The sequence below is a fragment of the Chryseobacterium sp. 22532 genome (assembly GCF_052044665.1).
Classification (GTDB): Bacteria; Bacteroidota; Bacteroidia; order Flavobacteriales; family Weeksellaceae; genus Chryseobacterium; species Chryseobacterium lathyri.
This window is the reverse complement of sequence record NZ_JBQENJ010000004.1, coordinates 1-115,343: the sequence shown is the minus strand read 5'-3', so window position 1 is coordinate 115,343 and position 115,343 is coordinate 1. Positions and strand designations below refer to the sequence as shown.

Below are 115,343 nucleotides of genomic sequence, written 5' to 3'. Positions count from 1 at the left end.
TCTTCTTTTCTTACTGGTACAGAACAGATTATTGATGGCGGAATGAGTATCCAATAGAATAAATATTTATAATCATTAAAAAAGGATTAAAATAATTAATCCTTTTTTTTCAATTTAAGACTTCGATATTCCAATGGCGTTTGTCCTGTTCTGGCTTTAAAGTATCTCCCGAAAAAAGAGGCATTGGAAAAATGAAACTCATCAGCAACTTGTGCAAAAGTTAGGTTTGAGCTTTTCAACATTCCTTTAACTGCCATTAACACGATTTCATCAATCCATTCTCCTGCAGTTCTTCACTTGTGTCCTTCAACCCATGAAAAGTCTTCTTCCCATCACAAAATGTCCCAGGAAACAATTAATGAATTGTATACCGACAGTGCAGGATAATTTTTAATCATAATTATTTTAGATTGCGATAAAGAAAGAGATTTTAATATTGATGCTCTTTCTTCAACTAATATTTCTCTAACATTATGAAAAAATATGCTTTAATACTTTTCGCATTAATCATGTCAATTCCCGTTTCGGCGCAATACAAACCTTGGACTTCCTCAGAACAACCTTTACAGGAAATCAAGACATTAAAAAAACAAATTGTAAAGCCCAACTTCAGAAAACAAGACTATATAATTACCGATTTTGGGGCCATTGGCGATGGAAAGACAAAAAATACGGAAGCCTTTAAAAAAGCCATCGAAAAATGCAATGCAGAAGGCGGAGGAAGGGTTGTCGTTCCAAAAGGAATCTTTTTGACAGGGGCTATTTATTTAAAAAGCAATGTGGATTTACATGTTAGTGAACATGCAACGATCTTATTCAGTCATGACAGTAATGATTATCCTATTGTTTTCACAAGATGGGAAGGAATGGAATGCATGAATTATTCATCGTTGATCTATGCTTACGAAGAAGAAAATATTGCTATAACCGGAAAAGGAACACTGGACGGAAACTCTGACAACGACCATTGGTGGTTTTGGTGTGGTGCAAAAAAATATGGCTGGAACGAATCCCGTCCGGGAAGACAAAATCCTGCCCGTGCAAAACTGCATGAATACATGGCTCAAAAGAAAAATCCGAGAGAAAGAATATTTGGTGACGGATATTATCTGAGACCTAATTTCGTTCAGCCTTATAAGAGTAAAAATTTCTATATGGCGGATGTTTTGGTGAAAAATTCTCCAATGTGGAACCTTAATCCCGTATTGTGTGAAAATGTTTTGATTGAAAGAGTAAAAGTAATCAGTCATGGTCCTAATAATGATGGTTTCGATCCTGAAGCGTGTAAAAATGTGTGGATCAAAGATTCATATTTTGATACGGGAGATGATTGTATTGCCATAAAATCCGGAAGAGATGAAGACGGAAGAGGCATCGGGAAACCAGCGGAAAACCACATCATCGAAAACTGTGAAATGAAAGATGGACACGGCGGTGTAGTGATCGGAAGCGAAATTGCAGGCGGAGCAAAAAATATTTATGCCATAGGAAATGTGATGGACAGTAAAAATCTTGACAGGGCACTTCGCATTAAAACCAGTTCAAGCCGCGGCGGAATTATTGAAAATGTATTCTTCTACAATACAAAAGTAGGCGCTTATAAAGAAGCTGCGGTGCGTTTCAATATGCATTATGAAAAACCGGGCAACTTCATCCCTACTATCAGAAACATCTGGGTAGAAAACCTGACCGTAAAAAAAGGCGGAAAATATGCCATTCTTTCTGATGCCTACGAATCTTCTCCGGTAACAGATTTTACCATGATTAATGCTAAAATTAACGGTGTTGAAATTCCTTATAATGTTGATTTTTTAAAGAATGTCACCCTGAAAAATGTCACTGTTAACGGAAAGCCATTAACTGATTTAAAAAAATAAAATGCAAAAAACATCCATTTTAGCAGGCTTTATTATTTTGTCTGCATTCTCACATTCTTTCGCTCAATCCAGACATTGGCAGAAAAATGAGAGGGAGCTGCATTACAAAGAAGACAAAGGGGATTTTTTGTTGGTTAACGGGAAATACCGTTTTAACCGTGCTTTGTATGGCAACAACCTTGCTTCAAGAGTGGAAGCCGGAGATTTGCCGGAATTTGCATTGTATCTTCCCGGAATGGGCGGCAATCTTCAGTTTGTTATTCAGAAAGGAAATTCATTTAAAAAATTAATTCTGGCCGATAGCATTGAAACCCGTTATCGTCCTGGCCTGATGCTTTATACCATTAAAGATCAGATTCTTGGAAATGGAAATTTAAAACTGGTGGTTTTAGCACAATCTAAAGAAGAAGGCTTGATTTTAAAAATGGAAATGGAGAATGTTGATCCTGCATCAAAGATCTACGCTGTTTATGGTGGAGCAAGCGGAAAAACATTCAGCAGAAATGGCGACATCGGTGCAGACCCGGAATCAGGTTTTTATTTGCTTCCGGAATATTGTGAAGGTAATCAGTTTCAAATCAATAAAAATCAATTTGAGCTTACTTATTTAAACAAGAAAAAAGAAAATCAGTATATTAATGGAAGTTTCTCAAGCACCAATTCATTACAATTGGCCGATGCAAAAACATTGGAAAAACTATCCGATTTTACACAATATAAAGCAGAAAAATCTCCAATAATTTACGCAACGTATTCAACACAAAAAAATCCTGTTTATATTCAAATAAAAAAAGGAAAAGCAGAGAAAAATCTTTCAGATGAACAGCTAACAAGTATTTTTGACGAAGCCGAAAAATCCCGATTATCATTAATCAACCGTGTTCAGTTAAAAACGCCGGATCCGGATTTAAATAATTTCGGAGCAACTCTTGCCATCGCCGCAGACGGCGTTTGGGAAAGCCCTACGTTTCTTCATGGCGCCGTTGCCTGGAGAATGAGGCTAAATGCCTGGCGAGGAGCTTATGCAGCTGATGTTCTCAGTTGGCACGACCGTGCAAAAGAACACTTTGAAAGCTATTCCAATTCTCAGGTTTTAAAACCCGATTCTGCCCCCGTTGAGATGGATACGCTTTTGCATCTGGCAAGGCACAAAGAAAAAATGGGAACTTCGGTGTTCTCAAGCGGATATATTTCCAGAAATCCCAATGACAATTCAAAACCGCATCATTATGATATGAATCTGGTTTTCTTTGATCAGATGTTTTCTCATTTCAACTACACAGGAGATGTGGATTTTTTGAAAAAAATGTGGCCAACAATGGTCCGTCATATGGATTGGGAAAAACGGAATTTCAAACGGGACGGCCTTTATGATGCATATGCTGCAATTTGGGCAAGTGATGCTTTGCAGTATTCAGGTGGAAAAGTGACCCACACTTCTGCCTATAATTACAGAGCCAACCGTGAAATGGCAAAACTGGCGAAAATTATTGGCGAAGATTCCACTCCTTACGAAAAAGAAGCTGAAACCATTTTTAAAGCCATGAAAAACCAGCTTTGGATTAAAAGTAAAGGTTATTTTGCTGAATATAAAGATGCGCTGGGTAATCAAATTCTTCACGACAAGCCTGGAATATGGTCAATTTATCATGTTTCGGATGCTTATATTTTAAATGAATTTGAAGATTATCAAAACACGCAATACATCAACAATCACATTCCGAAGATTCCCGTAACAGTAAAAGGTGAAATTAATAAAAATTATTACACACTTTCCACCACCAACTGGCAGCCTTATGATTGGTCGATCAACAATGTGGCGTTGGCCGAGAATTTACAAACTGCTTTAGCGTATTGGCAGGCAGGAAGAAATGATGATGCCTATCGACTTTGGAAAGGCAACCTAGTCGAAAGTATGTATTATGGAATCAGTCCGGGGAATTTTGAGCAATTATCTCACTATGATGCCTTTCGTGGAGAATTGTACCGTGATTTTGCCGATCCGATTGGTGTAGCTGCGAGAACTTTAACAGAAGGACTTTTCGGAATTTATCCAAAATTACTAGAAAATAAGATCAACATAAAACCAGGATTTCCCAAAGGCTGGAATTTTGCAGAACTGAAACTTCCGGATTGGGAATTTAAGTTTAACAGAAACTCTAAAAAAACAAATTATTGGCTTAAGTCAAATTATGTAAACCCGGTTTCGCTTGATGTACTGATTCCTGTGAATCATACCAAAATAAAATCGGTGACAGTAAATGGTAAAAAAGCAGATTGGAGGATACAGCCCAATTCTATTTTACAGCCTTTTGTAAAGTTAGAAACAGAAAAAGGAAAAGAATTCAACATTGAAATTACATATTCAGGAGAAGAATTAAAAACTGAAAAGACAGATTACATCAATTATATCTCTGAAAATCTCCAGCTCCATTTAGATTCAAAAAAGAAGATTCAACAAATCTACGATCCGCAGGAATTAATTAAAAAACGAAACGGCAATCAATTTAATTTGGTGAAAGAAGAAAGAAAAGGAACTTTTTTCGTTCAATTGGAACAAAATGGAAAGCAATGGTGGCAACCTGTGAATGTCGATATTCAATATCCTTTAGAAATAAAATGGGTGAATAAAAAACTGCAAATTCAGTCTAAATCATCCAATACAATCAATGGAAAATTGAATATTGATAATTTAAATACAACTTTTTCAATTCAAAAAAATCAAAATACATCAATTGAAATTCCAACAAATAATCTAAGCAAGGGAACCAACTTCATTCAGCTTCAATACAATGGAATCAAACAAAATGTAGAAATAACAGATTGGGAAATCGAAAATAAAGGAGAGTTCAGTCCTGTTTCATTAGCCTTAAAATATAATGAAAGAGTAACCGAAATTTTTAATCAGAAATATCTTTCACCACGGCCCAATGTCCCTACCCTGCAGCTTCCATGGCAAGGAATCGGAAACTGGTGCTATCCGCTGACCACCACTCAAATTGATGACAGCGGACTGATGAAAAAACGAAAAGACGGAAAGCTTGAGTTCTTAGGAATTCCTTTTTTAATTAATAACGAAGAGAAAAATATTGTCTTTACAAGTCAATGGGATAATTTTCCGGAATCGGTTGAAATCCCTGTTACAGGAAAAGGACGAAAAGTCTATTTTCTGATGGCTGGTTCAACCAACCCGATGCAGTCACAAATTACCAACGGAACGGTTACGGTTCAATATTCAGACGGTTCGAGTACAGAATTAGAACTAAAAAACCCCGTGAACTGGTGGCCTATCGAGCAGGATTTGTTTGACGATAATTTTGCTTTTGAAATTCCGGATGATAAAATTCCGTACCGGGTTCAGCTGAAAACCGGGGAATTGTACAAAGGAGGAAGTTTAACAAAGTATTCGGAAATTAAAGGAATGAGCAGTCGGTCTGTTGAAGGAGGTGCCGCAACCATTCTGGATCTGCCGATTGACCCAAACAGAGAATTAAAATCAATAAAATTAACAGCAGTGAGCAACGATGTCGTTATCGGATTGATGAGTGCCACTATTCTTAAATAAAAAAATATGAGTAAAAAATTAGCAGTATATCTTGGCATTTTTCTGATAGGCTTTTCTTCATTAACTGCTCAGAAAATAGACCGAAAAAAGGTAGTCCAGCGTCACAATGTGGTTAATACAAAAGCGGATACCTTATCTACTTTAACTGTCGGAAACGGAAAATTTGCTTACACGGTCGACATCACCGGAATGCAGTCGTTCCCCGAATATTACAAAAACGGTGTTTCTTTGGGAACGCAGTCTGAGTGGGGCTGGAACAGCTTTCCAAATACTAAAGATTATAAATTTGAAGAAACATTAAAGGCATACGATTTCAACAATGAAGGACGTAAAGCACTGTACAGTGTGCAACTGAAAGAGCCTGAGCGAAATAAAGGAGCCGTTGAGTACTTCAGAGTTAACAAACATCGTCTGCAATTAGGAAATATCGGTATTGAACTGCTTAAAAAAGATGGTCAGAAAGCAAAAATTTCAGATCTGACAAACATTAATCAAAAAATTGATCTTTGGACAGGAATTATAACAAGTGAATTCTCTCTGGACGGAATACCTGTAAAAGTATGGACGGCTTCTTTTCAGAATTCTGATAAAATCGGAATTAAAATTGAGTCTGATTTAATTGCTCAAAACAGGTTGAAAGTTTTCGCACGCTACCCTTCTCCTACCGGACAGTTTTTAGATGATGCCGCTTTTTATGGCAATGAAAATGATCATACGACAAAAATTGTCTCTTCACAATCAACGCAAGGCTTAATTCATCATCAGTTGCAGAGTGCAGATTATTATACTCAGTTTTATTTTACAGAAGGGAAATTACGTGAAGCAGGAAAACATTATTTTGTATTCGAACCGTCTTCAAAAAACAAAAAAATAGAATTAAGCGTTGAGTTTTCAGCTAAAAATCCGAAAAGCAGTAAAACATTATTTGCTGATGCAGAAAAAGAAAGCACTTCAGGATGGGAATCTTTCTGGAAAAGCGGTGCAGCAGTTGATTTCGAAGGAAGTACAGACCCAAGAGCAAACGAATTGGAACGCCGGGTTGTTCTATCTGAGTATTTAACCAAAGTACAATGCGGAGGAAGCAATCCGCCACAGGAAACAGGGTTAACTTTCAACAGCTGGTACGGAAAACCGCACACAGAAATGCATTGGTGGCATGGTGTTCACTACGCTTTATGGGGAAGACCTGAGATCTTGGAAAAGCAATTGGATTATTATTTCAGGACTTTTGAAAAAGCAAAAAAATTAGCAGAAAGGCAAGGCTACAAAGGCGTAAGATGGATTAAAATGTCTGATAATGAAGGAAATGAAAGTCCGTCTTCTGTAGCAGCATTCCTGATCTGGGAACAGCCGCATATCATCTATATGACCGAACTTCTGTACCGCGACAAACAGGACAAGAAAGTTTTGGAAAAATATAAGGACCTGATTTTTGCAACCGCTGAATTTATGGCAGATTATGCTCATTATGATAAAGAGAAGAACCGCTATAATCTTGGAAAAGGCGTCATTCCGGCACAGGAAGTTTTCCCTGCAAAAGATACATATAACCCGACTTATGAAGTAGCTTATTGGGATTGGGCGCTGAAGATTGCTCAGCAATGGAAAGAAAGATTGGGACAGCCGAGAGATAAAAAATGGGATGAGGTTATTACAAAATTGGCCCCGCTACCTGTTCAGGATGGTGTCTATTTGTCGACCGAATCCGCAAAAGATTCTTTCACTTTTCCCAAATGGATGACTGATCACCCTGCTGTTTTGGGAGCATTAGGAATGGTTCCCGAGTCTCCGAAATTGGATAAAAAAATCATGAAAAACACACTGGACATCGTTTGGGGAAGATGGAACTGGGAACATACGTGGGGTTGGGATTTCCCAATGACAGCCATGAATGCCGCAAGACTGGGACTTCCAAATAAAGCTCTGGATGCGCTTTTCATGAACATTCAGACTAATACCTATCTTAAAAACGGTCATAATTTCCAGGATAAGCGTCTCCGTATTTATCTTCCCGGAAACGGAGGGGTATTAACGACTGTTGCCATGATGCTTGAAGGTTGGGACAGCTCCAAAGATGAATTTCCGGGTTTTCCAAAAGACGGTTCATGGAAAATAAAAGCGGAAGGTTTTAAAAAGATGCCTTAAATTTCAGATTCATATAGTAGTAGTTAGAGTCTGCCTTTAGGCAGGCTTTTTTATGCCCTGATTTTAATTTTTCAAAACTAAAACCAAATAACCAAAGACAGATAAGTTCATATTAAACAGTTCACCGAAAGTACAGGACAGTCTACTTATATGTTTATACTAAATTAGCAGTAAATCAGATGAGATGGACAAGCCCGGACACTTTACACGCAGAGATTTTTTACAGACTTCAGCCCTTGGGATCACAGCTGTGGTTCTGGGGCTGTCATTTACAGATTCATCGTCCACAGACACACCTTATTTCAATTTAAAGCCAATCGGGCGGACCTTTTCATTGGAGAACTATTACATTTGGTGTAATTCTCCGATTTGGGGCGAGGACGGTAAGGTTCATCTTTTTTATTCCAGATGGAAAAAAGAAAAAGGAATGGGCGGCTGGCTCAACGGTTCTGAAATTTGCCGTGCAGAAGCCGAGTCTCCCTATGGAGAATTCAAGCATAAACAAGTTATTCTTTCCCCCAGAGGTGGCGAATTCTGGGATGCCACAACTTGTCATAATCCTTTAATTACCAAAGTGAAAGATGAGTATTATCTTTTCTATATGGGCAACCACAACGGAAAAACAAATACCAAAAGAATAGGGCTTGCCACCTCAAAAAGTCTTGACGGAAATTGGATAAGGCCAGAAACACCTCTGCTGCTTCCCGGAGAAAAAGGCTCATGGGACGACCATTGCACTACAAACCCAGCTTTTGTAAAAGGAAATGATGGCAAATTCTGGCTTTTTTATAAATCCTGGAACACTGAAGAATATGAAAATCAGAAAGGCCAGGTAAGAGGAAACAGAAAATATGGACTGGCAAAGGCGAACCACCCTTCAGGTCCTTATGAGAAAGTAAAGGAAAATCCTGTCATTGATTTTTCATTGTTGCCTGGAAATGCCCAGCTGGAAGATGCTTTTATCTGGAAACAAAACAGAAAATTCCATATAGTAGCCCGGGATATGGGATTTTTTAACCATGAATACGGCCTACATTTAACTTCCAGAGACGGACTTAGCTGGTCCAAACCGAAAATCGCTTATCTTAATATGAAGAGTTATATTAAGGAGCCTGCAGCACCCAATCATTTAAAACGGTTCGGGAGATTAGAACGTCCCATGATTTTAATGGACAAAGACGGTAAGACCCTTCAATTCCTGTTCGGGGCAACACAGGGAGGAAAGTTCGAAACTTCTACATCTTTTGTGTTTGAAATTATAAACACCAAAATTTAATTCTCAAATCCATTTTCTGTTTTTTTGCTTTACCAGATATCAACTTCAGGTTACACAAAATCAAACAGCTTTATTAAGTTTTTATACATTGTGCTTAACTTTGTATACTAAAATCGTATTTTTCCGTTATAGTTTATACCGGAACAATCACATTTATAATTAATATTTAAACATTTACTATCATTAAAAGCATATCAAAAAAGTTATCATAAATTTTTGTAACTTGCTTTGCACCGTTCGTTAACCTCGAGTTATTTTATAAACTGAAATAAATATCTCCTATCTCAACATCATGGCCGAAACATTTGAAATAATAATCAATGAGCATTCCAGAGTTCCTAAATACAAACAGATTGTAGATTCTATTCTTAACGGAATTGATAGTGGAGAAATTAAGATTGGAGAAAAAATTCCTTCCATAAACGAACTCAGCGAGTCCTGCTTTCTTTCAAGAGATACTGTAGAAAAAGCTTATAAAGAGCTCCGGAAAAGGCAAATCATCGAATCTGTAAAGGGAAAAGGCTATTACATCTCACGTGTTAATAAAAACGATGTGATCAACATTTTCTTCCTGATCAACAAACCGAGTACTTATAAAATGATGATCTACAATTATTTTGTTAATGCAATCGGTACCAAAGGCAATGTCGAGATGTATATTTATCACTGTGACGAAACGCTTTTCATTAATTCGTTAAAAAAGAACCTGGGCGGATTTGATTATTATGTGATCATGCCTCATTTTCGGGATGAACAGTCTAAACATACCAGTTCAACACAGCAGGTTTTAGATATGATTGAACAAATTCCGAAAAACAAATTGTTGCTGTTAGACAATACCAAGCCTAATATTTCCGGAGAATACGGTTCTATTTTTCAGGATTTCGAACATGATATTTACAATGCTTTAAAAGAAGGTTTAGACAAAATAAAAAAATACGAAAAGATCATTTTAGTATATCCCGATAAATCCATTCACCCCTATCCTTTCCGCATTGTCCGCGGTTTTGAAAAGTTCTGTAAGGATTTTAAACTCGATTATGAAATTCTTGACGAGATTTATCCCGACATGGAATTGCAGGATAAAGATATTTTCATCACGATTCGGGAACGGGATCTGGTGAATCTGGTTAAGCAAATCCGACAGAAAAATCTTGAGCTGGGCAAAGACATCGGAATTATTTCCTATAACGAAACGCCTCTTAAAGAACTACTTGGAATTACCGTAATTACTACAGATTTTAAAGCTATGGGAGAATCTGCAGCTTATATGATTCTGAAAAATAAAAAAGAATCTGTGAATAACGTCTTTAAATTTATTCAGAGGGATTCATTATAGATTTTTTTAATACTCAAAGCGCAATCGATTACACATTCCAATTAAAAATATATTTATGATTAAGAAATTGATTTTACCCATTAGTCTTCTAATAGCAATCACTGTATCCGGGCAGAAGAAAAATGATAAAGATGCTATTATTGATGTTGCTGAAAGGCTAAGATTAGCCATGATAAGCGGTGACAAAACAAGTCTAGAAGCTTTGATTTTACCTGAACTAACTTATGGACATTCGGGTGGGCATATAGACGACGCTGCAGAATTTGTAGACAAATTAGTCACTAAAAAATCAGATTTTGTAACGATTGATATTACGAACCAAAACATCAATATCATTGGAAACACAGCGATTGTCCGCCACCATTTTTATGCAACGACTGCTGATCTTGGAAAAACTCCGGGTGATGTAACTTTGGATATATTATTGGTTTGGGCAAAAGTGAAAAACGACTGGAAATTACTAGCCAGACAAGCCGTAAAATCTGAAAAGAAAAAATAAATTATCAAGATTATTGATAAACAAAAATTCGCAAAGCTAGCTTTGCGAATTTTTTTATTTTAGTGTAGGTTTTTGACTAAAGCCAAATGTAGAATTTCCTATTGAAAACGGACTAAAGCCTATTTCTATTGAATAGTAACAAAACCTGAAAAATTTTATTTCACTCTAAAGTTTTGTAAATCTTCCGGTTTTTCACAGCAAACCTGCTCCAGAACCTGTCTGAACTGCATTTTAAGCATTTCAATGATATGATCACCGCCTTTTTCACCTAAAGCTCCCACTGCATACATAAAAGTCCTTCCCATAAAGGTAAATTCTGCACCACAACTTAAAGCACGGGCAACATCAGGACCGGTTCTTACGCCGCTATCCATCATTATTTTGATCTGACCTTTATATTTTTCGCTGATTTCTTTCACTACGGCAATCGTAGATTCTCCGGCATCGAGCTGTCTTCCGCCGTGATTGGAGATGATCATTCCATCAAATCCTAATCGTACAGCTTCTGCAGCATCTTCGTCTGAAGCGACCCCTTTGATGACCAGCTTTCCTTTCCATTTATCACGGATAGCCTTGATTCTGTCTGGATTCAATCTTCCGGAAAAGGTAGAATTCATGAACTGTCCCAGCTGTTTCACATTCATGTTTTTATCTATATACTTTTCCATTGTTTTAAAGCTCGGAACGCCATGTTTCAACATCTCTAAACACCATTGTGGCTTTACCAAAGCCTGGGAAACGTTTCGGAAATTCAATTGAGGAGGCATGGCCAACCCATTCCGGATTTCTTTTGCCCTGTATCCGAAAGTGGGAACATCTGCCAAAACGACAAGTACATCATAACCTGAATCTTCACAGCGGTCAAGAATATCGTCGCGCAACCACTCTTCTCTTGGATGATATAATTGATACCAGGCTTTTCCTTCTGTTAATTCGGAAATTCTTTCAAGGCTGCTTGTCGTTACAGTACTTAATATGAAAGGAATATTATGTTTAAAAGCTGCTTTGGCTAAAATTTCCGGTGCATTTGGCCACATTAATCCTTGTAAACCTACAGGAGAAATCCCGAATGGCGCAGAATATTTTACTCCAAATAAATCAGTTTCCATGCTGGTTTCGCTGTAATTATTCAGATAACGTGGACGAAGCAAAACTTCTCTTAATTCACTCGTATTTCTGTCTCGGTTGATGTTTTCATTACAACCTCCGTCCAGATATTCGAAAGCGAAGCGAGGCATTCTTTTTTTTGCCTTTTCAATTAAAAGTTCAAGTGAAGCGTAACGGGTATCAAATGGAAATGACATGATTATAAATTAAGAATTAACGGTTGAAGCACTTTCATCTGATAATGCTGCTGTAAAAAAGTTTCGTCTATTTTCTTGTTGGAAATCACCATGGAAGCTCCCAAAGCAGAACCCAACGGAGAATGTGTAGACATCACATTATAATGCTGGAAATGATGAGACATTAGTTTCATAAATACATCATTACCGGTGAATCCGCCATCGATGTAAATGTTTTCAATATCTGAATTTCCGATTGCATTTGTAATCGTATGAATCTGTAAATCCATCAGTTCGATCATCAATTGGTGATACGCTTCTTCGAAAGTTGCAAATGATTTTAAATCTGTTTCACTGATCATTTTCCGTTTTAAAATAATTCCTTCAAAGCGAAAATAAATATTTTTATTTTTCATTAAACGCAAATACAAATCCTGGTCAAACTGTACTTCTCTGTGGAAACCATATTCTTTTCCGTAATAAGCACATAATTTTTCAACCTGAATTTTGTATTCATTTCCCATGAAAAAACGGGATGCTTTTACACGTTTCCCATCTATCCGCATATAATTCAGGCAATTATTTTCTATATCTTCATTAGTAAGGCTTTCATCATTAAACGGATTCAGAGAAATACTCCAGGTTCCTGTAGAAAGTAATAAAAAAGGATCTTTTTTGCTTAAAATATAAGGCAGCAACGCGGAAGAACTGTCGTGGATTCCAACACCAATTTTAATTTTTTTATTTCTGTAAGATGTATTGATGCTTGCCGAAGTCGGTACAATGGGTGGCAATAAAGCATCTATTTCTTCTTCATACACCCATTCGTGGTAATCAGCTTTGTCATAATCCCATAGGTTGGTGTGACAGCCTATTGACGTAAATTCTGATACACCAATTCCGGTAAACAAATATGATAGGTACTGGGGTAAATGTAGACTGTAACGGATTTTTTTGAATATTTCAGGATGCTTATATTTCAACCAAAACAATTGCAGACCTGAATTCAACATTCCTGCCTGAGGCGATGCTGTTTCGCGGGCAATTTTCAGTTTGCTTCCATGTTTTTCATAAAATAAATCAAGAATTTCCTGATCCATCGGTTTGGTGTAATTGTACAGTGGAGTCAGAACATTTCCTTTCTGATCCAGGTGCACGAAACTTGCTCCATATGTGGAAAAATTGATTGCTTTTACTTCATATTTTTCATTATCAAGAATGGCATTAAAATTATCTTTTATCCAGTTTTGCAGGGCTGCAAGATCTTCCGTGGGATAACCATCTTCATCAGTGGTGAGCGGTAATTCTGTATATTCCCGAACAGCTTCTTTATAATTTTTATCGAATAAAAAGAACTTTTTATTGGTTTTTCCAATATCAAATACTATGGTTACCTTTTTTTTAGACATTCTTGGGATGAATTTTTATTTTTGTCATTGCGAGGAGCAAAGCGACAAAGCAATCTATTTTTTAAACGCAGAGTCCACAAAGTTTCATTTGACTACTGTACGTTTTTAAGTTCGCAAGGGCGTTTCACTCAGCAAAGCATACTAATTTTGTTTTAAACACCATTAAGGAGTGTTCAGATGGTAAGATGTATTAAGAAAAAATCCACTTATTTCTTAAGCAGCAAAGCTAAATCCTACATCCAAACACTTTCAACCTTAATGATAAAAAAATAAGGATACATATAATAAAAACTTTCGATTGCACTCAAAAGTTGAAATTATCAATTTTAAAACAGGATTTTATAATCCCGTTGCTTTGGTTTCTAAGCCTCTTTCGGTAATTAAATTTTCTCTTACCTTTAAATTTCTGTAAGCTGCGATCGGATCTAAAGCCGCCCCTGTCTGCAACCTTGCAGCTCTTAATAACGGACGAACATCTGTTCTGTAGACGTTCTGCAGAATATCCTGAGCACCAACAACATCATTGTTTAATTGGGCTGTTTTTAATGCTTTCTGATCAACCAAAAGTGCCTGTGCATAAGCAATTAAAATAGCTTCCAAAGACTGTAACAAATCTTCCAAGGGGTCTTTAATGTTGTGACTTGCATCGATCATCCAAGCCGGATAAGGATTTTGAGGATTATTTTCTATTCCATATACCAATTCGTTAAAAATCAAGAATAAAGCGTAAGGTTTAATGGAACCTACCGTCAAATCATCATCTCCATACTTGCTGTCGTTGAAGTGGAAACCTCCTAATTTCCCTTTGTACATTAAGGTTGCAACGATCTGCTCAATATTCGTATTCGGTAAATGATGTCCTAAATCTACCAATGTGTAAGCTCTTTCTCCACAAGCATTGGCCAGCATAAATGAAGTTCCCCAATCCTGAATGGTTGTTGAATAAAAATTCGGCTCGTAAGGTTTATATTCTATGAAAAGCTTCCAATCTTCAGGCATTCCTGCATAGATTTCTTTTAAGCTTTTTTCAGTATTCGACAAAGCCGTCTGGAAATTCAATTGTCCAGGAAAACTTGCTCCGTCCGCCAACCAAACGGTTAAGCTTTTGGAACCTAATTCTTTTCCGATTCTGATCACTTCTTTGTTGTGCTCTACGGCATAAGCCCGAGAATCTTCATTCACAGAGTTCAGAGAACCAAATTTATAAGATTGTTTAGCTCCTGCCTGATCTTGAAAAGTGTTGGAATTCATGGCATCAAAAACAAGTCCGTGAGATGCAGCTTTTTCTTTAATGGCTTTCACATCACCCGGGATATCCCAAGGAATATGCAACGAAACAGCTCCTGCAGAATGCGTTAAAGCATGAATCAATCCTACATCATCTAATTTCTGTTCTAAAGAAGAAGGTTCACCACCGTAAGAAAACCTTCCGAACCTTGTTCCTCCGGCTCCTAAGGCCCAACTCGGAATGGCTACTTGAAAATCAGCTATTTTATTGACAATTTCAGCAACATCTGCTCCTGATTTTGTTAATTTATTTTGTAGAAAATCGAAATCTGCAGTAAAGTTTTCAATTTCTGTTGTATTGTATTGTTCAATGATATCTTTTCCTATAATCATAATTTGATTTTTTGAATTGATTTATAGACACAAAAGCTTCTTATTTTTAAACACTTTGGAACACTTAAGCTTTAAAAAAGTTTAAATCAATGAAAATAAAAAGTCCACATAAGAAGAAAATCAAAGATTTTCAAAAAAAACTTAGGTGCTCTTTTTTACATTTTACAGTTAACTTAATCAACTTAAGTGTCAAAAAAGGCTTTTGTATTAATTTTTTTAATCTATTATCTTGGAAATGCATTTGCCATTCCTCCATCTACATTGATGATATTTCCTGTCGTTTTATCTAATATTGCGATACAGGCGAAAACTCCGTTGGCAATGTCTTCAGGAAGAATAATTTCATTTAATAAATTTCTTTTTGCGTAAAATGCAGGCAGTTCTTCAATAGTAACTCCGTTTGCTTTTGCGCGGCCTTCTGCCCAGGCTCCTTCCCAGATTTTGCTGCCTACAATTACACCGTCAGGATTTACCACATTGACGCGAATTTTATCTGTTGCCAATTCTGCTGCCAATAATCTTGTCATGTGTTGTTGGGCTGCTTTTGCAGTTCCGTAAGCTACGTTATTCGGTCCGGCAACCAATCCGTTTTTACTTGCAATATTAACGATATCTCCTCCTAAACCTTGCTTTTTCATAATTTCCACACCATTTTTCACTATCAAAAACTGACCTTTTACCAAAACATTTTCTAATAAATCCCAGTCTTTTGTTGTAGTATCTTCCAAAGATTTAGAAATCGCTAAACCAGCAGAATGAACGATGATATCTACTCCACCAAATGCTAAAATTGTATCTTTAAAAGCATTGACAATCGCTTCTTCATTGGTCACGTCACAAGTTACGGCTACAGCCTGATCTTTGCTGTATTTTTCTGTAACAGAATCTAAAGCTTCCTGATTCAGGTCTGTGAAAACAACTACTGCACCCTCCTGAACCATTTTGTCTGCAATAGCCTGTCCGATTCCACCTCCGGCTCCGGTTACGATCGCAATTTTTCTTGACAATGGCTTTTCTTTGGGCATTCTCTGAAGTTTCGCTTCTTCAAGCAACCAGTATTCAATGTCAAATGCTTCCTGTCTCGGTAAAGAAGTGTATTCAGAAATGGCTTCTGCACCACGCATTACATTGATTGCATTTACGTAAAATTCGTTTGCAACACGCGTTGTCTGCTTATCTTTTGAAAAACTGAACATCCCCACTCCCGGGTAAATGATGATCACAGGGTTCGGATCACGCATTGCAGGGCTGTTTGGGTGCTTGCAGGTTTCGTAATATTCTTTGTATTCTTGTCTGTATTGTTCAAAAAGAGGATTTAATTTTTCTAAAACAGCTTTAGAATCAGTTAAATCTTCATTTTTGTCTAAAGTTAAAACTAAAGGCTGAATTTTCGTACGTAAAAAATGATCCGGACAAGAAGTTCCCAATGGTGCTAAACGCTCCAAATCATTACTGTTGATGTACTCTAATACAACATCGCTGTCTGTAAAATGGCCAACCATTCTGCTTTCAGATGAAGCTAAACCGCGTAACAACGGCATCAATTGAGCTGCTTTATTCTTACGCTCGTTAGCTGGAAGAGATTCCACTTTTTGTCCGCCAAAAACCTGCCCTTTTTCTTCGATTTTTTTAGCAATATATTCAGAAGCCATTTCGATAACTTCCAAACTGTTGATGTAACATTCGTAAGAAGTATCCCCCCAGGTAAATAATCCGTGGCTGCCCAAAACAATTCCTCGGATTCCAGGATTATCGTTTAAACATTTTTCCAATTGCAATCCTAAGTCGAAACCCGGACGCTGCCATGGAACCCAGCCCATTGTGTCGCCCCAGATTTCTTTTGTAATTCTTTCGCTGTCTTTTGCAGCAGCTACCGCAATTAAAGCATCCGGATGAAGGTGATCGATATGTCTGAATGGAAGTAAACCATGTAAAGGCGTATCAATAGAAGGCGCTTTGCTGTCCAGATCAAAAATACAGTGATTGAATAAGCCTACCATTCTGTCTTCATCTGCCAAGCCCTGGTACACATTTTTCAGGTTTCTCAGTCTTTCTGTGTATAATCCGGCAATTCCTTTTCTAGTCAAAGTTCCGATGTCACCACCTGAACCTTTTACCCACATTACCTCAACTTCTTCGTTGGTTAACGGGTCTTTTTCAATGGTTTTGCAACTTGTGTTCCCTCCTCCATAATTGGTAATTCTTAAATCTGCCCCTAATATGTTTGAGCGGTATAAAAATAAAGCCACCTGATCATTTCCTAAAGATGCCGCTTTGTTTTCATCCCATAAATAGTCTACGTATTTAAATGCTTTTACTTTTTCCATTTGTTATCTTATATTTCTAAATTTTAACCAAAATTAGATCGTAATATTTTTTATAGCATCCCGTACTATACTGCTAAATGCTTTATTTAAAGATAAATTAACGTTTAAATAAATGAATTCTATATCAATCTGATTCCGGTTATTTTGATTAATAATTTTGTGGTTATGGTTGTTTTTATTGTAACCATTAAGAAATGTAGAAGGTTAAGATCTATTAAGGAACATCCAAAATGTTTTTGAAGCATAACATTTTAGCTTAACCCTTAAATCATACATTCTAAATTTCTTAATGTTAAATTTTATTTGAATTAATATCCGGGCAATTGACTCAGATTTGGATTATCAACCAACGGATGGCCTGCCGACTGTGCAGCAAAAGGAAGCAATTCTGTTTTATTCGGTACAAATCCGTAGAAAAGACCGTCTCCCCCGCCTTCTATCCAATTGGGGTATGTTCCTCCGTTTTCTGCTGAGCCTGTTGGCTTGGTATAGATGATACTCCCGATCTGAAGCTGGCCTGCAGCAGCTCCTATAAATCCGGCTGTCCTTTTTGCATTGCTGTTAAATGTACTGTTATAAGCCTGGAACATATTTGCAGGATACCATTTGTCATCCGTTGTTGTGGCTTGTCCGTGTGCTACTGCAATAGCTCTTAATGCGGTCTGATAATTCGCGAAGCCTGTAGAACTCGTGGGAACATTAGTAATTACTGCAATTTCTGCAGGACTCGTAATATCAATATATTTTAATGCCAAAAACGGATCGCCATAAACCTGTGCATTCTTTTCAAGTTTATAAAGTCGGTAAACAGGTGTATTTGCATAGGCTCCCGTTTTGTTTGATAAGTTTTTCATCGCCTGCCTTGTCGCATCAATTTCGCTTGCCAAACGATTCATTCTGATCAAATCTGTACGAAGATTAAACTCTCCTGCAAATTCCCATTTACGCTCCTGAACAATAGCGGCTTCAAATGCCTGCTGACCAGACGGAACCGGTATAGCCCCGATTCCTGCACGGTTTCTTACCTGCATTAAAGCAGAAGTTCCCGCAGCAGTAGGCCCTCCGTTTAAATAGTTCTGGGTTTCTGCATACATTAATAAAACATCTGCATATCTTAAAATAGGAATATTTAAATTACGTGCATCTGCCGCCTGAGGCGCAACACACCATCCCATCCTGAATTTACCTGACAGGATGCAGGAAAATGTAGTTCCGGCATTCACCCAGGTATCTCCTGCTGAACCGTTATTTAAAAAGTATACACTGTAAGAAGTACAAGAAACATCTCTACGTGTATCTCCCTGGTTAAAAGACAGATAATAACTAGGAAGAATGAATTGTAGTGCCTTTCTTGATCCATACGTTCCTCCACGGGAACCTTCGTTGGCGTACACTCCAAAAGCTGAGTTTGTATTTGCCCCATATTCAGCAACTTGCCAAAGAATTTCTGAGTTTGTCACTGAAAATTTTCTCTGGCAGAAATTGAACCACAGCGCTTCAAAACCACTTTTCCCACCCTGGGCCTGAACCAAAGTATTTGTCCCTCCGTTGATAATAGCAGCACAGGCATTGTCTGCAATCTGGTATAATTGCTGAACTCTGCTGTTATCACTACGACGCGACATCATGGCCCCGCTTCCGGTATTCAGGTCCCAACGAAGGGAATACCCTGCTGCATAAAGGGCAATTCTCGCCAATAAGGCATTAGCTCCCTGTTTCGTTAAACGTTCTGTTGTTGCATATCCACTTTGTCCAAAATTTGGAATGTTTACTACAGATTCCTGAAGATCAGCAATGATGCGATCGTAAATCTCATCCCTTGAAGTACGTTTTGGATATAATGTATTCGGGTCATTCGGATCCATCTCGTCCAGAGGTTTAAAAACCGAAGGAACGTCTCCGTAAACGCGAATTAAATTATAATAACAAAATGCACGAATAGCCTTCACTTCAGCCAATAAAGCATCACGTTTTGTGCTTGCTTCCATTTTGCTTAATCCGCTCACTGCAATATTTGTTCTTTCAATAACCGCATACATCGCAGAGTAAATCCCTGTAACTGTATTCGGGGTATAGGCATCATATTGATAGTTGGCAATATTATATTTGGAATTATTTGTAGAACCATCTTCTGAAGAGTGCGTTACGGTGTCTCCTGCCCCCAGCTGATAATACATTTCAGTTGGAACTATACCTCTGTAACACCCCAGGACAAACATCTCTGCAGTATCTATATTTTTAAATACAGATTCTGTATCCAATGAATTGTAAGCAGGCTGATCCAGAAAATCTTCGCTGCATGAATTCATTGCTAAAACGGCGACGAAAATTGAGGGAAGAATGACTAGTTTTCTTAAAAATATGGGAGTATTATATATATTTTTCATGATTTAAATATTACATATTAGAAAGTTAAATTAAGACCAAGAACATAGCTTCTTGAACGAGGATACGTAGAACTGTCATATCCAGGTGTAACAGTCACCCCGCTTGCCGCTGTAACTTCAGGATCATACCCTGAATACCCTGTAATTGTAGCCAAATTATTAACTGTAAAATAAATACGGGCATTAGAGAGCATCACTTTATTTAAAAACTCTTTGGGAAAAGAATATCCTAATGTTACCTGGGAAATTCTCAGATAAGAACCGTCTTCTACATAATATGATGATGGATAAGCAATATTTACAGTATTTGCATTGCTCAGGCTCCAAAGTCTTGAATTTTCATCCGGGTTTAGTTCTTTAAGCCTGATGAGATTAGTTGTTGCCTGTCCCGTATTAGGATCAATCAAATGATAATAATTGTTTCCGAATTCTGAAGGAACATTCTGGAACATTGCGTATGGACTTAAACTTTGTTTAGTAGCATTGTAAATATCATTACCAACGCTGAATTTCATAAATACGGCCAGGTCAAAGCCTTTGTAAGAGAAATTATTACTGATTCCCCCGATAAAGTCCGGAGTACCGTTTCCGATCTTCTGCATTTTTCTTGTAAACTGATCTCCTGCTTCATTATCAGCAGCAAATTTCATATCTCCCGGTTTAGGAGCTCCAGTTGAAGGTTTTACAACTCCCGGTTTTAAGGTTAATGATCCGTCCGGATTTTGAGTAAAATCATCCGTAGTATATACTCCCTGATAAATATATCCGTACATATCTCCTAATTCCTCTCCTACAGTTGCGTAGTAAGTCACCATTCCCGTTCTGCTGCCTCCTACGCTGAATGTTTTATTTAGTTGTCCGTTTTCAAGAGAAAGAACTTTAGATTTATTGAAAGAGATATTAAGATCTGTTGTCCATCTGAAATTTTCTGATCTTAAATTCACCGTATTTAGTGTGAATTCCATCCCCCTGTTTCTCATAGAACCGATATTCTGGTATTGTCTTGAATATCCTGAAGAAACGGGAAGTACACTTTCGAAAAGCATTTTGCTTACGTTATTATTATACCATTCGGAGGTTAATTTAATTCTGTTTTTAAAAAAAGCTAAATCTACACCAATATTGGTTGTTCTCAGCTCTTCCCACTGAAGATCACGATTTCCCCAGTTTGTACTTGTAACATAAGCCGGATATCCTTGAGTATTGTTCATTGGATAATCTGTAAGTAAAACATTGGTTCTCCATAAGTTATTAGCAACTCCATTGTTACCCGTAACCCCATATTCAATTCTTAATTTAAAATCATTAACGATTTTATCGATCTTATGTCCCTGCCAGAAATTTTCCTGAGAAACACGCCATGCACCTGCTACAGACGGAAAATATCCCCAGCGAGAACCTTCTGCAAATTTTGAAGAACCATCTGCACGTATTGTTCCTGTAATTAAATAACGATTATCATAGTTGTAATTCACACGGGCAAAATAGGAAAGTAAGCTGTTGCTTGATCTATCTGTATTTTTATCGGCAACCGTTGCGTTGGCAATATCATCCAATCCGAAATTAGGATATGGGAATTTTGTAAGCCTCATGCTGCTTCCTTCGGATTCTTCATACCAGATTTCGTTCCCAATTAAAGCATTTACTTTATGTTTTTCACCAAAAGTTTTATTATAATTCAAAGTATTGGTGATCTGATAACGGAATGTTTCCGCATTGGCAATATTTCCGTTAATCCCTGTGTTGATAGGATCTGTAAGAAAGGCACGGGAATTCTGATCTGAAAATGATGTTGATTTACTGTTTGTCCAGCTATATTGTCCGGCGGTTCTCCATGTGAAGTTTTTCAGAAAGTCAAATTCGATACCTGCATTGGCTACGAATGTTCTTGTACGTTTGTTCGAAGTAGATGCCTGGGTTTCTATGAATGGGTTTTCTGTATCGAACCCAGAATCTAAAGCTGAAAAATCCGGGAAAGTCTGAGTGTTGAACAACTGATCCTGAGTAAATAATGTTCCCCCGGTGATAGGCTGAAGAAGAATTTTTTTCATTCCTGAGTAAGCACCTCCCCCGTTTACAGAATTGTTCGTAAACATGGTGTTGAAATCTACTCTTACCCCTTTATACAACTCTGAAGTGATATTGGCACGTAATGAATTTCTTGTTTCGCTATAATTTTGAAGCAAACCCTCCTGCTTATTGTAATTATAACTAATGAATGCCTGTGTTTTATCGTTTCCGGCAGAAACGTTTACGTTGTGGTTCTGAGTTAAACCTGTTCCTCCCAACATTTTTTCCTGCCAGTCTAATGCAGAAGCAGATCCGTAGCGATTGGCAATTCTCTGATAGGCTCCTGAATAAAATCCTGGTGAATCTGTACCCAAATTATTGTCAAAAACATTACTCCACGCTGATGGTTTGGACTGAAGCACTCCCAATTCGTATTGATATTTTACATATTGTTCTGGATTTGAAAGCATATCCAGTTTTTTTGAAAGCATATCAAATGACATGAAAGTATTGTAGTTCACAACCGTTCTTCCTTTTTTCCCGCTTTTAGTTTTAATAACAATAATACCGTTGGAACCTCGGGCACCATAAATGGCAATGGCAGAAGCTCCTTTTAGTACATCTATACTTTCAATATCATTAGGATTAATCACATTCAAAGCGTTGTCCAATTGGAAACCGTCTACAATATAAAGCGGATCAGAACTCTGAGTAATGGAAGAACCTCCCCTGATCGTAACATTTGCGCTGGCTCCCGGAGCACCACCCGCTGTCACAATATTTAGACCTGCAGCTCTTCCCTGAAGCGCCTGTAAAGCATTCATTGCCGGTGTAGCTGCTAAGTCTTTTGCAGAAACTGAAGAAACAGATCCTGTTAAGTCCGACTTCTTAACTTTACCATAACCAATAACGACCACTTCCTCAATATCTTTTATACCATTCTTCACAGTATCATTTACTGCCTTTTGCCCCCAGACAAAACTTGTTGAAAGCATAAATGCCGGAAACACTATTCGCTTTATATTTTTGTGTTTAACTATCAAAGACATATGTTAATTTTTATGTTACCAAAATACACCGTTACAAAAATTCGGGCATCCTGCAATATCCTGTATTAAAACATTCATAATTTATCATGATTAACCAGAAATATTTAAATTATATTTCAAATAAATAATAAAAAAACCGTAAATCATCAATTATTCAGTACAATACTTAACTAAACCGTGAATTAAAAGTTCCTTTTTTAAATAGACACTCCTTTTTTAGAGTTAAATTACTTTTAATAAAAAGACACTGAAAAAATCAGTGCCTCTAAAGGAGTTAGAATTCTAACTCTGAAACTATACAAATGATAATGTAAAACCGTAAATGAAGCTTATCTCAAAGAGTTTCCGTATCCTACCATCAAAATAGAAATAAACATGACGATCATTCCAACAGCAATGGTAGTAATGGTTCTTTTAGAAACTCCTTTCCACTCTTTGATAATAATTCCCCATAAATTAGCTATAAAAATGATAAATGCCATGTGTAAAATCCACGAACTGGCGCCATTGCCCATTTTACTTTCGCCCATACCGTAAAAGAAAAACTGTAAAAACCACATAGTTCCGGCAAGCGCGCAGAAAATCAGGTTTCGTAAAACCGGTACGTTTCTTTTGGTATAATCGGTATATGATTTATTTTTAATGGCTAAATACAAACAGCCTACAAGGTTGACTGCCATTCCACCCCAAAGCACAACAACATACGTTACATTATTTTGAAAAAGGAATTCTCCCTGTCCCGGGTTAGAATTTTTCCATAATTCATTGGCTACGATTGCCATTGGCTTTCCGGCCTCCAGTCCGAAGTTGAAGCACGCACTTAAAACTCCGGAAATGATGGAAACGATTAATCCCAATCCGAATTTATACTCCGTTTTTACTTCTACACCATGAGGATCTGTTGAATCGGTTTGCAGTTCTCTTTCCTTCATCATCCCTGCTTTTCCGCTGATAATGATTCCAACTACACAAACCAGAAGCCCTAATAGAACAAACTGGCCCCATTTGCTGGAAAACAATAAACCGATATTATCTTTTCCTGTTTGCGGAGAAAATTCATAATAAATAGAAGGAACCAGCGAGCCAAACACCATGCAAAGCCCCAAAATAATGCTGCTTCCGAGTGCTACTCCCAAATACCGAACCCCCAAACCATAAGTAAAACCTCCAATTCCCCACAAAGCACCAAACAAAAACGTAAGCCCCAATATGGAAGAACTTTCATTCAGGATAATTTCCCAAAAATTAGGGATGGTAAGAAATGCCGCAAGCGGCGGAACGATGATCCAGGAAAAAACTCCTCCTATCAACCAATAGGTTTCCCAGGACCAGCCTTTTACTTTCTTATAGGGCAAGTAAAAACTCCCCGAAGAAAAACCTCCTAAGAAGTGAAAAAAAACTCCTAATAATGCATTCATAATTTTATCTTATGGATTGAATTTGAAAATTAATACTATGAAATCGATTGCGCATCTTGTAGTGTCATGCTGTAATAATAATTGTTTGTCTTGAAATCAAAGATTCTATGTAATCAAACAAATGTTGGTTTACTTTAACTTATAAACTTCGCTTCCTGCAAGCAACAGACAGCCTAATCCATAATCTTCAAAATCAGGCTGTTTGTCAATGGCAAGTGGCTGACCGTCTTTAGGCTCTTTTCCTGTTCCCTGTACCCAACCCAAAAATCCATTAGGCTGAACGGAATCTTTTACAATAGCGTTCCAGGCTTTTATAACAACGGGTAAATACGTTTTTTTATCAATCAGGCCTTTATTAATACCATATGCCATTCCGTATACAAACAGAGCGGTTCCCGTCATTTCTTTGCCTCCGAAATTGTTAGGGTCATGTAAACTTGCATTCCAAAAACCATCTTCTCTTTGGATTGGAAGCAAAGCTGATAACAGATCTTTATAATCTTGTAAATATTCCTGATAATGCGGGTCGGATTTTGGTGTATCTTCCAGTGTACGAGCCAAAGCAGCAACTACCCATCCATTTCCACGGCTCCAGTAGCAATCTTCGCCGTTGGGTTCTGTGTAAGGCGGAACAAAGCTTTTGTCTCTCCACCAAAGTTTATCTTTTGGATTATATAAACCATTTCCACCGTGCTTATATTTCGTAAAGACATACATTTCGTAATTTTTATCGAAATATTTTTGTTCACCTGTAATCCTGCCCAGTTTCGTAAAAATTGGCATTCCCATTTGGAGCGCGTCGATCCACCACCAGTCATCTGATTTTTTGGAAGCAATCATACTGTCCATCGAAGCTTTCACGAATTTTATTCTCTCCGGATTTTTTCTTCCGTCTATTTCATAAAGATCCAGATATGTTTGTCCGCAAGCCTGATTGTCGGCATTACGGGTATATGTATCACGCATCATGTCCCAGTTGTGTTTTTGAGACCAGTCGATGGCGTAATCATAATATTCTTTTTTAGGATCTATTTTATACAAAGCCATTAATCCTTCGTAGTAAACAGCTCTCGTCCACAGATTGCTTGGCCATACTTTTTTGCCGACAACTTCCTTTCCCGGATCTGGCCATTTATTCATGAAATATTGATTTGCCCTCCGTGAAACTTCCAAAACTTCTTTTTTATCCGGAAGACTAACGTTCTTTGCATTCGCTTGTTTTTGAACTGAGCAAGAGGATAAAATTCCGAAAATCAACGCAAAAAAAGCGTCTCTCATTAGTACTTTCTTCATAATTATATCTATTTTTTTACAATGTATTAGTTTAAATATTTGTTTAATTATAAACCATCAAGACCTATTTAAGGCTTAATGGTATAAATATCCGGTGCAGGAACCTTTGAAACGGATTCATCCAGATAATAATCAGTATGAGGAGGCTGGTTGTAGCCTACATTCTGCCAAACAATGCTCAATCTGTATTGCGGATTATGCATCAGTGTGTACAAACGGTGATTCGTCGGAATTGTCGAACTGAAAATCCGAAGTTCCTGATTATCTGAGGTTCTGTAAATCACTTCTTCCCGCCAGTCTCCAAATAAATCGGCAACCAAAGAAGGGTTTTTCTTGGTCCCGTTGTTTGATTCACACTGAAAATCTTTAGCGTCAAAAATTATATTTGTTTTTTCTTTATTCCAATCCCATTTTGACACGGAAGTTCCGTCCAAAATTTCGCTTAAAAAATCTCCGTCCCAATAAATCCCCATATTACAGGCAGGATTTTTATCACTGATCTTATTTCCTTTAGTATCATAAACGCCTTTCAGCCCGACTCCGGCAGCCCAGGATTCTGAACCTTGAAAACGGGGATCTATGTTTAAAGACAATCCTCTTCCGGGACCTTGGAATTTGCCTTGCTTGCTGTACACTAAAGATGGTAGTTTCCATAAAACCTTTCCCGTTGCACCCGCTCTGAAGTGTGCACCCGCATCATCAAATCTCTCCTGAATATCAAAAATTTCCAGTCCGGGATGAGAAGGATCCAGATCACCAACATGCAAAGCATCACCGTGACCAAAGCCTGTGCTGTTCAGTATTTTCCCGTTATCATCAACCGTCATTGCTCCAAAGACAATTTCATCTTTCCCATCGTTATCAACATCGGCAATGCTCAAATTATGGTTTCCCTGACCACGGAATTTTTTATTTTCTTCTGAGCTTTCCGTATCAAACAGCCATCTCAAACTGAGCTTTTTATCTTTATAATCCCAGGCTGCGATTGCTGTTCGTGTATAATACCCTCTAGACATAATAATGCTCGGCGTTTTGCCATCCAGATAAGCAACTGCGCCCAAAAACCGGTCTACACGGTTCCCTTTTGCATCGCCCCAGGTTTCTGTAAGCTGTTCGGGAGTAGGATTTAAGCTGCCTTGAAATCTGGGAACAATATAATTAACGGTATTAATTTCCTCACCTGTTTCTCCATTAAAAACAGTCAGAAATTCCGGGCCTGAAAGGATAAATCCGTTTTCATTTCTATAATCTTTTGTGGAGTCTCCGATCCATTTCCCCTTACCGTCTTTGCTTCCGTCTGCAGTTTTCATGACCACTTCTGCTTTACCGTCCTGGTCTAAATCGTACACTAAAAACTGTGTGTAATGTGCGCCTTCCCTAATATTTTTCCCTAAATTAATTTCCCATAAAAATTTCCCATTCAATTTATAAGCCTGAATAATCGGTTCATCTGTAAAACCTTTCTGGCTGTTGTCTTTGGATTGCCCGGTTTGATGAAGGATGATTTCATATTCACCGTCACCGTCCAGATCCGCAACAGAAACATCGTTTGGCGTATATCCAACCGGAGTTTTCAACGGAATTGAAAAATAGGGTTTCTGACTAGCTGCATAGTTCGCAGAATCCTGATCAATCTCCTGATTCTTGGTGCTGGATTTCACAAAATAAGTGTAATTCTTTGTTTTATCTGCCGTTTTATCTAAAAAACTGGTTTCGTTAACCAATGGTTTTTCATTCAGTTTTTTGCTTTTGTTATTTTCGATACGGTATAAATCAAACGGGATATTTTGAGGTTCTGTGCCCAGCAAACGCCAGCTCACAAAAACCCCTGATCCGGAAGGTATTGCAACAATTCCTCTTTTTAAAAACTCCATTTGCCTTTGTGCTGAAAGGAGCTGTGAAAAAAGAATTATCAGTAAAATAAAGTTATATTTTATATTCATAATTCTCAATGATTTAAATTAACACAATTCAATCGATTGCGCAAATTATTTTGATATACTCTGTTTCGTTTTTTATTCTATTTCGAATAGTATAATGGAAATAACTGAACTTGTCCATCCAAGCCGGAAGGCTGAACTTTCCAGTTGGAAGCATCAAAAGCTTTATAATCAATATTTACAAAATTGATTTCATGATAATTACGCCACTGAATTTTATTCTGATCCATATATCGGATTCTATTGGCCATTAAATTGCAAACTTCAATACTAATGGTATTTTTTCCTTTTTTCAGATATTTCCCAATGTTAATTTCAAAAGGAATACTCCAGACAATTCCTGCTTCCTGACCGTTTACGATTACTTTGGCACTTTCATACAATTTATCAAATTTCAAAAGATAATCGTCTGCCTTTTTATTTTTTAAATTTAATTCCGTTGTATAAACACCAGTTCCCGAAAAACTCTGTGTTGAAAGATCTTGTGAAAAATTCGTCCAGGGTTCCAGTTTTTTTAAGTTTCTTGATTTTGGAAGTTCGGGGCCGCCTTCTTTGAAAGTCAGTTGCCAATTTTGATTTAAATTGATGGGAAAATCTGTCTTTTCAATATATTCCCATTTTGGAATTGAGCGATCTGTGGTTTCATTAATTTTTAGAATTAAAGACTGCCCGGATTTCAGCTGAATTCTCACGGAATTATTTTGTGTTTCCGCCACTCCGAAATCTCCGTTTTCCGGATTCATGATTACCGTTTGATTCCCTGTATCATTTAGAGGAATAAATTGATTAATTTCCTTTGCAGTATGGTTAACAATGAAATAGTATTTTCCGCCATCAAACTGTCTTCTCACAAATTTCAATCCGGTTTCCGTTAATTTTTCTCCCTTTATTTTTAAATATTCCAACCCTTTCTCAACATCGGAGTTTAATACAATTTTACCTTTTCCAAATGTGGCAATTTTCATATTTCCTCCCTGATTCTGAAACGGAATCTGGGCCCACAAAGATTTTAATGTTGCTCTCCTTTTTTCGATTTCAAAATATCCGGGAATATCTTTTGGTTCGTTTTGAAAAATAACTGAAGCACCGTTTTGGGCTAATTTAAGAATATTAATTAGCGTAGTTTCCGGCAAATAAGTTAATTCAGGAATGATTAAAACCTGATAGGAAGATCCTCCCTCTGCAATCTGGATTTTCCGGTTTTCCGATTCCGATTCTCCTATCATTTTATCAGAAATCATATCAAGAGAATAGCCCATTTTGTTCAGCTTCGTCAAATTCTCATACATCGGAGCTGGCTGCAGCCATTTTTCCACGTTATGAACTTTAAAGGTTACATCCTTCCCTTTCGGACTGGCCCATTGGTCATAAATTGGCCAGTACATCAGCAGCTCATTATCAGATTTCCCACTCTGTAAAACACTTTGTGTACGTGTAACATAAGAATTTAATCCCGTCAAATGGGGCCATAAACTATTTTCCGGGACAAAATTAACTGAAGCATAAAACAGCCATCCCGGAAAAGGAACATCCGCCGGCGTATAGGTTGTACCGTGGTAAAAAACGTGATTAATCCCGGATAAAAAAACCTGCTCAACTTCCGGTTTAGCCTGCGACCAGGATGTTTTAAAATGTTCAGTAAGCCAGGTAAAAGTTTCGTTTGAAATTAATTGCTTTCCGGTAATATTTGCAGCCGATGAAGCAAACTTCAGCATATTGAAATCAGGAATATCTGACTTTTGAATATCTGCACTGTCTCTTCTCAATCCAGGAATTTCAAAAATAGAGCTTCCGAAAGTTTCAGATTCAGGAATATCAACTGCTGCGTATAAATCCAGTAAATTTCCGGGCGAACCATGTGCCTGATTGGTATTTTTTGAGTTTTTGGAATGAGCCCAGCTTGTAAAATTTTTGGTAAAATTGTTCAAAATCAATTCACTCAGGGTTTCTCTGTAATCTGATTTGATTCTACTCGTTATCTCATTTTCTTCGTTACTGACAAGATATTTGATGTATGGACTTAAGTCGTATCCTCTCCTTTTTTTAAATTCATCTTTAAAATCCGGAGTCCAGTCGGCATTATAAACTTCGTAACTGTCATTGAAAAAAGAACGGATTCCGTAGTTTGAATTTCCAAAAGCCTGATCGAAAGTTTTAAGATAATCTTTCGTTGCATCAGGTGAAAAATGATCTAGGATAAAGCCCTCACCGCCTGGAGCTGCGCGTTTCACTTTTTGAAGTGTCTTCCCCGTAAAAACTGCATAGATGGTCCACTTTCCGGAATCCGGTTTCCAATTGAGAGAGCCGTCGTTTGAAATTTTATCGGTTAAGACAACCGCTTTATTTTTTTCGCTGTAAGCAGTTACAATATCTAATTTTATTGTTTTTAAATTCTTCTGTTTCTCATCTTTCAGGGCAATTTTTCCTGAAAATTTTTCGCCTGATGAAATCATGTACGTCTGAACCATCATTTTTGTGGCTGCATCTTCTTCATCAACCTGAGGGCCACCGATCGGCCAGCCTGTTCCGACGGCCATATCAACTCCCATATTCAAGCTTTTTGCTTTGTTTGTAGTGAATTGAAGCATTTTCATCCACTCCGGAGAAAGATAATTGATGTATTGATTTTCAAAGCCTTTTGCACCATAGATGGGAACAATTTCTACGCCTCCAAAACCTGCTTTATTTAAAGTGGTCAGCTGTTTATTCAATCCTTCTTCATCGACTGCATTTCCCATCCACCACCATCGTGTCCACGGTTTTGCCGTTTCGGTGGTGGTTGGCCAGGGATTTTGTGCGGAAAGATTTCCAAACGCAAAACAAAATACACTTATTTTTATGATAGACTGAATATTCATTTTCTTACTTTTTAATTTCCATCAGGTTTTAAAGCTTCCATAAAGACACTTTCCGGCCAATGAAATGTTTCGACAGCATCAGGTTTTTGGGGATCAAATTTTATATAATTTTTTGAAACAAATTTACTCAAAGGCAATTTTTGCTCGACAATACTTTTAACAACACATTTCGCCAATTCATAAGCTCCATATGTATTAAAATGCGTGTCATCCGCCAAAGCATCCGGTTGATTGGGATAAGAATTTGCAGGATAATAGACAAAAGCTTTTTTAGAGTTTTCCGCTCCCATCGCTTCAAACAACGTTTGGCTCATCAGATTCAAATCAATCAAGAATACATTTTCTTCCTTTGCTATTTCACGCATTGCCGTTGGATAATCGTCCAAAGTATTCACTATTTTATTGTTTTCATCAAAAACCCGACGGTTCATAGAAGTAACCAAAACTGGAATTGCACCCAATTGCTTAGCTTTCTGAATCCATTCTTTTAATCTTTTTCTATATCCGGATGTCGTACTGTTTCCGGATTTCTGGTCGTTATGTCCAAACTGGATAAACAAATAATCTCCTGGTTTTATTTTATTCCAGATTTTATCGATTCTGTGGCGGTCTACAAATGCTTTTAGGGTTTCTCCGCTTTCAGCATAATTGGCAATCACCACCTCTTTCGGAACAAAAAAATACGGCAGCATTTGTCCCCACGATGCCCACGGTTCGTAAAGCGCATCTACGACAGTAGAATCACCGGTGAGATAAATTGTTTTCACTGTTTTGTTGGGTTGGATGGTCATTGCACAAACTTTTGGAGCTTTATCATTAAATTCAATCGTCAGTAAATTATCCCAATGTAAATATTTTCTTTCTCTCGATTTTAATTTTACAGTCCCAATTTCAATTCCATTTTGGTTACGAATAATACTGTCTTTAATGTGAACGGTTATCAATTTTTCGACAACTTCACCTTCTTTTGTCTTCACATCGTCCAGCATCAGCCGGCGGTTTTCCACACGAACTGTTGTTTCAGAAGTTCTTTTAGAATCGCCTAAACTTAAATTAATATCGTAATTTCCTTCCGGAATTACCACCGAAAAATAGAAAGGTTTGTCGCTGGTGATATAATCTCCCGTCAATGCATTTCCTCCATTGTCAACGGACTTCAAGCCGGAAATATCCATAAATCCATAACCCATTTTTCTGTCGAATTTAGAATGTTCCGTAATGGGAATATAACCATCCTGAGCTCTGCCTCCTCCAAAATCAAATTTAAAATTGGTTTGTTGTGCAAACATCGATGAACAAATAAAAACGGTTATAATTCCTATCCAGTTTTTCATAATCAATCGGTTAAAATATTGACTTCCGGCATTGTAAACTGCTTCTTTTCATCTCCTAAATCAGGTAAACCGAAATAGAAATACAGTGTTCTTTTAAACTTTCCGGTCAGGTGATTTAGTTCACTTTCCGGTCCTAAAGATTCAGTTTTATCATTAATATTAAAAGCCAGAACAGTTCCCAACGGCGGAATTGCATCTAAAAATGAAATATTTCCGGTTGGCAATTTCGGATAACCTTCTGCCCCATAAATTCCGTAAAAATCAAAGAGTCTTACAAACATCTTTTCTTCTTTTGTCCCAATGGTGATTTTCCCTTCTGCGGTATCTAATTGCAGCCACGAAATATCATCGTAATATCCTTTAAATTCAGGATAAATCCAAGGTGAAAAACCGGTTCTTGTTGAGTTTTTCAAATTCTGCCAAACATTATAGGTCTGTCCCTGAGCTCTGTTTTTCCAAACATGATAAGGCCCTTTTCCGAGCCATTTTGCACTCATTACATAATTTTCAGGATAATCAAAACTTACGCCTGCAAATGGATAATCTCCTGAAAGGGAATATTCATAATTTAGTTCTAAAATTCCGTTGGAATTCAATTTCCAGTAAATTTTCTTTCCGTCTTTGCCGGAAGCTTCAACAACTTGATTTTTCCCTTCTGCAAATGATTTTATTGAAGATAATTCCATTTTTCCATCCACAAAAATGGGCCCGTTCCTGAAGGTTGTTTTCTTTCCTTTTTTATCGATGATAACTGATTTCAGTAATCCGTCTTTTTTATCAATTGAGAATTCTTTTTCTTCTAATTTTAAAATAAATAAAGAATCATTTTCTACCACAGAAACCGGAAATTCTTTGATTAAAGATTTTGAAAACTGTTTTGAAATTTCATCATTAGAAGCAATTTTCCATGTCCAGGTATAAATTTCTTTTCCAAAAGGATCGGTTGCCATTAATAATAAACCTTCATTTTCTTTCCAGTTTGAAGGAAGATTGAGATTGATATTTCCTTTTTCACCTGGTTTTATATTTGGTGATGCTGCTTTTCCTTTTTGAATTACTTCAAATCCTGATTCGGAAGAAAAAGGTGTCTTAAATTTCACCAATTTCCACTCAAAATTACATTCACTTAAATTCGTAAAATGATATCGGTTTTCAATTGAAATGCTTCCATTAAGATCATCCGGAAGCGCTTTCAAATCAATTTTTACAGGACTGTAAATTTCCCGAATGGCATAAAAACTTCCTTCTTTTTCCCGATGCGGACCAACAACTCCATCCGGAGCATTGATGGCATTTACATCAATTTGATTATTGAAATCCGTCCGCACCAAACCTTCATCCGCAAAAGCCCAGAGAAAACCTCCCGCTCCTCTTTTGGAATTCCAGTGAAGTTCCCAATAATCGGCTAAGGAAGTTCCGCCACCGCCATCATCCTGTGCATGCAAAAACTCAGTCGGCATATAAATATTTTCTCCTTCAAGGATTTTTTTTGTGCTGTAATAATCTTCATAATGATTGCAATCTATCCCGTTAAAAGCATTTCCGGGTTTATGATGGGCGTGAATTACCGGACGATTTGACAAATCATATTTTGCAAATTCTGCATCCAAATCGAAATTATGTCCACCTTCATTTCCATTGCTCCAAAAAATAATTGAGGGGTGATTAACATCTCTTATAGTCATTTCTCTGACAAGCTTTTTTCCAACTTCCGTACTGTATTTTTTTTGCCAGCCAGCCAATTCATCCAAAACATACAAACCTAACGAATCGCAAATCTGAAGGAATGATTTATTCGGTGGATAATGGGAGCAGCGAACGGCGTTCATATTCATTTCTTTAATGAGCTGAACATCCATCAAATCAATATTTTTATTTACAGAACGACCGGTTTCAGGCCACCAAACGTGTCGATTGATGCCTTTCATTTTAATTTTTGTTCCGTTGATGTAAATTCCGTCGCCTTTTTTGATTTCAATGGTTCTGAACCCGAATTTTTCTTCGGTTTGATAGATGCTTTTTTTATTTTTCTTTAAACTGAATTTCGCTTTATATAAGTTGGGCGTTTCTGCTGTCCAGAGTTTTGGATTTTTAACGGAGAATTGAATCTGTTCTAAAGTATCTCCTTTTTCGATTTTAACCTGAGATTCGCCAACGAGAATGTTTTTAGCATCAAATATTTCAACTTTTAATTGATTGACTGACTCAATTCCTTTTAAGTAAATATTTGAGCGAAAAGTTCCGTCTGCTTTGGCTTCTATAGCTGTCCAGGAAATATTTTCCTTAGAACTTGCTTCCAGATAAACAGGCCTGAAAATCCCTCCCAAAATCCAATAATCTGCAAGACGTTCTGCGTTGTTAACGGATTTATCAGCAGACATCTTGGAAACTTTGACTTCAAGAATATTTTCTTTTCCGAATTTTAATTTGTCTGAAATATCATATTTAAATTCATAAAAAGCGCCCTGATGAATTTCACCGGCGAGCTGCCCGTTAATCTTCACTTCGGTATCGGTCATTGAACCTTCGAAAACGATATTAACCGATTTTCCTTTCCAAGAATCTGGAACCAGAAATTTATGTTTGTATAAGCCTATTTCGTCGTTAAATTTAAAATGTTTACCATACGTCACATAATCTCTTCCGTAATTGCAGGAGCCAAATCCCTGCTGTTCCCATTGTGAAGGAACTTGAATTTTGTTCCAGTTTCCGGATTTCCTCCCACCATTGATCCAAAAATCCCATTCTTTTGTATGCTCAGAATCGGTCCCGCTCAGAAACTGAATTTCCTTAGATTGAGAATGCAATAATTGAGAGCATAAACATATCAGAACAAATATTTTGGAAAAACAACTCATTTTGCGGCAATGTCGGAATCGTCTTTTTTGTCGTATGACTTGTCTAAAGAAGCTACTTGGGTAACGTTTACTTTAATTTTTTTCAAATTTTTAATCGTATCCAAATTTTCCTCTTTGGGTTTTAACGCTTTTATATTTAGGTTTTCCAACGTGAAGTCTGTCAAATCATACAAATCAGATTTTTCAACATCGAATGCCGTTTCACAATTGATGTCAATATTTTTTATCAGAATGTTGTTTGCTAAAGATTTTTTAGGTTTTTCTTCTCCTTTCAAATCGAAAAACTGATTCCAGCCTTTTACATACAGGAAAGTTTTTACGTTTCCGGTTATATTCTCAACCGTAATGTATTCGTAATGTTGAGGCGTATCCGGTCTCATTTTAAGATGTAGCAGTCTTGAAGCATCTTTCACTTTTGAGTTACGCAGAATTACGTTGTAATTATGGATAGATTCGCTGCCACAAGTCAGAACACTATGGCAAAATCCAAAGCTGTTGTCTTCGATGATGATGTTTCTATTTTCGCCATTTTCAGGAGCTTTATCGGCTTTCGGACCTTTTCCGCCTTTCAATGCAATCGCATCGTCGTTGACCGACATATAGCAATTTTTAATCAGGAAATTTGTGCAGCCATCGATGTCAACGGCATCTGTACTTGGTGCTTTCACCGGTTCTTTCGGTGCTAAAATTGTCAGATTTAATAATTTTACAAATTCACTCTTATAATAGTGAGTGCTCCAGAAAGGGGAATTTTTCACGGTAATTCCTTCAACCTGAATGTTTTTAGAATTGGATATATAAATGATTCTTGGCCTCATTTCGTCCATATTCGTGCATTTAGGATTCCACTCGCGTCTTTTCCAGAATGCTTTCCAAAAGCGCAATCCATTTCCATCCAGCGTTCCTTTTCCTGAGATGGTAAAGCCATCCAATCCGTCTGCGTTGATTAATGCCGGAAAATATTTTACAGTCTGCCCCTCCATTCTTGTTTCTACAACCGGAAAATCACTAATATCATCGCTACCTTTTAATTTCGCGCCGTTCTCCAGATATAAATGCGTTCCCTGTTTAAAAAAAACGGAACTAATCAGAAATGTTCCTTTGGGCACAATGATTACCCCGCCACCATTTTTAGCCGCCAGATCAATAACTGCCTGAACCTGTTTGGTCTGAAGAACCGTACTGTCATTTTTTACTCCATTATCGGTAAGAATATATTTTTTCCCTAACTTATTGATGTCTGTAGGTGTATTTTCTTTAAACCATTTGGGAATTTTGGTGCCGTCGGGGAATTTATCCTGGCTTTTTACCCCTGATGAAAACAATAAGAGCACAAACAGAGTTAATAAGAAGTTTGAGGTATTTTGAGATTTCATAATTAATTTTTTATTGTAGAACCTGATTTTTTATTAATAAAATTTAGTACTCAAAAGAATGACAAAATAAAGGAATATCATTTTAAATAAAATTATTCCGTTTCTTTTCATAAAAAATCAGTCAATAATTTTCGACGGTCTAACGAAAATTATCCTTTTATTTCATTTTCATAAAAATATACATTTTGGAAGCGTACACTATCCTGCTCTTTCATGTTGATGGATTTTTATTACACTTAGAGATTTAAATAATCAATGAAATTTATAAACTCAAGGCTTCCGGAGTAAAATTACATTGGGTAACATCAACCTGTTTTCCAAAAAAGTTAATCAATTCAAATATATTTTAGATTTAATCTGATTTTAATCACTCATAATCTTGTATAAAATCATAATATTTCCTTTTTGATAGACATAATTTGATTAAATTTACGATTATAATGTATGTCATTTTGAACATACTGAAAACTTCAGAAAAAGCATGTATGAATAAGAAAAATGCCACAATATATGACATCTCGAAAAAGCTTAACGTAAGTGTGGCAACTGTTTCCAGAGCATTGAACGACCATCCGAGAATAAGCCAGGCAACCAAAGATTTGGTGAAGAAAACCGCCAAAGAAATGAACTACAAGCAAAATAACCTTGCCAAAGCTTTAAAAAGCGGGGAAACAAAAAACGTAGGAATTATCGTGCCTTACATTAATACCAATTTCTTTTCATCTGTAATCCGGGGAATTGAGGAAGAGCTGTCTCCGCATGGTTATCATGTGATTATCTGCCAGAGCCATGAGGATGTAAATATTGAGAAAAGGCACTTAAACACCTTGCTTAATGCCCAGGTTGACGGAATTTTCATGTCGGTTTCTAAGACAACTGTTGATACAACACATATTCAGAATATTTTGGATACAACCAACACTCCTATTATATTTTTTGACCGTAAAAAAGACATTTCAGGCATCAGTACGGTAACTATAGACGACTATCGCGGCGGCTACATGGCAACGGAACACCTGATTAATGAAGGCTACAGAAATATTTGCCATTTTTCCGGAGATCTTAATCTCGAAATTTATGAAAAACGTCTGAATGGGTACAAACAGGCTTTAATTGATCATAATTTAAGTGTAAAAGAGGAAAACATCATCACAACCGGAAGTTCGATCGATGAAGGAATTGATGCGGTAAAAAAACTTTGGGATAAAAAATCCGTTCCGGATGCCATCTTTTCATCAAGTGATTTTGCAGCGTTGGGTGCTTGTCAGGAATTGAAAAAGCGTAAGATCAAAATACCTCAGGAAGTTGCCATTATTGGCTTTTCTAACGAACCTTTCACTCAGTTTATGGAGCTTCCGATGAGTTCCGTTGACCAAACTCCTGTAACGATGGGGAAAATGGCGGGACAGGTTTTCATTGAAAATGTAAAGGAAAATGGTTCCGGGGTTTCTATTGAGAAAAAGGTTGTGCTGGCTCCGCAGCTTTATATTAGGAAGTCTTCGAAAAGGAGATAATTTTTCTTTTGTCTTGATTTCTGAAAAGAATCTAAACTCATCTTTTTGCATTTAAATTTTGGCTAAAGCCATTGATTCTAATTATTTTTGAAAACGGGCTAAAGCCCGTTCTTATTGATATAGGCTTTGCGTTTATTTGTGAAGATTTTGTACTATTTATGTTTAAATTTACTCCTAAAGAAAATGCTTCCCACAAACGTAGAAAGCATTTTCAACCCTAATATTTATATAATTAAAACAATTATAAACTTACTCCCCGTCTCCAGGGAATAAAATCGTTTTGATTCAAAATTGCAGCTTTTGTTTTTACCTCTCCGCTTGCGATTTCGATGATAAATTCTAAAAGTTCTTCTGCTTTTTCGTCGATTGTTTTTTCACCTGTAATTACGTCTCCTGTGTTGAAATCAATGATGTCGGGCATTCTTTGTGACAAAGAAGTATTTGATGAAATTTTCACAACGGGAACAACCGGATTTCCTGTCGGAGTTCCTAAGCCTGTTGTGAATAAAACTACGTTTGAGCCCGAACCGACTAAGGCAGTTGTACATTCCACGTCATTTCCAGGGGTACATAATAAATTTAAACCCGGTTCTTTAATGTATTCCGTGAAATCTAACACATCATTTATCGGTGATGAGCCACCTTTTTTAGCCGCTCCTGCAGATTTCATGGCGTCGGTTATGAGTCCATCTTTAATATTCCCCGGCGATGGATTCATATCAAAACCTGAGCCTGCTGCAACGACAGATTTTTCAAAATCTTTCATTAACTGTAAAAATCTTTCGGCATCTTCTTCGTTGACGCAACGGTTCACCAATTCCTGCTCTACTCCACATAATTCCGGGAATTCTGAAAGGATGGTTGAACCTCCGATTCCAGCCATTAAATCTGATAATTGTCCTAAAACCGGATTCGCAGAAATTCCTGAAAAACCGTCTGAACCGCCACATTCCAATCCTAAAACTAACTTTGAAATCGGGGCCGGTTTTCTTTCAATTTCATTGGCTTTTTTGATGGCCTCATAAGAATCTTTGATAATTCCGTTGAGCATTTCGTCAACCGTTCCGGATTTTTGCTGTTCGTAAACGATGATCGGTTTTTTATTGTTCGGACTGATTTTTTGCAATGCATCTGTAAAAATCTGAACCTGTAAATTCTGACATCCCAAGCTCAAAACCGTTGCTCCGGCAACATTCGGATTGTTCACATAACCTGCCAATAACCTTCCCAACGCTTCCGCATCCTGACGAATACCGCCACAACCACCTTGGTGAGTGATGAATTTCACTTCAATATTTTTAAAAACTCTTGAATCCTGATCTTCTTCAACAGCGGTTTCCGTTTCAGAATTATTGATTAATGATCTTAATAATAACTGATGTTTTGTTACTTTTTCAAATAACAATTCTTTTTCAAAAATATCTTTTAAAATCTCAACATTTCTGTTTTCACAAAAGACTAAAGGAAAAAATAACCAAACGTTTTCTGTTCCGACCTGTCCGTCTTCTCTGTGATACCCCATGAAAGTTTTATCTTTCCATTTGTCAACATTTGGAGCAGTCCAAGCCGTTGTTTCTGTTTTGCCTTCTACTTTTGCGCTTTGGTGCTTAACGTTTTCAGTCGTGATAACCTCTCCTTTCCGGATCGGCTGACTCGCTTTCCCCACCAAAACACCGTACATAATAATCTCATCTCCAACCGCAAGATCTTCGGTCACGAATTTGTGTTTCGCCTTCGTGTCTTTTATAATATCATACGTAAGATCACCCAAAGTAACAGTTTCTCCCTGCGTCAGGTCAACCAATGCCACTGCTACATTATCTTTGGGATTTACTTTCAGTACTTTCTTTTGCATAATTTTTTAAGAATAAAATTGTATAAAGTTGTGGTATGCAGTTTCGATATCATTATGGTCTATTTCCCACAATGCTTTTGCTACTGCAGATTTCAAACCATTAACCTTTGTAAGGTCTGTGTCCCAGAAAATGGTTTCGCTTAACGCCAATTTTGCAACTTTTTCATAATCTTCGTTGCCCCATATTTCTTTAAATCTGTTTACTATTACTTCCTCATCATTTAAAGGCAGAACATTTTCACCCAAATTCCCTTGATAGAACCGGATTAAACTTGCCAATGAAAAGGTTAAGTTAAGCGGTAATTTATGGTTAATTTCAACATATTTCAATAAACTCGGAAGAATTCTCACTTTAAATTTAGAAACAAAATACAAGGCGATACTTGCCTGATAATGCTTGATAAAAGGGTTTCTGAATCTGTCGAAAACTTCTTCAGCAAAATATTTCAATTCACTTTCATCCAAACCTAATGTAGGATTAATCTCATTGAAAATCGTTTCACTTAAGAATTTACCTAAAAATTGATCATCAATAGATTCTTTTACCGTTTCTTTTCCTGATAAAATTGCCGGAGCTAACATTAATGTGTGACCACCGTTCAAAATTCTCACTTTTCTCAAACGGTATGGCTGAATATCATCAACAACCAAAATTTGCTCGTCAATTGTATCGAAAGGAATTCTTTCTTTTAAATTTGCCGCGTCCTGAATCACAAAAAGCAAAAACACTTCTGAAACCACCATCATTTGATCTTCGTAATTCAATTGGTCCTCGTAGGATCCTGCATCATCTTTCGGATAACCCGGAACAATCCTGTCTACCAATGTATTGTGGAAATAATTGCTTTGTTCAATCCATTGCACAAAGTTATCATCTAAATTCCAAAGTTGGGCATATTTTAGGATAATTTCTTTTAAAGCCAAAGCATTGTCTTCGATCAATTCGCAAGGAATAATTCTCAACCCTTTGTCTTCTGCTCCATTGAAGTGTCTGAATCTTTCATGCAATAAAACCGTTAGTTTCGCAGGAAAATTCTTGTGCGGACCGATGTAATTATTTTCTGATTCATCATAAGCAATTCCCGTTTCTGTCGTATTGGAAAAGATAAATTCTAATTCTTCCTCTTCCGCTAAAGCTAAGAATTCATCATAATTGGTATATGGATTAATTGATTTTTGAATCGCAGAAATCACCTGTTTTGTATCAATGATCTCACCTTTTTTAATTCCTCTTGAGAAAAGTGTGTATAAATTATCCTGCTCTTCCAGTTTATGAACCGAACCGCCTGCCGTAGGTTGAACGTTTACGATTCCTGCCTTAAATCCTGCTTCTTTATTTAATTTATCAATCACATAATCTGTGAATCCTCTCATAAAATTCCCACCGCCAAACTGTACAATTTTGATTGGAAGCTTTTCCTGAGAACCGTGTAATTCACGATTTAATTTCTGTTTTATCTGATTTTCCATCATTATTTACTTATAACTTTATATTTTGGAACCAATGATTTCATCACCGTCCATGCAATTAGATATGCCACTGCACAGATTGAAAAAATGACCATGTATCCTTTGTCAATTCCGTCTGAAATAACCGCTCCTGACTTTTCTAATTGTTCAAAAAAGCCTTCCGGCAAACGATCGTTGACGTATTGAGGATATTTTTCCAATAGAGGAATTCCGTCAACGGTTGTCCAAGCTTTATGAGCGTAATCAAACAATAATCCTGAAGATTTATTGATTAAAAATGAACCGATTCCACCTGCCATTCCTCCAATTCCCGTAATAGTTGCAATGGCTTTTTTAGGAAACATATCGCCAACTGTCGAGAAAATATTTGCAGACCAAGCCTGGTGCGCTGCTCCAGCAATTCCGATAATCAATACCGGAATCCAATAGGTAATCGTACCTAAAGGTTGTGCGAAAAGTGCTAGCAGAGGGAAAAATGCAAAAATTAACATTGCTTTCATTCTTCCTGTGTAAGCGTTCATTCCTCTTTTTTCAACAAAATATTTTGGAAGCCAACCTCCGATGATTGACAATAAAGTGATCATATAAAGGACGAATAATGGTAATGCACTTTGCGTGGAATCCATTTTGTAGACTGAACTTAAATAAGCCGGTGTCCAGAATAAAAAGAACCACCAAATCCCGTCTGTCATAAATTTTCCGAACGCAAAAGCCCAAGTCTGTCTATAGCTGAAACATTCTCTGAAAGTAAATTTCTTTTCCGGGATGCTTGTATCTTCATTGGGCATATCGTCCTGATCCTGCTGAATATACATTAATTCATGTTCGTTAACTTTATGATGTTCGTGAGGTTTTTTATAGTAGAAAACCCAAAGTCCCATCCACACAAATCCCAACGCCCCAATGATAATAAATGCCCATTCCCAACCCATAGCTTTCGCGATAAAAGGAATGGTAACCGGCGCTGCCAAAGCCCCAACTGTCGCTCCTGCATTAAAAATACTGGTAGCCAAAGCCCTGTCTTTTTTAGGGAAATATTCCGCCGTAGTTTTGATCGCTGCCGGAAAATTTCCAGCTTCACCAACCGCCAATACAAAACGTGCAAAAATGAACAAAGTAACACTCGTACTGATGATTGAGCCGACGTTGTCTACCCGGCTGATAATTTCTTTAGATTCTACAAAACCTACCAGCCAATTTCCCGTTAAAACTCCTGAAGTTGCAATTCCGCAGAAAGCATGTAAAACCGCACCAACAGACCAAATAGCAATCGCCCAAAGGAAACCTTTTTTGGTATCCATCCAGTCCACAAATTTTCCTGCGAAAAGCATACTTACCGCATAGAAAATTGAAAATAATGCCGTGATATTTCCATAATCATTATTGTTCCAGTGAAATTCGGGTGCAATAAAGTCTTTCCATGTCAATGATAAAACCTGACGATCCAAATAATTAATGGTCGTGGCAATGAACAGCAAAAAGCATATCGTCCATCTGAATGTACTCGGTTTAAGAGACTTAACTGAGCTCATATTAATAGTAAGAATTTAGTTATTATTTAAAGCCTGAATAATTTCCAGCACTTTTTTTGTTTCATTTTCTATAATTGCATAGTCTTTAGCAAGCATTAATTCTTTGCTTACCAATTTGCTTCCCATTCCCACTGCAGAAACACCGGCTTTGAACCAGCTTTCAATGCTTTCCTTTGTCGTATCAACACCACCTGTCGGCATAAATTTCAGATTCGGGAAAACATCTTTAATAGCGCTCATAAATCCAGGCCCTAAAACGTTTCCGGGAAATAATTTAATGAAAGTCACTCCCGAATTTTCAGCTTCTATAATTTCTGTCGGAGTCATACAACCCGGACTGTACAACAGGTCTTTTGGAATTAAAAATTCGGCAACTTCAGGCACAAAACCCGGGCTGATAAAGAAATCTGCACCCATTTTATAATATTCTTCGGCTTGTTGTACATTCTTGATTGTTCCGATTCCCAAAAGCATTTCCGGCATTTCCGCATTACGGATTTCTAGCATCTTCGTGAAATTACTCAAGGCAGATTCACCACGGCTTGTATATTCCACCGCATGGATTCCTGCTTTGTAAAGCGATCTTAATATTTCCAGAGTTACCATTTCATCAGCATTATAGTATAGAGGCAAAACTCCCTGGTTGATGATGGTATTTGTAACTAATTGAATTTTTGTCATGTTTTTTGACTTTTGTATTAAGACTTCGACAAGCTCAGCCTGACAATGTTTTATAGTTTAGTTAATGGCCAAAAGCCATTTACCTTTTTATTCTTCCTCCTGAATCTCCGTTCATTACCTCCAAAATATCTTCTGCACTGCAGTAATTGATGTCTCCAGGAATCGTATGCTTGATTGCACAGGCTGCGTTGGCAAATTTCAATGCTTTTTCGTTATCAAAATTGATTAAACCATAAATCAAACCTGCTGCAAAAGCATCTCCTGTCCCAATTCTGTCAACCACAGGATTCACTTCCAGAAGTTCTGTTTCAAAATAATTATCTTCAACCAAAGCTCTTCCCTGTGTCTGCTGAGAACTTGCTGTAACGCCGATTCTTATTTTGTCGAAAATCTTATGAATAGAAGGAATTTGCTGTTTTAATTCTTTACAGGCTTTGATGAAACCTTGTTTATCTGATGAAAACTGGGTTCCGAGAATTTCATTAATTTCATTCACTCCACCGATGAAAATCGTTGAATATGAAACCAATTCTTTCAAAACTTCGTTCCCGTTTTTCCCATATTTCCAAAGATTTGAGCGGTAAGCCGGATCAGATGTAACTTCAATTCCCAGTTCACGGGCTATTTGTAAACCTTGTTTCAAACTTTCATAAGCTGATTCGGAAATTCCGGGGCTGATGCCTGTCCAGTGGAAATATTTGCAGCCTTCAAGGGCTTTTTTCCAGTCAATTTGTTCAGATTTTATGTTTGCAAAAGAACCGTTTAATCTGTTGTAAGCAATTCTGCTTGCACGAACTGAAGAGCCTACTTCCAAAAAATACAAACCTAAAGGATATTCATTTTTGTTGATGAAAGTCGTGTCGATTCCAAAACTTTTGATGAAAGAAACCGCCGATTCACCCACAAAATCATCGGAAACACTACTGATATGTCTCACATCACAACCCATTGTTGCCAATGAAGACGCTACATTAAGCTCTGTTCCGCCGAAAAAGAATTCCATTTCATGGCTTTGCTTCATGGTTCTGTTTCCGGGTGGTGACAGTCGCATGATGACTTCCCCGAATGTGACTATTTTGTTACTCATAGTTTTAATTAACCGTTTAAGGTAAATTTTCTTTTATTTTTTAACCATTAAAATTTATTTAAGGAGTTTAGAAAAGTTAAGCTTGGCCTTGCCTTAAGACTATTTAAAATCAATTTGATTTTTCTTAATTCAATTTAACATCTTAAACTTCCTTAATGGTTTAAAATTTTATTTTTATCTCTCGCAGATTTTGCAAATTTTACAGATGATTATGTTAAAAAAGTTCTGCGTAATCAACTCAATCTGCGGAAGATTTTTATTTAATTTGAAATTTAAAAATCAAAATAATTTTTAGCATTATGATAACAAATATCTGAAATTGTTTTACCGATGAGTTCGATATCATCAGGTAATTCCCCGTTTTTCATTTCTTCTCCGAAAAGGTTACACAATACTCTTCTGAAATATTCGTGTCTAGGATACGAAAGGAAGCTTCTGGAATCCGTCAGCATTCCGACAAAACAGCTAATCAATCCCATATTGGAAAGAGCGTTCATTTGCTTGATCATTCCGTCTTTCTGATCTAGGAACCACCACCCTGAACCGAACTGTACTTTTCCTTTGATGCTGCCGTCGTTGAAATTCCCGATCATAGTCGCAAAAATTTCGTTGTCAGCAGGGTTTAAATTATATAAAATTGTTTTTGTCAATTTATCTTTTCCGTCTAAAGTGTTTAATAATTTAGACAAGGTTTCAGCCTGAACGAAGTCACCGATAGAATCCCAACCTGTATCCGGGCCTAGAATTCTGTGCATTCTTTCATTATTATTTCTCAAAGCTCCCAAATGGAACTGCTGAACCCATCCAAATTTGTGATAAGCTTCACCTAAGAATAATAAAATGGCTGTTTTGAACTGATTGACCTGCTTTTCTGCGATTACTTTCCCTGATAATTTATCATTGAAAATCGTACTTATTTCTGCTTCTGTAAATTCTTCGAAAGAAATATTATTCAATCCATGGTCGCACAGTCTGCATCCGTTTTCATGGAAATATTCAATTCTTTTTAGTAATGCATCGCACAATGTCTGGTAAGAATTAATTTCAATTCCGGCCGATTCGCCTAATTTTGAAACATAATCCGCGAAGTTGTGGTTTTCAATTAAAATCGCTTTATCCGGGCGGAAGGCTGTACTTACTTTAATACTAAAATCGCTTTTCGCCAAATCCTGGTGATAATTCAATAAATCTGTAGGATCTTCTGTTGTGCACAGAGATTCCACATTCATCATTTTTAATAAGCCTCGTGTCGATTTTTCAGGAGTCTGAAGCTGAGCGGTGATGTTTTCATAAATTTCAGATGCATTGTCTGCATCTAATAATTCATCAATTCCGAAATATCTTTTTAATTCTAAATGCGTCCAGTGATACAAAGGATTTCTCAATGTATAAGGAACCGTTTTTGCCCAAGCTTCAAATTTTTCCTTGTCTGAAGCATCTCCCGTGATGAATTTTTCGTTCACGCCCATGGTACGCATCGCTCTCCATTTGTAATGGTCGCCTGCAATCCAAACCTTTGAGATATTTTCAAAGACAGTGTCTTCTGCAATATCTTTAGGAATCAAATGATTATGATAATCAATAATGGGTTGCTTTTCTGCATACTTGAAATATAATTCTTCAGCGTATTTATTTTGTAGTAAAAATTGATCTGTAATAAAAGGTTTCATTCTAATCTAATTCTGTTGTTATTCATTAGCAGGTTTTCCAATGGTCGCTAAAATTCCACCATCAACGTAAATAATTTGTCCGTTGATGAATCGGCTTGCGTCCGAAGCAAGGAAAATAGCTGTTCCGGCAAGGTCTTCAGGATTCCCCCATCTTCCTTCCGGAGTTCTGCTGATGATAAAATCATTGAAAGGATGCCCATCCACTCGGATCGGTTCAGTTTGAGAAGTCGCAAAATATCCGGGTCCGATTCCGTTCACCTGAATATTGTGTTTTGCCCATTCTGTCGCCAGATTTTTGGTAAGCATTTTCAGGCCGCCTTTTGCAGAAGCATAAGCAACTACATTGTCACGACCAAGCTCACTCATCATTGAGCAGATGTTGATGATCTTCCCGGATTTTCTTTTGATCATATGTTTGCCAACTAATTTCGACATAATGAAAGGTCCCGTAAGATCCACATCTATCACTTTTCTAAAGTCTTCAACCTCCATTTCAATCGCCGGAATACGTTTGATGATTCCTGCGTTGTTGACGAGGATATCTATTTTTCCATGAGTAGCCTCCATTAAAGCTACTTTCTGAGCAGCTTCCAATTCGTCTGTCACGTCAAAAAGATAACCTGTCGCTTTATAGCCTTTATCGTGATAATAGTTTAAAGCTTCCTCTAATTTTGATGGTGTCGTACTGGTGATCGCCAGTTCAGCACCTGCAGCGGCAAGACCTTCTGCCATTGCCATTCCTAATCCGTGAGTACCGCCCGTAACGACCGCTACTTTGCCGGATAAATCAAATAAATTCATTGGAAAAATTACTTTAGTTCGTTAGTTTTGATCCCGTCCATATCACCGTAGTCCATATTTTCCCCGGCCATACCCCAGATAAAAGTATAATTGGAAGTTCCTACTCCTGAGTGGATAGACCATTCCGGAGATAATACAGCTTCACGGTTTTTCATAAAAATATGACGCGTTTCCTGAGGCTGCCCTAAGAAATGACTGATTGCCTGTCCTTCTTCCAAATCAAAATAGAAATAGGCTTCCATTCTTCTGGTGTGGGTATGTGAAGGCATTGTATTCCAGACACTTCCGGGATGAAGCTCTGTCATTCCCATTTGAAGCTGGCAAGTTTCAAGTACAGAATTGACAATCAGTTTGTTGATTGTACGCTTGTTGGCATATTTTTCTTCGCCCAATTCTACAATTTCGGCTTCGTTTTTCGTGATCTTTTTTGTCGGATAAGTATGATGTGCCGGAGCTGAATTGATATAAAAATAAGGTTGTGCATTACCCGATTTTTCAAAAATTACTTCTTTTGCCCCTTTACCAATATATAAAGCTTCTTTATTGGCAAGCTCATATACTTCTCCGTCTACCGTTACTTTTCCGACACTGCCTACGTTGATGATTCCCAATTCTCTCCTGTCAAGGAAGTTTTCGGCTTTCAAATCGTCTGTCGGTTCCAGTTTTAGGGCTTTTGCTGAAGGCATAATACCTCCTACAATCAGCCTGTCATACATTGTATAGACTAATTTTATCTTATCTTCATTAAATAAATCATTGATTAGAAACTCCCTTCTAAGATCTTCCGTAGTATACTTTTTGGCATCTTCAGGATGGTGGGCGTAACGAAATTCTGATTGTGTCATACTGCTTGATTTTTATTCTTTTCTTTTTGCGGTTTTATCAAACCTGTTAAATATTGCGTAATCGATTGCATAAAATTACACTAAAATTTTGTAGAAATACTTGTTGCTAAATATATAATTATTCTTTAATTAGTTAATAAAAAATTAATTTAAATTTATAAATAACTGATTTACAGACTAATATTTTTAAAATAATGTGGGAAAGCAAGAAGATTTTAAAGAAATTATATAGATAATATTAACCCAAATTAATATTCAAATCCTGTTTAAATATTAAATCATACCAAAATAAAATAATAAAACAGAGATACTGATTTGATAACAATATATTAAAACTAATATACATATTTCACACAATAAGAGCAATTAGTATCAAGTATAAAAACTAATTAAAATATTAATCTGAAAAGATGACAAAAGTCAGGAAAAACATAAAAAAATTAATATTGACTGTCATTTTTGGGAAATTTTCAAGGATAAAAACAGCCAGATTTTAAGCAAATTTTAAGTTTTAAATTAATAAAGAATAAAGAAAATTTGATTTTTTTCCCTTCATATTTAAGCTAATTTCAAGTTAATAAATTATTAATTTTCAACATTTTACATAATTACAAATATCAATTACTCTGTAAATTTGATCCTCATTCAACAATCGAATTAATGAAAAAATAATATTTTTTTCTTTGCGTATTGAAAAATAATATTAGTTTAGAAGCCAAGATATTTATTATGAAAATTTACGCAATCGATTGCACTTTAAAATGTGTAAATCTTTCAGAAAAATATTTGCCACTAAAATCAGTAGAATACTTACAAATCCACACAAAACAAAAACGATTGAAAAAACTTTCAACCAAAAATTAAAACTATAAGGATACAAAATGGATAAAAAAGTACAATCAATAAAATGGTTATATCTAACTTTCTTTTTATTTCCTGTCCTGACAATGGCTCAAGAAAAGGAGACGAAAAAGGATAAAGAAACCAATATCGATGAAGTGGTTTTGGTAGGCTATTCCAAGGTTTCCAAAAAAGATGTCACCAATGCCGTTGGCTCAGTAAAGGCTGACGAAGTAAAAGATATGCCCGTAAACAGCGCTGCAGAGGCCATCCAAGGCAGAGTTGCCGGGGTACAGATTATGGCAAGCGAAGGGTCTCCCGGCGCTGACGTGGAAATTAAGGTAAGAGGAGGTACATCGATTACACAGAGCAATGCCCCACTCTATATCGTAGACGGAATCCAGATGGATAATGCACTTACTGTTATTTCTCCCAAAGAAATTGAATCAATTGAAGTTCTGAAAGACGCCGCTTCTACTTCCATCTACGGATCGAGAGGTGCCAACGGAGTTGTTTTGATCACAACAAAAGGAGGTCGTAAAAAAGCTGCAATGACCATCAATTACAACGGTTATACAGGTGTTCGTAAAATTATGAATACTATTCCGGTGCTTGATCCTTACCAATTTGTAATGTATCAATATGAGCTTTACAATAAAGGAGGAGATTTGGCTGACCAGACAACATTCAGCACGAGATATGGTACGTTTGATGAATTGGCTACAAAATATGGAAATATTAAGAAAAGAGATTGGCAGGATGAGCTTTTTGGAAAAGAAGCATTCAACTTTACACATAACTTAAGCTTAATGGGAGGTTCAGACAAGTCTGCATTCTCATTGACTTTAAACCATGTGGAAGAAGATGGAATTATGCTCAATTCAGGTTTCAGAAGAAGTATGGCCAACTTTAAATATGATTTTGACATTTCTAAAAAATTAAAAGCCGGATTCAATGCAAGATACAGCCGCCAATTGATTTCCGGAGCGGGAACTTCCGCGTCAGGTTCTCAGGGGACAAACCGACTGAGAAATGCGGTAAGATATCAACCCTTTGAAGGGGGAAGCAATGTACCGATTGATGACTTTGACCCTAATTATTCAACGTTAACCAATCTTGTTAACCCACTTATTTTAAATGATAACGAGGTAAAAGAAAACAGAACCAACGATTTATTATTAAACGGATATTTGAATTATAATATTACAAAAGACTTAACTTTCAGAAGTGTAGTCGGTTATGTTCAAAGGGATAATGCTGTAAATCAGTTTTGGGGAACCGTAACGAGTGACGCGAGGGCCAACAACAATCAGCCGATTGTACAGCTTACAAGGTCTCAGACCAGAAGAATTACCAATACCAATACTTTAAACTATACAAAGAAATTCGGGAACCATAAACTTGATTTATTGATTGGTGAAGAAACTGTACAGACAGACGGAGAAACTTCAAATATCTACACAAAATGGCTGCCCGTTTCTATCAGTCCAAATGAAGCTTTTGCCAATATTCAGTCTGCAATTCCGCCATCAGGGATGATTCAGGATGCGCCCAGAACGGCGGCATTACCACCAGAAAGGCTGTTTTCATTATTTGGCAGAGCCAATTATATTTATGCCAACAAATACATTTTAACAGCTTCCATAAGAGCGGATGCTTCAAGTATTTTCAGACCTGGTAGTAACCAATGGGGAACTTTCCCGGCAGTTTCGGTAGCATGGAAAATAAAAGAAGAGAATTTCCTTAAAAATAAAGAATGGCTGGATGAATTGAAATTACGTTTCGGATACGGCCTTGCAGGAAACAACAGAATTCCGGCTTTTCTCTATGATACGTTTTTTACGACTTCTACAGACTACGGATATACCTTCGGAAGCGGTGTAACGCCGGGAGCCACTACAGGAAACACTTTGGCCAACAAAAATGTAACCTGGGAAGCTACAGTTTCTAAAAACCTAGGATTGGATTTCGGATTCTTCAACGGAAGATTATACGGAAGTTTGGATACGTACATCACTGACACAAAAGATCTTTTGATACTGGCAAAAATTCCTCAGACATCAGGATATGAATATCAGTATCAAAATTCAGGGAAAACACAGAACAAAGGAATCGAAGTTTCGCTGGGAGGTATTATCGTCAACAAAGAAAACTTCACATGGAAAACAGATTTCAACATATCAGCTAACAAAAATATCATCAAAAGCTTAGGAGCAGGTGTTTCCGGAGGCAACGATTATTACCTTGTAGCTTCGGGGTGGGTAAATAATCTATATGATTTCATCGCCAAAGTCGGCAATCCGGTAGGAACTTACTACGGATACGAAACGGAGGGAAGATATGAAATCGGCGATTTTGATTTTAACCCCACAACTCAGGCTTATACTTTAAAGGCTGGTGTTCCCAACGCAAGTGCTGTCGCGAATGGTTCAAAGCCAATCCAGCCGGGGGATCTTAAATTAAGAGATTTAAATGGCGACGGTCAGATCACCACAGCCGATCAAACCGAACTAGGGAGTGCTCAGCCGAAGTTCTACGGAGGATTTAACCAGACTTTCAGATACAGAAACTGGGATATGAGCTTATTTTTCAATTTCTCTATAGGCAATAAGGTTTATAATGCCAATAAAATCGAGTTTACCACTCAATATTTATACAGAGACAACAACATGGCTGCAGAAGTTGCAGACAGATGGAGATGGTTTAATGACCAAGGCGTAAAAGTAACAGATCCTGCCGCCCTTGCTGCATTGAACGCCAATACAACCATGTGGACGCCTCCGCAAGGAAACTACATTCTGCATTCATATGCAATCGAAGATGGTTCTTTCTTAAGATTAAATAATGTGACAATAGGTTACAGCCTTCCAAAAGATTCATTAGAAGTGCTTGGTATTAAGAATTTCAGGTTATATGCAACCGTAAATAACTTATTTACCATCACCGGTTACGACGGTTACGATCCGGAAGCAAGTACGAGAAGAAACCCTTTGACTCCGGGTGTTGATTATGCTGCATACCCTAGAAGCAGATTTATTTTAACAGGTATTGATATAACCTTTTAATTAAACTTAAACGTGAAAAAGACAATAATTATATTAAGCTGTATCCTTTCGCTTACCACCATAAATTCATGCAGCGATTATCTGGATCCTGAAAATTTTTCAAGTGTTGCGGAAGCACAGCAATTCGATAGTACTTCAGACACTTTCACCGCTTTGGTGGGTGTTTATAACCAGTTGGCAGGTGATGATGGGTATGGACAGAGATTAGCCTTAATTTATCCTCATTCCAGTGACGATTTCAGGACTTCAGGGGATTACAACTGTAATGACAGAAGAGGAATCTCAACTTTCGGGGCCTGCCCTACCAATACAGAATTAAACAAACCTTTCTTGAAACTATACTCAGGAATCGAAAGAGCGAATCTTTGCATTAAAAACATTCCGGTCTCCCCTGTTTACCAGACGGGTTCCGATGCTGACAAAAAAATGATGGATCGCTACCTTGGTGAAGCTTTAACATTAAGAGCTCAGTTTTACTATGAATTAATAAGAAACTGGGGTGATGTTCCTTTTCAGGACAAGCCATCCGTGGATTATGACAATCTTTATCTTCCAAAAACAGATAGAGATGTTATTTATGAAAAAATCATTGCAGATCTGGCCCAGGCTTCTGCTTTAGTTCCTTGGAGATCAGAAGGAAGCACTACAAATGCCAGAATTTCCAAAGGTTTTATTAAAGGTTTAAGAGCAAGAATAGCATTGGCAAGAGCGGGATATTCATTGAGAAGAAGTCCACAACAGATGGCACAGGGTTCAAATCCTCAAGCCTATTATCAGATTGCTTATGATGAATGTAAAGACATCATGAACCATGCGGGAGAACACAGCTTAAATCCAAGCTACGAAGCAGTTTTCAGAGCTTTGCATACCAATACACAGGATGCTACCAACGAAATTATTTTCTGTGTGGGAGCTTTCGGTGGTAATGCAAGAACAGACAGTAAGATCGGTTATTACAACGGCTTGAAGCACGACGATAATTCCAACTGGAAAGGAGGCGGCGGTATCAACGCACTTCCCGTTTATTTCTACGAGTTTACTAAATATGATTTAAGAAGAGATATGAACGTAGGAATTTTTAAAGTTAATAATTCCAATCAGGCGGAAATAGTGACTGCTATTTCTTTCACAGATTCAAAATACAGAAAATCATGGACGAACATTACGGGACCTTCTCAAAACCTTGCGGTTGACTGGCCTTTATTACGTTTTTCAGATGTTTTGCTAATGTTCGCAGAAGCAGATAACGAACTTCATAGTGCTCCTTCCCAGGAAGCCATTAATGCGGTAAAACTTGTGAGAAACAGGGCTTACGCCGGAAATCTGGGCCAGGTTGGAACAATTCCTACAGACAAAGTGGGATTCTTCAATTATATTGTTCAAGAAAGATTATTGGAGCTGGGTTCAGAAGGAATCAGGAAATATGATCTTATCCGTTGGAATCTACTAGATGCTAAAATTACGGAAACAAGACAGAAGCTGACAGCTTTTGCAAACGGAACCGGACCATACGCAAACGTACCGCTAAATCTTTATTATAAAAAATCGGTTTACGATCCTACAAAATCTGCACAGCAAAATGTTAACGATATCGACATTTTCTTCACCGGCGGCGACAAATCTCAGGTATTTTACATGCCTTCTCAGGATGCAACGCCGGCAGGTTATACCAAAATTGCGTGGAGGGCCGCTGTTTTGCCAACATACATCATTGATCCGGTAAAAGGTTTTGCACAATATTTCCAACCCAATAAAAAAGAATTGTTACCTATTTATAGTGACATTATTCAATCGAATTACAATCTTACACAAGATTACGGTTATTAGATAAAAAAGTTTCATATTCATATCAAAGAATACAGGCTTCTTCCCATAAAGAGAAGTCTGTATTTAACTCAAAATTTATTTAATGAAAACTTCTTTTTTAATTAAAAATTTTAAAACATTTTCAATATTTTCGATCATATTGGCATGTCTTTTTTCTTTTAAAACCAATGATAAAATTATCGTAGTTTCAAAAGACGGAAAAGGCAATTTTATTACGGTACAACAAGCCATCGATGCCGTTGAAAATGGTTCTGAGACAAGAACAAAAATTTTAATTAAAGCCGGAGTTTACAAAGAAAAAATTACCGTCCCCGAATCGAAAGGGACGATATTACTGGAAGGTGAAAATCCCGAAAATACCATCATCACTTACGATGATTTTGCTTCAAAAAAGAATCCGGAAGGAAAAGATATCGGAACAACAGGTTCTTCAACGATTTTTATTTATTCAAATAACTTTACAGCAAAAAACATTTCGTTTGAAAACAGCTCAGGAAGAGTTGGGCAAGCCGTTGCTGTTTTAACTTCAGGGGACAGAATTGCCTTTGAAAACTGCAGGTTTTTAGGAAATCAGGATACTTTATATTTAAAAGGAGTTCAGGATTTAACAGATAAGACAAAACCTTCAAGAAATTACTTTAAAAACTGCTACATCGAAGGGACAACCGACTATATTTTCGGAGCAGGAACCGCCGTTTTTGAAAACTGCACGATCTATTCTAAAGAAACAGCAAGCTACGTCACAGCCGCCTCCACTCCACAGGAAAGTGAGTTCGGATTTGTTTTTATTCAATCTAAAATCATCGGAAACGCGAAAGAACATTCAGTCTATCTAGGAAGACCTTGGAGACCTTTTGCCAAAACAGTTTACATCGATTGTGAAATGAATTCCACCATAAAACAGGAAGGATGGCATAATTGGAACAAACCCAATGCGGAAAAGACAACGTTCTATGCAGAATTTAATTCAAAAGGAACCGGCGCCAATGCTGGAAAAAGAGTTTCGTGGTCGCATCAATTAACAAAACAAGAAAGAAAAAAATATACAACTGACAATATTCTCAAAGGAAAAGACCTTTGGAACGTTAAAACAAGTTTAAAATAATTTCAACCCGAACATCAAAAACACCAAAGAATTTTCAATCATGAAAAAACACTTCACCAAAATAATGACGATAGGAATTGTATGCGGAAGTTTGACTTTTGTTGAAGCTCAAAACGTCCTAAGCTTCCCCGGTGCAGAAGGTTTCGGAAGATATACAACCGGCGGACGCAGCGGAAAAATTTATTTCGTGACCAAATTAAACGATGATGGTTCGGAAGGTACTTTAAGGCACGCTTTAGACCAAAAAGGTCCGAGGTATATTATTTTTAAAACAGGCGGAACGATTTACTTGGAATCACCGTTGAAGATAAAAGAAGGTGATGTCACCATTGCCGGACAGACAGCTCCCGGAGACGGAATTACCATTGCCAATTACGAAATTTTTGTTGCAGCAAATAACGTAATTATCCGCTACATGAGATTCAGGATGGGCGATCAGAAAAAATATCAGGGTGACGCTTTTGGCGCAAGATTCATCAAAAATCTGATGGTCGATCATTGCTCGATGAGCTGGTCTACGGACGAGACGGTTTCCATTTATGTCAACGAAAATACTACACTTCAATGGTGCGTGATTTCTGAAAGTTTGAGAAATTCTGTCCACGAAAAAGGTGCTCACGGATATGGCGGAATCGCAGGCGGAAAATTTGCTACTTTTCATCATAATCTATATGCCCATCACGATAGCAGAAATCCCAGATTAGGGGAATATGCGGGAAGTAAGTTTGCATTAACCGATCTTACCGATTTCAGGAATAATGTGATCTACAATTGGGGACACAATAATGTGTACGGAGGTGAAGGAATGAACGTGAATCTCGTTAATAATTATTACAAACCCGGCCCTGCAACCACGACAAAACAACGGATTGCAGCCATTGATAAAAACGGAAAACCAGAAGCTGAAGTGTATAACATCTGGGGAAAATATTACATCACCGGAAATGTTGTGGAGGGAAGTTCGGAAATCACAACGGATAACTGGACGATAGGCGTTTTTGATCAGATGAAAGCATATAATTTGACGGATAAAGATAAAAATTCCATTAAAATCAATCAGCCGCATGAGATTCAGGACAATGTGAAAACTCATTCTGCGAAAGAAGCGTATGAGAAAATTTTACAGATCGGAGGGGCAAGCCTGGTGAGAGATGCAATTGATCTGCACGTTTTAAAAGATGTGAAAAATGGAAGCTTCACCTACAAAGGTTCAAAAGGAAGTGCCAACGGAATCATTGATTCTCAAAATGATGTAGGTGGATTCCCCAATTTAAATCCAGGAAAACCTCTCCCCGATTCAGACAGCGACGGAATGCCTGATGAGTGGGAAATTAAAAATAAATTAAATCCTAAAGTTGCCAATTCCAACGGACGGGATTTAGATAAAAATTACGATAATATCGAAGTATATTTTAACGATCTGGTTAGAAAAATAACCGAAAGACAACACTAATAACCATGAAGACTTTTAGTTAAAAACCAGTTATCTAATAAAAAAATATTATGAAATTCAGTTTGTTTAGAATAATCATTGCAGGAGCATTTTTGAGTTCAACATTTTCTGTGGCTCAAACTTCTGTGATTGAAAAAATTAAGGAAAATCCAAAAGCTCCCTTTTCATATGCAGAGCTTTCCGTAAAAGAAGGCGGGAAATGGGAAGGCAATCAGTACATTGGAGGAACTTTTAAAAACATCAACCAGCTTGTGCTTCCTGCCGAACATACCGACCATTCTTATTATATCAGATATGAAGGTATCGGTCTGGAAAACAACCAGATCGGCTACAGACTATATTTAGACTGGAGGAATGCAACTGATATTTTCGGTAAAAAAGTAAACACCTTGGCCTTGCCTGCAGTCGGACAAGACGGTTTTGAATCCTATCATCACGATGCACCCTGGGGACAGGATATTTTGAAATCCGGCCGTACCATTGGCATCGGTTCTTACGGAAGATATGACGAGCAGAATGACTTTATTGAAACCTTTAAAGTTGTAAAAAATACAGCCGTAAAAGTAGTTAATGAAAAAGATCAATCTTATGCAGCCATCGATTATAAGGGCTGGAAAACCTGGGGTGATGCCATAGATTTACAGTCAAAACTGACAATTTTTAATAAAGATCGTTTTGTAAAAGTAGATTTAAACTTAAGCAACACTATTTCAGGGTTATGTACCGGAATTGTTGCCATTAAAAATATTCCGTTAAAACAAGGAATCAGTAAAAATAAAAAATGGGCTTATATTGCCACTTACGGCAATCAAACAGAGACAAAAAAAGACGATAATCTGGGAATGGCTGTCTTCTACCCTCTCGAGAGTTTTGATAAATATGTTAAGACAAAATCCACTCATACCGTTATTTTCAAGAAAGTGAAGAATGTTTCTTATTACTTTTTGGGAGCCTGGTCTCTGGAACCAAACGGCTTAGCAACAGAAGAAGCATTTTATCAGGATTTAGATAAGAAACTGGATATTTTAGATAAAACCAATCAACTTTAAAGTTTAAAATAATGAATTTCATTAACCATAATATAAGATTATTGGCATTTGTTGCTTTAGGTTCAGGAATATTTTTGGCTTGCGCCCAAACAAAATCTGTAACCGCTTCAAAATCTTCAACAGAAGCTTCAAAAGCAGGGAAAATAGTTCCTACAAACCTGAAATGGTCTGAAAGAATGTTGCTTTCCGAAATGCAGCGTTTTCCGGAATCCTGGATGCTTGATTTCAGTAAAAGCCCGAAATGGACCTATCCATCAGCGATTGTTCTGGATGCCGCTGAACAGCTCTACGCGAAAACCGGTAAAAAAGAATATTACAATTACATCAGCGAATTCGGAGAAAAACTGATCAAAGAAGACGGTACAATTCTTACCTACGATCTTGAAAAGTACAATATCGACATGTTGAACAGCGGAAATGTGCTTCTATATCTTTACGAGAAAGAGAAAAAAGAAAAATACCTGAAAGCCCTTCAAACCCTTCGTTCCCAAATTGACGGGCAGCCAAGAACCAAAGAAGGATCTTTCTGGCATAAAAAAATATATCCGTACCAGGTGTGGCTGGATGGTCTGTACATGGGAATGCCCTTCTACACGCACTACACGAAAGATTTTGTAAAGGGTGCAGAAGCAACCAAAGCATATGATGATATTGTTTTTCAGTTTGATTCGGTTCAAAAGAATCTTTTAGACAAAAAAACAGGATTGCTTTATCACGCATGGGATGAAAGCAAAGAACAAGCCTGGGCAAACAAAGAAACAGGACTTTCACCCAATTTCTGGGGAAGAGCGATGGGCTGGTACGGAATGGCAATGGTAGATGTCCTGGATTATTTACCTGAAGATCATCCCGGAAGAACAAGATTAATTTCTTATATAAAATCTTACACCGATGCCATTATCAAAGTTCAGGATAAAGACAGCGGACTTTGGTATCAGGTTTTGGATAAAGCAGGAGAAAAAGGAAATTATACGGAGGCTACGGCTTCAGCAATGTTTGTTTACACAATTATTAAATCGGTCAATAACGGTTATCTTCCAAAATCCTATAAAACTTATGCTAAAAAGGGGTACGATGGAATCATCAAAAATTTAATTACAGTTGATGAAAATGGAGTGGTAAATTTAAATAAATGTTGCGCAGTAGCCGGTTTAGGTGGAAAACCTTACAGAGACGGGTCGTATGAATACTATATCAATGAAGAAGTTCGTTCAAACGATGCAAAAGGGACAGGACCGTTCATCCTGGCTAGTTTAGAATTTGAAAAATAAAACTAAAACCTGCAACCCAATTCCTATTGCCTAAACAATGAATCTGATTTTATGAAGACAAAAAGCATTTTAAATATAGCAACAATCACAATACTTTCAGTTGCGTCAACCTATCTCAACGCACAGGAAAAAAACTATGTTTCCGAGGTCTGGACAGCTGATCAGGGCAAAAATTACAAAAACCCAATTTTGTATGCAGATTATTCCGATCCCGATGCGATTCGTGTTGGTGAAGATTATTACATGACGGCTTCAAGCTTTAATGAAGCTCCGGGATTGCCTATTCTTCATTCAAAAGATATGGTCAACTGGAAATTAGTGAATTATGCCATTCAGGATATTTTACCAGCCGGACATTTTTCCACGCCAAAAAGAGGGGACGGAGTTTGGGCGCCAAGCATCAGATTTCACAAAGGAGAATTTTACATTTATTGGGGTGATCCTGATTTCGGAATTTATATGGTGAAAACCAAAGATCCGTTGGGAGCCTGGGAAAACCCCGTTTTGGTGATGGAAGGGAAAGGCTTGATTGATTCCTGTCCGTTTTGGGATGAAGACGGAAATGCATATTTAGTTCACGGTTGGGCAGGAAGCCGCGCAGGTGTGAAAAGTTTACTTTCAATTAATAAAATGAATCCTGAAGGAACAAAAGTTTTGGATAAAGGTGTTCATGTTTTTGATGGTCACGATGCACATCCGACAGTTGAAGGCCCGAAAATGTATAAAAGAAATGGCTATTACTACATTTTTGCTCCCGCAGGCGGAGTGGCTACAGGCTGGCAATTGGTCTTGAGATCAAAAAATATTTACGGTCCTTACGAAGAAAAAGTTGTTCTGGAGCAAGGTTCCACAAAAATCAACGGGCCTCACCAGGGAGCCTGGGTTGATACGTCCTCGGGTGAAGATTGGTTTTACCACTTTCAGGACGTTGATGCAGGTGGAAGAATCGTTCATCTTCAACCCATGAAATGGGAAAAAGACTGGCCGGTTATTGGAACTGACCATAATAAAAACGGAATCGGGGAACCGGTTTTAACCTATAAAAAACCAAACGTCGGTCAATCCTACCCTGTCGTTACGCCTCCTGAAACAGATGAGTTTGATGGAGATAAATTAGGATTACAATGGCAATGGAGCGCAAATGAAAATATTGTTTGGTCATCCAAACTTCCCGGACAGAAATTTTTAAGATTATTTTCAATGAAGCTTCCTGAGGGCGAAAAAAACCTGTGGAACATCCCGAATTTGTTAACTCAAAAATTCCCGGCACCTAATTTTGCTGCTTCCACGAAAGTTAAATTAACTCCGGAAGATGCTAAAGAAGGAAAAGCTGCAGGACTCTTAGTGATGGGATTAGATCATGAATCAATCGTAATTACCAATAAACAGGACGGATTTTATTTACAGTTAAGAAGAGCCGAAAAGGCAGATAAAGGCAGTGAAGAAAAGGTTTTATTTGAAACAAAATTAAAAGGAAACGAGGCCTATTTAAAAGTAAATGTCAACGAACCTAACGGTTTGTGCCAGTTCAGTTACAGCGAAAATGGAAAAAATTTCACCAAAGTAGGTGACGTTTTTCAGGCAAAACCCGGAAAATGGATTGGTGCTAAAGTCGGTTTGTATAGCATAAGTACAGCAAAAGCTCCTCGCGGGGGATATGCGGATTTTGATTGGTTTAGAATTACTAAAAATTAATAGTTTTCTCCACAAATTTTCATAGATGTTGATGTAATATTTTTATTTATAGGTTTAAAAAATTTGCGCAATGATCCGTAAAAACCTGTATCATCTGTGGGAGAAAAAATAAACATAGATTTTGAAAAAAACAATAACAAAAAATAAAACTCAAAAAAATAAAATGAAGCAGTCTCTCAAAGTTATCGGTTTAGCAGCAGCAATGATGTTTTCAGGACAAATCTATGCTCAGAATCTGGATATTTACAAGAATCTTGAGTTTAAGATGCCTCAGGTTGTGGAAACCTCTTTTCCTGCAAACACAGTTTCCATTACACAATTTGGCGGAGTTGCAGGCGGAAATATAAAAAATACAGAAGCTTTCAAAAAAGCAATCGATGATCTTTCTAAAAAAGGCGGCGGAAAATTGGTTGTTCCCCGCGGAATGTGGTTAACAGGACCAATTGAATTGAAAAGCAACATCAATCTTCACGTAGAAGAAGGAGCATTCATCATATTTAGCAAAGACAAAAACGATTATCCTTTAGTTGATGTAAGTTTTGAAGGATTAAATACAATCCGCTGCCAGTCCCCCATTTCAGCAAGAAATGCAGCCAACATTGCTATCACAGGAAAAGGCGTAATTGACGGAAGCGGTGATGCCTGGAGAGCCATTAAAAAAGGAAAAGTATCAGAATCTGAATGGAAAGAAATTGTAAAATCCGGAGGAATTCTATCTTCAGACGGTAAAACCTGGTATCCATCGGAAAGTTATAAAAAAGGATTTGAAAGCAGTTCGAGCTTCAACGTTCCTGATAAAATTTCTAAGGAAGAGCTAAAATCGGTTAAAGATTTTCTTCGTCCCGTAATGGTAAGTTTGGTGGGTTGTGATAAGGTTTTGCTGGACGGACCGACCTTCCAGAATTCGCCCGCATGGAACCTTCATCCGTTGATGTGTTCGAATGTCATTTTAAGAAATCTTACCGTTAGAAATCCTTGGTTTTCACAAAACGGCGATGGTGTAGATTTGGAATCCTGTAAAAATGTTTTAATCTATGATAATACCTTTGACGTTGGTGACGACGCAATTTGCATCAAATCAGGGAAAAATGAAGACGGAAGAAAAAGAGCAATGCCAACTGAAAATGTTATCATTAAAAACAATGTCGTTTATCACGGTCACGGAGGTTTCGTCGTTGGAAGTGAGATGTCCGGAGGAGCTAGAAATATTCACGTTTCCGACTGTACTTTCATCGGAACAGATATTGGTCTTCGTTTCAAAACAACACGGGGAAGAGGTGGAATCGTTGAAAATATTTACATCAAAAATATCGATATGATTAATATTCCAACTCAGGTAATTGGCTTCAATATGTTCTATGAAGGAGCTTCACCGGTTTTGGAAGACGGGCAAAAAAAAGAAGAAAACAAAGCACCGGAAAAAGTTTATCCCGTAACAGAGGAAACTCCGATTTTTAGAAATATTTTCTTTAAAAACATCAATGCAGTTAATTCTTACGAAGCGATTACATTATTCGGTTTAGCTGAAATGAATCTTAAAAATATTGTGATCGAAGATTCTCAGTTTGACACGAAAAAGGCTCTTACCATCGTAGATGCAGACGGAATTCAATTAAAAAATGTGAAGCTGAAATATTCTGAAGGAACAGGAGCAACAGTCTACAACAGCAAAAACATCAACCTTTCGACGGTAAAATTTGAGTCTCAAAATAAACCGTTGGTTAAGGTTTTAGGAAATAAATCAGGGGCAATCTTCTTACCCAAAGAAGTTGCAAATGATAAAGCTGCAATTTCTATTGCAACGGGAGTAGCTAAAAATGCGGTTAAATAATGTATCAATAGTAATTTAAACCATTAAGTTCAATGAAGTTTTTAAGATATCAGTTGAGCAATGCCTTGAGAATACATCTAAAAAATCAGAATGCTTCTCTTATTAAATGCAACTTCTCTAATAATCTTAGTGGTTCAAAAATTTAAAATTTGACAACATGATTTTTAACAAAAAACATACTTATATTTCTATTTTTTTAATGGGAGGAACATTAGCATTCGGCCAGATTCAACGGCCGAATGCAACTCCTTACACCAATGAAACTACCTATGAAAAACTAAAGAAAAAATACACTTTTATCACTCCTATAGATCGGCCGGTTCCGAAAAATATAGGGATTGATAAAGATGTAGAATATGCCAATATTAATGGACTTTCATTAAAAGCAGACATTTATTATCCTGTCGATAAATCTAAAAAACACCCCGGAATCGCAATGGTTCATGGTGGTGGCTGGATTTCGGGAAGTAAGGAAAATGAAAAATTCATGGCAATGGAACTGGCTGCAAAAGGTTATGTTGCAATTTCGGTCGGTTATCGGTTGGCCGATGTTGCAAAATATCCCGGCGGAGTTGAAGACATTGAGGAGGCCATTCATTGGTTAAAGAAAAACAGAAAAAAATATTCTTTAGATCAAAATAAAATAGCAGTGTTGGGAGAATCAGCCGGGGCACAAATTGCAACTTTGGTTGGTGTACGATCAAAGAATAAAATTAAGGCAATCATCAATATTGATGGAATTGTTTCATTTATTCATCCCGAAGCTGAAGAAAGTACATATGCTTCGTATTGGTTGGGCGGTGACAGGAGTGCCAATTTAAAAAACTGGACCGAAGCTTCACCCTTAGAATATATTAACAAAAATACACCTCCTACTCTTTTCATTAATAGTTCTCAACCTCGTTTTCATGCCGGAAGAGACGATATGATGAAGAAATTGAAAAGCTATAATATTCCGACTGGGTTTCACGAAATTAAAAATTCTCCGCATTCATTTTGGAGTGCAGAACCCTGGTTTACGGAAACATTGAATTATACTGTTGCCTTTTTAAATAAAGTTTTGAAATAGGATAAAGGTTAAGTTTGAGATTAAGGCTAAGACCAACTTAAGTAAAGTTTTATGAAAAAATTATTTTTAATTCTGTTCATTTCGATAACTCAATTTCTTTTAGCAGAAAATGATCCGTACATTAAAATCACTGTAGCTAAAGACGGTAGCGGTGATTTTACATCGATTCAGAAAGCAATAAATTCAGTAAGAGATTTAGGACCTGCGGAAGCATTGATTTTCATTAAATCCGGAACTTATAATGAAAAAATTACTATCCCTTCTTCAAAACATAAAATCACTTTAGAAGGCGAAGATAAAGACAATACTATAATCACCAACAATGATTTTTCAGGAAAATTGGATTCATTTAATGAAAAAAAGACAACCTTCAATTCCTACACTTTATTGGTCATGGGTGATGATATTAAAATCAGTAATTTAACGATTCAAAACAGTTCTTGCAACGAAGGACAGGCAGTTTCGCTTCATGTGGAAGGTGACCGTTTTGTGATTAAAAACTCTAAAATTCTGGGTTGTCAGGACACGGTTTATTCTGCTACCAATCATAGCAGACAATATTTTGAAAACTGTTATATCGAAGGAACAACTGACTTTATCTTCGGACAGGCAACGGTTGTTTTTAAGAACTGTACCATTAAAAGTTTAGCCGATTCTTACATCACCGCAGCCGCAACGGAAGCCGACAGACAGTACGGTTTTGTCTTTTTAGACTGTAAATTAATTGCCAAAGAAGGCATCACAAAAGTATATCTGGGAAGACCTTGGAGACCTTATGCAAAAACAGTTTTTATCAATACGGAAATGGGAAAACACATCCTTCCGGAAGGCTGGAATCCCTGGAAAGGCGATAAAATGTTCCCTGATAAAGAAAAAACAGCTTATTATGCAGAGTTTGGGAGTAAAGGTGAAGGAGGAAATATTTCAAAACGGGTAAGTTGGTCGCAGCAATTGACAAAAAAAGATTTGAAAAATTATACACTAGAAAAGATTCTGGGTGACTGGAATCCAAATAAATAATGAAATAAATCACTAAGATGCTTCGACAGGCTCAGCATGACAACTCTAATACTAATTGCTTCATTTAACAGCACATTTGTAGTGATGCCGAGCTGAGCCGAAGCATCTTTCAGGTTTAATTAAAAATAAATTGTAAGATGAATAAAAAACTTAGCATACTATTATTATTCCTATCAATAATAACATTTGCTCAACAAAAACCAACCCTATTTTTAATTGGCGATTCCACGATGGCGAATAAGGAAAATCCTGATAAAAATCCTGAACACGGTTGGGGACAAGTTTTGCCACAATTTTTAACGACAGGAATTGAAGTCCAGAATCATGCAATGAACGGAAGAAGCTCAAAAAGTTTCAGAACAGAAGGAAGATGGGATAAAGTGATGAAACAGCTTAAAAAAGGAGATTTTGTGATCATCCAGTTTGGCCATAATGATCAGAAATTGAAGGATTCAACTAAATTTACCAATCCATACACTCAATACAGGGCCAATTTAGAAAGATACGTCAATGAAACCAGAGCCAAGGGCGCAACCCCCATTCTGATGACTTCCATTGTCAGGAGAAATTTCACAGAAAATGGTGTTTTGATTGATACACACAAAGAATATCCGTTAGTCGTAAGAATGGTTGCCAATGATATGAAGGTTCCGTTCGTTGATATGCAGTTATTAACCGAGCAAATGGAAATTGCGTACGGTCCGGAAAATTCAAAAAAACTGCATCTTCATTTTGTAGAGGGTGAAAATCCATATTATCCAAAAGGAAAAGCTGATGACACCCATTTGTCAAAATTAGGCGCAGAAACTGTTGCAAAACTGGCTTTGAAGGATTTGAAAAGCTTGAATATCGGGTTGGAGAAATATATTAAATAATTCAAAACATAAAAAATGAATTTCAAAAAAGAACCATTTTTCAACGGTAATTCCGGATGGGAAGATTTAGGAGGCGGAGTTTCCCGTCAATTTGTCGGGTACAATTCTCAAATAATGATGGTGATTGTAAAATTTGAAAAAGATGCGGTTGGAGCCTTGCACCAGCATTTTCATTCGCAGATCACTTATGTTGCATCGGGAAAATTTGAAGTAACTGTTAACGATGAAGTGAAAATTTTACAGCAAGGTGACGGTTTTTTCGCTCAGCCCAATATTTTTCATGGGGTAAAATGTCTGGAAGAAGGACAGTTGATTGATGCTTTTACACCGTTCAGAGAGGATTTTCTTAATTCTTAAATATGAAAATGTTAGTTAATCGCAAATGATTTTCTTGCGCCTTAAAAAAGAATCATTTAATGAAACTTTACACCATTGCAATTAACCAGAAGAATACAGACTTTTTTTAATCAAAAACCAATGAAAAAAGCAATTTTTATTACAGCATTTTTCCTTATAAATCAATTATCTGCACAGGAAAAAATCATTTTGTGGCCAAAAGGTCAAATGCCGAATTCCAAAGGATTGCAATTAAAAACTGAAGAAAAAGAAGGAAGAATTGTACAAATAAAGGAAACTGAGCTTTTTGCTTTTTTACCTCCGAAAGAAGAAAGAAAACAGATGGCTGTCATTGTCATTCCCGGTGGTGGATATTATAAACTTACCTATGATCTGGGTGGCTATCAAATTGCCAAATGGTTCAACACGCAGGGAATATCTGCATTTGTTTTAAATTACAGGTTACCAACCTCTCCCGATTTAAAGCAAAAAGAAATTGCTCCATTACAGGATGTTCAGGCGGCTATAAAATACCTCAGAAAAAATGCGGTGCAATATGGCATTTCATCAGATCAGATTGGAGTAATCGGAACTTCTGCAGGCGGACACCTGGCTGCAACGGTAAGTAATATCTCTACAGATTATACAGAATTAAAAGGCGACTGGGAGAATATTCCTACCATTCCTAATTTTGCGATTCTTGTTTCTCCCGTTATTGATTTGGGAGAATTTGCCCATATTGGAAGTCGCAATAGTTTGCTTGGTGAAAATGCTTCTCCGGAAAAGATCAAAGAATACTCTATGCAGAACCGGGTAACGGAAAAAACTCCGCCTACTGTTTTATTTCATGCTCAAAACGATAAAACAGTTCCTGTGATGAACAGTATTCTTTATTATCAAGAAATGACAAAAAATAAAGTAAAAGGAGCATTGTTTATCTTTCCTGAAGGTGAACACAAAATTGGAATTACAAACAGATCAGAGCTAACTGATAACTGGAAAAAATTATGCTCGGACTGGCTGAAAACGATAGGTAATAAGTAATTAATACCTTATTTCGTGGTAATCACAAAAAATTTAACAATTCAAAGTATGCTGAAAACCATTCAATATAAAATATTTTCACTGGCTTTTGGAACGGTAATTTCCATTTCTATTCATGCACAGCAGAATTTAAAACTAACCTACAGCAAACCTGCAGAAAACTGGAACGAAGCGCTTCCCATCGGAAACGGAAAGCTCGGTGCAATGGTTTTTGGCGGTGTTTCACAGGAACATCTTCAACTTAATGAAGAAACAATCTGGGCGGGTGAACCGGGAAATAATGTTCCGAAAAATACATTCGACAGTATTCAAAAAATCAGGAAATTATTGAATGAAGGTCAGTTTGAACAGGCTCAAAAACTTTCTAATACAACTTATCCCCGAGCAGCGCCAAAAGACCTGAACTACGGGATGCCTTATCAGACGATGGGTGATTTATTTTTAGATTTCAAAGGTCATGAAAATTTTAAAAACTACGAAAGAGCTTTAGATATTGAAAAAGCAGTAAGCACTGTTTCTTACAAAGTAAATGCTGTGACTTTTAAGCGTGAAATTTTCACTTCGTTTGCTGATAATGTGGTTGTGATTAAATTATCTTCCAGTAAGAAAGGGAATTTAAATTTTTCAATTAACGCTACTACTCCACACTTAAAAAAATCAATTTTTACGGAGAAAAATCAACTGGTGATCACCGGGACAAGCGGCTCGGCTGATAATAAAACCGGAAAAGTTAATTTCAAAACGATAGCTGTTCCTGTTCTAAAAGGTGGAAAATTGACCTCAACTCAAAATAAATTAACCATTTCAGGAGCAGATGAAGTGATTATCTATGTTTCAATCGCTACCAATTTCAAAAAATACAATGATATTTCCGGAAATCCGGATGCGAGAGTTTCTGAATATTTAAACAAAGCTTTAAGCAAAAAATATAATGATGAATTAAAAGCTCATACCGAAAAATATCAGAAATATTTTAACCGTGTACATTTAAATTTAGGAACAACAGATCAGGCGAAAAAAACAACGGATATCAGAATTAAAGAATTCGCCCATTCGAAAGATCCTGATCTGATCGCTTTGTATTTTCAGTTTGGTCGTTATCTTTTGATTTCATCTTCACAACCGGGAACTCAGCCCGCCAACTTACAGGGGATCTGGAATTACCAGTTGAATCCGGCCTGGGACAGCAAATATACCGTCAACATCAATACAGAAATGAATTACTGGCCTGCCGAAAACACAAATTTGAGCGAAATGCACGAACCTTTGTTTGATATGATTCAGGATTTATCGGTGACAGGACAGGAATCTGCCAAAGAAATGTACCATGCAAGAGGTTGGAATATGCATCACAACACAGATTTGTGGAGAATTACCGGAATTGTGGACGGTGGTTTTTATGGGATGTGGCCGATGGGCGGTGCGTGGCTCACACAGCATCTCTGGAATCATTATTTATACACGGGGGACAAAGAATTTTTAAAGAAATATTATCCTGTATTGAGAGGTTGTGCCCTATTTTATCTGGATGCTCTTCAACAGGATTCTTCTAAAAAATACCTGGTGGTTTCCCCTTCGATGTCACCCGAAAATAAATATTTAAACGATGTCGGAATTACGGCGGGAACGACTATGGATAATCAGTTGGTTTTTGATGTTTTTAATAATTTTATTAATGCTTCAAAAGTTTTAAATGAAGATAAAAGTCTTTCGGATGAAGTAAAATCAGCGTTAAATAAACTTCCGCCTATGCAGATCGGGCAATACGCCCAGTTGCAGGAATGGCTGAAAGATATGGACCGAACCGATGATAAACACAGACATATTTCGCATTTGTACGGATTGTTTCCTTCGGGGCAGATTTCACCTTTCAGAAATCCTGATTTAACGGAAGCAGCAAAGAATTCTATGATTTACAGAGGCGATAAATCAACAGGTTGGTCAATGGGCTGGAAAGTAAACTGGTGGGCAAGGTTATTGGATGGAAATCGTGCTTTTAAACTCATTTCAGACCAATTAACACCTGCTCCGTTGGAAACAAAAGGTCAGTCAGGGGGAACTTATCCCAATCTTCTGGACGCCCATCCACCGTTTCAGATTGATGGGAATTTTGGCTGTACATCGGGAATTGCAGAAATGTTACTACAAAGTTATGACGGCTATCTATACATGTTACCGGCACTTCCTGATGCTCTTCCAAATGGTTCAGTGAAAGGCCTGAAAGCACGTGGCGGATTTGAGGTTGATATAGAATGGAAAAATTCAAAGCTGACGAAATTAATTATTAAATCAGCTTTAGGAGGAAATTGCAGAATCAGAACAGCTAAAGATGTGGTGTTGGTAGCTTCTGAAGCCTCGGCTACCCAAACTCAACTGAAACCTTCAAAAGGAAATAATCCGAATGAATATTATCAGATCAACTCAGTTAAAGCTCCTTTGATTTCTGATAAAGCAGAATTGAAAGGTTTTACAGTTCCAGAAACGCAGGTTTTTGATTTAAATACTGAAAAAGGTAAAATCTATAATTTTGATGTAAAATAAATTAAACAATTAATAAAATGCAATCGATTTAACAAACTAAATAAATAATATTATAATTATATAAATATTAATATTTTAAAATATAAAACACATTAACATTAAATATATAATTTTATACTTCAATCAAATAACAACAAATTACTATGAAAACAACATTTAAGGTTATCTTCCTGACAGCAGCCCTAAGTTCGGCTTTTATCCTGACAGGCTGCGGACAGGAAGACATCAAAACAGATTTAACGGAAAATCCAAACGACCTTGCTATGAAAAGCATTCTTGTAGCAAACGCGATCGTCCCTTTGGCTGATTGTCTCGCTCCGGGATGGGCTTCCCAAAACGGCGGAACAACCGGTGGCGGAACCGCAGCCGAAACTACGGTTACAACCTACGCTCAATTAAAAGCAGCTATCGAAAACACTGCCGTAAAAGTTATCAAAGTAACCGGAACAATCACGGTTACTGCCCGTTTATCATTTCAGGATCAAACCGGAAAAACAATCTACGGAACGAGCGGCGCTAAATTGGTTTCAACAGATCAGACAAAAGACGGTTCGGGAATTATCAATATTAAAAGATGTAACAATATCGTCATCCGAAATCTGATTTTCGAAGGTCCGGGAGCTTATGATACAGACGGTTGGGATAATGCTATTTTAGACGATTGCCGGAATGTATGGATCGATCATTGTGAGTTTAGAGATGGCGTTGACGGAAATTTTGACATTAAAAACAAGTCCGATTTTATCACGGTTTCCTACACAAAATTTCACTATTTAAAGCCGCCAAAAGCCGGCGGTTCAGGTGGAACTGATGATCACAGATTTTCAAATCTTATTGGTTCAAGTGACACTTCAACAGCAGACGCCGGAAAACTGAATGTAACCTTCGTTCGCTGCTGGTGGGCTCCTGGCTGCAGAGAGCGCATGCCGAGAGTGAGATTTGGAAAAATCCATATCGTTAACAGCTATTTCAACAGCTCTGTGAGCAATAAATGTATTGCTGCAGGCGTTCAGGCGAATATCCGTGTAGACGGAAACATGTTTGAAAATGTAAAAGAGCCTATCAATTTAATGAGCGGATATACGGCCGTTACCGTTACTTCCAACAACACATTTACGAATGTTACCGGAAATACGGCAGGAAGCGGAACAGCTTTTACTCCTCCTTATACAATTCCAACTTTATCTCTATCTTCAGTAAAATCTGATGTGACAGCAAATGCCGGAGCAACTTTAAGCGGAAATATCTGCAACTCTTTATAGGATTAAATACTAATTGCGAAAACAAAAAAGACTGAGAAATTCTCAGTCTTTTTTGCTATTGTGAGGAACGTAATGACGCAACAATCTCTCATTCTCAATTTTGTAAATATCAAGCATCTATCTTCTAATTTACTTTCTTTTATCGAAAGTTTTTTCCTACTCTCTGAACTCGCTAGTTTTCAGGTTTCCGGAGTGCTGCCTACAGCGCCAGCTTATTCTTCTCAGCCCACTTCGGAAACTCTTTATTGATCAGTTTATCTGCAGAATCTCCAAACCAGCTGTAGCCGTTTCTTCTTTCTTCAGAAACTTCGTTGTAGTTGTATTTTACGCTTCCGTCCCGGTCGCCAAAAAGAGGCTTGTTATTATTGATGTCATAAAATCTTGCCCAGATCACCGAATTTTTATCTTCAGCCAACGTTCTGATTGCTTTTCCGTTTACCTTTGAAACGTTGTAGCTGTATCCTTCAATTTTATTTTGTTTAAACCAGTTTACAGCAGATTTTATTGACTTTTCAATTTCGGGGGTGACAGGCTGCAGCATCAAAAATCTCACAATTCCTACAGATTCACCGGTTGCCAGAGAAATAGGCTCAAAAGCCCGCGCTTTATCTGGTTGAAGAGTAATTTCGTTGTATTGATCTGCCCAGATTGTGGGAATTCCTTTTTGCAAAACCTGAGTTTTTAAGATGCATTCGATTCCTTTTTGGACGGCTATTTTTGATTTTTCTTTTAGTTTAGAATCCACAACCTCAAAATCATTTTTCCCTTCCGCTACATTATATAAGACCGTTAAAGCATTGATCATCGCATCGTCATTGTAAGTGACTTGCTTTCTGTAGATCGCCGAATTCGGGTAATATTGAGGAAAACCACCGTTTTTGTACTGCATTAAAATAAGATATTGAATTCCTTTTTCGGCAGATTTCAAATATTCAGGATTTTTTGTGGTTTTGTAGGCTTTTATTAAGGTGTTAATTTCCTTTGAAGTGGCATTATTATCAATGGTAGCGTGATCATCCCCGGTTGATTTTATTTTTTTTAATAAATTTTTGTCAATGGGTGCGTTATAGTTCACTACAGATTTATCGCTGAGCTGTTTACCCCAACCGCCAATTGGAAGTTGGTATACTAACATTTTTTCAGCTAAAGTATCTTTGACCTGAGCAGAAAAAATGGCTGTTGTTAAGGAAAAGACAGCTATTGAGAGTTTTAATTCCATCATTATTTAACTTTAACAATTAATGGGTTGGCAATAATCTGAGACTGTTTTTGCAATAAAATTTCCCAGTCTTTTTGTGTCTGAATCTGTCCGCTTTTCTGCCACGCAAATCCGGCGTAATAAGTCAGATTATTTTGAGGTTTTGTCACAACTAACAGGTTACTCTGATCCGCAGTTTCGGATTTAAAAGCAACAGATCTTTCAACAATTTTAGGATCTATAACCACTCCTTCCCCTACAAAAGCATCGTCAATTTTTTCCCAGTGGAGATAATATCCGTTTTCGTCGTTCAGTTTTGTTTCGCCTTCGTTTTTATGCAGGGTAATTCCGATTGTGTAATTTGGAACCTGCTTTTCAGCCTGAAAATTGGATTCAAACTTTGAAAAATTTGAGCCCAGATCAAGAGAAATCCGTTTTGTTTCTTTTACTCCGAAGTCACTCCACGAATTGTAAGTTAATTCAAAAACCGTTCTTAAAGGGCCATCCGCAATGGTTTTGGAACTCACGAAATTTTGTGATACCTGAAGCTTTTCATTCAGCCAAATTCCGATTCCACCCGTTCCGCGGCTATCTCCAACATGGTAAGGATCATAGCCCTCGCCTCTTGTGTCTTTGTGATAATACAAAGGATCAGTCAGGTAGCCTTTATACCATTTGTTGATCACGGGTTTATCGGTTCTTTTTAACCAGATATCAACACCGCTGGAAAGTGTACTTCCTTTTATCCCTGCCAGGGCTTCTTTCTGACCTTTCGGGCCATAGACACGGAATGCTATTTTATCATTTTCCCAGGCATAATCGTCTACTCTTTCGGGAACCAATCTTGAATACGCTGAAATTTTGCTTTCAGGAATTGGAATTTTAGCATCTGCAATAAGGGTATAAATATTTGTTTTTTTTGCTTCAATATTTGCCTGAAAAAGGAGTTCGTCACTTTTTCCGTCCCCGTTATAATCTATCCATTGAATGGGTAAAATCTTTTTACTGCTATCCTTTATTCTGAGATCAGATTCGCTGTTCGTGCTTAAAAAAGAAGTTAATTGAGAAATGGGTACCGAAACCACTTCATTTCTTGAAAAATTCAATGTATTTTTTACATGAATAGAATTTTGTGCCTTCAGAAAAGGATTAATGCAAACGATTGCACAAATACATCCGAAAATTAAAAATTTTGTTCTAAGCATAATTATTCAATTGAATTGTAAAAATCAAAAATAATGATAACTTTCTTATGAATGTAAAAAAATCTAATTTTTAAATATAAAAGGTTGATTTAGAAAATATTCGAAATAATTTCTTAATGATATTGTATGGTCAAAAAAATATTTACAATATAAAAGTCCTTTCAAATGGTTTGAAAGGACTTCTTTTTAAAATGTATGAAATTAAACTTTGGTAATTTTTATTTAATAATAATTTTAAAATTACTATTCAGATTTTCGCCTGAAACATTGAGTATATAATTTCCTGAGGCTGTTTTGTTTACAATATTTAATTTAAATATTCCGTTTCCATCAGCATTAATTTTTTCTTTGACAACAATCTTTCCTGTCAGATCAATAACTGTCATTGTTAAACTGTTTTTTTTATATTCGGGAAGCTTAATGGAAATCTGGTCTTTTGCAGGATTTGGATATACTGTTCCAACATTTTTGCTGATACTGAATTCATCATTCCCCAATACTGCCTGATTGTACAAAGCATATACCTCCGCTGAAGATAATGCATAGTTGAACATCTTAAGCTCATCAAATGCGCCTTTATAAGGAGCCGGAGCGTTGGCGGTTGATAAAAACTCAAGCTCACCAATATTCCCGATGATCAAATCACTTGCTTCACCGATACCTGTCACCGTACTTTCATCTCCTTCAGTGCTTAAAGTACCATTAGTATAAATTCTCATTTTATGTGCAGCAATATCTCTCTGAATCACAACATGCACCCAGTTATCAGTAAAATAATTGGCAATAGGTGATGTGATTTCCTTTTTTGTAACGTCATCATCAATAGCATATCGCAGCAGACCTCCTTTGATTTCTACATTAAAACGTTTCCCTGTAGCTCCTGTTGCTGTATTTTTAGTGAAAGAACCTTTGCACAATACATAAAGGCTTGTAGACGAAGACGTTGGGACCATGCTTGTTGGAGCTTTCATCCAAAAAGAAACAGTAAAAGAATGATTATCAAATAAAATATGATTCTGATGAGGAATACTGGCTATGTAGATATTACCAGATGAAGTTGCCAGATCAAGGGCGTTGTTTTCTTTTCCTGGTACTCTTACATTGGCATTATCATAGGCTGTATCTAATATTCCATGATTGGCAAAAGATGTTACATCTGCAATTTGAGCACCTGCGAAAGGAGCCTCAGCGAATGGCCAGTTCCCGACAAGACCGGGTGCCAATGCCCGGAAAGTCCATACATCTCCTGCAGTAATACCAAGGGCATTAGCAGCATCAATTCTCCAATAGTAATTTGTTGCCGGATTTAAATTAGTAAGCTGATATGATGGTGTAGCAGAATAAGGTACAGTAGCAACATTACTTAAATTTAAAGGATCTGTTCCAAAATAAACTGAATATGTTGTTGTATTTGAACTACCATTCCATTTTAAAAGCAGATTTCCACTGTTCAACTCAACATTATTATTACCAGTTACGGGAATCGGGTTAATTGCTTTTGTGGGAGCCGATGGGACTGGCGGCGTGGTTACTGACGTATTTGATGTGTAAACTGAAGATTCTGACGCATTCGTTGCTTTAACTCTATAATAGTACTGAGTATCAGGCGTTAAACCGACTTCATTATAACTTGTTGCATTCGCTCCCAATGTTGCAATGACTGTAAAATTAGTACCATTGGTAGAACGTTCTACAACATAATTAGTTTCATTCGTAGCATTATCATTCCAATTAACTGTTAAAGAACTTGAAGGTGAAGCTCCTGTAGTTGTGACTGAATTGGTGAAATTCACATTTGTTGGCGGAATAATGAAATCCGGAGGAGTTGTATTGGGTAAACTGTTAATATAAACCTCAATATTCAGATACGGAGCATGTGTTGTGCTTACAGCCAAAGCATCGAATACATTTGGATTCAGCCCATTAGCCGTTTCCCATGCATCCGGCATACCGTCATTATCCGTATCTAAAGGCGCCGGAGCACCATAAACGTGTCCTGCGCCGCCATTAGTGAAACCAAATTGAGTCGTTAAATCAGTTTGTACATAAACATAAGTAGCTGTTGTACCTTTCGACATTAAATCTGAAATCATTAAGCCATCTACCTGATCGCGTCTTGGATAGGATGCTCCTACACCTGTAACAATTTTATTGTATGCCTCCTGAGCGGTTAATGCAGGGGTTTTCATCGGATAATCATATGGGTTAGCCATTATTGCTGCCGGATCACCGACAGGATATCCCGTTAAGTTTTGAGGAACTGCAGTCCCATCCAATACTCCGTTTTTATTGTTGTCGAAATAATTTCCGGAACCATATAAATTGAAATTTGCATTCCCTACGCTGAAAGGTGTAGTAACCGTATTGCTTGTATTTGGGCCTCCGATAAAATAATTGTTGATGATATTGGCAAAAGAACTTCCCGCCGAATCACCTCCCATGATGTATGCTTCCCCAGATTGGGTGTGCCCATAAATATTTCCATAATTACCCCAGTTGTAAACCACATTATTGACAAACTCGTTGATTCCTTTTATTTTATTATTACGGGTTTTATTACAGATATATAAATTTCCGATTAAACTGATCTTCCCTCCCGGCGGGGGTTGCATTAATCCTCCCGCAGAATGATTATGGCGGTGCATTCCTTGTCCTATAATAGAATTCTGAATCGTTATATTATCGGGGCTTGTGCCGTTATTATCCCAGTTAACTGAAAATACTTCGTCTGTACCCCAGGTAAAAGTCATATGATCTAAGATGATATTTGCTCCGTTGGCTATTCCTGATGCGTCCTGATTTTGAGATGTTCCGCCATAGCGAATACGAAGATATCGGGCAATCGTGTTATTGGCTCCCGTGAATGACACCCTGGGTCCCAAAAATAAGATCCCTTCTCCAGGAGCAGTTTGCCCGGCAATCGTGGTATTAGCTGCCACAGCAACAACCGATTGCAAATTAACAATACCTCCCACTTTAAATATAACAAACCGGCCCGGCTGACTCACCGCATCACGGAATGAGCCCGGGCCGCTGTCATTTAAATTGGTAACCAGATAAATCTGAGGATTTGCGGCACCTCTTGCTCCCACAGTATATCTGCCAAAACCAGTAGCTTCCGGAAATGCCAATGTTTGGGCACTCAAATCTATAGCAGATAATGCTAATCCACAGAACAATAAAGATTTAAGAGTTCGTTTAAATAGTAAAGGTTTATTTTTCATAAATATCAATTTTGTGTTAACTAATCTATTCACAAAACTAATATCAAGTATCCTGCTCCGTCCTGTCGATCTCTATATCAAATAATTACAAAAAAAATCCGGTTAAAAAAATAACAGATCTATACTATTGCAATAAGACAGACCTGCTAAAATTATTTGAAGGTGAAACCTTATAGCACAATAAAATGTTTTTTTCTGGAAACTGCAATAAAGGAACGTTGTTTTACTGCTAGGATTCCCGGGAGAGCTTCAATACAACCATAAGTTCTGATATCATGAAGTGGAGCCTGAGAAACAATATATATTTCGAATTATGTGTAAAAATTACTCACTTTCGATTGGTGTTTCTTTGATATATTTTAATCACTCAAAACAACAAAAAAACCTTTAAATACTAAGATTTAAAGGTTTTTGATTTTATTTGGTTCCCCAACTTGCGGAGAGAGAGGGATTCGAACCCCCGGACCTGTTACAGTCAATAGTTTTCAAGACTATCGCAATCGACCACTCTGCCATCTCTCCTAATAACAGTAGTACTACCGTTTTCAGTGGTGCAAATATATAAAGTTTTTTGAAACTGACAAAATATTTTTTGGCTCTTAATAAAATATTGCACTCTATGAAGCAATTTTTTAATCATTAAGGTGCTAATATCCATCCCATTTTTATTCTCCATTCCGTATAACCAACTTGTTTTGCATCTATCTCAGCAATCTTTTCTATACCCGGAATCCTATTGATTTCTTCCTGGGAAAAAGGTTCCAAATTGACTTTCAGGCGTTCTTCATTCAGTTTATTTTTATTTTCTACCGGATATGGTAGTCTTTCTTCGGTAAGCTGTGTCCCGTATTTTTGAGGCTTGCTCTGAAAAACCTGAATTCTGTCATGCAGATAAGCAATGTTTAAAGGATTCACATCACTTCTGTTTTCAATCATCATTTTATAACATTCTTTCATAAATGCAGGCTCACCAATAGAATGCTGAATAACAAGCCATGCAGCCTCACTAGCCTTATCCCCCACTTTTGAGATCGTAGGAAAGCCTATCTTCCTAATGATTTCCCGAAGCTTTTCCGCATTTTGCCTGTGAATCTGTTCCATTTCAGGATGATAGCCGCCGGAAAGCTTTCCCTCAGAAGCCAGTTTCTCCCTAACCGACAGATCTTTTTCAGCCAGCTCGATTAATTCTTTAGAACATACTTCATTCATATCTTTAATTTTAATGAATCTATTTCAGGTCTGTTTTCATTCAGGATTGCAAATTGCCAAAAAAATTCCAAATATGTTAACCGTAAGAGTTCATTTCATTAAAAAATCTAACATTTCTGAAAAGAACTGTCACGTTTTATTCATTAAGTTTGTCTTCAAAAGAAATATCATGCAGGAAAATTACAGCAAACTGCTTACCTATGCTTACAACATCACAGGTTCTTATGAAGATTCGCAGGATCTTGTACAGGATGTGATAGAAAAATATATTTCTTTAGATAAATCCGGGGTAAGAAATGAGATTAACTACCTGATTAAAAGTACAGTTAACCACGCTATCAATTTTAAAAACAGGCACAGTAAAAAAATGATTTACGGTGAATGGCTTCCGGAACCACTGTCGTTTGACAATGCAGAGAATAAACTGATCAAGGAGCAAACGGCACGTTACACACTCCTTGTCCTTCTAGAAAAGCTGAATCCCAAGGAAAGGGCTGTATATATTTTAAAAGAAGCTTTCGATTATTCTCACCAGGAAATTGCTGAAACTCTGGATATTTCCATTGATAATTCACGCCAGCTGCTGAGCCGTGCAGGAAAACAGCTGCAGAACATAAAATATGCTCCCGATACTGCAGATTCCAATGCTCCCGATATACTCCACAGATATCAGAAGGCACTGAGCGAAGGAAATATTCCCATGATCGAAGAACTTCTCAGAGATGACATCAGGCTTTCTGCAGACGGCGGAAAACGTATCCGCGTCATCAAAGCTGTGGAAACCGGCAAACCGGCAACAGCATCTCTTCTTGCTTACGTACAACAGCAGTTTCTTTCAGGGAAATCTTTCACTTTTAATGTTTTCAATCATCAGCCCGCTTTGTGCTTCTGGCAGGGAGAACGTATGTATAACTGCCATATTCTGGATATCGATGAACATGGGCTGATCAGGGAAATTTATTCTATTGTAGATCCTGAAAAATTGAAAAGAATTAATTAGTTTAAGGTTAAATTTTTCAGCTTTCTAACCATCTTTGTCACGTTTTGAAAATCAGGTGTGTCTTTAAAGAAAAAAAGTATGAACACACTTCTCCGAATCGACAGCAGCCTTCGGCTTAAAGATTCCTATTCACGTCGTATGGGTGATTATTTTGTAAAACAGTGGATCCTGAAACATCCGGATGGATTGGTTATCGAAAGAGATACGGCCAAAAAAATGACACCTCACCTCACCCAACAGACTTTTGATGCATTTCTGAATGAAAATCTTTACACCGAAGATCTTCTTCTATCCGACAGATTGATTGATGAACTTTACAAAAGCAGTGAGATCCTGATCACCTGTCCTATGTATAATTACGGGATTCCTTCTTCTTTGAAAGCTTATTTTGACCTTGTAATCAGGACTAAGAAAACGTTTACCTATGACAATGGTATCAAAGGACTGCTTTCAGGTAAAAAAGCACATCTCATTTCGGTCATGGGTGGCATTCACTCATTACCCGGAGGTATGAATTCTCTTGAAACTCATTTAACCAGCATCTTAAATCATCTTGGCATTACTGATATCATTTATTTTCCTTTGGAAAGCACAGCAGCTCCGGATCGGATTTCAGAGAAGGCAGAATTATTGGAAACCGCAATTTTTAATTATTTAAATTAATTATGGAAGAGATCAGACAAGCTATAGAAAAGTTTATCAAAGGTGGTGATACTCATGATCCTGACCTTTTAGAACAGGTTCTTCATCAAAACTACCAAAACATACAGGATGGTTTTTTTGACCAACCTGGAATTTTCGTCTTTTCTAAAGAAGAATATATCCAGCTGGTCCGTGATAAGGTTTTTGGAGGAAAGCCGAGAACGGTTATTTACCGTTCCCTGGAACAGAAAAACAATATTGCATACGCCCAGGTTTCCCTGGAAAGTCCAATTCTCCGGTTTTCATCACTTATTACGTGCGTTCTTGAGCAGAAAGAATGGCAGGTAATAGGCAACATTCCAACAATAGAGCAGAAATAAATAAAAAGCTGCATCAAAAGTTCATTGCAATGTTTTTGATGCAGTTTTTTGATTAAAAAAATTAATTGTATTTGTTTTTATCGTTTCACCGTAAAGCATTTCCAACCTTATGCATCAACTGTTCATAAATCCTTAAAACAATCGTAATCTATAGTTCAGGGTATTTCCCAAACAGACGTTTAATTTTGTTCAGACCTAATATACAGTTAAAAGTGAAGAAAATTTTTACCTCCGTTTTATTTTGTGCATCCATTTTTTTCTATGCACAAACCGGTACTGTTTCCGGAAATATCAATGATGATTCCAAATTATCTCTTCCGGGTGCCAAAATCTCCCTGGCTCCGGGAAATATCTATACAACTTCGGACGATCATGGTAACTTTGTTTTCCTGAATGTTCCTGCAGGAAACTATACCATGACAGTAGATTATCTGGGCTATGGAACCAGCGAATACACAGTAACAGTTGAGTCTGACAAAAATACAAAGCAGAATATCATTTTTGCAAGAAAAGAAACAGCGATTGCAGAAGTGGTTGTGAGCGGATCCACCCTAAAAAACCAGGCGAGAGCATTAAATAAGCAGAAAAATAATGCCAATATCACCAATGTAATCTCATCCGACCAGATCGGACGTTTTCCTGATGCCAATATTGGTGATGCTTTGAAACGTGTTCCCGGAATCACAATACAGAACGATCAGGGAGAAGCCCGAAATCTTATCATCAGAGGTCTGGCACCTAACCTTAATTCCGTTACCTTAAACGGTGACAGAATTCCGTCTGCCGAGGGTGACAACAGAAATGTTCAGATGGACCTGATTCCTTCGGATATGATCTCTACTATCGAAGTTAATAAAACCCTTACTCCCGATATGGATGCTGATGCTATCGGTGGTTCGGTCAACCTTATCACAAGGGCTTCACCTAATGGACAGAGAATTACTGCAACGCTGGCCGGAGGTTACAATCCTATTCGTGAAAAAGGCAATTATACAGCCGGATTTGTATACGGAAACCGTTTTATAAATAAAAAGCTGGGTGCCGTTTTCAGTTTTTCCTATAACAATAATAATTTTGGCTCAGATAATATCGAACCGACATGGAGCCTGGCAGATGATGCCGCACAAACTGCCTATATCAGCAAAATGGGGGTCCGTTATTATAATGAACACCGTATAAGACATAGTTTTGATCTGAATATGGATTATGAATTCAATTCCAAAAACAAGATCTATGCTTCTGCTATGTATAATTTCAGAACGGACAAAGAGAACAGATTTGCTTTAGGCTATAAAGTAAAACCGGTCTATAATGATGATGAAACCGAAATTACAGGCTGGAAAGGCAGCATCACAAGGCAGAATAAAGGTGGAGATGCGGATAATGACAATACGCGTCTGGAAAGACAGAAAGTGCAGAACTATGCTTTAAGAGGGGAACATCTTCTGGGTTCAAAAATCGATCTTGACTGGTCCATGAACTATGCAACAGCAAGTGAAAAGAAACCTCATGAGCGCCATATAGAGTTTGAAAACGGAAAAATGAATTTCTCTTCAGATCTCAGCGATCCTGAAAGGCCGATAATTACTCCCCTTTCTGCCGACAATCTAGGTGTTTATAAGTTAAGTGATCTTTCAGATTCCAACAGTTTTACACAGGAAAAGGAATTTGGGGCAAAGGTCAATGTCCGTTTTCCGTTTTCTGTGATGGAAAACCAGAAAGGCAGACTTCGTGCAGGTTTACGTCTCCGTTTAAAGGAAAAGGAACGGAATAATGACTATTATGCTTTTGAACCTTTGAATGATATGGGAAGCCTATTATCTGTTCCTACTGTTCATTTTGACGGTCAAAACTTTCACCCGGGAAATTATGTCCCGGGAACTTTCGTGGATCCGTCATACATGGGTAATCTGGATCTGTTCAATCCCAATTTATTTAAAGGTGAGCTGAAGCCTGAAGAATTTCTTTCAAGTAATTATACGGCCAAAGAAAATATCTATGCCGGATACATCAGATGGGACCAGGATTTCAGTGATACATTCTCAATGATCGCAGGAGCCCGTATTGAAACTACAAAAATTGACTATACTGGAAATTACGTGCTGGATGAGGAAAGTCTGGCAGGAAAGATCAACCGTACGAACACTTATACCAATCTGCTTCCCAATTTGTCTTTTAAATATGTTCCTGTTCAGGATCTTATATTGCGTGCGGCATTTACAACAGCCTTGGCCCGTCCGAATTATTATTCACTGGTTCCTTACCTTAACGTTATTTCCGGGGATGAAACCATTTCGGCAGGAAATCCGGATTTGAAGGCAACGTATGCTTATAATTTCGATTTTATGGCAGAGAAATACTTTAAATCGGTCGGAATACTTTCGGGAGGTGTTTTTTATAAGAACCTTAAGGATTTTATTTATACTTATTCGAGAAGAAACTATACATCTGGTGATTTTTCGAATGATTTTGCAGGACAATCCAATCCTATTCCTGCCGGAGAAAATAACTGGAGCTTTACACAGCAGCGTAATGGTGACAATGTAGACATTTATGGTTTTGAAGTGGCCCTTCAACGTCAGCTTGACTTTATTCCGGGAGCATTCTGGAAAGGTCTGGGAGTGTATGTTAATTATACGTATACCAAATCAAAAGCGAAAGGAATCACAAATGAAGATGGTGTGGAAAGAACAGATGTAGGACTTCCGGGAGCTGCCCCGCATATGTTCAACGGATCTCTTTCGTGGGAAAATAAACGTTTCTCAGCAAGAGTTTCTATGAATTACGCATCTGATTATATTGATGAACTGGGTGGGAAATCATTTGAAGACCGTTATTATGACAGGCAGATTTTTCTTGATGCCAATGCATCTTATAAAATTACAAGCCAGCTCAGAGTTTTTGCCGAAGCCAATAATCTGACGAACCAGCCGTTACGGTATTATCAGGGAATCCAGAGCAGAACAGCACAGGTGGAATATTACAAACCGAGATTCACTTTAGGATTGAAATTTGATTTTTAACGTATGAAAAAGTTACCATTTAGTATAGCGATATCAGTTTTACCTTTTGTGGTGAGCTGCAGCACGCAAAATTTAGAAAAAAATATAAAACCTTCTGTTATTACAGAAACAGTAGTTCATGATACCGACGATCCTGCCATCTGGATCAATCCTGCGGATGCTTCAAAAAGCATTATTATCGGAACAGATAAGGATACTGATGGCGGACTGTATGCCTTTGACCTGAACGGGAAAATCATCAATAAAGTTTCAGGATTGAAACGCCCGAACAATGTAGATATTGAATACGGCTTTATGCTGAACGGAAAGAAAACCGATATTGCCGCTGTTACAGAAAGGGAAACCAATACGGTAAGGCTTTACAGTCTTCCTGACCTGAAGGCAGTGGGTGAATTTACAGTATTTGATGGTGAAACGGAACGCGATCCGATGGGAATTTCTATGTACCAAAACCCTGTATCAGGAGAAATACATGCTGTTGTGGGAAGAAAATCCGGCCCGGCTGACGGTTATCTTTGGCAGTATAAGCTTTCTGAAAAAGAGGGAAAAATAACGGGTGAAGTTATCCGCAAGTTTGGAAAATATAGTGGCCTAAAGGAGATTGAAAGTATCGCCGTAGATGATGAAATGGGCTATATTTATTATTCTGACGAGCAGTTCGGGGTGCATCAGTATTATGCAGATCCGGCCAAAGGAAATGAGGAGCTTCTTGTTTTCGGAAAAGGTGATTTTGCATCTGATGTGGAAGGAATTTCCATCTATCCTACTTCAGAAAAAACAGGATATATTCTGGTTTCCAACCAGCAGAAAGATACTTTTAACGTGTATCTGAGAGAAGATCCCGCCAAGGGAAGAATTACTGAAATTCCTGTTTCCACCAGTGAAAGTGACGGTTCAGAGGTAACGAATGTTAATCTGGGGCCCAATTTCCCAAAGGGAGTCTTTGTCGCCATGAGCAATGGCCGGGTTTTTCACTTTTACGACTGGAGGGCGATTGAAGAAAGAATTACGGCAGCCGGCAAATGAAAATTCTGAATTGAAATAGGATATTTCACATCGCTAAATGATAAAGCACTGCATTTGTAGTGCTTTGTTAATAGTAGCAGTAAAGAAATTCCATCTTCTGTATATTCCTGACAATTACTACCTTAAAGAATTCACTCCTTTATAAAACAGATGCATTGATGATGAAGTATTTTCATATCAATTTAGTTTCCGTATTAAAAAAATCACTAATTTGGGATAACTAAAAGCGGAATCTGAAAAGCTTATAAAAGAGTAAGAAAAACTAAAAATTTTAATTCATGAAAAATCTTAAAAAAATTTCAAGAGAAGGTTTAAAATCAGTAAAGGGAGGTACTAAAGAAGGATGTCCGGGACCTGGATCACCATTATACCATCCTTATGCTACACAAGAACAATGTGAAACCGCTACAGGAAAAACGTGCTTTTATTCAGAAGAAAGCTATTGCTTCCCGGCGGGATGGAATGCAGATTTACTTTAATTTCTCCTTAGACCAGTCCTGAAATAATGATCATATAATTATAAGGACATAAATAATAATGGAACCAGAGTAAAAATGTTTTTGCTCTGGTTTTATTTATTTGAAGTTTTAAGCTCAACCATACATACAGCTTTCAATGATTCACATAATCACCTTTGTTTTACTTTTCTTTTCAATTCTTTGACCCTCAAAGTCAGCTGTTTTCTCAGATCATTGTGATACTGTCTGTAATTTTTTATGCTTCTTTCCAGCTGCCTCTTTTGAGCCAGATAATCTTCATATAACTCACTTAGTTCAGAGACCTTAGAAATCATGTCAGAAGGCTGGATATCCGGGTCCCCGGCTGCTTTTTTCAGCAAGCCACGATAATATTCCATACGGTCTGTAAGGCTGCTGTGAAATTTTGGTTCTATTCCCTGCATGGCTGTTGGTTTTATGTATTAAAAAATTAAAAAAATGTTCACTTTCCGATGGCTGCAGAAGGCGTATCACTCTGAAATAAAATCTTAACACTTTTGTCCAAAGTATTCTTGCCTGCTGATTTTGAATAAATATTGTTCAGCGCGGATGAAATCAAGGTTTCTTCCGGGTCTCCTAGCGGAAGCAGTGGCAGCGAAGCATATTCACCGGCTGCAATCTGCGGAGGAATTCCGTTGCTGTAAGCTCCTTCCCCAATCGCATTGAAAACCTTATAAATAACCGGATGAAGCTGCCACGATATTTTTTTGGGTTTCCTCTTGTCTTCCACCATAAATCCGGCCATATCTTTACCCAATGTCACACCTCCCACCTGAATAACCTGCATATAAGGTTTAAGGTTATTGATGACAATCTCCGAAGCAGATGCCGTACTGGTCGAGGTAAGAATATAAACTTTGCCCAATCCGAGGGCATTCGCACGCAGGGTATTGAAATCAAGCGCATTGGAATCATAACTTATCTGCTGGGCAAATGTCCGTTTGACTTCACCTCCGTTTTTGTTTCCTTTGTAAATAATAAATGGGGAGGACGAGGAAATTCCGGAAGGGATCAATGAGCACAGTGCCGCTGCTGAAGCGACTGATCCTCCATAATTATAGCGGATATCTATGATGAGCTCCTGTATTCCGGCTGCTTTGAATGCGGCAAACTTCTGATTCAAAGCAGAAGTCATTCCGTCCGGGAAATCATAGATATAAAGATAGCCTGTCTTTTTACTGTTTTTTTCAAATATTTTAGATTCCAGAGGCTGTTCAAAAGAATACCCGTAATAGACCGTGATGTTTTTTTCATTTGCAACAGTGCCATTTTCCCACTTCCCAACCGTTAATTCTATGACCGTCTGCTCTTTAATTGATGACGTCAATTCTTCGGCATTGGCTGCAGTAATCGTTTTACCGTTGATCTTCGTGATCATCATCCCTCTTTCCAAGCCGGAATTGAATGCCGGGGAGTTCTTCATAACAAGTTTTACGGTGGTTACAACGCTTCCATTAGCCAACTGTATGACGGCATAATCGAAGCCATACATATTCCGGACAGAACGCGGATAAGAAGAAGGGTCCTGAGTATCTACAGCAAATGAAAAACGGTCTTGTGAAGATAAAAGGCTCTTAAAAAAGTCCTTCACCGGTAGGTGGTAATCCGGTTTGGCAGGCATCTGATCTGCCCAGTAATAATACCTTCTCATGCTGTCCTGCACCCATTGGTTTACAGATTCCCTGCTCCCTTCCGGGAAACGCGGAACGCCCTCATCATCATTACGATTGCATGATAAAATAAAGATAGACATTGCCGCGAGCAGCAGAAAACTAAAATATTTCTTCATAGAATTGCCCATCATTAAAGATAATCTGCCACGTCAATCTCTCCTTTAACAGTGAGAGCACCATTTTCCATTTTTTCCTGAAGAACGATAAGATTGGCTCCCATATCCTGTTTTATTTTTACTTTAATGATTTCAGTGCCCGTATACGGCACAGAGCTATCCGGTTTATACAGTTCAAGGTAGACAGGTGCTGTATTACTGAAAAAATTATAGATCTTTACCTCAGTAAAATTTTTCTTTCCAATATTGTCAAATTCGGCAAGCACTGCCCCATTTTCTCTTTTCAGAACCCCTTTCACATTGGAAAGTGAAGTCCCAGAGTATTCACCAAGATTGGGAAAAATGAATTCAAAGCCTACTTTCCCCAGATTGATCTGCGGTTTAACAGCGGATGCCTGAAGAAAAATCCCCGGAAGATTGAAAAAATTCAGGGTTTTATAATCACTGATATTGTCGTAAGTAATATTGTAATGGGCAATTTCGGTACCCGTTTCATTGTTGTAGATCCCAAGCCTGTCCGTTTCTCCTTCATCCAGAACGAAATCGAGTCTGGTCTCTATTTTATTGGTATAAGAGGTATTTCCATCAATAGATATAGGTGTTCCGTTCAGTCTCAGCTGAATAACATCCGGCTTGGAATATCCTTTGATATTCACCTCAGCGGGCTTCTGTGATTTATCAAACGGCTGCATCACGCTGCTGTCTGAACAGGAAATAAGTAATGTAAAAAGTATGAATGCAATGAACTTATTCATTTATATTATTTTAAATTAAAAATCTAACTGAGAAAAATTGTCCCGCCCGGTGAAAGCACGGGACAACATGATAATTATAAAAAAACTAAGTTGGATATGTTTATGATCAAACGGTTTTGCGGGGAAGCATTAAACCTGTTTGATCTATTAAGTTTTCATGGTTAATTCCTGCAGAATATTCTGAAGGCTGGGTGGATAAACGTTATGGTTATTTTTTGATAAACTTCAGTTTTTCCGTTGTTTTTCCGTCAGAAACTTCAGCAATGTACATTCCGGCCTGCAATGATGATACATTGAGAGATCTGCTGTATGACGCTGAAAGTACTTTCTGCCCGGCTACATTATAAATAGAAACCGCCGTCATATTTTCTTTAAAACCTGGATTTAATTGGAGCTGAAGGAATTCCTTTACCGGATTTTCTTCAATTTTCGTTACATTTTCTTTCTTCTTTATATCTTTTGTGCCTAAAAATGTGGAAGCATAAATCGCCATTTCATCGATATTGATATTCTGGAGATTATTACCGCTTGGCTTTCTGTTAGACCATATTCCTATATAAATCTTTTTGCCTGCAAAGGCTGAAAGATCAACAATACTTTCGTTAAACTGAGTCAGATCATTAGGAAAAGGATTCGCCACAGTTCCTGCAATGACGCTGTAAGGACTTGGAATATCATTTCCTCCTGCATCTACTGTCATAGCCTGGAAATCGGCCAATTCCGGAACCGGTTTCTGAGGGGTACTTACATAGATAAAAAGATCACGCCCTACATTGAAATGGGTTGTTCTCTGTCTTCCGATATAAGCGGCCAGGCTGATTGTTCCTGATGCGCCCTGCAGATCAATCGGCGGCGAAATAATCCAGTCGTTTTCAGTAGCAAAACCTGCAACATTTCCAGTTGGAACCAGGCTTACTGAATATCGGAGAACTCCTGCGTTTCCATAAGTAAGGGCATTGGTCCCATTAAAATAAATATTCTGTCCCTGAACCCATCCGTTTCCATTATTGTTCAGATCATGAGCAGTCCATCCCTGAAGATCAGCGGGGGTATCAAAAGAATTGCTCCATACCAGAGACTGCGCAGCCGCCGCCTGTGAAAGCAATACAACAGATAATAAAAATAATTTTTTCATAATACAGATTATTAGAGATTTAAAAAAATAAAAGCAGGGAAAGACTTGGGATGCTTCCCCTGCATTTAAAATTATTCTACAATAGAGAAGTTATATTTCGTCCAAGTTCCCTGGAAGTCTCCACAGTTTCTAGGTGCCACGTTCCATGGTCCTACGTTGAAGAATGGCTGAGTCATTCCCCAAGCTGAAGCTGTACTTCCTACCAGTAGGTTGGCAGCAGGGATTCCCGCAGTTCCTGTACCTGTAACAGAAGTTGTAAATCCGTGTACTTTGATTGTGTTTAAAGTAGAAGCTGAAGACAGTTCAGAACCTGTTCCTTCTACTTTGATTCCTGTAGGATATCCTGTTACTACAGCATTATTCAACGTTAATTTTCCTGCTCTTCTGATGTGGATACCATTTTCATATAGTGGTCCGGAAGGAGTAGATGAAGAATATAACACATTAGTACGAGATCCTACGATAGTAAGATTGTTGATCACAGGATTTGTAATAAGCGGTGTAGCTGTACCCGTTGAGTTGTTATCCAGCTCAATACCGTTGGTATCGGAAACACCACCACTAAGACTGTGTGTAGAATTGTTGTCTGCCAAAGCAAGTGCACAAGTGATAGTTCCTGTGTATCCGTTGTCAAAATCAAAGTTATCATCATCCGGAGCAAAAGAAACAAGATTAGATGCATTCACAGTACCTCCGAAGAATTCGAAAGAGTCATCTTTCCCGTAAGATACCTGGATGTGATCTAAAGTAGTCCCGTTTCCTACAGCTCCCAAAGTAAGACCGTTGATTTCATTTCCTGAGTTTGGAGCTAAAAGATCGAATCCTGCAAATTCAATACGAACATACTTCAAGATTCCTGCGTTGTGAGCAGCATTGGTACCTCCGTAATAATAATCAGAGCCGGTTAATCCTTCGATAGTTTTCGTATCAGGTGTATTTGCAGGTGCATCTCCTAAAACAATCACACCACCAAAGTCACCAGGAGCAGCCGTTGTATTTTCGTCTCCATCTAACAGTTTATAACTTGTAAAAATAATCGGCTGTGTTGCTGTACCGGTAGCATCTATTTTACCAGTTTTAGAAATCACAAGAACTCCTGTAGGGGTATTCGTAGTGTTTGGTTTTGCTTTAATGAAAGTTCCCGGCTGGATAGTTAATTTAGCACCATTTTTTACGGTAACGATACCGTTGATTTCTACTACTCCGCTCCAGGTAGTGTTTGTAGTGATGTCACCACTTACAGAGGTTACCGGAAGTGAAGAAGCTGTAATATATTCAGCAGAAGCAGACTGCATTTCGAATGGTGTAGAAGAATCCGCTAAGTGATCATTTTGACAAGCAGTAAGAGATAATGCTGCAGCAGCAATTAAAGTTAGTTTTTTCATTGTTATAATTTTTAGTAGATCCAGTAATGTTATTTTTATAACCGGAAATTTTAATATTTAGGAATATCCGCCTCTATATTCCTGCGATTTGGTTTTATTTTCACCCTGCATTCCAGGAGGAGCTGTCCTGCCGGGGTTTCCCTGCTTATCCGCTGCTGTCCGGAAAAAAACAACGGCGTCCGGTTTTTATCTGACCCGGTACTGCTGTGCGCATCATCAGTATTGATCCGGCTCGTGTTCAGGATTCCGAAACCTGTACATTGCATCAATGAGCTCTTTTATTCTGTTTTTTATAATGTCTTTTAAAATGTATAATTCACGCTTAAGCCGAATATCCTTCCGCTATAAGCCCGGAATGTAATCTTGTCGATATCTTTGTCATATTTGTCAGTGGCTCCCGGCAGAAGCTTCCACGCCTCCCTGTCTGTGGATATGTTACTTCCTCCGGATCCATTCGGCACTGAATAAGAATTGAAATTGTTATAAAACTCTTTTACCCTGTTGAAAAGGTTTCTGACATTAAACTTTACTTCCAGATTTTTGTCTCTCAGAAATTTATAGGAAAGCTGGGCGTCTGCTACGGCATAAGGGCGCTGTATTTCTTCCCCGTTATAATCATATCCTACCGTGATGTACTGATCTCCTTTGGCATTGTATAAAAAGCTGGCACCTAAACGGCCTCCATCATAGGTCATGCCTAAATTGTAGGCATAAGGAGTCTGTCCGTACAGTGGTCTTTCTACTTCATAGGTTTCTCCATTGTCTCCTGTCTTATACTGGTCTTTAAAAGCAATTACTTTTGTCGTGTTATAAGTAAAGTTTCCGCTTATAAAAAGTTTTTCCAGCAGGGATTCTTCAGCAATAAACCCCAGATTTTTCCGTACTTCCACTTCTACTCCTTTCAGCTTTGCATTTTTAGAGTTTCCGTTGTAGAGGAAGAGGTTTCCTTCGTTCGAAAGACGTCCTTCACGCTCAATAGGCCTGTCGATATCTTTGTAATATAGTCCGGCAGAGAATATTTCTCCAAGACCGGGAAACCATTCAAATTTAAAATCATAGTTTTTCACTACCGATGAGGTCATTTCCGTATTATAAATCAAGCCGTTGGCTACCGGATCAAAGTAAGGAAGCCCCGTTCTCTCATTGAATTGTGGACGGATTACCGTTTTATTGTAGGCAAGCCTTACATTGATTTTATTGGTAGGACTGTATGTAAAATTTACGGAAGGCATCCACTGCCACGGTTTATCATCTATCGGCTCTTTTTTAACCGTTTGATTATCTGAAAGATCTAATTGCTGAGAAATAAGGTCATACTTAAAATATTCTGCACGGACTCCCCAAACCAATCTGAACATATTTTTCCAACGGTTATCAAGCATGACATAAAATGCATTCTGGGTTACTTTTCCTTCATACCTGTCATTTTTGTACAGGGGTCTGGTTTGCCAGCCTATTCCTCCCGGAACATATTTAGAACCGTCAAACCACTGGGCCAAAGAACCATGCATGGTGATAAAGTTTTTTTCACTGTTTGGAACATCCCTGTTTTCATCCACTCTTAAAAAGAATTTCTCCTGCTGATTGGTATTATTTTTTATAACCCCTGCATATCCTAACTTAATATCATTTTTAAAATTTCCTTTGTCTATATTCCATTTAAGCGAAGCTCCATAGTTATAATCCGTTTCTTTGTTGGCGATATATCCTCTGTAGAAATTAGATCCCGAATTATAAATCCTGTGATAGTTAAGAATCTCGCTGCCAATGAAATCGTAAAGACTCAGATACTGGGTGTAGTCTTTGGTGTCAGATTTCACTCCTGTTCTTGCAGCAAACCAGTTGATTTCGGCATTTCCAACTTTGTGGTTTCCCTCAAGCTTGTTCTGTAAAAGCGTCTGGTAGATGGGATAATTGGTATTATCGGTATAAGGCTTGTCCAGATCCTTGATTTGTGCGGGGTCATTATTGGGAATAATCCCGTTATAGAAATAATTATAGGACGCCTCAGCATTGGCAGCCATTCCGCTCCCTCCTGTATATTCATTCCAGCCGGTTATTCTGGTCAGCGTATTATCATAAATATGGGTGTAGGAATTACGGAAGGAGATTCTGTTTTTTCCCAGCTGTAACCCAAAATTCAGCATTCCTGCTAACGTCGAGTTGTAATTGTATGATGCTCCTTTATTTTTGAAATTGTAAAAAACAATAGGATCTGTTCCATTCGCCTGCCAGTTGGGATCGTAGGGTGCTGTGGTGTCCAGCCAGTTTCCCCTTCCTGTATGATCGATGTCTAACTTATTTTGTTCATTTCTTACCGTAAATGCTCCGGCAAAACCCCATTTATTATTATTTTTAAGGGCAAATGATCTTCCCAATGCTACCTGTACATTGGATCCCATATCTCCTGTGGTACTGAAGGTGGAAAAATTATCGTTTGTGAATCTTTTAGACTGCTCAAAAAACAAAGGATTATTCCAGTCTGTAGCTTCAAGTCCTTTGGGAAAATCTCTTGTACCATCATCATACCCGAAATAATCGTATTTTCCACGTTTACGGGTCAGGAATTCTTTAAACGCCGACTGGTCATTATAGGAAGTCCCTACACTTACTGTGGTAAAGTTTTCGTTGGGAATATCTTTGGTTCTTACCTCAACATAACCTCCTGCAAAGCTGGCATTCATATCCGGTGTTGCCGTTTTACTTACTACAATGCTTTCCACCATGGCGGTAGGAATAATATCAAATGAAAAATTCTGGTTGTAGGCTTCTGTACTCGGAAGGTTGATTCCGTCCATAGCTGCTGTATTCCAGCGTTCTCCCATAGACCGAACCACTACATATTTGTTGTCTATGGTCGTTATTCCTGTTACTCTTTTAAGGGTTCCACCTACGTCATTATCCGGTGTTTTGGCGATCTGCTCGGCGGAGATCCCGTCACTCATCTGGGCAGCTTTTTTCTGTTGGGCGAGAAGTCCGGCCTGCGTATCTGCTTTTCGGGTGCCGGTAATCACCACTTCCCGGATGTCCGTTATTTTGTCCGGAGCCTGCTTCATCGCAAATGAGACTGTATTGGTTTCATTAGTATTGACTGAAAGTTTTTCTACCCGAAGCGGACTGTATTTTGAAGCTTTTACGGTTAAAGTATATATTCCTGAAGGCAGATCTACCACGAAATCTCCGTTATTATCTGTAAGTACAGTCTTTTTAGCAACTGTTACTTCAGCTCCGGCCACAGGATTTCCTACTTCATCCACAATCTTTCCGGTAATCCTTCCGTCTCCCGTTACCGAAATACCAGTTCCTTCATATTTTATTGAAATAAGATCTCCACGAAGGCGGAATGCTACCGGAAGCCCGTTTGTAATATCTTTAAGACAGTTATTGACAGAAGTATTTTCACATTTTACGCCTTTTACCTTCAGCTCTTTAATATCTATTTTAGAATAGGCCAGTCTCATTCCTGTTTTTCCGGCAAAATCTTCCAGAACCTCAATAAGAGGCCTGCTTGCAGGTACTGAAAATGATACTTTCTGAACCAGTTCCTGAGCTTCAGTTGCTACCGTAAAGAATACTGCCGCAACGGTAAGACCGCATTTCAATCTTTTCATATGTTCAATTTCTCTTTTAATAATTTATTTTCTTTTAGTGTTAATCTATGGTAGGTTATTTCTTCAGGGTGTATATATGATCTTCTTTGTGTACTTCAAGGCCCAATATAAAGGCCAGCGCTTCCATATTTTCATCGGCTGTACCTCCTGTGAAATCTGCTGTTATCTTCTTTTCTGCAGTTTCTTTAGGATATACGATCCTGATCTTGTAATTATTCTGCATCACATCTGCCACCTCTTTAAAGGAAACATCGTTGAAGCTTAATGACAACAGTTCTGCTTTCTGTTTTCCTAATTTTTTTTCTGTTATAAGTGAAATCACGGCTGCGGTATGGGCTATCCCGAAATTGGTCCATTTCTGGTTAGGCTTCAGGTAAGAAACCGGGACTCCGGCATAGGAAACAGCAACTTTACCTTCATAAAGCTGTACAGATTTGTCATTCCCGGATTGTGAAATTTTAAAAACAGTTCCCAGAACTTTGGTACTGAAACCATCTGCATGTACAATGAAGGGGTGAGTCTTTGATTTTGCTACAGAAAATATGGCATCCCCTTTCAGATACACTATTCTAGTGGAAGCAGGAAACGATTTATCTACTGTGAGTTCTGCACCGTTCAACAATGTAACCACAGAACCGTCTGCCAGGTAAACTTTACGGTTTTCCGAGCCCGAAGTATAGGTATCAGGTCTAAAGAATGCAGTATATAGGATTCCTCCTAAAGACAACAGAAGTATAATTGCAGCCGCAGCTGTGTATACATATTTTTTTAATGAATAGAGAGGAGATGTCTGGACTGGCTTAATAAAATACAGTTCGAGTGCAGATAAAACCCTTTCTTTGGATTCCTTCATATGGATTCTGTCCAGGTCTTTTTCTGTCCGGATTTCCCACTGACTCAAAATTTCTTTTTCTTTTTCAGAGATCTCCCCTTCGGAAACTTCCCTTTGCCAGAGCTTAAAAACAAAAGCTGCAGTATTCTTATTTTTTTGGCTTTTCATAAAATATTTCATGTATTCACAGATACTTCTATCTATAAGACTGTGAAAATGAAAAACTTCCCCAGGCGGTTCTTAATATTGTATTCACATTAAAACCAACTTGTTAACATTTTTAACCCATTCTACTGCTTTCTCAACATTTGATTCACATTTAGGGGATATCTTTCAGAAATAATTAATCTTAGAATCCCCAAAGTTCATAAAAAGTTAATTTTCCTTTAGGTAATTTTGTACCAACGATATGATGCTTACAGACTATACGATATTAAAGAAGATAAAATCAGGTGACCGTCCTGCATTCATGCTGTTCTATGAGCGGTATTGGGACAGTCTTTACCGTTTTGTTTTCACGAGGACGAGAGATAAAGAGATGTCTGAAGAACTGCTGCAGAACCTCTGGATAAAAATACTTGAAGACACCACTTCCATACAGACCGACGATACTGAAAGTGCAAAAGGCTACCTCCTGCGTTATCTTCATTACAGAATTATTGATCATTATAACAGTTCTAAAAAGGTCCCGTCTACCATTAGTATTGATGAATTTGACCCTACAGGCGAGATGAATATATCTGATACGGAATATTTTGAAATTCTTGAAGAAAACGAGATCTCTGCTTTATTATCTATGATTGATGAGGTGGTTTCACAGCTTCCCACGACGGAACAGAGCGTGTATGATATGAGAATCAGAAGAAATATGTCTGTTGATGAAACAGCAGAAGCTCTCGGCATCAGCAATAAGACGGTAAGTAATAAATTAAGCAAAGCTTTGGGGGAAATAAGAGAGCAGCTGAACCCGGAATACCAGTCTTCTAAAAAACTGGTATCCATTCTGATGCTGATGGAAATATTAACGAAGTATTGAATTGGGGAATGGACGCCGGATGCCTGAAGAAGGAAGTTAAGCCATAGTAATCAATGGTATTAGCACTTCTTTTTCTTATTTTTCCCTCTTTCAGACTAAATTCCCTCCTGATCGGGTTTAACCAAAAGATTTTTTCTGTATTCTTTAGGCGTCATATTCCTGTGCTTCTTGAAGAGCCTTGACAGATGGCTTTCATCACTGAACTGGAGTTCATACGCGATTTCGCTCAATCGGACACTGCTGTATTTCAAATAGGTTTCTACCAGTTTCAGGCGGTAATCCAGCAGATAATCCTGATAGGAAATTCCTGTATGCTGCTTGAAGTATTCCCCGAAATAATTCTTTGAAATCCCGAAATGATCTGCTATGGAATGTATTCTGGTTTTCTCTTTATCTTTTACATGCTCCTGAATATAGGTAATAATTTTCATGATGGAGAAAGCTTTTACGTTCTGCTGCAGATCTGAGGTTTCGCTGTCAATGATATTCCGTGCTATAATATTCAACAGGATAGAAATGCAGTTACGGATAATCAGATAGTCATCAGTTTTACGCTTATGCTCTCTGGTAATTTGTATAATGAGGGTTTCAGCAAAACGTTCATCATCCTTATTCCGGAATACACATCCTGCCCTTGCATGATAATTATTGCTTATATATTGGAGTTTATAAAGGTTTTCGCAGCTTTCTATACGGTCAGCTTCCAGTCTTATTTTATCTATAAACTCAATCGGACATTCTATAACGATCAATTGGGCATCATTACTTTCAAAATGGTACAGCTGATGCTGGGGAATAATAAAAAGCTTCGATTCCCCGAATGTAATAGTTCGTTCGTCATACGTGAGTGTTCCGCAACCCTTCAGAACATACACCAGTGAAAGAAAAGCTTTTGTTTTGAGAGCTATTCCTTCGCTGCAAAACCTGATTTCCTTTACATTAATGTGTTCAACCTGTAACATTTTCATGCTTGAATACTTATTTTTCCTCCAAAAGTACAATTTTACAGGTACAATAAGCGGCTAATTTTGCAGAAAAAATATGAACATCTATCCCAAACGATGGCAGGCGCTTGGCTACCTCACAGCAGGAGCCTTTCTTTCTCCACTCGATTATTTTATAGTCAATATGGCACTTCCCTCCATTAAAAAAACTTTTAGTGCCAGTGATCATCAGCTACAAATGATAGTTGCCATTTACGGGCTTACTTACGCTGCGCTTGTAGTTTGTGGGGGATGTCTGGGCGACTTATATGGCCGCAAAAAAATATTTACTTTGGGATTATATCTCTTTTTACTTTCTTCTCTTGCCTGTGCTTTCTCTCCAAATATTACACTTCTTATTATTTCACGGATGTTTCAGGGAGTTGGCGCTTCTTTTCTGGCCCCTCAGGTTCTGGCATCTATAAGGGTTTTATTCAACAGCAGCGAGCAGCCTAAGGCAGTCAGTATATTCAGTTCCGTATTCGGTTTGGCTTCTGTTGCAGGACAATTGCTAGGTGGATTCCTGCTTAATCTCCACTGGATAACATTTTCATGGGAAACGGTATTTTTAGTCAATGTTCCCGTTACGCTGCTTTGTATCGTAGGTATCCATTATACCATGGACAATAACCGGGAAGAAAAGAGACAGAAAATTGATTATGCCGGCACGCTATTGCTAATCACCTCATTATTAATGTTTATATGTCCTATTATTTTCGGGCGGAAATACCAGTGGGCATGGTGGATTTTTGCGATTCTATTATCAGGACTTTTACTGTTGATGGCGTTTTACAGATATGAAGTTAAATCATTGCGTAAAAACAGGCCTGTATTGATAGACCCTACTCTTTTGCACTACCGCCCGTTTGTTCTTTGTCTCCTGATTATTTTCTTTTACAATTTCACATCAGGACTGTTTATCTGCTATCCGTATTATTTGCAGCAGTTCCTGAATTGGAACCCGGTAGATACAGGTCTTGCTATTATTCCCTACGGAATGGCTTTTTTTATCGGACCATTGCTTATTTCCAAAATAAAATATTCTTCATATATCATGGTTTACATTGGTTTGGGATTATTGATTTCAGGGTTCTCTTTAGCCTCAATATTCATTTATCTTCAGGAAAAACCTTCGATAGGAATGGATATCAGCTTATTTTTGGCCGGGCTGGGTCATGGTATTATCATGCCTGTGATGATGCGGGAAGCTATTGCATTAATAGATAGAAAAAAGGCAGGTCAGGCTTCAGGACTGATCAGTATCAGCATACAGATCGGGAGTGTAACCGGTGGTACCATTATCGGAACTGTGTTTTTCAGCACAATTGAAGTTCTAGGATTCCCGAAAGCCTTTGCCCTGGCTATTTTAATGATTGCAATCTTTCAGGTCGCAGGAATTTTCATCAATAAGAAGCTTTTGAAGCATAAAACATTATATTGAGTAGATTATATGTCATTTTTTTAATAACAATAATTATATATTTAAACTTATGAATAACACAGAAAAAATCATCACAGAAATCAATGGATTTCACAGAGATATTGAAGCTTGGTTTCGTGGAGAACAAGATCAAAACAGGCTTTACAAAAAGCTTCTGTCGGGATTTGATGCAGATTTCAGAATGGTTACAGGAAACGGCGATACTGTGACTTTGGCTACATTTTCAGAATGGCTTCCGGGAGCATACGGTAAATTTCCGGAACGCAGCATTGTCATTGAAAATATTGATGTTCAAATTACAGAAAGCCATGGACTGTCTTCGTACATTGAGATCCAGACAACCGGATCTGTAGTGACACGGCGGAAGTCATCAGCTGTCTTTGTGATACGGGAGGAAAAAGTATTCTGGCTTCATCTTATTGAGAATTGGATCTGACTTTTTAGGACAGGATTCTTGATTTTAGATTTTGGCTAAAGCCAGGTGATCAAGGCATTTTTTTGTAAGCGGGCTAAAGCCCGCTCCTATTGAATTTTAATAACAAGATCTTTTATCTTTTATCTTTTATCTTTTATCTTTTATCTTTTATCTTTTATCTTTTATCTTTTATCTTTTATCTTTTATCTAAAAATCACTCACTAATTTTATACACACACCGCTGTCCACCGGAAAGAATATGGCTTACTCTTTCCACCTGATACTCTTTGCCGATCAGGTTCCGGAAGTTGGAAAGCTCTGCCCGGCAGAATCCCTGACATTCGGTGGCAGCGGCACATATCGGGCAGTGGTTTTCTATGAGGAAATACTCATTGCCTTCTTTCGTCCATTCTGCCATATAGCCTTCTTCACTTCGGGCCTGTACCAGCACTTCTAACCGTTGTTCCAAGGATTCTGCTTTTACCAAAGCTTTTTCATAGCGTTCGTACGTATTTTTTTCTCTGTCATTGATCAGCAAATCCAATGCGTTTTCTCCCAACAAATTTTTCACAGACCTCAGGATCTGTACAGTTACGTCGGCATGGGAATCCGGAAACTGCGACAATCCTTTTTCCGTAAGGGTATAGTAGGTTGAAGGTCGTCCGACCCCTTCACTTTTTGCGACAGGCCGGATGAGTCCTTCCACAGCAAGATTCAGTAAATGCTTTCTTGCACCTTCTTTTGTTATGGAAAGCTCTTTAGAGATCAGAAGCGATGTCGCCTCCCCTCTCATTTTTAAGAACATCAGGATTCGGTCTGCTGCCGGCTTCTTCATTTTACAATAATTTAGTTGTTTTATTTTGTACAACAAATATAGTCATTTTCTATAATCTTTAGTTTTATATATTAAATTACAGCTATTCAAGTGTTTAAAGTAAAATACGTCCATCCAATAAAACAACAATAAAGTTGTTTTATTAAAATATATGATTACCTTTGGAATACATTAATTAAAAAAATAAAAGCAATGAGCACATTTACACTACCTCAGCTTCCTTATGCTTACGATGCACTGGAACCATTTATAGATAAAGAAACAATGACCATTCATCATCAGCGTCACCATCAGGCTTATGTGGATAATCTGAATGCAGCTTTGAAGGCGTCGGATGAAACTTCAGACGATCTGGACTCCATCCTTCAAAGAATCAGTGAATACAGCCCTGCCGTAAGAAATAACGGTGGCGGACATTTCAACCACTCATTATTTTGGGAAATTCTCTCTCCACAACCTCAGTTAAACCCTGAAGGAAAGCTGGCAGAGGTTATCATCTCCACTTTTGGAAGCCTTGAAAACCTTAAGGCTGAAATGAAAAAAGCAGGTCTTGGACAGTTTGGATCCGGATGGGTATGGCTGTTTGTAAAATTTAACGGTTCGCTGGCTGTGGCCTCTACTCCCAACCAGGATAACCCGATGATGGATATCCAACAGGTCAACAGAGGTTTTCCGATTCTTGGAATTGACGTATGGGAACATGCTTATTATTTAGCTTACCAGAATAAAAGAGCGGATTATCTGGATTCATTCTGGTCTGTTTTAAATTGGTCAGCCGTAGAGAAAAAATACGAAGAAGCTCTTTCAAAAATTAAATAACTAACTTTAATATTGATTACAAAATCAATTATGGATCAGAAAATATTCATCAATAAAGCGGAAGCCTCCGGAATCATTGCCCTTGATCTCTCAGACTACAGACCAACTACAGAAATTATGGAACTGGATATCAAAGATCATCTTTTCATGGGAATAATTGTAAAGGAAAAGGAATTTAAGGAATCCATTGCTGCCGTAGACTTTTCTGTATACAACGAAAAAGCTGTAGCAATTATTTGTTCTACGGATGCTATTATTCCGCCCTGGGCATTGATGATGTTAATGGAAAAATTATCTCCTTATGCCATTTATGCAGATTTAAATAATACAGAAACGGTTCTGCTGGATCTTTGGAAACGCCGCCTTATGTATGCAGATCTGAGATCATATAAAAATCAGAAAGTTGTTGTCCGGGCAAAAGCTGATCATGATCCTTCTCTGTACTTATTGGCAGCCGGACTTTTGAAACCTTTGGTCAAAACTTTGATGTATGGTGAAATAGGTCTTCCGAAAGTAATCTTTAAAAGTTAAAAGCAATGAAAGCACTTATATTAAACGGTTCTTTAGAAAAAAGACCTGAATCTACTTCCGGACGAATTTCCCGATACTTTGCAGAAAGGCTGGAGCAATCAGGCTTCCAGACAGAGATCTTTACATTGGCAGATTCGGGAATTCCACTTTTTGACACTGCCCTTACTAAAACTCCTTTGACTGTAGAACGCATGTGCCAGCTATTTCTGGAGGCAGATATTCACTTCTGGTTAGCTCCGCTTTATCACGGCAGTATTCCGGGAGTAATGAAAAACTGTCTGGACTGGCTTGAAGTTACAGCCAATCATTATCAGCCTTATCTCACGGATAAAACGGTTGGCCTGGTTTGCTGGGCAGATGGCCTGCAGGCTATGCAGGGCATCAATACTATGGATGCGGTTGCAAAATCTCTGCGGGCATGGCCTCTTCCTTTCAGCATACCTATTATCAGATCAGCATTATTTGATCCGGAAGATCCGGCAAAAATATCTTCTTTATATTCTGCTAAATTTGATCAGATGATCGGCATTGCAACTACGAAGAGAATAGGAAAGATATAGTAAAATTACAACCCATTGTTTTTTCATTTAAGTTATGTTTAAACGGAGATTTCTCGGGCTATAACAAGTCAGGAGAAATCTCTTTTAAATCTTTTTAAAAAAATATAATATGGCTATTACAATAACCGATGACTGCATTAACTGCGGAGCCTGTGAACCCGAATGTCCTAATTCAGCAATCTATGAAGGCGCTGTTGACTGGAGGTGGCAGGATAAAACAAAGCTTTCCGGAAAAGTGATCTTTCCGGATGGAGCGGAAACAGATGCAGAAGCTTACCAACAGGCTTATTCGGACGACGTTTACTATATTGTTCCGGGAAAATGTACAGAATGTAAAGGATTTCATGAGGAGCCGCAATGTAAAACGGTATGCCCGGTAGATTGCTGTGTGGATGATCCTGAGCACCGTGAAACCGATGACATTTTATTCAGCCGCCAAAAATTCCTTCACTCTTAAGATAAGTGAACACATTAATTAGAAACCAATATAAAAGCGGGAATAAACCCGCTTTCATTTTATGACTTGTTTTTAGAAACAAAATATCTCAGCTTATAAGGCTTTTATTTCATTATAAATTTTCTGTGTGACAGGCGTTTCAATACTCAATTCTTTTCCGAAATTCAAAACGGCACCCCCTAATAATTCAAGTTCATTATTTTCTTTTCCGGAGTTGACGTCAAGTTGTAGAGATGTCGGAGTTTCAAAAGGAAATGTAGCTGCTTTTTCAAATGTTTTCTGAATAATATCTTCATCCAGAGCAATTCTTTTTTTGTCAGCAATCCTTTTAATTTCTTTCATGATTTCAGAAGCTTCAGTTCTCTGATTTTCATCTGTGCATACTGTTCCGATAGAAGAATTGTGTTTAGCTGTCACCAGTCCGAAACTGGCAATGAAAATATATTTCGTCCAAATATCTGCCAGTGAATTATCTTTAAAATCAAAATCAATTTTACTTTCTTTCAATATATCAACAATCCAGTCCACATCCGCAGAAAAATGTTCAGGATCTCTTCCTACAATCATTTTCCCTGCTTTTCCTTTATGCTCTACAATTCCTTTTTCTTTGATATGGGAAGCTACATAGAGACAGGTCGGCAAAATAACGTTATCAGGAATTATTTTTCTAATTCTTTCGTAAATATCCGCACCATTCATCATGGGAAGCAGTACTGTTTCGCTGCTTATCACCTCTTTAAGCTGCTGGCAAATATTTTCCAGGTCATATTCTTTTACACAGATCAATATTAAGTCTGCATTTTTCACATCACTGATATTCTGCTCTATGGCATCAGGATGAGTATGATCTACAGGGTGCTCAGACGAGAGAAGAACCAGTCCGTTTTCTTTTACCTTCTGATAGGTTTCTCCTCTTGCTACAAAACTGACTTTATATTTTTTGGAAGACTCATTTTCCTGGTTGATTTTAAAACCGAAATATCCGCCTACTCCACCCAATCCAAGCACTGCAATATGTTTCTTGCTCATAAATTTATTTTTAACAAAGATGAGATCCAAATTCTAATATATCACTTGACAAATGAAAAGAAATTAGATTTCAGATTTCAGACATGAGACCTGAGACTTTTATTAATATTAGAAAATGTCAATCGTTAATTTTGCTTTGCAAGTGAATAGTAAATGATAAAGTCAAGATGCAAGACATCAGATACCAACCGACAATTCATTAACTCAATCACTAGGAACCAGCAACGTTATTTTAACCAGCAACTCAATACACTCCTATACTCTCAAACCCAAAAACCCTCCAACTCTAAAACCTGTACGGTTACATTTTATGAATGTCTCTTCTGATGCGACTTAATGAGCTGTCTTTAATTCCCAGGTAGGAAGCGATGATCTTTAGAGGAACAAACTGGAAAATATCGGGATGCTTTTTCATCAGATTAAAATATCTGGTGGAAGCTTTCTGGCTGGCCATTTCGATCAAGCGGTCATGGATGCTGTAATAATTAAGAACAAAAAGAAGCCTGCTGAATTCTCTGAATTCCGGGATGTTATGAAAGTTGTGCTGTACATTTTCCAAACCTGTTTCCCAAAAAGAACATGCAGTAATGGTTTGGTATGTTTCTTTCGCAGGCTGCTGTCTGAAAAACGACAGAAAGTCGTTGACAAAACAGGGCGCTGCATAAATATTAGTGGTAATTTCTTCGTTGTCCTCATTAAGGATAAAGGAACGGACATAGCCTTTTTCCAGGAAATAGGTTTTGGTACTGATCTCATCTTTATTCAACAAAACTTCATTCGCTTTGAGTTCAAAGTGACTGAATGTCTCTGTGATTTTTCCAACCACTTCTTCTTTAATGTCAAATAAGGAATGGAAATAATTATTAATCGGGGACTTATTCATTATAATAAAGTACTGCAGTAAGGATCAAAATTAAGCAAAATCCGGAACAGTTCCTTTATGAATCAGTTTTATCAATAAACCGTATCGATACAATGTGTGTGACAACTGAAAAAAAATAAAGAGATTTGTATCTTCGAATATTCAACATTCAAAAATTATTAATATTGAAAACTCAGCCCGTTATTGCAGTTCTGTTTCCAGGAGATATGGGAACCCAAATAGCAAAAGCACTTATAAACCACAACTTTAAAGTTATCACTGCAGGAGAAGGAAGGTCGGAAAGAACATTACAGAATATAAAAGAATTAGGAATTATTGATACTCATTTTCTTCAGGATACTGTTGAGCAGGCTGATGTTATCCTTTCGCTTACCAGCCCGGAAGGAAGCCTGAAAGTAGCGGAAAGCATTATTTCCTGTCTGGAAAAAGCTTCAAACTGCCCTCTCTATGTCGATTTAAACTCTAATACTCCAGCTCTTGCCGCCACTATTGAGCAACTATTTTTGTCAATAGATATTCCATTCGTGAATGGAGCAGTAATGGGAGCTTCCAAAGATATTCCTGACCATGCTGTATTGGTGGTGAGCGGTATGTACAGAAATTTGTTTATCAATCTGTTTGCTCCTGTTTTTAAAATAAAAGATGCCGGTGAAAAAACAGAGGCAGCATCAGCATACAAACTCCTATTTTCTATGGTGAATAAAGGAATGAACGCCTTGTTTTTTGAAACCATGACTGCAGCAGCCCATTTCGGAATCCTGGATGAACTGAACGAAAGTCTTCAGGAATTCCTTCCGGGAACCTATCAGGACCTCATGAAAACAACGCCTACCTATCCTCAGCACATTGTGAGAAGAATTGATGAAATGAAAGGTCTGGCCGAAATGCTGGAAAGTGAAAATCTCCCTAACATCATTGCTTCCGGAACTGCGCAAACCTTTGAAAGGGTTTTAGAATCTGGTATTTTTGAAAATGAAAAACCTGAAGGAGTCATAGAAACGCTGCAGAATTTTAAAAAACTATAATTGAGATTTAGAATTCTTCCCAGCCTTCATTCTGCGGGTCATATTTTGCAAATTCACCCGTATCTGTAAACTCAGATGCAGTCATTCCTACTTCAAAAATGGAACTTTCACTCAAATTTGCATTGAAATAAAGGCCTTTATCGGTAAGTAAGGCATTTCCAAAATCTTCATCAGGATGGCTGAAATGAATTCCCGTTTCATCTTCTCTTACCAATGCATATTTATACTTTAAAAGGCGTTCTTTCAATCCCGCTATCTGTTCTCCCGTGAATGGAACAAGATTTTCTTCACGGTCAAAAAAGCTGTCGTCATCGGCGGCCTTCTCTTTTTCTTTTGTTTCAATGCTGAATAACTGGATATTATAGCTCATGAGGGATATGTGATTATACGTTTGCCAATATAATACTTTTATAGGTATCTATACGGTCTGTTTCTTTAAACATATTACAGAGAATGATTAATTCATCTGTACCATACTCGTCCGCTTTTTCCCGGAGCCTCGCTGAAATATTTCCCGGTGTATCTGTAATGATATGATCCAGGATTTTAAAAAATTCTTCTTCATCTTCACTTCCCAATATTCTCTGTTCAACTGTTTCTGAGGGAAGAAGTGCTTCCGGCGCCTGTATATGCCTTGCCTGCAGAAACTGATAAGCCATTCCGTAGGCATTGTATTGAGCTGATTTCAGATCTTCTGCTACAGATACCGCAACAGCCACCTGGAGCGAAGGAACCGGACTGTACTGGTTTCTATCGAATTCGCTTAAATAAGTTTCGGTACTTTTCGTCCCCTGATCATTTCTCATAAAATCAGCATATGAATACCCCACGCCATGTTGAGCTGCTTCCCTGGCAGATTGAATTCCGGAGCCAAGCCATAGGATTTCAGGCAGGTGAGTAAGGCCTTTTGGCTGGGCAATAAGCCCTTCATAGACTCCCTTTTCTTCTTTAATGTATTGTATGATCTCTTCAAGTTTAGTTTCCTGACTGGATAAAACAACGGGGCGGTGGTTATTCAATGCGGATACGGCATCTTTTAATCCTCCCGGAGCTTTCCCCAAACCCAGGACAAACCGTTCTGGATAAAGACTTTCCAGCATTTTGGCCCATTCTGCGATCTTGTAGGCCGAATAATTTTTCATCATGATCCCTCCGGTTCCTACTTTGATTCGTTCAGTTTTGCTTAATATGATGGCAGACAGAATTTCAGGACTTGAACTTCCATACGCTTCCACTCCATGATGTTCGGAATAGATGACACTATGAAATCCTGCTTTATCAGCAAACAGCGCCAGATCAATGCTGTTCTTCAATGCCTGTAGTGAACTGCCCCCTTCAATGGTCGGAGATTGGTCCAGGATCCCTAATTTCAATTTCATACCTGCTGGTTGCTTTTAATTTAAAACTAAATATTTACCGATTGAACACTTATACTTTTGAAGATGAACATGAGTTCCTGAAAACTTTTTATAAAAATACCAAAAATTTAATGATCTGTTAAAAGCATCCTTCCTGTTTATTGATAATTTTGGGCAGATTTAAACTGGCTATGTTGTACATTTTAATGGTTGTTATCCTGCAGGCTGTAATTACGCTGGCTGTCTTACTCTGTCTTGCCAAGAACAGAAAGTCTTTTCACAATATGCTATTGCTCTACATTGTGACCGTAGTAGTGGATATGGGCTATGAATATTTCATCATCCAAAGATTCGGCTATGAATCTATTCTTTATGAAATACCGGGCAGCCTCAGAGTTTTTAAGGGTTTGATATTTCTGTACATTACTTTTTATCTGATTAATTTCAAACACCGGGACAAACTGAAATACCTGCTCTACCCTTTCTCGCTGATCGTTCTCATCCATACCTTGGGATTGTCAGCAAAGCTATTCGGTTACAAAGAAGGAGATCTGATTATTAACTTGTACTCAAAGTATTTTGCTAATTATTATATTCATTATTGGACAGGAAGTCTTTTCATCTGTATTGTTCTATTGTCCCTGTATCAAAAAAAGATCGAAAACCCTTTTATAAAAAAATTCCGGCTATTTTTATCTTTTGTGTTAGGGAGTGTTTTGGTTTTCTGGTCAAGCTACAAATTAGGGCTGGATATTCTTCTGTTTCAAAAAATGTATAACCTTTCATTTTTAATCCAGTTTGCCTGGATATTGTACGTTTATATTTTAACGTACCACGAACAACAGAAAAAAGACACCCTTATAGTCCCTGAAGAGCCTCTTTTTAAGGAAAAATACCAATACAAGGATCTTTCTAAAATAGATTTTGAGAAGGTAAAATCTTCTATAGAGGAATTTTATGACAAAAGCATTATCTATCTGGATGAAGACTTTACCCTAGAGCAGCTTTCACAGTATTTATCTATTTCCAGAACCGATCTTACCATTACGTTCAGCCAATATCTTTCTTCCAACTTTCATGAATATACCAACCGTAACCGTGTTTTACAGTTCAAACGTATGCAGGAAGAAGAGCCTGATTCCAATGTTACGGACCTAGCCTACCAATGCGGATTTAAGTCCAAGTCTACCTTTTACAAATATTTCAAAAAAGAGTTCAACTGCCTGCCAACAGATCATGTTTTATAACGTCCAAATGCTATATTACAATTATTTAACAAATACAAACAACTAAAAATCAACACATTAAACAATGTTTGAATCTAAACAAGTCTGTTAAAATTTAAATGAACTGAATTCTTTCTCAGGGAAAACATCTTTGTGCAAAATTTATAAAATGTTACGAAGAAGATTTTTTTTAACCACTGCAGCTGGCTTTTTTCTCGGGGGCCTTGCGATGGCCCAAACCACAGTCCATGGCATTGTGACTGATCAGCAGGGAAACCTGCCTAATGCTTTAATCTATATAGAAAATAAAGCAGAAAAAATAACGTCGAATACGGACGGGTCTTTTGTATTAAGCAATATTCCTGACGGAAATTACAGACTGATTATTGAATATACAGGCTACGAAAGTATATATTTACCTTTTATAGTCGCTGATAAGAAGGCGGTTGATCTTGGCTTGATCAGCCTAGGCGAAAAAAAAGCGAAAGAGAATGCCATTCAGGAAGTAGTGGTCACCAGCGCTTATAAAGCGTCACAGGCCCGGGCTATTACCATGAAGAAAAACTCTAACACCATTACGGAAGTTCTGAGCGCAGATGCTATCGGGAAATTACCGGACCGTAATGCTGCAGATGCGGTACAGCGTATGCAGGGAGTCTCCATTGAAAGGGATATGGGGGAAGGACGTTTTGTTGCCGTGAGAGGTACTCCGGTTCAATGGACTTCTTCCACATTGAATGGCAGCAGAATGCCGAGCGCAAGTGGTGATAATGCCAACAGAGGAGTCCAGATGGATATCTTCCCTTCTGAGCTTATACAAAGTGTACGTTTATCCAAAGCACTGACTCCTGATCTTGATGGCGACGCTATCGGCGGAAATGTGGATTTCATTACAAAAACATCCCCCAACAAAGAAACACTGGCCATAAGTACTGCTACTGGATATGTAAATATGTCCAAATCTCCAACGTTTAACTCTTCCATCGTTTATGGAAATAAAATTACGGAAAAGCTGAAATTCATTTCCTCTGCGGTGATATGGCAACGGTCTAGTGCCATAGACCAAATGCGGAATATTTTCAATTATGGTTTAGCAGATCAGACAGCATCTTATTCCATCAATCAGTTACAGCTTCGTGATTATCTGGCAGACAGAAGAACTTTAGGGTTCAATTACGCAATGGACTATGACATCAACAGTAAAAATAAATTGTACTTCAAAGGACTCTACAGTCAATACAAAGATGGACAGTCTGTTCGGGAAACCTATTTTAATTTTGACTCTAAGAATGTAACTCTTCAGGCAAGACATGCCGATTATCTTACCGATTTATATTCCATGCAGGTGGGTGGAAATCATCAGGTTGGCCAGCGTTTAGAAATAGACTGGTCTTTGTCTAAAGCCAGATCAAGTTTTAAATTTAATTCTCCGGAAAATTTAGACGACCATGACAGAGGCTACCCGATCATCAATTTTGTGCAGCCTATGACCTATGGAAACCTGGCCTCTGATGGCAGAAAATACTTTGCCATGGATGCTCCAGGCGGAACGGGTGATCCGGCAGACTTTACCTTACCTCATAATCAGAGCCCGGTTTCTGCCAACCAGCTAAAACTGAATCAGGTGATCCTCAGTCAGAATCGTAACAGCGAAACCGATCTTCGGGGTCAGGTGGATCTGAAATATACCGTTTCGGAGCATTTTAAACTTCAATTCGGAACAAAATTCAATAATAAAGAAAAAGTAGTTGATGCTGCGGTATTGGTTTGGATGCCGAAATCAGCACTGGGTATTCCGGGATCTCCGTTAAGCTATATGAGCCAGTTTGAACAGACACCCTTTCCTTTTAAAGGAGGTTTTATGAATCCTATCGGCAATCCTTATCAGTCAGTCATGATCAACCAGATCACTAACGGACAGATCGACCAATTTTATAATGCTGACACCCAAAATATTCTGGGACTGCAGCAGGTAAGCGGAAAGAACAGCAATTCCAACATGACCAGCTCCTACAGAGGAACAGAAAATGTGTGGGCCACCTATGTAATGGGCACATGGCGGGTCAATGAGAACTTTCAGCTGGTGGGCGGTGTAAGAAATGAATATAATGATATTTCCTTCTACGGCAAGAAAGTAGTTTCCGATAAGTCAGGAACTGTGGCAGAAGATATTAAAGACGGGAAAAAATACAACCTATTTCTGCCTATGATCAATATGAAATGGAAATTGACCAAAGACCGGATACTGAGAGCTGCATACACCAGATCTTTTGCCAGACCTGATTTTAATGACCTCAACCCGGGAACTATTGTCAATGATCTGTCCAATACTGTTGTCCAGGGAAATACTCAGCTGAACCCCACTTTTTCCAATAATTTCGATCTGATGTTTGAAAACTATTTCGGAAAACTTGACCTTGTCACCGCCGGAGCTTTTTATAAGGACATTACCGATCTGATCTACAAAGACCAGTCTATCCTTAACATCAATGGACTTCCATACACCTTTACCACTCCTAAAAATTTAGAAGGGGCAAAACTATACGGCTTCGAAATCGGAATCTCCAAACGATTTGAAAGGCTTCCCGGATTTCTGAAACATCTTGGTTTTGAAGGAAATTACACCTATATCAATTCCGAAATGAAAATGCCAGTCTATGAAAACGGAAAACAGACCGGAACCATGAAAACGACCATTCCCAATCAGGCCAAGCATATTTTTAATACCATATTATTTTTCGAAACCAGTAAGCTCATGCTCCGTCTGGCTGGAAATTATAAGGGAGATTACGTCAGCGAAATAAGAACAGCTGCCGGTCCCGATCATTATCAGCATTTTGATAAAAACTTTACGGTAGATGCTTCTACGTCGTACAGCATCAATAAAAATATCAGACTGTTTGTAGAACTGAATAATATTTTCAACGAGCCCAACCGGTATTATATGGGAGAAAAATCCAGAGTTGAGAACCTCTCCTATTCCGGAATAAGAGGCCAGCTTGGTGTTAATTTCAATTTTTAACAATACAAAATAATTATCCACTTTATGAAAAAGTATATGTATACTGCTGCAGTAGCTGCAGCCTCACTATTCCATGCCCAGGAAAAATGTAAAAACATCAGAATTAACCAGATACAGGTGCTGGGAACTCATAATTCCTATGCAGAACCGGTAGATCCCAAAGTATTGGATCTGGCAGCGCCTATTATCAAAAATCTGATGGCAAAATACAGTTCAGGAATGTCCTCTGAGCAGAAAGCTAAATTCCAGGAATACCATCCTAACGGAATGGATTTTACAGAGGCCCTCAATTATAATCATCCCAGTTTTACAGAGCAGCTTAATGCCAATCTCCGCGGCCTTGAGCTGGATGTTTACTATGATCCGGACGGCAACCGCTTTAATCATCCGGCATCCTACCGCGTCTTACAGGAGAAAGGCGTAAAAGATCTGGCACCGCACAATACCAAAGACCTGGACCAACCCGGATTTAAGCTTCTGCATATGGCAGATATTGATTTCAGATCGCATTATCCGACGTTAAAAGATGCTCTTAAGGAACTTCGGAAATGGTCGGATCAGCATCCTCAGCACACGACCCTATTTATTATGGTGGAAGCCAAGGACTCCGGATTTCCTATTTTCCCTAATTCTACCCAGGTTTTACCTTTTACCAAAAAAGCTTATGATGATCTGGATCAGGAAATTTTACAGTATCTGGGGAAAGATAAGATCATTACTCCTAAAGAAGTACAGGGCAAGTTTCCTACACTGCGGGAGGCTGTCGTTCATAATAACTGGCCAAAAGCAGAAGACAGCAGAGGAAAATTCATATTCATGCTGTTACCGGGAAGTGCAGGAACTCAGTCTACTAAAAACAGTCCTTATCTTATTGACGGTTCTCTGGAAAAAAGACTAATGTTCATGGAAAGTGAGCCGGAGGACAGTTTTGCAGCCTTTATTTTAAAAGATAATGCAATTGTACGGCAGCAGGACATTCAGGCTCTGGTGAAGCAGGGATTTATGGTACGAACAAGGGCTGATATTGAAACCTATGAAGCCAAGGTCAATGACCTTACCCGATCAAAAGCAGCCTTCAGCAGCGGTGCACAGGTTGTTTCTACAGATTTTTTCCGGCCCGGAAATGTTTATGGAACATCCTATTTTATAAAACCTCCCCAGGACAAAGATTATATCCTGAATCCTATCAATGCGGATTGTCACTAAACCTAATGAAGCATCTTCAAAATTATATTTGAGGATGCTTTTTATTTATCAACCAAGATAGGTTCTACTTTATTGCCACTTCTTTTGGATGTGTTAACGATGTGATCCTTGCCTTCGCATAACTAATCTGTTCTTTTTCTTTCTCAGAATCCGGTTTATTTTTCAGATACAGATTATAGTAAGTTACTGCATTTTTAGCCTGTTTCAGGTTGAGGTCATACAAAAGGCCCAGACGATAGTAGATAGTGTTACTGTTTTTAAACATCAGGCCTCTTTTGTAGGCTTCCAGAGCATCTGAAAAACGATTTTTGGATTCATAAATTCCTCCCAAAGCGGTATAATAAAGTGCTGTATGATCAGAAATACCCTCATCAATGGTCTTTTCAGCATATATGGCAGCCTGATCATATTCCTTAAGCTCACGGTAACTTAAAGCCATAAAATACAGAGTCCCTTCATTCTGAACCCCAAGATCTTCCAAGGTTTTAAAAAGTGCTATACACCTTTGATAATCTTTTAAATAAAAATAAGCCTGTCCCATTTCATTGATCACGTTGACATCTGTATTTTTTTTCAGAAGATTTTCTCCGGTTTCAACAACCTCTTTGTATTTGCCCAACAGGTTAGCTATCGGAAGTTGGGCCTGCTGCAACGTAAAATTATCCTTATCTGCACCAATAGCTGTTTCAAGGACATCATAAGCCTGCTGATATTGTTTGATTTCCCGGTAAGCCACAGCAAGATCGTAAGCAATATCCGGCTCTGTACGGTTTAAGGCATTTGCTTTTTTGAGGTATTGTAATTTGGACTCAGGAGTATCTCCAAAACCAGCTAACTGTTTGTACGCACTGAAATTAAGGCTGTCCAGCTGAATAATTTTCAAAAGATACGCTTTAGCATTCGCTGCATTCCCTCTCTTGGAATTGATACTGGCCAGGCTGAATAAAACCGGAAGACTTCCCGGTTCTACAGCATTGACCTTTAGATAATTTTTCTCTGCTTCCGGAAGTTTTCCGGACATCATATTGCAATATGCCATCTGCGTCAGAGCTTTTACATCTTTTGTATCTTCAGGATATACACTCTGCAGATATTGGGCAGCTTCAGCATAACGCTGTGATTCATAATATTCAAGAAGTTTTTCCTTATCAATCATCTGAGCATTGATCCCTGAAATGGTAAAAATAAAGAAGCATATAAAGATTGGGAATTTCATTATTGTGATTTATAACTAAATTATCAGTTATTTGGATATTTTCCAAATTTTAGACTAAAATTATTCACAAAATAAAGATTTATATAGGATTGAGTTAAAATTGATCACTTAAGTCCAATTTCTTGTAATTTAGTTTTTTGAAAAATTATAACAGAAGTATACTTCTATGGACAACGAATTCTACTGTAAATTTATTCAACCGGACCCATCACTGGACAGCTTTGTAGAAAATATAGGGATGTTTCATAATCCTGCAGTTGAAGCAAAAGAAGTGGTTATACTCCCTGACGGAAGGGTCGATTTATTTTTTATGCGATCCGGTGCGAATGAGCCGTTCAATGTTTTTCTCATCGGATTAGAAACTGCACCTGAGCAGAGAAGTATTCCTTCCGGCACGTTTGCTTTTGCCGTCAGTTTCCGTCCTCTTGCCGTGGAATATATCCTCCATACTTCCATTGCAGACCTGATCAACAGTGGTAAGAATCTTCCTGATGATTTTTGGAATCTGAATGATGATGATCTTAAAAATCTTGAAACATTTACTCTAAAAATAACAGAAAAAATAACAGAACTACTGCCGCAAACCGTTGATGAAAGAAAGCATAGGCTTTTTGACCTCATCTATGCATTAAATGGCGAAATGAGCGTGAAAGAACTTTCAGAGAAAACAGGCTGGAGCAGCAGACAAATCAACCGTTATTTCAATCAGCAGTTCGGACTTTCTTTAAAAGCCTACTGCAGTATTCTGCGTTTCAGAGCCTCTTTAGGCCATATTGCGGAAGGCAAGCTATTTCCTGAACTTAATTTTACAGATCAGACGCATTTCATCAAAGAAATCAAGAAATTTTCAGGGGTAGTCCCAAAGGAATTGTCCAGGAACAAAAATGACCGATTTATACTATTATCCGTATTGAAACAAAAATAATTTTGCATCAGTAAAATTAAAATTACAATACAATGTTAGTAGAAAATAAATCAATAGCCATAGTAGGTGCCGGTCCGGGAGGATTGACGCTGGCAAGACTTTTACAGCTTAAAAATGCCAATGTAAAGGTATATGAAAGAGATCTTAATAAAAACGCCCGGGTTCAGGGTTCTCCGCTTGATATGCATGAAGGATCGGGAATGGATGCCATCCGAAGTGCTGGTCTCCTGGATGAATTTAAAAAGAATTACCGTCCCGGAGCAGACAAAATGCTGATCGTAAATGAACACGCAGAAATCATATTCACCGACCACGAAACAAAACCTGATGAAGATTTTGGTAACAAGCATTTCCGTCCGGAAATAGACCGCGGACCATTGAGAAACATGCTTCTGGAATCTCTGGAACCTCAAACAGTGATCTGGGACAGTCATTTTATTGCGATGGAACCTAAAAATGGAGGCTGGCAGCTGCAATTCAAGAACGGTTTTTCGGCCTATGCGGATATTGTCATTGCTGCCGACGGTGCCAATTCTAAGATCCGCCCTTATCTTACAGACCTGAAGCCGATCTATTCAGGAATTTTAATGCTTGAAGGCAATGTATATAATGCAGAAAAAACGGCTCCGCATATCAAAGAACTGATCAGGGACGGAAAAATAATGGCTTTTGGAACTCATAAAAATCTGCTTATGGGCCAGAAAGGAAGTGGCGATCTTGGATTTTATACAAGTTTCAGAACCAATGAAAACTGGGCTAAGGAAAGCGGTCTGGATTTCTCTGATCAAATGCAAATACTGGAATGGTTTAAAAAAGAATATGCTGAATGGAGCAGCATCTGGTACGAGCTTTTCGAAAATGCCTCTGTCCCTTTTATTCCGCGTCCTATTTATTCTATGCCTCTGGATCAGTCATGGGAAACAAAACCCAATCTCACCCTGCTTGGAGATGCAGCTCATGTAATGCCTCCGTTTGCAGGAGAAGGAGCCAATATGGCAATGCTGGATGCATTGGAACTGAGTGAATGTCTGACATCGGATCGGTTCACTACTCTGGAGGAAGCCATCAGTCATTATGAAATTCAGATGCGCAAAAGAGCTGCTGAAGCCACAAAAGATTCCCTGGAAAATGGTGACAGAATGCATTCCAAAACGGCATTAGATGATATGCTGGAATTTTTCAGCAGTCATTAAAATAAATTAATTTTTCCGGGCTTTTAAAGATCGGAGACTTCCAGCTCATCAAAGTCTTTGACCTCTGAAAGAGCCATCAGTCCGAGACATTATTTTTTTTAGCTATTTCAGTCAGTGAGCATGCGCTTTATGAATTTTAATTCAGAAGAATATTCCGATAAGAAGTTTTACATATATTTGAAATCAGGGAAAGCATCAATCGTTTTCCGTAATAAATATATTCTAACAACTAAAAAACAGACATGAAAAAAGTAACAGGAATCGGAGGTATCCTTTTCAAATCGAAGGATCCAAATGCAATAAATGAATGGTATAAAACCCATCTCGGCCTTGAAACAACTCCCTACGGAACCAGTTTTGAATGGCGTGAAAGTGAAGATACTTCTAAAAAAGGACTTACACAATGGGCTCCTTTTACAGAAACTACCAAATATTTTGAACCTTCTACGAAAGATTTCATGATCAATTACAGAGTGGAAAATCTGGAGGCATTGGCAGAGGAATTAAAAAAGGAAAACGTTACGATTCTGGACACTATCGAAACTTATGATTACGGAAAATTCCTGCATATTCTGGATCTGGAAGGAAACAAGATTCAATTGTGGGAGCCGATTGATTAGTTGTTGTTTAAATTCGTTTAAGAACAAATGATCATATATAAAATTAAAAGTCCGGTATAGTCCGGACTTTTTCTTTGTTAAGTTTTTTAAGGCATCTATTGGGTCACTTTGATCATTGCCCGGGTAATCTGATCTTCTTTTTCTTTTGAATAGGCAGAATCGAAAGGTTGCATCACATCGAACAAATATTGATAGAAAGGAGTGATCTTTTGTACATTTTCAGATTCCTTTATCGCCTTTTCTTTACCCATCTGCTGAAGATCTTTGAGGAAAGTGTTGAATTTCTTATCAATCGGTTCTATAGATTTTACCAGGTAAGCATATGCCTTTTCATCCTGTCCCAATTTCTTATAAGCATCTGTAACCGCTGATACCACCATCGAGTATTCCATTGGCTTCACTCTCATCTGCTTAGCTGACTGTCTCTGAAATGTTGGGGAAAGACTCAGATAGTAATCGTACTCTTCAAAGATCTCTTTTTTCAGGATTTCTGCCAGCTGCAGACCTTTCTTCTCCTGTCCTGCAATGATATATCCGGTGACCATAGAGCTTAATGAGCGTGGATCATTATATTTTTCAGCAGGAATTTCTTTTGAGGCAAGATCTAATAATTCTATAGCTTTAGCTTTCTGTCCTTTTAATGCCAATGTCGAAGCAGCCCTTCCGGCCGTCATTCTGTAACCCATAATGTTTGAGGTGGCTGCTTCATCATAATGAATATTCAGGTCTTTAAAATTGCCCCATCTGAAGTTTTTCACAACATTATAAAGTGAGTTGACCTCTACCCTGCCCATATCACCATCCAGGTTTGGAGCTGTATGAATAGGCACTAATTTGTAGCTGAAACCTTCAAACTGAAGATATTCGTCAAGATAAAAGATATTCTCGCTGTCGTAGATTCCTCCTGATGAAAAGTTGATGGGACGTTTCCAGTCGAAATTGGCCAACATATCCAGCATCATGAGGTTGTTTTTATAAAGCGTGTTTCCTTTATAGGTAATCATGATCTGGTTCACTACATCCGGAAGATCTGCCTGGGTGATAATTCCTGCTTTTAAAGCATTTTCTTTATTAACCGGAAGAATGAACTTGTTTACCGGAAGAATATTATATTCCGCATATTTTTCTTCACCGAAGTACATTTTCAGAAGCTCATCTTTTTCAGGAGATTTAAACTTTAGAAAGTTGATTGCTTCCTTCAATGTCAGTGAATCCTGTGTAAGGTATTTTCTGAAGGTTCCGAATTGCGTATCAGGGACACCCTGTTCTTTCAGCATAGAAAAAATTCCTTCCCAGTCTTCTTTCTTCATCATGTAGATCTGGTCGTTTACACCGTCTCTGTAGTCCTCGTGAGTCAGTTCACTTGGAATTCCTGCTGCATTGTATGTTTTTCTCTTTGCCTGATCAATATACCATGGAGTCGCCAGCAGGGTGAAATTTACGGTTTTTACATCATCGCGGAACCGCTCTGTTTCCTGAATAGCCCACACAGGGAAGGTATCGTTGTCCCCATAGATAAAAATGATATCATCTTTAGACAGTGATTTCAGGAATGAATAGGCATAGTCGCGCGCTGCTGATTTTTTGCTGCGGTCATGCGGCGTATAGTTCTGGAATCCCATCATAAAAGGGACACCCAATAAAACTACTCCCAAAGCAATGTTTGCTCCGTTTGATTTTATCTTAGACTGGATAAACCATAAGATAGCTCCGGCTCCAAGGCCAATCCAGATCGCAAATGCATAGAAGGAACCGACCATCGCATAATCTCTTTCCCTTACTTCAAAAGGCTTCACGCCTGTGTAGAAAACAATTCCGACACTTGTTAAAATAAATAATGAAAGCAGTGCATAAAATCTTCCAAAGTCCCTGTTAAGCTGGAAAAAGAAACCGATCAACCCTAAGATTAAGGGTAAAAAGAAGAATTTAACCGTACTTTCATTCTTGAATTTTGCAGGCATTTTATCCTGGTTTCCAAGCAGTGCATTATCGATGAAAGGAATTCCGGAGATCCAGTTTCCTTTGGTGTTTTCCATATTTCCTTCAAGATC

The 115,343-nt window shown here is 37.8% G+C and carries 83 protein-coding genes, 1 tRNA gene and 2 pseudogenes (1 of these 86 running past the window's edge); 43 read left to right on the top strand and 43 right to left on the bottom strand.

Annotated features, from left to right (window positions below; all coding sequences use genetic code 11):
* Positions 1 to 57: the final stretch of a glucose 1-dehydrogenase gene (locus ACTJIV_RS11900; RefSeq protein WP_111960299.1), read on the top strand. It extends 690 nt beyond the left edge of the window; only the last 57 of its 747 coding nucleotides appear in the window; its start codon lies beyond the left edge, outside the window; it ends in the stop codon at positions 55 to 57.
* A 38-nt stretch (positions 58 to 95) separates the two neighbouring features.
* Here ACTJIV_RS11900 and ACTJIV_RS11895 read toward each other — a convergent pair.
* Positions 96 to 278: pseudogene (locus tag ACTJIV_RS11895) on the bottom strand (helix-turn-helix domain-containing protein); the annotation flags it as partial.
* Positions 279 to 509: 231 nt separating this feature from the next.
* On the opposite strand from ACTJIV_RS11895, the gene ACTJIV_RS11890 reads away from it, so the two are divergent.
* The 6 genes from ACTJIV_RS11890 to ACTJIV_RS11865 all read left to right on the top strand — a co-directional run bounded on the left by ACTJIV_RS11890 (position 510) and on the right by ACTJIV_RS11865 (position 10,701).
* Positions 510 to 1,877 carry a glycoside hydrolase family 28 protein gene (locus ACTJIV_RS11890; RefSeq protein ID WP_440627685.1) on the top strand — a complete coding sequence of 456 codons (1,368 nt, stop codon included), beginning with the start codon at positions 510 to 512 and terminating at the stop codon, positions 1,875 to 1,877.
* A gap of 1 nt (position 1,878) precedes the next feature.
* A complete protein-coding gene (locus ACTJIV_RS11885; protein ID WP_440627683.1) occupies positions 1,879 to 5,442 on the top strand; it encodes a DUF4450 domain-containing protein in 3,564 nt (1,187 codons plus the stop codon).
* A gap of 6 nt (positions 5,443 to 5,448) precedes the next feature.
* On the top strand, positions 5,449 to 7,587 hold the full coding sequence (locus ACTJIV_RS11880) for a hypothetical protein (RefSeq protein ID WP_440627681.1): 2,139 nt from the start codon (positions 5,449 to 5,451) through the stop codon (positions 7,585 to 7,587).
* Positions 7,588 to 7,771: 184 nt separating this feature from the next.
* Positions 7,772 to 8,863, top strand: coding sequence for a glycoside hydrolase family protein (locus ACTJIV_RS11875; RefSeq protein WP_440627679.1), 1,092 nt, complete (start codon positions 7,772 to 7,774; stop codon positions 8,861 to 8,863).
* Positions 8,864 to 9,155: 292 nt separating this feature from the next.
* Positions 9,156 to 10,202, top strand: a complete 1,047-nt coding sequence (locus ACTJIV_RS11870; RefSeq protein ID WP_111960287.1) for a GntR family transcriptional regulator — start codon at positions 9,156 to 9,158, stop codon at positions 10,200 to 10,202.
* 55 nt (positions 10,203 to 10,257) lie between these two features.
* Positions 10,258 to 10,701, top strand: a complete 444-nt coding sequence (locus ACTJIV_RS11865) for a nuclear transport factor 2 family protein (protein WP_440627677.1) — start codon at positions 10,258 to 10,260, stop codon at positions 10,699 to 10,701.
* Positions 10,702 to 10,856: 155 nt separating this feature from the next.
* Here ACTJIV_RS11865 and ACTJIV_RS11860 read toward each other — a convergent pair whose 3' ends face one another.
* The 13 genes from ACTJIV_RS11860 to ACTJIV_RS11800 form a co-directional block, all read right to left on the bottom strand.
* Positions 10,857 to 12,005 (bottom strand): alpha-hydroxy acid oxidase, encoded by a 1,149-nt coding sequence (locus ACTJIV_RS11860; protein ID WP_440627675.1) that lies wholly within the window; start codon positions 12,003 to 12,005, stop codon positions 10,857 to 10,859.
* A gap of 2 nt (positions 12,006 to 12,007) precedes the next feature.
* Positions 12,008 to 13,393, bottom strand: a complete 1,386-nt coding sequence (locus tag ACTJIV_RS11855; protein ID WP_440627673.1) for an FGGY-family carbohydrate kinase — start codon at positions 13,391 to 13,393, stop codon at positions 12,008 to 12,010.
* 339 nt (positions 13,394 to 13,732) lie between these two features.
* Complete coding sequence (locus ACTJIV_RS11850) at positions 13,733 to 15,013, bottom strand: sugar isomerase (RefSeq protein ID WP_440627672.1); 1,281 nt, start codon at positions 15,011 to 15,013, stop codon at positions 13,733 to 13,735.
* Positions 15,014 to 15,237: 224 nt separating this feature from the next.
* Positions 15,238 to 17,340: a bifunctional aldolase/short-chain dehydrogenase gene (locus ACTJIV_RS11845; protein WP_440627670.1), complete on the bottom strand. Its 2,103-nt coding sequence runs from the start codon at positions 17,338 to 17,340 to the stop codon at positions 15,238 to 15,240.
* A 308-nt stretch (positions 17,341 to 17,648) separates the two neighbouring features.
* The gene (locus ACTJIV_RS11840; protein ID WP_440627668.1) at positions 17,649 to 19,727 is read right to left on the bottom strand and encodes a RagB/SusD family nutrient uptake outer membrane protein; all 2,079 of its coding nucleotides are present in this window, start codon (positions 19,725 to 19,727) and stop codon (positions 17,649 to 17,651) included.
* Between the two features lie 17 nt (positions 19,728 to 19,744).
* Complete coding sequence (locus ACTJIV_RS11835; protein WP_440627666.1) at positions 19,745 to 22,786, bottom strand: SusC/RagA family TonB-linked outer membrane protein; 3,042 nt, start codon at positions 22,784 to 22,786, stop codon at positions 19,745 to 19,747.
* A 329-nt stretch (positions 22,787 to 23,115) separates the two neighbouring features.
* Positions 23,116 to 24,204 (bottom strand): L-rhamnose/proton symporter RhaT, encoded by a 1,089-nt coding sequence (gene rhaT, locus ACTJIV_RS11830; protein ID WP_111960271.1) that lies wholly within the window; start codon positions 24,202 to 24,204, stop codon positions 23,116 to 23,118.
* A gap of 129 nt (positions 24,205 to 24,333) precedes the next feature.
* The gene (locus tag ACTJIV_RS11825; protein ID WP_440627664.1) at positions 24,334 to 25,497 is read right to left on the bottom strand and encodes a glycoside hydrolase family 88/105 protein; all 1,164 of its coding nucleotides are present in this window, start codon (positions 25,495 to 25,497) and stop codon (positions 24,334 to 24,336) included.
* A gap of 68 nt (positions 25,498 to 25,565) precedes the next feature.
* Positions 25,566 to 27,371, bottom strand: coding sequence for a rhamnogalacturonan lyase (locus ACTJIV_RS11820; protein WP_440627662.1), 1,806 nt, complete (start codon positions 27,369 to 27,371; stop codon positions 25,566 to 25,568).
* A 146-nt stretch (positions 27,372 to 27,517) separates the two neighbouring features.
* Positions 27,518 to 30,295, bottom strand: coding sequence for a glycosyl hydrolase (locus ACTJIV_RS11815; RefSeq protein ID WP_440627660.1), 2,778 nt, complete (start codon positions 30,293 to 30,295; stop codon positions 27,518 to 27,520).
* An 11-nt stretch (positions 30,296 to 30,306) separates the two neighbouring features.
* Complete coding sequence (locus tag ACTJIV_RS11810) at positions 30,307 to 31,629, bottom strand: rhamnogalacturonan acetylesterase (protein WP_440627658.1); 1,323 nt, start codon at positions 31,627 to 31,629, stop codon at positions 30,307 to 30,309.
* Positions 31,630 to 31,631: 2 nt separating this feature from the next.
* Complete coding sequence (locus ACTJIV_RS11805; protein WP_440627656.1) at positions 31,632 to 34,436, bottom strand: glycoside hydrolase family 2 TIM barrel-domain containing protein; 2,805 nt, start codon at positions 34,434 to 34,436, stop codon at positions 31,632 to 31,634.
* 47 nt (positions 34,437 to 34,483) lie between these two features.
* The gene (locus ACTJIV_RS11800; RefSeq protein WP_440627654.1) at positions 34,484 to 35,863 is read right to left on the bottom strand and encodes a rhamnogalacturonidase; all 1,380 of its coding nucleotides are present in this window, start codon (positions 35,861 to 35,863) and stop codon (positions 34,484 to 34,486) included.
* Between the two features lie 485 nt (positions 35,864 to 36,348).
* Here ACTJIV_RS11800 and ACTJIV_RS11795 point away from each other — a divergent pair, with 485 nt between their 5' ends.
* Entirely contained in the window at positions 36,349 to 37,377 is a 1,029-nt protein-coding gene (locus ACTJIV_RS11795) for a LacI family DNA-binding transcriptional regulator (protein ID WP_440627652.1), read from the top strand.
* A gap of 241 nt (positions 37,378 to 37,618) precedes the next feature.
* Here ACTJIV_RS11795 and ACTJIV_RS11790 read toward each other — a convergent pair whose 3' ends face one another.
* From ACTJIV_RS11790 to kduI, 8 genes are all read right to left on the bottom strand, one after another.
* Positions 37,619 to 39,232 (bottom strand): UxaA family hydrolase, encoded by a 1,614-nt coding sequence (locus ACTJIV_RS11790; RefSeq protein ID WP_440627651.1) that lies wholly within the window; start codon positions 39,230 to 39,232, stop codon positions 37,619 to 37,621.
* Between the two features lie 6 nt (positions 39,233 to 39,238).
* Positions 39,239 to 40,702, bottom strand: coding sequence for a tagaturonate reductase (locus tag ACTJIV_RS11785; protein WP_440628214.1), 1,464 nt, complete (start codon positions 40,700 to 40,702; stop codon positions 39,239 to 39,241).
* Between the two features lie 2 nt (positions 40,703 to 40,704).
* Entirely contained in the window at positions 40,705 to 42,234 is a 1,530-nt protein-coding gene (locus ACTJIV_RS11780) for an MFS transporter (protein WP_440627649.1), read from the bottom strand.
* A gap of 15 nt (positions 42,235 to 42,249) precedes the next feature.
* The gene (locus ACTJIV_RS11775) at positions 42,250 to 42,915 is read right to left on the bottom strand and encodes a bifunctional 4-hydroxy-2-oxoglutarate aldolase/2-dehydro-3-deoxy-phosphogluconate aldolase (protein WP_440627647.1); all 666 of its coding nucleotides are present in this window, start codon (positions 42,913 to 42,915) and stop codon (positions 42,250 to 42,252) included.
* Positions 42,916 to 42,994: 79 nt separating this feature from the next.
* Positions 42,995 to 44,002, bottom strand: coding sequence for a sugar kinase (locus tag ACTJIV_RS11770; protein ID WP_440627645.1), 1,008 nt, complete (start codon positions 44,000 to 44,002; stop codon positions 42,995 to 42,997).
* 272 nt (positions 44,003 to 44,274) lie between these two features.
* A complete protein-coding gene (uxaC, locus tag ACTJIV_RS11765) occupies positions 44,275 to 45,672 on the bottom strand; it encodes a glucuronate isomerase (protein WP_440627643.1) in 1,398 nt (465 codons plus the stop codon).
* A gap of 18 nt (positions 45,673 to 45,690) precedes the next feature.
* Complete coding sequence (locus tag ACTJIV_RS11760) at positions 45,691 to 46,473, bottom strand: gluconate 5-dehydrogenase (protein ID WP_111960251.1); 783 nt, start codon at positions 46,471 to 46,473, stop codon at positions 45,691 to 45,693.
* An 8-nt stretch (positions 46,474 to 46,481) separates the two neighbouring features.
* Positions 46,482 to 47,318 (bottom strand): 5-dehydro-4-deoxy-D-glucuronate isomerase, encoded by an 837-nt coding sequence (gene kduI, locus ACTJIV_RS11755; protein WP_440627641.1) that lies wholly within the window; start codon positions 47,316 to 47,318, stop codon positions 46,482 to 46,484.
* A 947-nt stretch (positions 47,319 to 48,265) separates the two neighbouring features.
* Between kduI and ACTJIV_RS11750 the strand changes: the two genes are divergently transcribed.
* The 15 genes from ACTJIV_RS11750 to ACTJIV_RS11680 all read left to right on the top strand — a co-directional run bounded on the left by ACTJIV_RS11750 (position 48,266) and on the right by ACTJIV_RS11680 (position 69,601).
* Positions 48,266 to 51,223 (top strand): SusC/RagA family TonB-linked outer membrane protein, encoded by a 2,958-nt coding sequence (locus ACTJIV_RS11750; protein ID WP_336379241.1) that lies wholly within the window; start codon positions 48,266 to 48,268, stop codon positions 51,221 to 51,223.
* Positions 51,224 to 51,235: 12 nt separating this feature from the next.
* Positions 51,236 to 53,050: a RagB/SusD family nutrient uptake outer membrane protein gene (locus tag ACTJIV_RS11745; RefSeq protein ID WP_440627639.1), complete on the top strand. Its 1,815-nt coding sequence runs from the start codon at positions 51,236 to 51,238 to the stop codon at positions 53,048 to 53,050.
* A gap of 82 nt (positions 53,051 to 53,132) precedes the next feature.
* The gene (locus tag ACTJIV_RS11740) at positions 53,133 to 54,155 is read left to right on the top strand and encodes a pectinesterase family protein (RefSeq protein ID WP_440627637.1); all 1,023 of its coding nucleotides are present in this window, start codon (positions 53,133 to 53,135) and stop codon (positions 54,153 to 54,155) included.
* A 40-nt stretch (positions 54,156 to 54,195) separates the two neighbouring features.
* Entirely contained in the window at positions 54,196 to 55,608 is a 1,413-nt protein-coding gene (locus tag ACTJIV_RS11735) for a pectate lyase family protein (RefSeq protein ID WP_440627635.1), read from the top strand.
* 50 nt (positions 55,609 to 55,658) lie between these two features.
* Positions 55,659 to 56,657, top strand: a complete 999-nt coding sequence (locus tag ACTJIV_RS11730; RefSeq protein ID WP_440627633.1) for a DUF4861 family protein — start codon at positions 55,659 to 55,661, stop codon at positions 56,655 to 56,657.
* Positions 56,658 to 56,668: 11 nt separating this feature from the next.
* The gene (locus ACTJIV_RS11725) at positions 56,669 to 57,928 is read left to right on the top strand and encodes a glycoside hydrolase family 88/105 protein (protein WP_440627631.1); all 1,260 of its coding nucleotides are present in this window, start codon (positions 56,669 to 56,671) and stop codon (positions 57,926 to 57,928) included.
* A 51-nt stretch (positions 57,929 to 57,979) separates the two neighbouring features.
* Positions 57,980 to 59,623: a glycoside hydrolase family 43 protein gene (locus ACTJIV_RS11720; protein ID WP_440627629.1), complete on the top strand. Its 1,644-nt coding sequence runs from the start codon at positions 57,980 to 57,982 to the stop codon at positions 59,621 to 59,623.
* Between the two features lie 163 nt (positions 59,624 to 59,786).
* Entirely contained in the window at positions 59,787 to 61,454 is a 1,668-nt protein-coding gene (locus ACTJIV_RS11715; RefSeq protein ID WP_336379235.1) for a glycoside hydrolase family 28 protein, read from the top strand.
* A gap of 157 nt (positions 61,455 to 61,611) precedes the next feature.
* Complete coding sequence (locus ACTJIV_RS11710; RefSeq protein WP_440627627.1) at positions 61,612 to 62,523, top strand: alpha/beta hydrolase; 912 nt, start codon at positions 61,612 to 61,614, stop codon at positions 62,521 to 62,523.
* A 51-nt stretch (positions 62,524 to 62,574) separates the two neighbouring features.
* Positions 62,575 to 63,543 (top strand): pectinesterase family protein, encoded by a 969-nt coding sequence (locus ACTJIV_RS11705; RefSeq protein WP_440627625.1) that lies wholly within the window; start codon positions 62,575 to 62,577, stop codon positions 63,541 to 63,543.
* 137 nt (positions 63,544 to 63,680) lie between these two features.
* Positions 63,681 to 64,418, top strand: a complete 738-nt coding sequence (locus tag ACTJIV_RS11700) for a rhamnogalacturonan acetylesterase (RefSeq protein ID WP_440627623.1) — start codon at positions 63,681 to 63,683, stop codon at positions 64,416 to 64,418.
* A gap of 15 nt (positions 64,419 to 64,433) precedes the next feature.
* Positions 64,434 to 64,775 carry a cupin domain-containing protein gene (locus tag ACTJIV_RS11695; RefSeq protein WP_336379231.1) on the top strand — a complete coding sequence of 114 codons (342 nt, stop codon included), beginning with the start codon at positions 64,434 to 64,436 and terminating at the stop codon, positions 64,773 to 64,775.
* Between the two features lie 120 nt (positions 64,776 to 64,895).
* Positions 64,896 to 65,798 (top strand): alpha/beta hydrolase, encoded by a 903-nt coding sequence (locus ACTJIV_RS11690; RefSeq protein ID WP_440627621.1) that lies wholly within the window; start codon positions 64,896 to 64,898, stop codon positions 65,796 to 65,798.
* Between the two features lie 48 nt (positions 65,799 to 65,846).
* Complete coding sequence (locus tag ACTJIV_RS11685; RefSeq protein ID WP_440627617.1) at positions 65,847 to 68,339, top strand: glycoside hydrolase family 95 protein; 2,493 nt, start codon at positions 65,847 to 65,849, stop codon at positions 68,337 to 68,339.
* 143 nt (positions 68,340 to 68,482) lie between these two features.
* The gene (locus ACTJIV_RS11680) at positions 68,483 to 69,601 is read left to right on the top strand and encodes a pectate lyase family protein (RefSeq protein WP_440627616.1); all 1,119 of its coding nucleotides are present in this window, start codon (positions 68,483 to 68,485) and stop codon (positions 69,599 to 69,601) included.
* Between the two features lie 199 nt (positions 69,602 to 69,800).
* Here the strand turns inward: ACTJIV_RS11680 and pelA are convergent, their stop codons facing one another.
* From pelA to ACTJIV_RS11655, 5 genes are all read right to left on the bottom strand, one after another.
* A complete protein-coding gene (pelA, locus tag ACTJIV_RS11675) occupies positions 69,801 to 70,823 on the bottom strand; it encodes a pectate lyase (RefSeq protein WP_440627614.1) in 1,023 nt (340 codons plus the stop codon).
* Positions 70,823 to 72,004, bottom strand: coding sequence for a DUF4861 domain-containing protein (locus ACTJIV_RS11670; protein WP_440627613.1), 1,182 nt, complete (start codon positions 72,002 to 72,004; stop codon positions 70,823 to 70,825). The genes pelA and ACTJIV_RS11670 overlap by 1 nt, the downstream gene beginning before the upstream one ends.
* A 218-nt stretch (positions 72,005 to 72,222) precedes the next feature.
* Positions 72,223 to 75,228, bottom strand: coding sequence for a LamG-like jellyroll fold domain-containing protein (locus ACTJIV_RS11665; protein WP_440627611.1), 3,006 nt, complete (start codon positions 75,226 to 75,228; stop codon positions 72,223 to 72,225).
* Positions 75,229 to 75,665: 437 nt separating this feature from the next.
* Positions 75,666 to 75,750: transfer RNA gene (locus ACTJIV_RS11660), tRNA-Ser, on the bottom strand.
* 117 nt (positions 75,751 to 75,867) lie between these two features.
* A complete protein-coding gene (locus ACTJIV_RS11655; RefSeq protein ID WP_440627610.1) occupies positions 75,868 to 76,437 on the bottom strand; it encodes a DUF6624 domain-containing protein in 570 nt (189 codons plus the stop codon).
* Between the two features lie 73 nt (positions 76,438 to 76,510).
* Here ACTJIV_RS11655 and ACTJIV_RS11650 point away from each other — a divergent pair, with 73 nt between their 5' ends.
* The 6 genes from ACTJIV_RS11650 to ACTJIV_RS11625 all read left to right on the top strand — a co-directional run bounded on the left by ACTJIV_RS11650 (position 76,511) and on the right by ACTJIV_RS11625 (position 82,987).
* Positions 76,511 to 77,437, top strand: a complete 927-nt coding sequence (locus ACTJIV_RS11650; protein ID WP_440627609.1) for a sigma-70 family RNA polymerase sigma factor — start codon at positions 76,511 to 76,513, stop codon at positions 77,435 to 77,437.
* 78 nt (positions 77,438 to 77,515) lie between these two features.
* On the top strand, positions 77,516 to 78,100 hold the full coding sequence (locus ACTJIV_RS11645) for an FMN-dependent NADH-azoreductase (RefSeq protein ID WP_223559831.1): 585 nt from the start codon (positions 77,516 to 77,518) through the stop codon (positions 78,098 to 78,100).
* 2 nt (positions 78,101 to 78,102) lie between these two features.
* Entirely contained in the window at positions 78,103 to 78,459 is a 357-nt protein-coding gene (locus ACTJIV_RS11640) for a nuclear transport factor 2 family protein (RefSeq protein WP_223559832.1), read from the top strand.
* A gap of 212 nt (positions 78,460 to 78,671) precedes the next feature.
* Complete coding sequence (locus ACTJIV_RS11635; protein ID WP_440627606.1) at positions 78,672 to 81,482, top strand: TonB-dependent receptor; 2,811 nt, start codon at positions 78,672 to 78,674, stop codon at positions 81,480 to 81,482.
* A gap of 3 nt (positions 81,483 to 81,485) precedes the next feature.
* The gene (locus ACTJIV_RS11630) at positions 81,486 to 82,508 is read left to right on the top strand and encodes a phytase (protein ID WP_440627604.1); all 1,023 of its coding nucleotides are present in this window, start codon (positions 81,486 to 81,488) and stop codon (positions 82,506 to 82,508) included.
* Between the two features lie 278 nt (positions 82,509 to 82,786).
* A complete protein-coding gene (locus ACTJIV_RS11625) occupies positions 82,787 to 82,987 on the top strand; it encodes a bacteriocin-like protein (protein ID WP_111959728.1) in 201 nt (66 codons plus the stop codon).
* A 149-nt stretch (positions 82,988 to 83,136) separates the two neighbouring features.
* Here the strand turns inward: ACTJIV_RS11625 and ACTJIV_RS11620 are convergent, their stop codons facing one another.
* The 8 genes from ACTJIV_RS11620 to ACTJIV_RS11585 all read right to left on the bottom strand — a co-directional run bounded on the left by ACTJIV_RS11620 (position 83,137) and on the right by ACTJIV_RS11585 (position 92,680).
* Entirely contained in the window at positions 83,137 to 83,409 is a 273-nt protein-coding gene (locus ACTJIV_RS11620) for a hypothetical protein (RefSeq protein WP_111959726.1), read from the bottom strand.
* Positions 83,410 to 83,447: 38 nt separating this feature from the next.
* On the bottom strand, positions 83,448 to 84,794 hold the full coding sequence (locus ACTJIV_RS11615; RefSeq protein ID WP_440627601.1) for a S41 family peptidase: 1,347 nt from the start codon (positions 84,792 to 84,794) through the stop codon (positions 83,448 to 83,450).
* Between the two features lie 14 nt (positions 84,795 to 84,808).
* Positions 84,809 to 85,549: a hypothetical protein gene (locus ACTJIV_RS11610; RefSeq protein WP_223559836.1), complete on the bottom strand. Its 741-nt coding sequence runs from the start codon at positions 85,547 to 85,549 to the stop codon at positions 84,809 to 84,811.
* Positions 85,550 to 85,757: 208 nt separating this feature from the next.
* Positions 85,758 to 86,684, bottom strand: coding sequence for a T9SS type A sorting domain-containing protein (locus ACTJIV_RS11605; RefSeq protein WP_440627599.1), 927 nt, complete (start codon positions 86,682 to 86,684; stop codon positions 85,758 to 85,760).
* 71 nt (positions 86,685 to 86,755) lie between these two features.
* Positions 86,756 to 88,069: a hypothetical protein gene (locus tag ACTJIV_RS11600; protein ID WP_336379206.1), complete on the bottom strand. Its 1,314-nt coding sequence runs from the start codon at positions 88,067 to 88,069 to the stop codon at positions 86,756 to 86,758.
* Between the two features lie 50 nt (positions 88,070 to 88,119).
* Positions 88,120 to 88,335 (bottom strand): hypothetical protein, encoded by a 216-nt coding sequence (locus tag ACTJIV_RS11595; protein ID WP_111959720.1) that lies wholly within the window; start codon positions 88,333 to 88,335, stop codon positions 88,120 to 88,122.
* A 36-nt stretch (positions 88,336 to 88,371) separates the two neighbouring features.
* The gene (locus ACTJIV_RS11590; protein WP_440627597.1) at positions 88,372 to 91,680 is read right to left on the bottom strand and encodes a TonB-dependent receptor domain-containing protein; all 3,309 of its coding nucleotides are present in this window, start codon (positions 91,678 to 91,680) and stop codon (positions 88,372 to 88,374) included.
* 55 nt (positions 91,681 to 91,735) lie between these two features.
* The gene (locus ACTJIV_RS11585; protein WP_440627595.1) at positions 91,736 to 92,680 is read right to left on the bottom strand and encodes a FecR family protein; all 945 of its coding nucleotides are present in this window, start codon (positions 92,678 to 92,680) and stop codon (positions 91,736 to 91,738) included.
* 241 nt (positions 92,681 to 92,921) lie between these two features.
* Here ACTJIV_RS11585 and ACTJIV_RS11580 point away from each other — a divergent pair, with 241 nt between their 5' ends.
* Entirely contained in the window at positions 92,922 to 93,548 is a 627-nt protein-coding gene (locus tag ACTJIV_RS11580) for an RNA polymerase sigma factor (protein WP_111959714.1), read from the top strand.
* A gap of 95 nt (positions 93,549 to 93,643) precedes the next feature.
* Here the strand turns inward: ACTJIV_RS11580 and ACTJIV_RS11575 are convergent, their stop codons facing one another.
* Positions 93,644 to 94,516: a helix-turn-helix transcriptional regulator gene (locus tag ACTJIV_RS11575; protein WP_440627593.1), complete on the bottom strand. Its 873-nt coding sequence runs from the start codon at positions 94,514 to 94,516 to the stop codon at positions 93,644 to 93,646.
* A gap of 73 nt (positions 94,517 to 94,589) precedes the next feature.
* Between ACTJIV_RS11575 and ACTJIV_RS11570 the strand changes: the two genes are divergently transcribed.
* The gene (locus ACTJIV_RS11570; protein WP_440627591.1) at positions 94,590 to 95,972 is read left to right on the top strand and encodes an MFS transporter; all 1,383 of its coding nucleotides are present in this window, start codon (positions 94,590 to 94,592) and stop codon (positions 95,970 to 95,972) included.
* Positions 95,973 to 96,021: 49 nt separating this feature from the next.
* A complete protein-coding gene (locus ACTJIV_RS11565; protein ID WP_440627589.1) occupies positions 96,022 to 96,408 on the top strand; it encodes a hypothetical protein in 387 nt (128 codons plus the stop codon).
* A gap of 193 nt (positions 96,409 to 96,601) precedes the next feature.
* Here ACTJIV_RS11565 and ACTJIV_RS11560 read toward each other — a convergent pair whose 3' ends face one another.
* Positions 96,602 to 97,222: a helix-turn-helix transcriptional regulator gene (locus ACTJIV_RS11560; protein WP_111959706.1), complete on the bottom strand. Its 621-nt coding sequence runs from the start codon at positions 97,220 to 97,222 to the stop codon at positions 96,602 to 96,604.
* A 192-nt stretch (positions 97,223 to 97,414) separates the two neighbouring features.
* Between ACTJIV_RS11560 and ACTJIV_RS11555 the strand changes: the two genes are divergently transcribed.
* The 4 genes from ACTJIV_RS11555 (at position 97,415) to ACTJIV_RS11540 (ending at position 99,589) form a co-directional block, all read left to right on the top strand.
* The gene (locus tag ACTJIV_RS11555; protein ID WP_111959704.1) at positions 97,415 to 98,041 is read left to right on the top strand and encodes a superoxide dismutase; all 627 of its coding nucleotides are present in this window, start codon (positions 97,415 to 97,417) and stop codon (positions 98,039 to 98,041) included.
* A gap of 30 nt (positions 98,042 to 98,071) precedes the next feature.
* Positions 98,072 to 98,572 (top strand): DUF2480 family protein, encoded by a 501-nt coding sequence (locus ACTJIV_RS11550; protein WP_223559846.1) that lies wholly within the window; start codon positions 98,072 to 98,074, stop codon positions 98,570 to 98,572.
* A gap of 5 nt (positions 98,573 to 98,577) precedes the next feature.
* Positions 98,578 to 99,132 carry an NADPH-dependent FMN reductase gene (locus ACTJIV_RS11545; protein WP_440627586.1) on the top strand — a complete coding sequence of 185 codons (555 nt, stop codon included), beginning with the start codon at positions 98,578 to 98,580 and terminating at the stop codon, positions 99,130 to 99,132.
* Positions 99,133 to 99,241: 109 nt separating this feature from the next.
* Positions 99,242 to 99,589, top strand: coding sequence for a 4Fe-4S dicluster domain-containing protein (locus tag ACTJIV_RS11540; protein WP_440627584.1), 348 nt, complete (start codon positions 99,242 to 99,244; stop codon positions 99,587 to 99,589).
* A gap of 93 nt (positions 99,590 to 99,682) precedes the next feature.
* Here ACTJIV_RS11540 and ACTJIV_RS11535 read toward each other — a convergent pair whose 3' ends face one another.
* Both ACTJIV_RS11535 and ACTJIV_RS11530 read right to left on the bottom strand, forming a co-directional pair.
* Entirely contained in the window at positions 99,683 to 100,618 is a 936-nt protein-coding gene (locus ACTJIV_RS11535; RefSeq protein ID WP_440627582.1) for a ketopantoate reductase family protein, read from the bottom strand.
* Positions 100,619 to 100,919: 301 nt separating this feature from the next.
* Entirely contained in the window at positions 100,920 to 101,501 is a 582-nt protein-coding gene (locus tag ACTJIV_RS11530) for a Crp/Fnr family transcriptional regulator (RefSeq protein WP_336379199.1), read from the bottom strand.
* A 164-nt stretch (positions 101,502 to 101,665) separates the two neighbouring features.
* Between ACTJIV_RS11530 and ACTJIV_RS11525 the strand changes: the two genes are divergently transcribed.
* Positions 101,666 to 102,526, top strand: coding sequence for a DUF1932 domain-containing protein (locus tag ACTJIV_RS11525; protein ID WP_440627580.1), 861 nt, complete (start codon positions 101,666 to 101,668; stop codon positions 102,524 to 102,526).
* 7 nt (positions 102,527 to 102,533) lie between these two features.
* On the opposite strand, the gene ACTJIV_RS11520 is transcribed toward ACTJIV_RS11525, so the two are convergent.
* Together ACTJIV_RS11520 and ACTJIV_RS11515 are read right to left on the bottom strand one after the other, a co-directional pair.
* Positions 102,534 to 102,896 carry a hypothetical protein gene (locus ACTJIV_RS11520; protein ID WP_440627578.1) on the bottom strand — a complete coding sequence of 121 codons (363 nt, stop codon included), beginning with the start codon at positions 102,894 to 102,896 and terminating at the stop codon, positions 102,534 to 102,536.
* A 13-nt stretch (positions 102,897 to 102,909) separates the two neighbouring features.
* Positions 102,910 to 103,905: an MsnO8 family LLM class oxidoreductase gene (locus ACTJIV_RS11515; RefSeq protein ID WP_336379196.1), complete on the bottom strand. Its 996-nt coding sequence runs from the start codon at positions 103,903 to 103,905 to the stop codon at positions 102,910 to 102,912.
* Between the two features lie 170 nt (positions 103,906 to 104,075).
* Between ACTJIV_RS11515 and ACTJIV_RS11510 the strand changes: the two genes are divergently transcribed.
* The 3 genes from ACTJIV_RS11510 to ACTJIV_RS11500 all read left to right on the top strand — a co-directional run bounded on the left by ACTJIV_RS11510 (position 104,076) and on the right by ACTJIV_RS11500 (position 109,338).
* Positions 104,076 to 105,131 carry a helix-turn-helix domain-containing protein gene (locus ACTJIV_RS11510; RefSeq protein ID WP_440627576.1) on the top strand — a complete coding sequence of 352 codons (1,056 nt, stop codon included), beginning with the start codon at positions 104,076 to 104,078 and terminating at the stop codon, positions 105,129 to 105,131.
* 148 nt (positions 105,132 to 105,279) lie between these two features.
* Entirely contained in the window at positions 105,280 to 108,132 is a 2,853-nt protein-coding gene (locus ACTJIV_RS11505; protein ID WP_440627574.1) for a TonB-dependent receptor, read from the top strand.
* Between the two features lie 24 nt (positions 108,133 to 108,156).
* Positions 108,157 to 109,338, top strand: coding sequence for a phosphatidylinositol-specific phospholipase C domain-containing protein (locus tag ACTJIV_RS11500; protein ID WP_440627572.1), 1,182 nt, complete (start codon positions 108,157 to 108,159; stop codon positions 109,336 to 109,338).
* Positions 109,339 to 109,402: 64 nt separating this feature from the next.
* Here the strand turns inward: ACTJIV_RS11500 and ACTJIV_RS11495 are convergent, their stop codons facing one another.
* Entirely contained in the window at positions 109,403 to 110,554 is a 1,152-nt protein-coding gene (locus ACTJIV_RS11495; RefSeq protein ID WP_440627570.1) for a tetratricopeptide repeat protein, read from the bottom strand.
* A 166-nt stretch (positions 110,555 to 110,720) separates the two neighbouring features.
* Here ACTJIV_RS11495 and ACTJIV_RS11490 point away from each other — a divergent pair, with 166 nt between their 5' ends.
* From ACTJIV_RS11490 to ACTJIV_RS11480, 3 genes are all read left to right on the top strand, one after another.
* The gene (locus tag ACTJIV_RS11490) at positions 110,721 to 111,479 is read left to right on the top strand and encodes a helix-turn-helix domain-containing protein (RefSeq protein ID WP_440627568.1); all 759 of its coding nucleotides are present in this window, start codon (positions 110,721 to 110,723) and stop codon (positions 111,477 to 111,479) included.
* A 32-nt stretch (positions 111,480 to 111,511) separates the two neighbouring features.
* Positions 111,512 to 112,672 (top strand): FAD-dependent oxidoreductase, encoded by a 1,161-nt coding sequence (locus ACTJIV_RS11485; RefSeq protein ID WP_440627566.1) that lies wholly within the window; start codon positions 111,512 to 111,514, stop codon positions 112,670 to 112,672.
* A 242-nt stretch (positions 112,673 to 112,914) separates the two neighbouring features.
* Positions 112,915 to 113,292 (top strand): VOC family protein, encoded by a 378-nt coding sequence (locus tag ACTJIV_RS11480; protein WP_111959672.1) that lies wholly within the window; start codon positions 112,915 to 112,917, stop codon positions 113,290 to 113,292.
* Between the two features lie 95 nt (positions 113,293 to 113,387).
* Here ACTJIV_RS11480 and ACTJIV_RS11475 read toward each other — a convergent pair.
* Positions 113,388 to 115,343: pseudogene (locus ACTJIV_RS11475) on the bottom strand (DUF2723 domain-containing protein); the annotation flags it as partial.

What these genes read in the sequence shown, in the direction of transcription:
- ACTJIV_RS11505 (WP_440627574.1), top strand. Translation starts at nt 105,280, where the DNA reads ATGTTACGAAGAAGATTTTTTTTAACCACTGCAGCTGGCTTTTTTCTC.
- ACTJIV_RS11650 (WP_440627609.1), top strand. Translation starts at nt 76,511, where the DNA reads ATGTTAACCGTAAGAGTTCATTTCATTAAAAAATCTAACATTTCTGAA.
- ACTJIV_RS11795 (WP_440627652.1), top strand. Translation starts at nt 36,349, where the DNA reads ATGAATAAGAAAAATGCCACAATATATGACATCTCGAAAAAGCTTAAC.
- ACTJIV_RS11565 (WP_440627589.1), top strand. Translation starts at nt 96,022, where the DNA reads ATGAATAACACAGAAAAAATCATCACAGAAATCAATGGATTTCACAGA.
- ACTJIV_RS11590 (WP_440627597.1), bottom strand. Translation starts at nt 91,680, where the DNA reads ATGAAAAGATTGAAATGCGGTCTTACCGTTGCGGCAGTATTCTTTACG.
- ACTJIV_RS11760 (WP_111960251.1), bottom strand. Translation starts at nt 46,473, where the DNA reads ATGAATTTATTTGATTTATCCGGCAAAGTAGCGGTCGTTACGGGCGGT.
- ACTJIV_RS11515 (WP_336379196.1), bottom strand. Translation starts at nt 103,905, where the DNA reads ATGAAATTGAAATTAGGGATCCTGGACCAATCTCCGACCATTGAAGGG.
- ACTJIV_RS11705 (WP_440627625.1), top strand. Translation starts at nt 62,575, where the DNA reads ATGAAAAAATTATTTTTAATTCTGTTCATTTCGATAACTCAATTTCTT.
- ACTJIV_RS11540 (WP_440627584.1), top strand. Translation starts at nt 99,242, where the DNA reads ATGGCTATTACAATAACCGATGACTGCATTAACTGCGGAGCCTGTGAA.
- ACTJIV_RS11725 (WP_440627631.1), top strand. Translation starts at nt 56,669, where the DNA reads ATGAATTTCATTAACCATAATATAAGATTATTGGCATTTGTTGCTTTA.
- ACTJIV_RS11700 (WP_440627623.1), top strand. Translation starts at nt 63,681, where the DNA reads ATGAATAAAAAACTTAGCATACTATTATTATTCCTATCAATAATAACA.
- ACTJIV_RS11485 (WP_440627566.1), top strand. Translation starts at nt 111,512, where the DNA reads ATGTTAGTAGAAAATAAATCAATAGCCATAGTAGGTGCCGGTCCGGGA.
- ACTJIV_RS11570 (WP_440627591.1), top strand. Translation starts at nt 94,590, where the DNA reads ATGAACATCTATCCCAAACGATGGCAGGCGCTTGGCTACCTCACAGCA.
- ACTJIV_RS11685 (WP_440627617.1), top strand. Translation starts at nt 65,847, where the DNA reads ATGCTGAAAACCATTCAATATAAAATATTTTCACTGGCTTTTGGAACG.
- ACTJIV_RS11840 (WP_440627668.1), bottom strand. Translation starts at nt 19,727, where the DNA reads ATGAAAAATATATATAATACTCCCATATTTTTAAGAAAACTAGTCATT.
- ACTJIV_RS11690 (WP_440627621.1), top strand. Translation starts at nt 64,896, where the DNA reads ATGAAAAAAGCAATTTTTATTACAGCATTTTTCCTTATAAATCAATTA.
- ACTJIV_RS11740 (WP_440627637.1), top strand. Translation starts at nt 53,133, where the DNA reads ATGAAAACTTCTTTTTTAATTAAAAATTTTAAAACATTTTCAATATTT.
- ACTJIV_RS11730 (WP_440627633.1), top strand. Translation starts at nt 55,659, where the DNA reads ATGAAATTCAGTTTGTTTAGAATAATCATTGCAGGAGCATTTTTGAGT.
- ACTJIV_RS11630 (WP_440627604.1), top strand. Translation starts at nt 81,486, where the DNA reads ATGAAAAAGTTACCATTTAGTATAGCGATATCAGTTTTACCTTTTGTG.
- ACTJIV_RS11695 (WP_336379231.1), top strand. Translation starts at nt 64,434, where the DNA reads ATGAATTTCAAAAAAGAACCATTTTTCAACGGTAATTCCGGATGGGAA.
- ACTJIV_RS11820 (WP_440627662.1), bottom strand. Translation starts at nt 27,371, where the DNA reads ATGGAGTTTTTAAAAAGAGGAATTGTTGCAATACCTTCCGGATCAGGG.
- ACTJIV_RS11710 (WP_440627627.1), top strand. Translation starts at nt 61,612, where the DNA reads ATGATTTTTAACAAAAAACATACTTATATTTCTATTTTTTTAATGGGA.
- ACTJIV_RS11555 (WP_111959704.1), top strand. Translation starts at nt 97,415, where the DNA reads ATGAGCACATTTACACTACCTCAGCTTCCTTATGCTTACGATGCACTG.
- kduI (WP_440627641.1), bottom strand. Translation starts at nt 47,318, where the DNA reads ATGACACAATCAGAATTTCGTTACGCCCACCATCCTGAAGATGCCAAA.
- ACTJIV_RS11510 (WP_440627576.1), top strand. Translation starts at nt 104,076, where the DNA reads ATGTTGTACATTTTAATGGTTGTTATCCTGCAGGCTGTAATTACGCTG.
- ACTJIV_RS11870 (WP_111960287.1), top strand. Translation starts at nt 9,156, where the DNA reads ATGGCCGAAACATTTGAAATAATAATCAATGAGCATTCCAGAGTTCCT.
- ACTJIV_RS11645 (WP_223559831.1), top strand. Translation starts at nt 77,516, where the DNA reads ATGAACACACTTCTCCGAATCGACAGCAGCCTTCGGCTTAAAGATTCC.
- ACTJIV_RS11535 (WP_440627582.1), bottom strand. Translation starts at nt 100,618, where the DNA reads ATGAGCAAGAAACATATTGCAGTGCTTGGATTGGGTGGAGTAGGCGGA.
- ACTJIV_RS11885 (WP_440627683.1), top strand. Translation starts at nt 1,879, where the DNA reads ATGCAAAAAACATCCATTTTAGCAGGCTTTATTATTTTGTCTGCATTC.
- ACTJIV_RS11600 (WP_336379206.1), bottom strand. Translation starts at nt 88,069, where the DNA reads ATGAAAAAACTAACTTTAATTGCTGCTGCAGCATTATCTCTTACTGCT.
- ACTJIV_RS11845 (WP_440627670.1), bottom strand. Translation starts at nt 17,340, where the DNA reads ATGGAAAAAGTAAAAGCATTTAAATACGTAGACTATTTATGGGATGAA.
- ACTJIV_RS11810 (WP_440627658.1), bottom strand. Translation starts at nt 31,629, where the DNA reads ATGAAAAACTGGATAGGAATTATAACCGTTTTTATTTGTTCATCGATG.
- ACTJIV_RS11560 (WP_111959706.1), bottom strand. Translation starts at nt 97,222, where the DNA reads ATGAAGAAGCCGGCAGCAGACCGAATCCTGATGTTCTTAAAAATGAGA.
- ACTJIV_RS11815 (WP_440627660.1), bottom strand. Translation starts at nt 30,295, where the DNA reads ATGAATATTCAGTCTATCATAAAAATAAGTGTATTTTGTTTTGCGTTT.
- ACTJIV_RS11545 (WP_440627586.1), top strand. Translation starts at nt 98,578, where the DNA reads ATGAAAGCACTTATATTAAACGGTTCTTTAGAAAAAAGACCTGAATCT.
- ACTJIV_RS11530 (WP_336379199.1), bottom strand. Translation starts at nt 101,501, where the DNA reads ATGAATAAGTCCCCGATTAATAATTATTTCCATTCCTTATTTGACATT.
- ACTJIV_RS11670 (WP_440627613.1), bottom strand. Translation starts at nt 72,004, where the DNA reads ATGCTTAGAACAAAATTTTTAATTTTCGGATGTATTTGTGCAATCGTT.
- ACTJIV_RS11785 (WP_440628214.1), bottom strand. Translation starts at nt 40,702, where the DNA reads ATGGAAAATCAGATAAAACAGAAATTAAATCGTGAATTACACGGTTCT.
- ACTJIV_RS11480 (WP_111959672.1), top strand. Translation starts at nt 112,915, where the DNA reads ATGAAAAAAGTAACAGGAATCGGAGGTATCCTTTTCAAATCGAAGGAT.
- ACTJIV_RS11610 (WP_223559836.1), bottom strand. Translation starts at nt 85,549, where the DNA reads ATGAATAAGTTCATTGCATTCATACTTTTTACATTACTTATTTCCTGT.
- ACTJIV_RS11595 (WP_111959720.1), bottom strand. Translation starts at nt 88,335, where the DNA reads ATGCAATGTACAGGTTTCGGAATCCTGAACACGAGCCGGATCAATACT.
- ACTJIV_RS11585 (WP_440627595.1), bottom strand. Translation starts at nt 92,680, where the DNA reads ATGAAAAGCCAAAAAAATAAGAATACTGCAGCTTTTGTTTTTAAGCTC.
- ACTJIV_RS11875 (WP_440627679.1), top strand. Translation starts at nt 7,772, where the DNA reads ATGGACAAGCCCGGACACTTTACACGCAGAGATTTTTTACAGACTTCA.
- ACTJIV_RS11495 (WP_440627570.1), bottom strand. Translation starts at nt 110,554, where the DNA reads ATGAAATTCCCAATCTTTATATGCTTCTTTATTTTTACCATTTCAGGG.
- ACTJIV_RS11750 (WP_336379241.1), top strand. Translation starts at nt 48,266, where the DNA reads ATGGCTCAAGAAAAGGAGACGAAAAAGGATAAAGAAACCAATATCGAT.
- ACTJIV_RS11800 (WP_440627654.1), bottom strand. Translation starts at nt 35,863, where the DNA reads ATGAAATCTCAAAATACCTCAAACTTCTTATTAACTCTGTTTGTGCTC.
- ACTJIV_RS11520 (WP_440627578.1), bottom strand. Translation starts at nt 102,896, where the DNA reads ATGAGCTATAATATCCAGTTATTCAGCATTGAAACAAAAGAAAAAGAG.
- uxaC (WP_440627643.1), bottom strand. Translation starts at nt 45,672, where the DNA reads ATGAAACCTTTTATTACAGATCAATTTTTACTACAAAATAAATACGCT.
- ACTJIV_RS11720 (WP_440627629.1), top strand. Translation starts at nt 57,980, where the DNA reads ATGAAGACAAAAAGCATTTTAAATATAGCAACAATCACAATACTTTCA.
- rhaT (WP_111960271.1), bottom strand. Translation starts at nt 24,204, where the DNA reads ATGAATGCATTATTAGGAGTTTTTTTTCACTTCTTAGGAGGTTTTTCT.
- ACTJIV_RS11735 (WP_440627635.1), top strand. Translation starts at nt 54,196, where the DNA reads ATGAAAAAACACTTCACCAAAATAATGACGATAGGAATTGTATGCGGA.
- ACTJIV_RS11780 (WP_440627649.1), bottom strand. Translation starts at nt 42,234, where the DNA reads ATGAGCTCAGTTAAGTCTCTTAAACCGAGTACATTCAGATGGACGATA.
- ACTJIV_RS11615 (WP_440627601.1), bottom strand. Translation starts at nt 84,794, where the DNA reads ATGAAGAAATATTTTAGTTTTCTGCTGCTCGCGGCAATGTCTATCTTT.
- ACTJIV_RS11770 (WP_440627645.1), bottom strand. Translation starts at nt 44,002, where the DNA reads ATGAGTAACAAAATAGTCACATTCGGGGAAGTCATCATGCGACTGTCA.
- ACTJIV_RS11890 (WP_440627685.1), top strand. Translation starts at nt 510, where the DNA reads ATGTCAATTCCCGTTTCGGCGCAATACAAACCTTGGACTTCCTCAGAA.
- ACTJIV_RS11835 (WP_440627666.1), bottom strand. Translation starts at nt 22,786, where the DNA reads ATGTCTTTGATAGTTAAACACAAAAATATAAAGCGAATAGTGTTTCCG.
- ACTJIV_RS11550 (WP_223559846.1), top strand. Translation starts at nt 98,072, where the DNA reads ATGGATCAGAAAATATTCATCAATAAAGCGGAAGCCTCCGGAATCATT.
- ACTJIV_RS11655 (WP_440627610.1), bottom strand. Translation starts at nt 76,437, where the DNA reads ATGAATGAAGTATGTTCTAAAGAATTAATCGAGCTGGCTGAAAAAGAT.
- ACTJIV_RS11605 (WP_440627599.1), bottom strand. Translation starts at nt 86,684, where the DNA reads ATGAAAAAATTATTTTTATTATCTGTTGTATTGCTTTCACAGGCGGCG.
- ACTJIV_RS11625 (WP_111959728.1), top strand. Translation starts at nt 82,787, where the DNA reads ATGAAAAATCTTAAAAAAATTTCAAGAGAAGGTTTAAAATCAGTAAAG.
- ACTJIV_RS11790 (WP_440627651.1), bottom strand. Translation starts at nt 39,232, where the DNA reads ATGCAAAAGAAAGTACTGAAAGTAAATCCCAAAGATAATGTAGCAGTG.
- ACTJIV_RS11715 (WP_336379235.1), top strand. Translation starts at nt 59,787, where the DNA reads ATGAAGCAGTCTCTCAAAGTTATCGGTTTAGCAGCAGCAATGATGTTT.
- ACTJIV_RS11880 (WP_440627681.1), top strand. Translation starts at nt 5,449, where the DNA reads ATGAGTAAAAAATTAGCAGTATATCTTGGCATTTTTCTGATAGGCTTT.
- pelA (WP_440627614.1), bottom strand. Translation starts at nt 70,823, where the DNA reads ATGATGGAATTAAAACTCTCAATAGCTGTCTTTTCCTTAACAACAGCC.
- ACTJIV_RS11640 (WP_223559832.1), top strand. Translation starts at nt 78,103, where the DNA reads ATGGAAGAGATCAGACAAGCTATAGAAAAGTTTATCAAAGGTGGTGAT.
- ACTJIV_RS11500 (WP_440627572.1), top strand. Translation starts at nt 108,157, where the DNA reads ATGAAAAAGTATATGTATACTGCTGCAGTAGCTGCAGCCTCACTATTC.
- ACTJIV_RS11825 (WP_440627664.1), bottom strand. Translation starts at nt 25,497, where the DNA reads ATGAAGAAAGTACTAATGAGAGACGCTTTTTTTGCGTTGATTTTCGGA.
- ACTJIV_RS11575 (WP_440627593.1), bottom strand. Translation starts at nt 94,516, where the DNA reads ATGAAAATGTTACAGGTTGAACACATTAATGTAAAGGAAATCAGGTTT.
- ACTJIV_RS11620 (WP_111959726.1), bottom strand. Translation starts at nt 83,409, where the DNA reads ATGCAGGGAATAGAACCAAAATTTCACAGCAGCCTTACAGACCGTATG.
- ACTJIV_RS11665 (WP_440627611.1), bottom strand. Translation starts at nt 75,228, where the DNA reads ATGAAAAATAAACCTTTACTATTTAAACGAACTCTTAAATCTTTATTG.
- ACTJIV_RS11850 (WP_440627672.1), bottom strand. Translation starts at nt 15,013, where the DNA reads ATGATTATAGGAAAAGATATCATTGAACAATACAATACAACAGAAATT.
- ACTJIV_RS11490 (WP_440627568.1), top strand. Translation starts at nt 110,721, where the DNA reads ATGGACAACGAATTCTACTGTAAATTTATTCAACCGGACCCATCACTG.
- ACTJIV_RS11680 (WP_440627616.1), top strand. Translation starts at nt 68,483, where the DNA reads ATGAAAACAACATTTAAGGTTATCTTCCTGACAGCAGCCCTAAGTTCG.
- ACTJIV_RS11855 (WP_440627673.1), bottom strand. Translation starts at nt 13,393, where the DNA reads ATGTCTAAAAAAAAGGTAACCATAGTATTTGATATTGGAAAAACCAAT.
- ACTJIV_RS11860 (WP_440627675.1), bottom strand. Translation starts at nt 12,005, where the DNA reads ATGTCATTTCCATTTGATACCCGTTACGCTTCACTTGAACTTTTAATT.
- ACTJIV_RS11580 (WP_111959714.1), top strand. Translation starts at nt 92,922, where the DNA reads ATGATGCTTACAGACTATACGATATTAAAGAAGATAAAATCAGGTGAC.
- ACTJIV_RS11865 (WP_440627677.1), top strand. Translation starts at nt 10,258, where the DNA reads ATGATTAAGAAATTGATTTTACCCATTAGTCTTCTAATAGCAATCACT.
- ACTJIV_RS11775 (WP_440627647.1), bottom strand. Translation starts at nt 42,915, where the DNA reads ATGACAAAAATTCAATTAGTTACAAATACCATCATCAACCAGGGAGTT.